Raw genomic sequence first — 82,704 nt, 5'->3', positions numbered from 1 at the left:
GTGGCCGATCACCCTCTCAGGTCGGCTACGCATCGTCGCCTTGGTAGGCCGTTACCCCACCAACTAGCTAATGCGCCGCGGGCCCATCCTGCAGTGACAGCCGAAACCGTCTTTCAGAGTTCTTCCATGCGGAAGAACCAATTATTCGGTATTAGCCCCGGTTTCCCGGAGTTATCCCCATCTGCAGGGCAGGTTGCCCACGTGTTACTCACCCGTCCGCCGCTAATATCAGGGAGCAAGCTCCCTTCAATCCGCTCGACTTGCATGTATTAGGCACGCCGCCAGCGTTCGTCCTGAGCCAGGATCAAACTCTCCATAAATCTGGCGTCCGATGCGCAGCGGATTGCGTTGTCGATTTCGTTCGTTCGGTCAGTTACGTACTAAAGTACGTGCCTTCCCTCTCTCACTCATCTCCTAGCACTCCACCGCACCTCGGCCGCCAGAACTTCTTCTATAATGGAAGAAGTTTAGAGAAACTTGAGTAGCTCTAGTTTCTTTGCTGGCATCATTTAAGATGTCAATTTTGAATCCGAAGATTCGAGTTGTTCGTTCGCCGACAAGTCGGCTTTAGAACTTTATTTGTTGACGTTTTGCTGTTCAGTTTTCAAGGTTCATGTTTCAGTCGCGTTTTTCAGCGACCATTTCATCTTAACATTTTTCCTTATTCGGTGTCAACAACTTTTTTAAAATCTTTTTTCAGAAGTTGTTTCGTAATGTTGTTGCCTCTTAAGGACATGTACTAATATACTACATGCCCTAAAGAGAAATCAAGCCTTTTTTAAAAATAATTTACGATGAATTTTTCTTGGATCAATGATGAAGAGTAGAATGCCTGCTATGACAACGATTCCGCCAATAATTTGCGCTGAAGTAAGCGTCTCATGAAAGATGTAATACGCCAATATTGAAGCTCCTACTGGTTCAAAAAGAATGGCAATTGAAATGACGTTTGTACTTACCCACTTTACTGCCCAATTGAATAGCGAGTGGCCGAGCAAATTCGGAATAAGCGCAAGCATAAAAAACCAGAACCAGTCAGTTGACGAATACGGACCAAATGATTCTCCCTTTACCAACACATAAAAGAATAATGTAATTGTACTGATTGCATACAGAACGAACGTATATGTAATAAGAGATAAACGTTTACGCACTTCTTGCCCAAAAAGAAGATATGCTGTAATAAACGCACAACCTGCCAAAGCGAGCATATCTCCGTAGAAAGCAGTACCGCTTAACTGAAAATCGCTCCAACTGATAATGATACTTCCACTAATTGCAATGACTGCAGATAAGATCGTCTTCATGGAGAGTTTTTCTTTAAAGAAGAAATACGTTCCGACAAACGCAAAAATCGGTTGTAGGGTCACCAAAACAGTTGAACTCGCAACAGAAGTGTAATTAAGTGATTCGAACCATAAGATAAAGTGAAAGGCAAGAAAAATTCCTGCTATCGAAGAAAAGATCCAATCTCTCTTCGTAAAGACCAATAATTCTTTACGGTACTTCATTAAAAATAATGGGAGCATCAATAAAACAGAGAACAACATTCTATAAAAAGCGATAACTCCCGCATCTGCTGTAGCTAATTTAACAAAGATCGCTGATAAGGCGACTGAGATAACTCCTATGATAATCGGAATATACGGGTGGATAGAAGGCTTTTCCATATGGTACACATCTCTTTCGTTGTAAGTTTCATGTTAGTTTGTCATCGTTTATGGATAAAGACAATATAAAGAGTATAGCACAGGAGTGGTTTGAAGATGCTAGTAGGGGGAGAATTAGAATGGACTGGATTGCCGACAATTCGATGTATCCGGATGTCTTAATTAAAATCGCGTTAGCATTAGGACTAAGTTTAGTCATCGGTGTAGAGAGGGAAATAAAGAAGAAACCGATTGGGTTAAAAACAAGTGCAGTCATCTCAACATTTAGTTGTCTATTGACGATTGTTTCTATGGAAGCTGCTTATTTAGTACCCGCCCGAGATGATATCAATGTAACGATGGATCCATTACGTCTAGCAGCACAAATTGTTAGTGGTATTGGCTTTCTTGGTGCGGGAGCAATCTTACGAAGGGACAATGATAGTATTACCGGCTTAACAACTGCTGCAATGATTTGGGGTTCGGCGAGTATTGGCATTGCCGTTGGAGCTGGTTTTTATATTGAAGCTGCATTCGCTGTTATAAGTGTATTGTTTGTAATCGAAGTCATTGCACCTATATTAGATCGGTTTGGTCCGCGTAGAATACGCTCAAAAGAAGCTTCATGTATTATTATCATTTCAGATAGAAGTAAGATTGATGAATTGATTGGAAAGCTAAGTGATGAAAGTATGTCTGTGGAAAATCTTCGAATCAGACAACTAATCCCTGAAGATGGCAAACCTCACATGCATGAACTCGATTTTAGATTAAATGCATTACCTAAGAAAAAAACATCCCAACTATATGTTGAATTGACTGAACTACCTTATATCGAATCAGTTGAACTAGAAATATTCCCTTAAATGGAGGAACCTTTATGCAGGATTTTATCAAACTCTTAAAAGATGGAAACAAACCTTCATTGCTTGCTGGTGTAATTAATACAATCATTGCCATCTTAAAAGGTATTGCCTATATGTTAACTGGTAACGTTGCAATGTTCGCAGAAACATTACACTCATTAGGCGATGCGGCCAATCAATTCTTCGTTTACATTGGTTCCGCGCTCTCTAAAAAAGCGCCGACACCAAAATTTCCAAACGGATTTGGCAGGGTCGTCAACCTCGTCTGCTTAGGAGCTGTCATTGTAGTTGCGATTATGTCTTATGAAGCAGTTAAAGAAGGTTGGCATCATATTCTTCATCCTACTGAAACGTCAGGACTCGCCATTAATTTAAGCGTACTTGGGCTTGCAATTGTGTTGGAACTGTACGTCTTATTAAAAGCAGCAAAAGAAATTGCACATGAAACTGGAAACGATGCGAAAGGGTTTAAAGCACTTCTATACAGTTTCACGCATTTGAATAGTGCTAAGCCTGCCACAAAGCTTGTTTTTATGGAAGATTTGGTTGCAACAATTGGTGGAGTATTAGCTTTTACTGCCGTCCTTGTAGCACATTTCACTGGATTTCTTGCGGCAGAAGGAATTGCATCGGTGTTAATAGGTCTCATGATGTTTTATGTCGTTGGCAAAATATTTCTTGAAAACGCAAGAGGTGCTATAGGAGAAACTGATGAAGAAATGTTAAATCACATTGCGTACATCGTAGCTGAGGACCCGGATGTTAAAGATCTACAAAGAGTTGAGGTGATTAAAGAAGGGGAATTTCTCCATGTAGAAGTAGTGGCAGAAGTCGATTCCTCAAAAACACTTGAGTATATTGATGATATAAGGGATCGGTTGCTAGCATTAATATTAAAACAAAAAGGCGTCCGCGAAGCCCTTATTTCATTTGATGAAGATGATGGCATCAAAACATGGAAAGGCGTTAACGAATTGGCGATTTCAGAAGAAGCACGCAAAAAGTTACCCGAATGAAAAAGTACGCAGTTGAACTCACCGACGAGTTCCTGCGTACTTCTTTTTATAATGAAGCGACTAAAATTGATTTTACGTCTTCTTTTGTCAATTGAGCAAACCTGCCTACTGGTCCGTTTACAGAAGCTTTTTCAGCCATAAGCTCAATTTTAGATTCGTCAATATGGTAGTCTTTCAGCCTTTCAGGTGCACCAATTGATGACCAATACTTACGGAGCTGTTCTATTCCTTCCATTGCAGTTTCTTCAGTAGTCTTTCCTGTTGGATCAACTTGAAAAACATTTGTTGCAAACTTCGCAAAGCGTTCAGGATTCAACTGCATAGCATGTTTCATCCAATGCGGGAACAGAATCGCCAATCCTCCAGCATGCGGAATATCATAGACTGCTGAGACGGCATGTTCAATCTCATGTGTCCCCCAGTCGCCACCAGCATTCCCCATCCCTAAGAATCCATTCAATCCCCACGTTCCGCTTAATAAAATCGTTTCACGTAACTCGTAATTTTGCAGGTCATCTACTAGTTTTTCACCAGCGCGCATAATTATCCGTAATGCACTTTCACAAAGTTCATCTTGCAACGGTGTATTGGTAGCTTTATGAAAATACTGTTCCATTATGTGGGACATCATATCGACAATTCCATAAACGGTTTGATCACGCGGTAAGGAAAGCGTATACGTTGGATCGAGAATTGAGAATTTCGGGAAATTGAAAGGACTTCCCCATCCGTATTTCTCCTCCATTTCTTCGTTTGTAATAACAGAACCTGCATTCATTTCAGAACCTGTTGCCGCCATCGTCAATATTGTACCAAATGGAATTGCATCGGTCGGCGTCGCTTTTTTACTGACAAAATCCCATGCATCACCTTCATACTTTGCCGCTGTTGCTATCAATTTTGTACAATCCAGGACAGAACCGCCCCCGACAGCCAATATGAAATCGATACCTTCCTCTTTACAAATCGCCGCCCCTTTCTTCGCTGTGGAAAGACGTGGATTCGGCTCGACTCCTGGTAGTTCATATAGTTCCTTTCCTGCTTTACTCAGAAGTTCGACCACTTCATTATATAAACCATTGCGCTTAATGCTTCCTCCGCCGTACACGAGAAGAATTTTATTACCGTAAGCAGCTAGTTCGTTCGTTAATTTTGAAATGGATTTTTTACCAAAGACTAATTTTACCGGATTTTGAAATGTAAATTCATGCATCTCTTTCGCCTCCTCTTTTGTAGTACTCATTATCCAAGAATGAATAATCAGTTGCAAGTATGGAAGTCGTCTTGTTGGGGCAATTTGGAGATAAGGAGGTGTGTTATGGAGAAAATCAAGCGAGTGGCCCTTGCCATCACAATTATTGGCGCTTTGAACTGGGGTGTGGTCGGCTTATTCAGTTACGATGTTGTCGCACAATTCGCTGGTGGGTACGCGAAACCGTTAGCTCGGTTCTTTTTTGTACTGATTGGGATTTCTGGCTTACTGTCGTTAGGCTTGCTATTTGAACATTGGCGCTATGAAGAGCGTGAAACTAACACCCTAGCAGGAACTGAAGAAGCATGAAAAAGCATCTCCAACTGTTCAGGAGATGCTTTTTCTATTCATTCGCTTACGCCCATCCACGGAAACGGGAAGCTTCAGCAGTTTTGCGGATACCAATCATATATGCAGCAAGGCGCATGTCAATGTTACGTGTAGACGCTACGTTGTACACATTTTCAAATGCCTCGACCATTTTTGTTGTCATTCTTTCGCGAACTTCTTCTTCAGTCCAGTAATAACCCATGTTATTTTGAACCCATTCGAAGTAAGATACCGTTACGCCACCTGCACTCGCAAGAACATCCGGTACGAGAAGAATGCCACGTTCTGTAAGGATTTTAGTCGCTTCAGATGTTGTTGGGCCATTCGCAGCTTCAACAACAATTTTCGCTTTAATATCGTTAGCGTTCTTTTCAGTGATCTGATTTTCGATCGCAGCAGGAACGAGAATATCACAATCCAATTCTAATAATTCCTCGTTAGAAATTGTATTGTCAAATAATGTCGTAACTGTACCGAAACTATCGCGACGATCTAATAGGTAATCAATGTCCAATCCGTTTGGATCATGCAATGCACCGTAAGCATCGGAAATACCGATTACTTTCGCTCCAGCGTCATGCAGGAATTTTGACAAGAAACTTCCAGCGTTTCCGAAACCTTGGATGACAATACGTGCACCTTTCATATCAATTCCACGCTTTTTAGCCGCTTCGTTAATAATGATCGTTACACCTTCAGCAGTCGCACGGTCACGACCTTGAGAACCACCGAGAACAATCGGTTTACCTGTAATAAAACCAGGTGAGTTGAATTCATCAATTCTGCTATATTCATCCATCATCCAAGCCATAATTTGTGCATTCGTGAACACGTCTGGTGCAGGGATATCTTTTGTCGGTCCCATAACCTGACTTAATGCTCGTACATAACCACGGCTCAAGCGTTCCAATTCACCCATAGACATCTCACGTGGGTCACAGATAATACCGCCTTTACCGCCACCATATGGCAAGTCAACGATACCCGCTTTCAATGTCATCCACATTGAGAGTGCGCGCACTTCATCCGCACTTACTTGCGGATGGAAACGAACGCCACCTTTTGTCGGTCCTACTGCATCATTATGTTGTCCACGGAATCCTGTGAACACCTTAACTTTCCCATCGTCCATACGGACAGGAATTCTTACTTCCACCATACGTATAGGTTCTTTCAGAAGATCATACATTCCTTCATCGTAGCCTAATTTGTCAAGTGCTTCCTTGATGACAACTTGCGTAGACGTAAACAGATTCAGGTTTTCAGTCATGTAAAAGTTCGCCTCTTTGATTTCATAATGTCTTACTACTTCGCCCATATTGTACCATAGTCCACACTGTTTTTGTGTACTATTTCATTAACTTGCAAAAACTTTGTTGATGCGTTCTAAAGCCCAATCTAATTCTTCTTTTGTAATGATCAATGGTGGTGCAAAACGGATTACAGTATCGTGTGTTTCTTTGCACAACAATCCAAGCTCTTTCAATTGTTCGCAATACGGACGAGCCGCTTCCGTCAATTCAACACCAATGAACAAGCCACGTCCACGTACTTCTTTAATAGAAGGGTGGTTGATTTTCTTTAATTGTTCTACGAAGTAATTTCCTAGTTCCAATGATTTCTCAGCAAGTTTCTCGTCTAGAAGAACTTCTAAAGAAGCGATTGAAACTGCACATGCCATCGGATTACCACCGAATGTTGAGCCGTGTGAACCAGGGTTGAACACACCTAAGATGTCTTTATTCGCTACGACACAAGAGATCGGGAATACGCCGCCACCTAGTGCTTTTCCGAGGATGTACATATCTGGCTCGATGTCTTCCCACTCACTTGCGAACATTTTACCTGTACGGCAAAGACCCGCTTGGATTTCATCCGCAATGAAAAGTACATTGTGCTTTTTACAAAGCTCGAATGCCGCTTTCATGTAGCCAGCTGGTGGAATAAGAATTCCCGCTTCACCTTGGATTGGTTCGATGATGAATGCTGCTGTATTTGGTGTAATCGTTTCTTCCAACGCTTTTAAATCACCAAATGGAACAAGTTTAATACCCGGAAGCATCGGACCGAATCCTCGCTTGTATTCTGCTTCAGAAGAGAGTGAAACTGCTGTCATCGTACGACCGTGGAAGTTTCCTGTGCAACCGATGATTTCAGCTTTGTCTTCAGCGATACCTTTCACATCATAAGACCAACGACGAGCTGCTTTAATAGCTGTTTCTACCGCTTCAGCACCTGTGTTCATTGGCAATGTCATATCTTTACCAGATAGTTTGCAGATCATTTCGTACCATGGGCCGAGTTGATCGTTGTGGAACGCGCGTGACGTCAAGGTTACTTTGTCCGCTTGATCTTTTAGCGCTTGAATGATTTTAGGGTGACGATGACCTTGGTTAACCGCAGAATACGCTGAAAGCATATCCATATATTTATTACCTTCTGGATCCTTTACCCAAACACCTTCCGCTTCTGAAATGACAATCGGAAGTGGATTGTAGTTATTTGCACCAAATTTATTCGTTTGGTTAATCAACTTTTCTGAAATTGACATCTAATTCCCTCCTTAAGATATGTAAATATGGAAGCAGTCCGAGAACTGCCTCCACTTAGTTATTAAAGTGTTTCTGAAGTCGTTTTACCTTGCATGTGAAGTTGCAAGTAATCAGGACCGCCCGCTTTAGAGTCTGTACCTGACATGTTGAAACCACCGAATGGTTGGTAACCAACGATTGCACCTGTGCATCCACGGTTGAAGTATAAGTTTCCTACGTGGAAATCTTCGCGCGCTTGTTCGATATGTGCGCGATTGTTTGTAATAACAGCACCTGTTAAGCCGTAGTCTGTGTTGTTTGCAATTTCAATTGCTTCGTCAAAGCTTTTCGCTTTTGTCAAACCAACAACTGGTCCGAAGATTTCTTCTTGCATGATGCGTGCATCTGGAGCAAGGTCAGCAAATACTGTAGGAGCAATGAAGTATCCTTTTGAGCTGTCGCCTTCTCCACCAGCGATTAGACGGCCTTCTTCTTTTCCGATTTCGATATAGCTCATGATTTTGTCGAATGAAGCTTGGTCGATAACCGGACCTGCGAAGTTGGATTGGTCTGTTGGATCACCGTAAGTCAATGCTTTTGTTAACTCTTCCACTCTAGAAACGACTTGGTCATATACATCTTCGTGAATGACTGCACGTGAACAAGCAGAACATTTTTGTCCGCTGAATCCGAATGCTGATTTCACGATGGATTGTGCAGCTAATTCAAGATCCGCTTCGTTGTCAACAACGATTGTGTCTTTACCACCCATTTCAGCGATAACACGCTTCAACCAAATTTGGCCTTCGTTCACTTTTCCAGCACGTTCGTAAATACGGGAACCGACTTCGCGTGATCCTGTGAAAGAAATGAAACGAGTTCTTGGGTGATCTACAAGGTAGTCCCCAACTTCAGCGCCTGAACCTGGAATGTAGTTCACTACGCCTGCAGGCATACCTGCTTCTTCTAATACTTCGATAAATTTATATGCAACAACTGGTGTTGTTGATGCTGGTTTCAATAGAACTGTGTTACCCGTTACGAGTGCAGCTACTGTTGTACCTGCCATAATCGCGAATGCGAAGTTCCATGGAGAGATGACAACACCTACACCTAAAGGAATGTAGTCGAAACGGTTGAACTCACCTGGACGGCTTTCAACTGGCATACCGTCTTTTAGTTTCAACATTTGACGGCCATAGTACTCTAAGAAGTCGATTGCTTCTGCAGTATCTGCATCCGCTTCGTTCCATGGCTTACCTGCTTCTTTTGTTAAAAGCGCAGAGAATTCATGTTTGCGACGACGTACGATTGCAGCAGCTTTGAAAAGAACGTCTGCACGGAATTCAGGTTTTACTTTTTTCCAAGTGTTGAATGTTGCATCAGCAGTTTGCATCGCTTTTTCAGCAAGGTCTCTGCTCGCTTTTGAAACACGGCCGACGATTTCTTCTTTGTTCGCAGGGTTTGTCGATACAAGTTTGTCTTCGGTCATAATGCGTTCGCCGCCGATGATTAGAGGGTAATCTTGCCCAAGATAGCCTTCAACTGTTTGTAGAGCGTCTAAAAAGGCTTTTTTGTTTTCTTCTTGTGTAAAATCTGTAAATGGTTCGTGTTTGTATGGAATCATGTTACTCCTCCTCCGTTATGATACGCAAAAAAAATTTGCATTTAATCTTTGATTACATTTATAATAATGCAAGAGATTGTTGCACATTTCAAGTGTTTTTATTTAAATCACGAAAAAAAGTACACGGAAGGTGTTTTTGATGATGGATAAAATCGAAAAAGCCCTCTTTCCTTTATATGAATTTGCAGTGAATCGTGCCGGTGTAGGAATCCATGCAATTGATAAAAACGGCCGTACGGTCATATACAATCATAAAATGAAAGCCATTGAAGGATTAGAGCTGGAAGAAGTTGCAGATCGATCAATAATTGAGCTATTTAATTTTAATCAAGAAGAAAGTACATTGTTAAAAGTGTTGCAAAGCGGTATAGAGCAGTTGAATGTGAAACAGACATATTGGAACCGCAAAGGAAACGAAATTACGACCATTAACGATACGTATCCCGTCTTTAGCAATGGGGAACTAATCGGTGCTGTGGAAATTGCACGAGATGTAACAGCTCTTGAGAAATTTATTCTTCATCCCCTCCGAAAAAATAGTGACCCTGTAACGTTCAATCAAATTATTGCAGCATCGGAAGAAATGCAAGCGGTTGTTTCTACTGCACTAAAAGCCTCTCAAGCAAAACTACCCGTGTTGCTAATTGGTGAATCTGGTACAGGAAAAGATTTACTGGCGGAGAGTATTCATAATGAATTTTCTCCTGTAAACGGTCCTTTCTATACACTTTTTTGTCATCGTTCAGACGAGTCGCTCATCGATCGATTGGATGAAGACTTAACTGAACATGATGCATTCACGTTATTTTGTGATCGGATTGATTTATTATCCATACCACTTCAACAGAAACTGTTTTCTTTTCTAAAAAAGGCGGTACAACCTGGCAATCAATTCATCGCAAGTATCGGCGATGACCCTGTTGAACTGATCGCTAAAGGAGCTTTATTGAAAGATCTGTATTACTTTTTTGCTTCTTTTGCAATTCGCATTTCCCCATTGCGGAAACGAAAAGAGGACATACTTGCTTTCATTACTTCGTATTTAGCGAAGAGAAGAGAGCGGTTTGGTTCTTCCCTAGAAGGAATAACTACAGAAGTCGAGGAATTGTTTTTACGATATGAATGGCCAGGCAATATGCGAGAACTTGAGTTTCTTTTAGACGAAATTACGTCGCTTGCAAGTACAGAGTCGGTCATTACATACGATATGTTGCCTTTGCATTTTCGGATGAAAAGCAATGGATTGAACGACACACCTTTACAAGACACGGATTTTGTTGTCCAACACCAGAAAGATTTATTGCCACTCGATCAATATTTAAAAGATGCGGAAGCGTATTACTTACAAAAAGCAATGAAGTTGCATGAAGATAATATTACCAAAACGGCGCAAGCACTTGGAATGAGTAGGCAAAATCTTCAATATCGTTTACGAAAGCTAAAAAATGGGAGAGGCGATTAAGCCTACTCCCATTTTTTAATAACCAGACCGTGTAATCCAGTCTTTTAGTTTGTCTTTTAACGAGTTAAATCCTTCTGCGTCATGCTCTTTTACTTTGTCTTGCAATGATTTTCGGGGTCGGCTCGGTTTTTGTGTGGCGGGTGGCGCTTCTTGCAATGCCCGAATGGACAAACTGATTTTACCTGCGTCTTCATCCACTTCCAGTACTTTCACTTTTACAACGTCGCCTACAGCAAGATACTCATTTATATCTCTGACAAAACCGTACGTGATTTCCGAAATATGGACGAGTCCTTGTGTCTCTTCATCCAATGCCACGAATGCGCCATATGGCTGGATGCCCGTTACCTTACCAGTCAGCTCTTCCCCCACTTCGTATGTTCTGCCCATGCGAAACAGCTCCCAATCTACATCTATCGAATTTGCCTATGCGGCCATCAATAATTATACCATAGAAAGCCCTTTCACAACAAAAATTTGGCAAAGCAGTCGGAAAATTTCACTTATTATTTTCTTTCTTTTCGTGGATAATGGGCCAAATAAGATTATAAATTTCCATATAGCTATTTTGATTATCCAGTGTATTCCGTGACCAACCTTCCTCCTCCATATTTTCAATGACGGTTGTCATGACTGTAGCTGCTGGCGATGGTTGTTCACGGTCCGCAATTTGATACCACACTTTTTGATATTCCGGTTTAATGTCTCCTGTAAGGTCATAACTTCGTTCCATGGATTCAAATTCAAGGCCGAGTATTGAGTAAAAAAGCCAAATATATGACGATACAATCAGTTGTTCAACGAATTCGTTAGAGAATAGTCCCGTTATTTCATCGCCCATTAAATCGTCTTCAACGAAAAAAAGCAGATCAACTTGTTCGTCGAGCGGCTTTTGAACGATCTCTTCAAAACCGCCCATTAATAGATTCACATATTCACGTACACTCGGATGTAATTTGTTTTGAATATCTTTGAAAAGCTGTTCATCCCCAAACTGCGGATAGTAGAACATACTGTCATGTGCGACTACAGTAATATTTTGTGTCTTCATTCCTTTTAATGCATCTTGAAGCTGTTTTGGGTAACCTTCTTCGTTTTCAGCTAACGTTTGGACGATCACCTCGCCATTGTCGTTCCATTCATAAGTAGGTATGATATCTTCGTGATCCTGAAGGATAGCTGAATAAGATTGAATAAGCATGGACGAACTACCAAATAAATTCCCAATAAACGCTATACTCGCTGTCCGATCGTTGACTAAAGGTTTATTCTTTAATTCTGCCATCCACTCTGATGGCAACTTCAACTCATTAATGAGAGCTGCGTAGTCTTCTTTCGCCTTTCTTCTATCTATTTTACCATTTTCTTCTAACTCTCTTGTTAATGCTCGTAACCAATCTTTAAAACTTAACCTTGTGTCTTCACCATACATATCATAATGATTCATAGTAATCGCTGTTCGTTTCGTCAATCCAGCGAGTTCGAGACGTTTGGCGATCTCTTTCTCAAATTCCTCTTTGTATGTTTCGATGAATTTCTCACTGGCGGATTTTTGATAGGCTTCACTATTTGTTACAGATACAAAAAGTAACGTGAATAACATGGCGACGCCTAAACTCCACATCGCTAACGTCTTTCGTTTCGGTTTTTTCCCCTTTAATTTTGTCGGCTCAATTGAATGATGTGTAGTGTGTGTGAATATCCGGTCTTCATCATAAAGAGTTTGCAATCTTCCATAAGACGTATGTAAAAACTCCAACTTTTTTTCTAGGTTCGGTTCATCCAGTTGCTGAAAAGCTTCAGCAAGTTTTGTTTCCACTACTCCTGTTGGCACGTTTAGAATCTCCGCAATTTGTGCTGGAGATTTATCATGAAACTGATTCAGGATTAAAGGCAGCCTAACTTCTTTTGGTAAATCAATAATGCGGTTATGCAAAACCTCGTCTTCTTTAAATGCAAAGAGTTTTTCATCGGACGGATGAATGGTAACGTCCTCTAATCGACCGAGCAAGATTCTAATCGTATCATCCTCATGCAATGCTTCACTTCTGTTTTCATACAACTTTTGAAACACAGTTTCTACAAAGTTTGCAGCTTGTTGCGGTCTTAGCCCATATTGGATTGCGAGACGTTCCATATGCGGCAACATCAGGCGCATCCATTCCAAAGAAGACTCTTTATCCGTCTCTAAGGTTGGTTGCTTCTCTTCATTCATGTACTCTCCCCCTGCTTTCCAAAACATCCCTTTCTTTACTATAACAAAGAATATAGAAAAAGACCGCAGAATTCGCAGTCTTTTTTGTTTATTTTAAGTGATTAACATTGACGCGCCAACCGTCGTCGGTCCAAAGCATATGGAATTCTTGAGTCGCTGGCATTTGAGGATACTTTTCCTGATTGACAGTAAACGTGGCAATACCTGGCCAGTTACCATCTTTATCTTCTTCAAGGCCTTTAAAAGACATAGATGTATACATATCTTCTGCATACGGAAATTTGTATCGATCACCATTTTCGACAAATGCCGACTTCTCAATTAAATCCGCACCGTATTCTTGATAAATCAATGCATATTGTGTTTCATAATCTTGTAAAGATCCTGCGTATAAATAGAGGCTCATTATTGTCAACGCTACTTCTCCGTATAAGTTAGCTGGATTTCTCGACTCTTTAAAGGTTTCATAGAGCTCTTTCATATGCTTAAGTGTCATCTCGTCAATTGGTATTTCGGGTGATTGTTCGTACGATGGAAGTTTCTCAAGATACATGTCTCTAATTTTCCATACATCATCTTCACCATATGTGAGATGTACTGAATTTTTAACTTCCGCACCATTGTTAATCGTAACAAAACCATAAAGTGCATGTTCGTAACGATTTATGTTTTCATTTGTAAATTTAATATCTGTTGCGTTTCTAAATAAGGAGAGACCTTTTCGGTAAAAGTCGATATATTGCTCCTCTGAGAAACCTGTTTCCGACATATCTCCATAATTTTCATTGAATAGTCGATACATCGTTTTGGGGTCTTCGACTTCATTTGCGTAGTTAAAGATTCCTACAATATGCACAGGTGAGATCCCTTTTAACACGGACTTGTCATACGACTTTTTGAATGCGCTGTAGAGTTCTTTAACTTCCTGATCAAATGCCTCATTTGGCAGGACAACCGTCTTCTCCTCGAATACAGGCATTTCACCATACATGTATTCTTCTAACACCCCTTCCCGATAGAGGACGAGTGCTTCTTCTAGATCATTATAGTTGAGTGAATCCCAATGCTCTGATTGCCGCCAATCTGAAGCCTTCATCTCTTTAACAATCGGCCTCATAAGATAGGTCAATGGTGTTGCGTTTCCACTATACGATAGATTGGTCCAAGCTTCTTGGTATTCAGGTAGTAACCTACCATCTGCATCAAATAACTTTGTCTTTTCATTTCCTTTTACAATGTGATTAAAAAGCGTTATGAAATACGATTTCATGACAGGGTACAAGGACGGATCTTCCTGTACATGCATTAACGTCTCCTCCATCGTCTGCAACGTTCCGACCGTTTTAGGAACAGTATCATTTAACACCCCTGCATATAAATACGGTTCATCTGCTAGCATGTTCATATAAGCGTTCGTGAAGTGATGCAAGTTCGATGGAAGCTCATCGACCGATCTAGATAAATAAAAACTTGATTTAATATCACCTGAATATTTCTCTGTAGTTAACCGGATTGATTGTTCTTTCATTGTGTTGATGATATTTTGTAACGGCTCTGGAAAACTGTTTTTACTCGTCATCATGACATCGGCTTTATCAGCAGATGGATCCACTTCATAGGCATCAATTGCCGTTTTGTTCTCTTCTATGATTTGATCGTAAATGGTTTGCAATCTCTTGACTTTTTCCCGGTAGCTATTCAAGAATGCAATACTCGCTTCTTCATCCTCTCGAAGCGGATTGCGTTTCACGTCTTGAATCATTTCGGCGGGCGTTTTTAGTTCTTCGATTGCTTGGTTGTAGACTTCTTGCAATCGCTCATTTGCATTTCCATCCTGTTTAACAGACTGTATGAAAGTCTTATGATCCAAAATTGAGATTGAATTAGATTGGGCATACATTCTAAAATGCTCTTCATCCAACTGCAACATCTCTCTACGCTTTTCTTTTTCCACTTCAAATTGTTGTTTCAGTTCTTCGATGTAGGCATCAATTTCTCCGCTTTCCAAATTTTCTTCGTTCGGATTTTGGTTATTTCCATCAAGGACGTCATTGGCAATGAAACCGATGATGAATACACTCGCAACGCTTACAGCTAAAACCGTTATACGCTGTCTGAATCCACCTTTTTTAACAGGTTTCTGTTCAACAGGTGCAGGAGGATGTTCCGCATCGATTTTCTTGAATACTTCTTCCGGATCGAAAGTCGAAGGAATACGTTCATAGGACTTTTTCAAGAATTCCATTCGTTTCTCAAAATGATCATTGCTCATGTGATACACCTCCAGTCGTTTCAATTTCCTTTTTCAATGCATCCTTTGCTCTGAAAATCCTCGTTTTCACAGCTGCCATCGTCACGTTCAACACTTCCGAAATTTGTTGGTACGACAAGTCTTGGAAATAAAACAAAATGAGTGGAATTCGGTATTTTTCATCTAAACGCAATATCGCGTTATGCAATTCCTGATCTTCTTCAAAAAGGAGCACGTGTTTCTCTGCTGACTGATGTGCGACCGTACTCATGTCCTTTTTAACCCGTTCTTCTTTGTCCGTCTCCCGACCTGCTTTTCGGTAATAATCCCGAGCAGCATTCAGTGTAATTTTGTATAACCATGTCGTAAATCGCTGTTGATTGAACTGCGGTAAGAATCGATAGAGCTTTATGAAGACCTCCTGTGTAACATCCGGAATATCATCAACACGGACACCACATTGATAAGCAAATTTTTCAACAGTCCGGTAATAACGATTCATTAATTCTGTGAAAGCTGACCGATCTCCGTTCTGCGCTTTCTGGATCAAGTCCGTTTCTTCCATGTGTCACCCTCACTCTCTTTCCCCTCTGCTCATGATACGAGGGATTTCAATTGATTGTTTCATCCTTTTAATGAAGAACATAAAAAACCGCCTGAAGCAGGTATCCTAACGCTTCGGGCGGTAATAATTTTTCTTTATCCTAACAATCTTTCTTTCGTTATACGATGCATTTCGCTTCGTACTTTATTGCGAACAACTTATATGCTATTTGCATGCACTTTTCTAACGGAATCCATAGTTCATAGGAATGTTCATAGATTTCTCTAATCCGTTTTGCTAAATCTGTCGGATGATCGAGCAACTGGAGTTCTGAGACGACATCAGCAATTTCGTGCTCATACGCCTTCCGCCCCATATTGAAAGGATCCCAATCTTCTAGTAGTAAGACAGCTTTTTTGTTCATGTCCATAGTTTGCACGTCAAGTCACCTTATTTTTTTCTTTTCTTTCATTTATGATAACATAGTAATGTAAAAGAAAAAAGGAAATGAGGGGTTTTTGAGATGAATGCGTTCGAACAAGTCATTAGCCGTAAAAATACGCGTTCCGTGAAATGGGGTAATATGGAAGCCGTTTACGGGGTGGAAAACGCGGAAGAAATTTTACCGATGTGGATCGCGGATATGGATTTCCCTGCTCCACCGCCAATTATTGAAGCGATGAGAGAGCGCTTAGATCATGGCATTTTCGGTTATTCATACATATGCGAAACGTGCAAGGATGCTGTACGTTCTTGGTTGTCTTCTCGTCACCGATGGGAAACACAAAATGATTGGATGCTCTTCCATCATGGTGTTGTGCCTGCTATTGCAACGGTAGTAGAAACATTTTCGAAGAAAGGCGACAACATTCTCATTACGACGCCTGTCTATCCTCCGTTTTTCAACGTACCGGGTCATCAAGAGCGGAACATTGTCGAATGTGCTCTCCTTGAAGACAATGGGACGTACTCAATCGACTTTGAAGCATTCGAAAAATGTTTGCAACAAGATATTAAAATCTTCATATTATGTAATCCACATAACCCGGCAGGTATCGTATGGTCAGAAGCGGATTTACGACAAATTTTACGTCTCTGTAACCAATATGACGTGCTCGTGCTTTCAGATGAAATCCACGCCGACCTCGTGTTACCAGGTGCAACACATATTCCACTTGCCAAACTCGCTGAAGAAGAAGGTGAAAAAATTGTCACGTGTGTCGCTCCGACAAAAACTTTTAACTTGGCTGGTGTACAAGCTGCCATCATGATTACAAGCGACGAAGAGTTAAAAACTGCCTTACAGAAAAATGCAATGGCACACGGACAAATGGAGTTGAACGCTTTTGCTGCTTCCGCGCTCAAGTCAGCTTACACGGAGTGTGAAGCTTGGTTAGATGAACTACTTGAAACACTTTCAACAAACATGGATTATGTCATCAATGAATTGCCGAAAGCTGTACCGGGTATCGCCATTCAAAAACCTGAGGCAACCTATTTGTTATGGATCGATTACCGAGGAACGGGTTTATCGGAAGAAGATATGATGGACAAATTATTAAACAACGGAAAACTTGCGCTTGAGCCAGGCACGAAGTATGGTGAAGCAGGCAGAGGTTTCCTACGAATGAACATCGCAACGCCTCGTTCTGTAGTGGAAGACGGCGTGAAGCGCTTCATAACTGCAATGCAAGCTTAACGTTTTTCAGAAGAATCCGTTCTTGGATTCTTCTTTTTTATTGTGTATGCGGCGTGTGTCAAAGGTAGCTTGATGGATTGATTTTTTTGCCACATGCTTTAAGTCAATTTGTCGTTGGAATGGAAATTGCTTTCTTTTTGCGAAGGAGAAGCGGTTTTTTAGCACGCGGGGCTGGTTCTTGAGCGCGGATTACGCTTCCTTGAGCGCGCGGGACCAGTTCTTGAGCGCGGGCTTAATTTTTTTGCTACCGGCACATATTTTTTGTTCGCGATTTAACAAAGATGTGAATGTAGATAATAAAAGACATGCAAAAAGGACACCTGCCACATTTATTAGTGGCGGATGTCCTTTCGTTTATTCGTGGGATTGTTGGTGTTTTTCACGGGCTTCACGGCGTTCGCGAAGAATGCGTTCTTCGAGTTCGCGTGTTTCTTCTTCTTGTTTTTTTGAGTTTTTCTTAATCCACATGAATGTGAGGATGAGAAGAATCATGAAAAAAACGAAGGAGAAAAATGCCGGGATGTATTCGGATTTATCCTCTGGAAAGTAAAGGAACGGCATAAGGATAACGTTCATTTACGGACACTTCCTTACTGGTTGGATTATTTCTGCAAGATTTCAATCGATTCGATTGAGATTTCTTCTGTCGGCTTGTCGGAACGATCTGTTTCTGCTGCAGCGATTTTGTCCACTACATCCATACCTTCGATAACTTGTCCAAATACTGTATGTTTTTGGTCAAGGTGTGGTGTTCCACCCATTTCAGCGTATGCATCAGCGATTTCTTCCGGCCAGCCACCTTGTTTCAATTGGTTTGAACTACCTGGTGCACTGGATGCTTGAACGATGAAGAACTGGCTACCGTTTGTGTTTGGACCAGCGTTCGCCATTGATAGCGCACCTCTAAGGTTAAAGAGGTTCATCGTGAATTCGTCTTCAAAAGAAGAACCGTATATACTTTCTCCACCCATACCTGTACCTGTTGGGTCTCCACCTTGGATCATGAAATTATTAATTACACGGTGGAAGATGATGCCGTCGTAATAGCCGTTTTCAGCATGCGTCAGAAAGTTTTCTACAGTCTTTGGCGCTTGCTCCGGGAATAGTTTAATTTTGATTGGCCCCATCGTTGTGTTCATAACGACCAATGCTTCATTTGCTGCTACTTCAGTTGATAATTGTGGATACATACTTTCGGCCTCCTCATTTGTCGAATCGCCTGATGCGTTCGTCGAGTCATTATTATTTGTTGGTTGTTTATCGACTTGCTCGTCTTTACTTTGACCACAAGCAGCAACAAAAATCATGACCATTGCCATAACCAATGCTAGTGTCGATTTTTTCATTTTCATTCACCCTGATTTAGTTTACCATATCCCTTTTCGTTTTTCGATGGATAAGCAAGAAACTTCCTTCGACTCCCGAATTGATTTATACTGTATCCAGTACAATAGAGCGTTTAACGTATTGCGGCAGAGGGAATTCTGTTTTGGGATGACTTTTGTCGACGAACATGACGGCATTGTACATGAAAGCAGGGTTAACATGACGATTCAAAAACGGAATTTTATCATCATATGGTTTGCGAACTTTTTAGTTGCTGGCACAATGACGATGATTATGCCTTTTTTATCTTTGTATATTGAGACATTCGGCAATCATTCGGATGCATATGTCCAAAAATGGTCCGGGCTAATTTTCGGGGCGACATTTATCACCGCGTTAATCATGTCACCGATTTGGGGAAGGATTGCCGACAAATATGGATTTAAACCAATTCTATTAATAAATGGCTTTGGGATTGCGACGTCCGTCTTTTTAATGGGGTTCGTTCACTCGGTGGAAGCGTTTTTTGTTCTCCGACTCTTCAATGGTGTTGTGACCGGATTCATTCCTACCTCATTGGCGTTCGTTTCATCGCAGACGTCTCGTGAAGAGGCAGGGAAAAAGCTTGGGACGCTACAAATGGGCAGCGTGACTGGGACGTTGTTTGGACCTGTTTTAGGTGGATTGATGGCAGATGCGTTCGGATTCAAATACACGTTTATCATTACGTCGATTTCTGTTGTCATCGCTGCGCTGATCGTGCTTTTCGGCATTAATGAACAACGGAAAGTGAAAAACGAAAAAGCCGTTCATTATTCGCGGAAAACGATTCTTTCAGGATTGTTGCATCATCGGCTTATGCTCAATGTCATGATTGTAACAGCGTTAATTCAAATTGGGAACTTTAGTATCCAGCCGCTCTTATCGCTCTATGTCGCTGAATTAACAGATTCAAATGATGTCGCTTTCCTTGCAGGGTTGACGTTCAGTGCTGCTGGAGTCGGAAACCTTTTGTTCGCACGCAAATGGGGCAAACTTGGCGATGACATTGGGTATGAAAAGGTGTTGGGGGCGCTACTCGTTCTGTCATTCATCTTTATCGTCCCGCAAGCGTTTGTATCTTCGATTTGGCATCTCATGATTTGGCGTCTGTTATTCGGAATTGCGATTGGTGGGATGATCCCAATTACAACAGCGCTTGTCAGACGTGAAGCACCTGTTGACATTCAAGGTGAAGTAATGGGTTACAATACGAGTTTCCGATTCCTCGGCAACATTATCGGTCCAATGTTTGGTGGGATTATCAGTGGATTTGTCGGTATCTCGTCAGTGTTCATCTTAACCGGACTCTTGTTTATGGTGGGATTTGCATTTCTTTATTATGCAAAAAGAAAACCCGTACAGGATTTCGAAGACTTTTTGGCAGATGAAGATCAGAAAGCACATACGTAAATTTCAGCACATTTCTGTTATGGAAATGTGCTATATTTTTTATAGAAAGGGGGTTCTACGTGAGACAAGTAACAGGTTTACTCCTCATCCTACTCCTGTTCCCTCTCTTATATGTGATCCAACAAGGGATTGTGAAAGAATGGAACGATAGCAAGCAATTACAGGACAGCATGCACAATACGATTGCATTAACAGAGCCTTTTGTACCCATTCCTATATCGATGACCGATCGGGATGGCCGGGTCTTCGCGGAAGAATATGTGGAATGGAGACAACCGCTTACGCTCGATGAAATCCCCCTCTTCGCGAGAGATTTATTCCTGACGAGTGAAGATAAAGGATTTTTTGAACACCGTGGATATGACATTGCAGCGATCTTCAGAGCTTTTGCGGTGAATGCCGTAAATGATGATCTGCAACAAGGGGGGTCGACAATTACGCAACAAGTTGTGCGCATGCGATTTTTAACGAATGAAAAGACGTATGAACGGAAATTCAAGGAGCTCCTTTATGCAGCTGAATTGGAGAAACACGCTTCAAAAGAGGAAATCCTTGAAATGTATATGAACGAAATGTTTTTTGGCAATCAAGCATATGGAATAGGTGCAGCTGCAACGTTTTATTTCAGTCGACCGATTAGCGAATTGACGCATGCGGAATTAGCTTTTCTTGCTGCGATTCCAAATAATCCTTCCCGCTATGATCCATTGAAGCATTTTGACAAGACAAAAAAGAGGCAGGAACTGCTTTTATCGGTACTCGCGAACAATGATATCATTTCAGCGGAAGAAGCGACAGCCTTACAACAAGAGCCGATTCAACTTCATGTGAAACGAAAAGCTAATGAACATACGATGTACAGCTCTTATGTATTAGCTGAATTAGAGAAATTGATTGGTAGAGTGGAAGGGTTTGAGCATAAAATCCGGCAAGCAAAAACGGACGATGAAAAGCAGCTACATAAAGATGCGTTAAAACGCAGAACCGCAGAAGTGATGACGAGTGGCATTCAAATTGAGACGGCACTTCATTCAAAAAAGCAACGAAGCGATGAAGCACGGATGTCTGCTTTGGTAACGCCTAAGGATTTACAAGCAGGAGCCGTCGTTATTGACAATGTGACGAAGGAAATTGTTAGTCTGTATGGTGGAAAGGACTTTCAAAAAGGTGATTTTAATCGAGCTTATCGAGCTATACGGCAACCTGGGTCCGCAATGAAGCCTTTGCTCGTCTATGCTCCTTATCTTGAAAGCGGACCGTATAACGAGCGAACGCCCATCGATAGTAGCGCTATTTGTATCGGTGCTTACTGTCCTCAAAACATTGGTGGATACACATATGGAACGACTACGTTGAAGGAAGCGTTCCGGCATAGCCATAATACAGCAGCTGTCCGATTGCTTCGAAAAGTTGGCATCGAAAAGGCATTTGGCTACTTACAACCGTTTCAGTTCGAGCATATTACGAAAGCCGATTACACATACCCTGCAGCACTCGGTGGTTTTCAAGTGGGTGTTACGCCCTTGGAACTGGCATCCGCTTATTCCAGTTTCGTTGACGGAACGTACGTGGAGCCTCACGCCATACGGACGGTGAAAAGCCGATCTGGTGACATTCTCTATCGGTGGGAAGAGCAACCTGTAGAAGTCTGGTCTCCGTCCACTACGGCAACTATCCGCACATTGCTTGAAGATGTAGTTGTAAACGGGACTGGAAAAGGCATTACGTATCGAACGACGTATACAGGTGCAAAAACGGGAACTACGGATCGGTATAAGGATTTATGGGTTGCCGGGTTGAATGATGCGTACACGACCGCGGTTTGGATCGGATTTGACAAACCCGCATCAATTGAGAAATACAGCAAAGTAAAAATTCATTTACAAGCTTTTAATGCATTGAGTTCAGAAAGTCATCCGTAACGCCTAGAAAAACCGCAGGAGGATTCTTGCGGTTTTTCATCATGTTCTTTTCTTCTATGAAACTGGAAGGCTTGCTAGCATACCGTTGTATAGCTTTAGAATGACATAGACGATTACGGACAGGAAGACTGCCCAAACGAGGATTTCGAAAAACAATAAGCTGATCGTATGTATAACGGTTAAAAATTTGCTTAGTATAAACACACGGTATACAAAGTAGATGAATGTTGTAAGAAGGAAGATTGCCAGTAAGATTTTTAAAGATTGGATTCCTGCTACAGAAGCGAGCGCACCAAAAAAATAGATGACATTCCCGCTTTTTGCTTCGTAATAGGACTCCCCTGCGGCATCCTTTGAAAAGAAAAGCATCGCGGTTTCATGAATCGTTTCATCAATGAGTTTCATAGCGGACAAAATCATGAAAAAAATGAGTGAATAGATGAGCAGGAGGAATAGCCGTAGCTGTGTGTCTGTCATGAATTCACGCATTCCGGTGTATAAGCCCACTTGGCTAAAGAACTCCATGGAAATGCCAACCATATACACACCGAATGTTAAACTGAATAGCGTAATTGTCAAAAAGGGCAAATAGCCGAAAAGATAGGGATTTTTCATGAAGCACCTCAAAAAAACAAATATTTTACCCTCCCTATAATATAGGAAGAGAAGCGAATCGTGCAATAAAGTCGGCGTGTTACCGATGCAAAAGCGTTCATTTTACGTTATACTTTTAAACAATGTACGAATAATGATTCATTCATTGGAAGGAGGATTTTCTTGGAATTTGTATTGCTGATATTCCTGCCGATTGCGGCCGCCTTGTTCATTCCTTCTTTGTATCGGAGTGTAAAAGGCATACATACTGGTTGGTTTGTACTATTCATCCCTGTTCTGTTATTCCTTTATTATACAACGTTTATCGGAACAACTATGGATGGTGGACATGCCGTATCTGAATTGCAATGGATTCCATCTCTAGGAATTTCAATTGTGTCCTATTTAGATGGGCTTAGTCTTTTGTTCTCTCTCCTTATTACTGGAATTGGTGCGTTAGTCGTTTTGTACTCCATCTTTTACCTGGATAAGACACGTGAGAAGTTAGGCAATTTTTACGTCTACCTTCTTATTTTTATGAGCGCAATGCTCGGTGTCGTTCAATCCGACAATGTCATTTCTCTTTATTTGTTCTGGGAATTGACGTCAATTTCCTCATTCCTGTTAATCGGTTATTGGTACACACGTGATCGTTCACGTTTCGGTGCATTAAAATCGATGATGATCACAGTTTTTGGTGGATTGATGATGCTCGGTGGTTTTATCCTCCTTGGCATTATGGGTGGAAGCTTTTCCATTCGTGAGCTGATTGCTCAATCCTCGACGTTTGTCGGACATGAGTTCTTTACGTTAGCGTTAGTACTCATCTTGCTCGGTGCTTTTACAAAATCCGCACAGTTCCCTTTCTACATTTGGTTGCCCGATGCGATGGAAGCGCCTACACCTGTAAGTGCATACTTGCACTCTGCTACGATGGTAAAAGCAGGATTGTATGTAGTTGCTAGATTTACCCCTATTTTCGCTGCTTCCGAAGTGTGGATTTGGCTTGTTACCGGAATTGGATTGCTCACATTATTCTGGGGCTCCTTCTTCGCTGTAAAACAGACAGATTTGAAAGCAATTTTGGCTTTCTCTACTGTGAGTCAGCTTGGTTTAATTATGTCGTTACTTGGAGCAGGTGCAATTACATTTCATTCGAATGAAAAGATGTTTACCTTCGCCATGTTCGCAGCGATTTTCCATTTAATTAACCATGCAACATTTAAAGGTAGTTTGTTTATGATTGCAGGAATCGTTGACCATGAAACGGGTACGCGGGATATTCGCAAGCTAGGTGGGTTAATGAGCATTATGCCAATTAGCTTTACGGTCGCGTTCATTGGCTCTATGTCTATGGCCGGTGTCCCACCATTCAATGGATTCCTCAGTAAAGAAATGTTTTTAACGGCGATGTTGGCGATCGGAAACTTCGAAATGTTCAATTTTGATACGTGGGGCATCTTATTCCCGATCGTTGCATGGATTGCGAGTGTGTTCACGTTCATTTATAGCTGCTACTTTGTCTTTAGAACGTTTGCAGGTAAGCGCAAGGACGAGCCATTACCGGTTCAACCGCATGAGGCACCTATTGGTATGCTCGTATCTCCAATGATTTTGGCGTCGCTTGTTGTTACGATTTTCTTCATTCCAAATCTAGTTGGTAAATGGCTTGTAAAACCAGCTGTCACAGCGATTCAGCCTTACCAATATAGCCACCCGTCCGAAGTGGCCATTCATGTGTCAGCATGGCATGGGTTTGATGCCCCAGAGCTTTGGATGACTGTCGCTGTAATTTTAATAGGAGCACTGCTCTACTTATCATTAGCGCAATGGCAGAAATTCTATGCTGTCCAACCGAACTATTTAACGTTGAATGCTTTATACGATTCGACGATGTTGTTCAGTGAAAAAGGAATGAATCGAATTTCCCGCTTGTATATGACGGGACTCATTCGTTCGTATTTAATTTACACGTTTGCGTTCTTGTCGATTCTGACGATTGTAGTGCTTTTCATGAAAGATGCATTTGTCGTCGATATGGACAGCTTCTCGGACATTAGTACGTATGGCGTCATTAATGCCATTATCCTTTTGTTGGCAGTCGCATTTGTGTTGCTATCTAAGACGAGACTGAGTGCGATTATTTCACTTGGAGCTGTCGGTTACTCAGTGGCGTTGTTCTTTGTCATCTTCAAAGCACCTGACTTAGCCCTTACACAGCTCGTTATCGAGACGATTTCTGTTGCACTGTTCTTGTTGGCATTTCAGCATTTGCCAAAGCTTTCCGATCACGGTGAAACGAAGCCGAACAAACTGTTGAATGCAATCATTGCGCTCGGTGTCGGTGTGACTGTCACATTAGTTGCTTTATCTGCACATTCGACGAAACTTGTCGATTCGATTTCACAGTACTACAAAGATACCGTGAAGACGGAAGCAGGCGGCGGGAACATTGTTAACGTCATCTTAGTGGATTACCGTGGATTTGATACGTTATTTGAAATTGCCGTGTTGGCGATCGCAGGGTTTGGGATATTCAGCATGATAAAACTTCGACTTGCAAGAAAGGAGAATACTGATGAAAACAAATGATGTCATCTTACAAACGACAACTAAAGTAATCACTTTCATCATTTTCCTTTTCTCGATCCACATCTTCTTTGCAGGCCACTATACGCCAGGTGGAGGATTTGTCGGTGGATTGCTGACGACAGGCGCAATCGTATTGCTATTACTGGCATTCGACTTGGAAACAGTCCAAAAAGCGTTGCCGTTTAACTTCATCATCATGACAGCTGTCGGATTAGTATTAGCTCTCGGCACTGCAGCTGGTGCCATCTTTTTTAACGTGCCGTTCTTTACGCATGCTTTTGATTACTACACGTTGCCGCTATTTGGGAAAACTTCATTGCATACAGCCATGTTGTTTGATGCGGGTGTCTTTCTCGTTGTTGTAGGCTCTGCAATTACCATTATCCAGTCAATTGGAGGGGATTCGTAATGGAGTTATTAATGGCGATTCTCATCGGGATATTGTTTATGGCTGCTGTCTACTTAATCTTGTCGAGAAGTATTTTGAAAATCATTATCGGAACGGGTCTGTTAAGCCACGGCGCTCATCTTCTCATCTTGACAATGGGCGGACTTGGCGGTGTCTCTCCTCCGGTTTTGGCTGAAGGCGTTACAGATTATGCAGATCCGTTGCCGCAAGCGCTTATCTTAACGGCAATTGTTATTAGCTTCGGTGTGACGGCGTTCATTTTAGTCGTTGCGTATCGGGCGTATGCAGTGCATAAGACCGATAATATGAATCAATTGAAAGGAAATGACGAACATGATTAATCTATTATTATTCCCGATCATTCTCCCTTTCTTTTTCGCGATTGCCTTGTTGTTCTTTAAAGAGCAAGTGAAAGTACAGCGGGTACTCACCCTTATTGGTGTCATTGTTAGCTTAGGCGCTTCCTTGTGGCTTGTAAAAACAGTTCATACAGAAGGGGTACAATCCGTGACGCTCGGTAGTTGGCCGGCTCCATTTGGTATTTCCATGGTGTCGGATATGTTTTCTGCCTTACTCGTCACGACAACACTCGTATTAACACTGTTTGTTGTCATTTACAGCTTTTCATCCATCGGCAAAGAAAGGGAACGTTTCTTTTACTACCCTGCAATGCTGTTCATGGTAACAGGCGTGAATGGCGCATTTACAACAGGCGATATTTTCAACTTGTTTGTCTTCTTTGAAGTGTTACTCATTGCTTCGTACGTATTGATCGGCCTTGGTGGAGAGAAGAAGCAATTACGTGAATCAATCAAGTACATATTGATAAATGTCGTGTCTTCTGCATTTTTCGTTATTACAGTTGCCTATTTGTATTCCGTCGTTGGAACATTGAATATGGCTGACATTTCCGTAAAGATCGCAGACATCCAACAGCCTGGCATTGTAACAGTCATCGCTGTACTGATGCTCATTGTTTTCGGGATAAAAGGATCTATTTTCCCGTTGCACTTCTGGCTTCCGAACGCCTATGCAGCACCGCCAATTCCCGTGCTTGCCCTCTTTGGTGCGTTACTGACGAAAGTCGGTGTCTATGCCATTATGCGAACGTACACATTGTTTTTCGTTCATGACACTGCCGTTACGCACGAGATTTTAATGGTGCTCGCGATCTTGACTGTTTTAATTGGCTGTATCGGAGCATTAGCGTATTTTGACTTAAAACAAATTATTATTTACAACATTGTCATTGCAGTCGGCGTCATTTTATATGGCGCAGCGCAAATGAACGAACCAGGTGTTTCGGGTGCTGTGTTTTATTTGATACACGATATGTTGATCAAGGCGGCTCTTTTCCTCCTGATCGGCATCATCATTTACGTGACAGGTACTTCCAATTTACGTAAGATGGGTGGACTTATGAAAACGCATGCCCCACTCGGATGGGTGTACTTGGTTGCAGCGTTCGGTTTAGCAGGTATTCCACCATTAAGTGGATTTGTAGGGAAGCTATTAATCGTACAAGGTGCGTTTGAAGCAGGAAATGTGTGGGGTGCAATCATCATATTGGCATCCAGTCTCGTCGTCCTGTTATCGGTCATCCGCATTTTCATCTATGCGTTCTGGGGGGAGATCCCTGCTACATCGTATCCGAAGACGAGCAATCAAACATACAAGCGTCTTATGCTCCCAGCAGTCATCTTAGTTGTGCTGTCTATCTTCTATGGTGTCGGCACAGAATGGCTCATGCCGTTCATGACAGACGCTACAGACGTATTACTACAACCATCCATCTATATTGATGCGGTGCTAAAGTGAGGAGTGAATGTCGATGGCATTTCAAATACTATTGAACGTTTTCATCGCTGTCGTTTGGATGTTCATGAGCTCCTCACTGACAGCAACAACATTTATCATTGGTTTTCTCATCGGGTTAGGGCTACTGTTCGTCACAAGGCGTTTCTTCACGTCTAGATTGTATATTTGGCGTCTATGGGCAGCAATCAAACTCGTTCTACTGTTTTTCAAAGAACTAACACTATCAAATATTTCGGTTCTTATGCTCGTCATTCGGCCGAAATTAAATATCCAACCATCCATTTTTGCGTTACCGACGGAATTGGAACATGATTGGGAAATTACATTACTTGCAAGTTTGATCACACTGACGCCTGGTACACTTGTCCTTCACGTGTCAAATGATCAACGGACTCTGTACATCCATGCAATTGACGTTGAAGATGTGGATGAAGCGATTGATTCGATTAAAAATTCGTTTGAGAAAGCAATTTTGGAGGTGAGTCGCGGATGATGGTCTTTATTTGGGTTTGCTTGATCCTCATCGTACTATCGATGGTCGGCGTCCTGTATCGTGTCTTTCGTGGCCCTTCAGTTCCTGACCGACTCATATCCTTGGATAGCATCGGTGTCATGCTCATTTCCACGATAGCGCTTCTCTCTATCTTGTTTGACACACCCTTCTTCATAGACGTCATCTTGCTCATTGCAATCATGTCGTTTATCGGAACGGTATCATTCTCCAAGTTCATCGAGAGAGGAGAGATTATCGAACGTGAACGTAATCGTTAACATTCTCATTGTCGTACCGATCATCGTTGGGACCATTTTTACGATTGTCACAATGGTTGGGATTTTACGATTGCCCGATGTCTATACACGTGCACACGCAGCGTCCAAAAGTGCCACGCTTGGTGTGTTAAGCATTCTGTTAGGCGTATTCTTTCATTTTTGGTTGAATGAAGGGCATTTCAGTATCCAGCTTCTACTTGGTATCGCCTTCCTCTTCATCACTTCTCCAATCGGAGGCCATTTAATGGGACGCGCTGCGTACATGTCAGGCATTAAACCGACTGATATGACGGTTGGTGATGATTTAGAAAAAGCAGTAGCAGAAGGAAAGAAGAAATACGCGCAGCAACGGAAAGATTAAAAAACACACCCGGCATAAACTGTTAGCCGGGTGTGTTTTTTTAATAGTAACCATATGGTGGTCTATTGTAATACTGTGGGTATCCGTATGGATAGTATGGGTATGGATAATACGGGTAATATGGGTAATAATTTTGTCCGCCATAATAATTAGGGTATAATGCACTTCCTAAAAAGCTCCCGAATAATCCACCTAAAAACGGTCCGCCAAAACCAAAGCCGAATCCTTGATTACCAAAGCCTCCACCAAATCCTCCAAAACCACCATGTCTTCTAGAATTCCGTGACATCGCCATCCCCCTTTCTCACTTATCCTATTCAAAGCGGGCGAAGTGTAGAGGGATGAACGCCTATCATCTGTGTGCATTCCTAGAAAACTATATGAATGGGCATGTGCCAACTTAACAATTACGCTTCTTCATCCGCCATCCGTTCAACAATTGTCGCAAGGGTACGTACCATTACGCCCGTTCCACCTTTTGGACCAAGGTCATGTGCCGCTGACGCATCCGACGTGCCTGCGATGTCTAGATGGATCCAAGGGGTATCTCCTGCAAACTCACCGACAAATCCACCACCGAATATCATATGTCCATCTCTTCCTGGAGAGTTGTTCAAGTCTGCAACATCACTTTTACGAATCCGCTTTTTATCATTTTCAGTAAGCGGTAAGCGCCAGACGAATTCACCTGTCTCAAGAGATGCTTGCATGAATTCCTCAAAGAACGCTTCATTATTTGTCAATGCACCTGTTTTATCATTCCCAAGCGCAACAATTACGCCACCTGTAAGTGTTGCAACGTCAATGATGTAATTAGCACCTGATTGCAATGCGTACGTCACAGCATCTGCAAGCACAAGTCTTCCTTCAGCGTCCGTATTGAGCACTTCAATCGTTTTGCCACTGAGCGAAGTGATTACATCGTCCGGCTTCAACGCTTCACCTGAAATCATATTATCCGTCGCACCAATGACTGCAATGACATTTTTTGCAGGACGCAATTCACCAATAATGCGCATCGCTCCTAAAACAGCTGCTGCACCACCCATGTCGCCTTTCATGCCCACCATACCGTCACGAGGTTTCAATGAATAACCGCCTGTATCGTATGTGACCCCTTTTCCGACAAGACCGACAACGTCTTCCCATTGCTCCGTACCGGCATATTTCATAACAATGAGTCGTGGTTCCTCCACAGATCCTTTATTAACCGCTAAAATCGCACCCATACCAAGCTCTTCCATCTCTTGCTTGCCTAATACGTCGATTTCGAAATCATACGTGGATGCCAATTCTTTTGCATAGTCCGCCATTTTTGTTGCTGTTAACATGTTAGGCGGCATATTAACTAGCGTCCGCGCTTCGTTGACAGCTGTAGCATAGGCTTGTCCGACTTCAAATGCAGCTTTTAGTTCCTCTTCCTCAGCATCCGTTAGAAACGCAATCTCCTCAAGCGTTACGTCTTTTTCATTGGAATCTGTACGGTAGCCATCGAATTGATAACTACCCATTCCAATGCCTTCTGCCGCTGCGAAGACCACATCTTCACATGTCAGTTCGTCATTTGTAAATGGCGCTGTCCAAACGGCAACAGTAGATGCTTTAGAAGTCTTTAACTCTTTTCCTACTGTCGCAAACAATTGACGCAAACGGTCCACAGTCAATTTTTTGGACGGGCCTACTCCAACGAATAAAACACGCTCATATTGTCCCGCTGACAATGCCGGCATCTTTACAACCTTCTTAAATTCAGTCGACACATCTCCGGATTTGACCCATTCCATAAGAAGCGGACTAAATGTGTGAGCGAATACATCCCAGCCTTCAATGTTTTCCGGATGTTCAGGCACCCCGATGATCAGTGTTCCAGCTTTTACCGCATTAAATTCTTTCCCAATAAATGATGCTTTCATTTGACTACCTCCCCGTTTTCATACATATTCTATTATATACCATCGGAAGACCGAACAAAAAAGATTAATTCGGAAGTCGGACTATCATGAACAAACGGCACAATATGGTATACTAAGTATATAATTTTCATTTTTTAGAAAAGGAGTGGTTTTAATGGCCCTCTTGCAAAACACACCGCTCCTTGCGGCATTATTCGCGATATTTTTCGCCCAGTTCGTCAAAATCCCGATTCACTTTTTATTAACACGCAAGTTAGACTGGAAATTAATGACATCCACAGGTGGGATGCCTAGTTCTCATTCTGCAGCTGTCACTGCATTAACGACCGCTATCGCTTATGAAGTCGGACTCGATTCTCCGTTATTCGCCGTATCGGCCATTTTTGCAGTGATCGTCATGTTCGACGCAACCGGCATCCGCTACCAAGCCGGACAACAAGCGCTCATCATCAATCAAATGCGATTAGATTTTCAAACATTCGTCCAAGAAGTAAAAGGCTGGCCACAAAAAGACGGCCAACAGAAAATTATGGAGCTGAAAACATTACTGGGGCACAAACCTAGCGAGGTATTTGCAGGAGCTATGACAGGGATCCTCATTTCCGTACTCACATACTCATTTTTTGTAGGATGACAGCTCACTTTACAAGCGCTAACAGGATTGAACGGGGAGACGGGATTACCGACTCCTCTGGGACAATCCTGTTTTTTATTTGGTAAGCCTGCCGGGAGCTTGCTTTTGTGTGGCGCGGAGCACACGTCGCGCTATGGAGTGGGACATACTGCTTTGAGCGCGACATTACGCTTTTAAGAGATTTCGGCCGTACTTTAACAAAATAAAAAAGATGCCTCTAAAAAAGAGACACCTCGACATATGCATTAGAACATTTGGTAGCCTTGCTTACGTAGGAGCTTCATCACAAATCCAGAGATAATTGCGCCCACTAATCCGCTTGTCAAAATGATAATATCTGCAGTATGTAACGACAGTATTTTATCGCCAAGCATGCCAAACGATACGCCAGGATTTGTAAAATACTCGTACACTTTTACTTCGTCAATAATTAAAATGACAACGATAGGATAAATAATAGCCATTAACCACGTCATACGGAGTAACATATTTAATAAAAATCCGATTCCGAAAAACATTACCATGAAAATGATTATAGACAAGACGACATGCGTCAATGAAATAGTTCCCAATTTTTCAACCTCCGCTTTCCTCTCCCTATTTTACAGCAATGGGCAAAGGCTTTCAATGAAACACGATCAGTTCATAGATTTGTCAAGAGTGTCTTGCAAAAGACGCTTATTTTTTGAAAAATAGTTTGTAAGATGTATAGCCGAACCATGTGCCTGGATCCATTTCTTCCATTTCCAACAAACCGGATTCAATGGCTCGTTCTGCAATTTCTTTTATCATCGCAGAAGCATGTGGTTCTTCTTTTAACGCAAAGGGAGTTTTCCATGCGACTTCTTCAATTTCTCTTTCTTGTGGAACCAATAGCTGGGTTTCATCTATTGGCCGTAATAAGAACATCACTAAGTTATCGCTAATGCCCCCTGTTAGTACACCCGTGCGGAAGCCGACCATGCCTTCCAATTGACAATCGAGCCCAGTTTCTTCTTTCACTTCACGAATTGCTGCCTGATCAGCTGTTTCAGTATGATCGACAAAGCCTGCTGGAAAGGACCAGATCCCTTTTAAGCCGCCATACTTCTTTTTAACGACAAGCCACTCACCATTTCCGTTCATGACAATGCCTGCTGCCCCAAGCCAAACGCTCCCCCTTTTCGTACGTGACACTTACATCCCCTCCTCTACATACAAATCTACGCAATTCACACGCCAATCTATGAATGAAAAAATACACCTGCCCAATGGATAGGCAGGTGCAAATAGATAATTAGCTTACAATTATTTCAGTACGTTGAACTTACCTTTTTTGATAGTCAAACCAACTCCACCGATCAAGAACAATGCACGGTTGTCAACCATCTTCTTCATGAATGATGCTTTCTTACCGAACAATTTCTTACCGAATGCAACACCGATTGCATCGTCATCGCCTAGAGATGCGATGCTACCTTTTAGATCAGGAACAAATTCTGCAGTCGGTTGGCCTTTGATCAATGCGATCAAGTTGTTTGCACACATATCACCTTGTTGCATAGCGATTTGAGCAGTTGGTGGGTATGGACGGTTTGTTTCTTCATTGATCATCAATGCACAGTCACCAACGATAAATACATCGTCATGTCCTGGCGCACGAAGGTCTTTTTCGACTTTGACACGTGCACGCATGTTTTCAATGCCTGTCTCTTCGATCAAACGGTTGCCTCGGACTCCTGCTGCCCATACGACAGTTCCAGCTTTGATGAATTCAAACTCGTCTTCACCTTTTTTGATGTTAACGCCTTCAGGAGTCGCTTCTACAACCGGCGTACCAATCGAGAATTCGATGCCTTTCGCTTTCAATTGTCTTACTGCGTAATCCACTAGCTCCGGATCAAATCCAGGCAATACCATTGGAGCTGCTTCCACACAAATGACACGGACCTTCTCTGCAGGAACATCGAATTCCTTGCAAAGTTCAGGAACTCGGTTACCAAGCTCACCTAGGAATTCGATTCCTGTGAAACCTGCACCACCGACAACGATCGTTAAACGGCTATCGTCTTTTTCCTCTTCAAGTGACCATGTTGCAAATTGGTATTCAATATGTTCACGGATTTGACGGGCAGCTTTCACGTTGGCGATGGACAAAGCGTATTGATCCAATCCTTTAATACCAAACGTTTCCCCTTCGAATCCAAGAGCGATGACTAAATAATCGTACGTGTGTGTTCCAACATTTGTTGTTACCACTTTTCCTGGGATATCAATACCTTGTACTTCTGCTTTAATGAATTTCACTTTGCCTTCGTTAATGACATCTTTCACATCATAACGAACTTGCTCAGGAGTCATTGTTCCTGCTGCAGCTTCGTGCAACCAAGTTGACTCATAGTGATAGTCATTCTTGTTAATAAGTACTATGTCCGCCTCGTCAGTACCAATAGATTTCTGCAAGTTGACGACTGTGGATAAACCGCCGTAACCCGCACCTAATACTAAGATTGTCGGTCTTTTCACGAAAATCGAAACCACCTTTAAATTTATTATGTGCCGGGTCCGTTGACAATCGGTTCATGCGACGATTTGCTCAGTCCTGGCATTTGTCTATATTCGACAAACTTCTACCTTACAATAGTAGCCCTTTTGGTGGTTTTTTTCAACACTTTAAAGTTAAAATTTCGCGAAATTGAACTTACGATGAAAGACCCCCTTTCGCTAGAGAGCCATTACAATGGATTTATCTCTGCGAAAGAGGGTGTTATTGATTAATCACACGATTGGGGAGTGCCTTCTTTTTTAGCTGTTCTGAATGAAGTTCCGCAACCACATGATGCGATGGCATTCGGGTTTTCGATCGTGAAACCGCCACCCATAAGAGATTCTTTATAATCGACTTTTGTACCATCGAGAATGGCTGCATCCTCTTTTGACACGACAATTTGAATCCCATGTTGTTCTAAAAGGAAATCATCCTCTGTTTGTTCTTGTTCGAAGCCTAATCCGTAAGTTAAACCACTGCATCCTCCACCATTCACAGCAACACGTAGAAACGATCCTTCTTCTTCGTTGTGTACCATCATCTGTTTTACGTGATAAGCAGCAGCTTCTGTAACTTCAACGTATTGTTTCATATCCATTCACCTTCCCGCTTTTCTTTATCATAACAATGATTCTGTAAGTTTCGCAATCAAAATTACTCCATCTAGACGGAAATGATGTATAATGAATTTATAGTGCGAAAGGATGATGACGCATGGAAATAAGTCCTGTATATATAAAGAAAATGGAATGCTTAAATTGCAAGGATAAATTTACTACAACAAAGATTCGGTCTCGGTTCGTCCGAGTTGTCGAACACGAACAAGATTTTAAACCCATTTATGCTGACCCTTCAAATAACCCATTATTTTATCATGTTGCCGTTTGTCCACATTGTGGATTTTCTTTTACCGAAGATTTTTCGACGTACTTTGCTCCTGGTGTGAAAAATGAGATTACGAAGACCATTACTTCGTTATGGAGCGGTAGGTCTTTCGGCGAAGAACGTACGATTGACGAAGCAATTGAAACCTACAAACTTGCCTATTTGAGTGCAAGCATAAAAAAAGAAAAAGCGTTGACGATGGCGGGGATTATCCTTCGAATCGCGTGGCTCTATAAGGAGCGGCAAGATGTGACAATGGAAAAACGTTTTCGTTCCATTGCACGTGATTTGTATACGGAAGCTTATACTGAAGGGGATTACGTCGGGACACAAATGTCTGAAACAAGAGTTTTGTATTTGATGGCCGAGCTTTCCCATGCAATTGGGGATCGGGATGCGGCCACTCGGAATTTCTCCCGTGTCATTGAAAATCAACGGACATCAATTGAACCGAAAATCGTGGAAATGGCAAAAGAGAGATGGCATGAAATTCGTGAGGTCAAAAAACAAAGTGGCTAAACGGAGCGTCAAACTGCTTTTTAAATGATAAAACCGCATGGACCCAAGATTGGTCTACATGCGGTTTTTAATTTGAATTAAAATACTTGTTCTACTTCCACTACGCCAGGTACTTCTTCAAGTAATGCGCGTTCAATACCAGCTTTCAATGTAATCGTCGAGCTTGGGCACGTGCCGCAAGCACCTAAAAGGCGAAGCTTAACAATACCGTCCTCAATATCGACCAGTTCACAGTCTCCGCCATCACGTAGTAGGAATGGGCGTAATTTATTTAATACTTCTTGTACAGGTTCCATCATTGCAGTATCAGTCATTGTGTTATTTCTCTCCTTTCCTTATACTTATTATAAACTGGATTGCAGAAAAAATCCAATAGAGAAACGGGAGGAGTTTTTTCATTGACGAAAAACAGAGTGAAAATCGAAATTTATGGTGCAGATATTGTCTGCGCAAGCTGTGTGAATGCCCCTTCATCAAAAGACACCTACGAGTGGTTGCAAGCTGCCATTACGCGCAAGTTCCCTGACCAGCCGTTTGAAATTGATTACATCGATATTGAAGCAGACATTCAGGATGTGAAGCAACAGCAAATTGCAGAGCAAGTGTTGAATGACGAATATTTCTACCCGCTTGTCATAATTGATGATGAAGTGATCGGCGAAGGCTATATTCAGTTGAAGCCCGTTTTTAATGCGCTTGAAAAACATGGGTATGTGTCCCAAGTTTAATGGTTTATTGATAATGAATGCTTGTAAATGAGAACAAACAGCCTTCACTCCTTTGCGTTGAGTGAAGGCTGTTTTCTTATCCATTATGCCATTTATACATCCACAATACGCCTGATTTTAACAACCTGGCGATACGCCCTGTTACGGTGCGGTCTGCCAAATACGCAAAGCCTTGCTTTTTTCCTAATGAACCCATGAACCCTTTTAGTTTGATTTCTGGCATTTCTTTTGGAAGCGGCTCATTGTTCCAGACGAGACGAAGCACACGGACGATTTGTTCCGCTTGTTCCTCGGCTAACTGGGCACTTGGTGCAAACGGCAGTGCTGCAATGTCTCCAACTACATAGACGTTTTCGTATTGAGGGATTTGGTGGTATTGATTAAGCACAATCCGACCTCGTTCTTTTTCAACATCCATCGCACGAACATTTCTGACAGGTTGAATTCCTGCTGTCCACACGACTGCATCTACTGGAATTTTGTCTTCATGATTGTAAAGAACGTTCTCTTCGACCTTCGTAATATTGCTATTGGAAATGACTTCAACTTCATGCTTATCAAACCAATCTTTTACAAAGTTACTGAGTCTTTCAGGAAAGTCTTTTAAAATTCGCGGTCCTCTGTCGAACAGCTTAATCTTCAAATCAGGACGACTTTCACGCAACTCACTCGCCAATTCGATGCCACTTAAACCCGCACCAACAATTCCTACCGTTGCTCCCCCGCCAAGTCCTTGTAGTTTCTTGTATGTCTCACGGGATTTGCCAATCGTCTGGATACTGTGCGTAAATTCCTCAGCTCCTGGCACATCGTGATAGTTATCTTCGCAACCAAGACCGATGACGAGCTCGTCGTAACGAATTGCCTCTCCATTCGCGAGGTAAACGCACTTTTCCTCCAGTTGAATTTCTTCAATTTCACCTTCAACAACGTGTAAGCGTTCATGTGTTGGCAGTGGAACACGCACGTCCGAATCAGGTGATGTCCCTGCTGCTAGTGCGTAGAATTCCGTTTTCAAACTGTGAAAAGGTGTTCTGTCAATTAACGTAATCTCGAGATCAGCTGGCAATTCTTTGTTGAGCAGGCGAAGCAATATGCGCATATTCCCGTATCCTGCACCTAGTAATACAAGTTTTCTCATAGCTATCTCCTTTTTCAATCGTTTTTCCGTATTGTTCCCACAAATGATTATAGCAGTTTGTGAGATATTTCACAATAAGCCATCCCAATTGACGTAGAAAGGAATCCATAGTAGCATTCTACTAGGTGAGGTGATCGACTTGAATCCGATCGTTGAATTTTGTATAAGCAATCTAGCGAACGGCGCACAAAAAACATTGGAGGCACTCGAAAGAGACCCAAATATCGATGTACTTGAATACGGTTGTCTCAGCTACTGTACACGATGTGCTGAATCGCTTTACGCACTTGTTAATGGAGAAGTTGTACAAGCGGACACGCCTGACGAGCTGACAGAAAAAATCTATCAGTTCATTGAAGACAATCCGTTATTTTAACAAATAAAAAGTAGAAAGGAATGTTTTCGTACTCCCTTTCTACTCTAGGTGTAGACAAGGTCCGTTTCGACTTTGTCTACACTTTTTTAGTTATTGCGTCCAATAAATGCGTAAAGAGGTGCGTAGGTTGTTCCACTTGTTCCAATACGCGTGCAGCAGACGTTACGCCGCCTTCCACATGAATCGTATCGATACCGAAGCGGATACCTGCTAAAATATCTGTGTCATAATTGTCCCCGATCATGACCATCTCCTCTTTCCGATAGCCTTTTTCGTGGATATACTGCAACAAGTATGGTTCTGGCTTGCCTACATAAATCGCTTCAATGCCCGTTGCTGTCTCTAACAGTTTTACGAATGAGCCGTTGCCAGGTACTAAACCACGTTCAGTCGGGAGCGCTTTATCCCCATTTGTCGCAATAAAATGTGCGCCATTTTGAATGGCCAAACTGGCTTCCGCAAGTTTTTCATAGGTGATGTTGCGGTCGATGCCTACAACTACGACATCAGGTGCATCCGTTGTCAGTTGAATGCCTTCATCCGAAAGCGCCTCATGAAGCCCTTCTTCTCCAATCATTTTGACCGTTGCATTCGGAAAATGCTCTTTGCAATATTTTGCTGCAGCAATTGCCGATGTCATAATATGATCTGCCGTCGTCTCAATGCCCATTTTGCCTAGCTTCTGCTTAAATTGCTCAGCGGTCAGTGACGAATTATTTGTTACATAATAAGGTGCAATGCCACGTTCCAACAGCTGTTGAATGAACGACAATGACTCGGGAATCACTTCATTGCCCCGATAGACCGTTCCGTCCAAATCCAAACAAATTGCTTTGTATTTGTTGATCATTGTTATTGCTCCGGACTAAAGGCTGAGACCGGGCCGAGTTCGTTTTCTAAGTAATAACGGACATTATGAGCAAATGCTTGGATTTCATTTTTGTTTTCATAAAGGACATGTTCAATCTCTTTATTATCGACAGCGACAAATTCGCGGACAATCATTTTGCGCAGGCTAAGCACTTTTTTCAGCGGATCTGCCATTTCTTTAGTAATGACTTTTTCATCTTCCATAATGTCGATAATATCATCATAACTTCCTGGATCGCGCATGATGAAACCGTCAATCATCGAGTTGCCAACGTCGATGATCGATTCAACAATTGTATGTGCGATGCGTTCAAGGGCGAGTGCATGGATTTTATCTTTATTCCACTGTTGGTGCCCTTCAAATAAGGCCAACAGGCTTTCCATATAAGCTAATGTTTCGTTAATTTTGGCTCGATCGATAAAGTACACGATGATTCCCTCCTGTGTATGGATGATTCCTTTTCATCATATCATATTGGACAAAATAATGAACCGCTCGGCATGCAAGGATTTGCACACGAAGCGGTTCAGCACGTTAGTCTTGTTCAGTTGTAGCAGGTTTCACCTTTCCGACTTTTTGCAAGACGAAATAAGCGCAACCAAAATTGCAGTACTCGTAGAGATAGTCTTGTAATGTACTGATTTTCGACTCGTATGTCGCTTTTGCATTGCGGTCGTCAAAAAAACCTTTTAGGCGCAGTTGCCCGTAGCCCCAGTCGCCTAAGATGTAATCATACTTCGATAGTACATCACTGAAACGGGCGTTTAATGCTTCTTCATTAAAGCCCTCTCTGTAATTCTTAATAATTTCATATTCAAAATTGTTGAGGGTTACCAATCTTCTCACCGCCATTTCAGCTTTTCACTGTAGATTGTAACAGCTCATCCCCAATACGCTGTTTTTCCTTTGCAGCTGCATTAACCTGTTCATCAGCATGGTAGCTTGAACGGACAAGCGGCCCTGCTTCACAATGGGAGAAGCCTTTTGACATGGCAATTTTGCGCAACTCACCGAATTCTTGTGGAGAATAATATTTTTGGACTTTTAAATGTTTTTTGGTAGGCTGTAAGTATTGTCCAATTGTCATAATGTCCACGTTGTGTGCACGCAAGTCATCCATCGTTTCAATAATTTCTTCCATCGATTCCCCTAAACCAAGCATGAGGGAAGATTTTGTTGGAATATCCGGATACATATTTTTTGCACGAAGTAACAGTTCCAACGAGCGATCGTACGTTGCGCGTGCCCGGACTCTTGGCGTCAAACGCCGGACGGTTTCAATATTATGATTCAAAATATCCGGTTTTGCATCCATTAACCGTTGCAAGTTCTCTTCCACTCCACCCATATCGGATGGAAGCACTTCAATTGTCGTAAACGGATTTTTCCGTCTGATGGCACGAATGGTTTCTGCAAACACTTCAGAACCACCATCTTTTAAATCATCTCTCGCTACCGCAGTGACAACGACATGTTTCAAGTTCATAAGTGAAACGGAATCTGCTACACGTTCTGGTTCTGCAAGGTCTAATTCGTTTGGTAATCCTGTTTTTACCGCACAAAAACGGCATGCTCTTGTGCAAACTGCCCCTAAAATCATGAACGTCGCTGTTCGACGCTCTCCCCAACATTCATGAATGTTCGGGCACCGTGCTTCTTCACAAACAGTATGTAAATTTTTCTCACGCATCAGTTTCTTCAAGTCCGTATAATTGTCATTCGTATTCAGTTTAATTTTCAACCAATCCGGTTTACGAATATGCTCTTCTTTTTTCCCTATTTCTGGTCTGCAGGACACAATAACCGACTCCATTCCTTTGCTTGTTTGGCATAAACCACTTCTGTCAATGTATCATATTTTCTGACTTCTAACAACTACAACTCCCTCACAATACACTTGAAACATGCTTATATTGATGGTAATTAATTCCGCTAAAAAAGTGTAAAACCGACGAATTGCATATCGGCTTTACACTTTTTATGAATCGATTAAACTTGAACTGGCATCTTGGTCGTTAAACATTGTTCTTCTACATTAAGCTCTGCTTCTCGACTTTGAGATTGCATAGAAAATGCTACCTGCAAGGCCTCCCCAAATAACGAGGATTCCTAGTATCATCATGAAAATTGCTGAACCACTCATATTGAATCCTCCTTATCGATTATCGTAGTCTGTGGAATCGATCGTATTTCTATTCCATTTCATCATTGTAAAGATGATGGCCATGACGATTGCAAACAACGCTACCATCCAACCACTTTGGAAAATGAATGCATCTGGATAGCCTTCGTAGTTGCCGATAATATTGCCTTCGCTGTCTTTATGCAATTTCATCAGATTAATACGTAGTAAATCAAACATCATGTAACCAAGGACGATTGGTGTCACAAATGTTAAACAGATTCTCCAAAGCAAACCGACTTTAATATCCGAAATTTCGTTTGCGTGATTCTCGAACACTTTGAGCTTTCTGAATACCCAAGCGATCAAGAACACTTCCACGAGACCAATTGCCGCAACACCGAATTGGTTAATGAAGTAATCTGCAGCATCTAAGAAGTATAGTCCTCCGCGTGTAGCAAACAAGATTGAAATGATGGAAGCAGATCCTGCACCGAAAAGAACAGCTTTTCGTCGTGAAATATTGAACTTCTCAGATAATCCCGCAATGTATGTCTCACAAATGGAGATGAGTGAAGTAAGACCTGCTAACACTAATGAGAAGAAGAATAAGAATCCAAAGATTCCATTCATGCCCGGCATTTCATTAATGATTTTCGGGAACACAACAAATGCCAATCCAACACCAGCTGAAGCCACTTCTGAGACCGGTTCTCCTGCTTGAGTTGCCATGAATCCTAGTGCTGCAAAGATCCCAATACCCGCTAATAATTCAAAACCTGAATTCGCAAATCCCGTAATGAACGCATTGTTTGTAATATCTGATTTTTTAGGTAAATAACTTGAGTACGTTATCATAATAGCAAATGCAATGGAAAGACTAAAGAATATATGACCGTAAGCTGCTACCCAAACGGTTGAATCAGCTAGTTTACTCAGATCCGGTTTAAAGAAAGCATCCAGTCCTAATGCTGCACCATCCAATGTAACAGCTCGGATAACGACTAACAAAAACACGGCGACTAACGTCGGAATGAAAATTCGGTTGGCCAATTCTATGCCACGTTTAACGCCTGCTAAAAGAATAACAAAAGCGATTACCCATACGAGTAATAAAGGTAGGAATACGCCTGGTACAAGCCCTCCGACTTCACCCGGATTATCCGCTAAGTTCAAAACATCACCGAAGAGGAATCCTCCAGTGTCATCTCCCCATGTTAAATTAAAGGAGTAAATAGAGTATTTCATTGCCCAGGCAATAATTACAGCATAATATGTCGAAATGACAAATGAAACAAAGATGCCCCACCAACCAATCCACTCTGCCCCTTTCCCTTTCATACGGAAGAAAGATAATGGTGCAGATCCACGATACTTATGCCCAATCGTGAATTCCATAATTAAAATTGGGATACCTGCGGTTAATAATGCAAATAAATAAGGTATGAAAAATGCCCCTCCACCGTTTTCATACGCAACGTATGGAAAACGCCAGATGTTTCCTAGCCCGACAGCAGATCCGACAGCTGCCATAATAAAACCAGCTCGTGTACCCCATTGCGAACGCTGTGCCATTTAAAGCTCCCCTTTCTAATAGAGTCTTGTAATACTTTGGTATTTTCTGATTATTATATAATCATAAACATAGTATATACGTCTTAGGTAACGTTGTCAAAATATTTTTTATTAAATAACTTCGACACCCGAAATGGTACCTTTCACTCACTACTCAATCGTTACTTTGTCGCGTTTTCGAAAGTTTTACTATTCTTGTATACTATTTCAAGGCTTCGAACTTTTTCATCATACTAGAATTTATGTGTGCTTTTCCTTGAATATTCATTCAGTTCGACGATTGAAGGAAATTGTTTTGCTTATCACCGGAAATGCTGATCGCTATTAAGTTGAGGTTGATGAGTTGGGTGAGATATTTTTATAGCCTGTGTCTTACTGATTTGTAGCCGGGGATTTTCTTGATGATGTGTATTCGAAGGGGTTTCATGACGCTGGGGTGTTCTGATTACTAAACGATGTCCATTAAAGTGCGTTTATTGATACTAGAGTGCGAAAATCTCTTGCTGGCGTGTCGTTATATCCGTTTATCGACGCCGGAGCCGGGGATTCTTCCGCTAGCGTGTCGATAGATCCGTTTATCAACGTCGGAGCCGGGGATTCTACCGCTAGCGCGTCGATATTTCCGGTTATCGACGCCGGAGCGAGAAATTCTTCTGCTGGCGTGTCGATATATCCGTTTATCGACGCCGGAGCGAGGGATTCTACTACTGGTGTGTCGATATATCCGTTTATCGACGCCGGAGCGGGGGATTCTTCTGCTAACGTGTCAATATATCCCTTTATCGACGCCGGAGCCGGGGATTCTCTTGCTAACGTGTCGATATATCCGTTTATCGACACCGAGCCGGGGATTCTACTGCTGGCGTGTCTTTAAACCGTGTTTAATGACGAGAGACCTGTGTGACTTTCTAAGAGCAAGTCATTATTGTTCGTTTTATGACACCGTAGCTTTAAAATTCCTCGCAGTTTGCCTTTAAACCATTGCTCATTACGCCAGAGAGACAAATTTCCATTCGGTGAGGCTTTGAAATGGATTGGATGTCTCAATAGTCCCACTTTCCCCCGGAACATGGAACCAGATATAGATAGAAGTTCCATTAGAATTCAACAAAAATGGAACTGAACAAAGTCAGTTCCATTTTAGCTACTATTGTTATGTGTTTATTCAACGACTGTTGGTTGTTCTACTACTCTTTTATTGCGCGATGTCCAGAATGCGAACAAAGCGATAATGAGTAAGATGACGACGACGAGGCCAATCCATACGGAGCCCGTCACGCCTAAGATGAGGTAGCCGATTGTTGCGACGGTTGCTGCCATGAGTGCGTATGGTAGCTGCGTTGCAACATGATCAATATGATTGGATCCGGCTCCCGTCGAAGAAAGAATCGTCGTATCGGAAATAGGTGAACAGTGATCACCAAATACAGCGCCTGCAAGAACAGCAGATAATGCTGGAAGCAATAACTCTGGTGCTGCGTTTGTCATAATTGTCCCGGCGATTGGTAATAGAATCCCAAATGATCCCCATGATGTTCCTGTAGAAAACGCCATGAGACCTGCTAGGACGAACATGATAACTGGCAAGAAGTTTACCGGAATGTTCGATTGCTCAACAACACTCGATAAGAATGGACCTGTTTCTAAAATGCCGATTAAGTGTGTCAAGCCCCATGCTAACACTAAAATTAGGATTGCTGGCATCATCGCTTTGATTCCTGTCGTAAATGCTTTGCCGACCAATGTATAAGACGCCGTCTCATTCCGTCCCATTTGTGCAATGTAAAGAATTGCGGCTAATATTGTTCCAATTGTTCCACCTGTTACTAATGATAAAGGTACATCGGTGTTCTCGAAAATTGCCCAAATGCTTAGAGAGTCACTTGCACGGTAACCAGTCCATACCATCATACCGAGCGTCGCGACAATTAATGTCACAATTGGAGCGATTAAATCTCTTACATGACCGTATCCATGCTCAGGAAAATCTTCTTTTAATTGCCCCGGAATTTCTTTTTCCGGGTCGAATAATTCGCCCGTTTTCTGTGCACGGTCTTCGTGTTTCTTCATTTCAAAGAAGTCAATATTCGTCCAAGCAAAGAAGAAGACCATCGCTAATGTAGCGATAACATAGAAATTCATCGGTGCCATCATAAGAAATGCTGAAAGTGGTGAATAATTTACAGCAGCCGTAGTGCCCAAAATTAGCGCTAATTGGCCAATTAAAAATGCTCCCCAGCTAGATATTGGTGACACGACACAAATCGGTGCTGACGTTGAATCGATGAAGTATGCTAATTTCGCTCTTGATATTTTGTGCTTGTCTGTGATTGGACGAGCAATTTGGCCAACAGCTAATGCGTTGAAATAGTCGTCCACAAAAATGAGGATACCAAGAATAATGGTCAACAGTTTTGCGCCTCTTCTTGTTTTAATTCGACGGACTGCCCATTCAGCAAACGCTCTGCTGCCACCTGACAAGCTGACAAACGCTGTAATAATGCCTAGGAATAAGATGAAGACCATGATGAAAATATTGTACGTATTAAGTGCTCCACCGTCCCAAAAAGATACTGTTAGAGCGGACCAAATGTTTTTCAATGTGTCTACTGGACCGAAGGATGCTACCAATAATGCGGCAGTTAAAATGCCCGATCCTAGCGATAATAAAACCCTTTTTGTTACTAATACCATCACAATCGCAATCAGTGGTGGTAAGATTGAAACCCATGTACCTATCATACTATTTTCCTCCTCAATTTCTTATTTATCATTGAAGAACAAGTAGGGGGAAATAAAAAGCCGATGCCCTTACACGTTTGTGTGCTAGGCATCGGCTTTTCTACATGTCGTTTGTTGGATAATCTTCGGTGACTTTATCTAACGTACGATCTGTAGCTCATCATGTAGTAAAAATACATGACAGTGTCATCCCTGTTCGAAATGACCCCAATATGAACGGATCGGCAATCCTCATTCATATTTCGGCAAAACTTCCTTTCATAGACGGTCTTAGATGCCAATCTTGCGCCTATTACTCTTAAGTCATGCAGCCTCTACCTAATCGGTGTTCCTCTTGTTCTACAACAATAACAGGTTACACGTCAGATTACAAGTAGCTCTTACTCTTTTCCATTTACTCCCGGATAGGGTACTTCGACTTGCGGAGCACTGACATCCCCTTTGCTATAGATTTGAGGGATTGGGCTCTGAATTAAACCGATAGCAACTGGAATCTGTTGTTGCACCGTGCTTTTCGTTGTCGCTAATGGGACGATAATTTGAACATTTACCGTTACGACGACATTCACAGTCACCATGGCATTATTAATTCCAAATTCTTCAATTTCATGTTTTATCGTCGTTTGAACATCGCCAATGACGTGAAAACGAATCGGGATTTTAGGTCCCAAGTTACCAATAAGGGGGATATTTGTCGCCTGCCCCATCGGTACGAAAAATACGACGCCTCCATATGATTCCATTTCTTCAGGATCGTATTCGATATCCTCACTTAGCGGCAACATTTCCAAGTCGCCTCTTTCAGCAAGCTCTAAATGCGCTTCAACAAGAGTTTGTATCTCTGCCATCGTCTTGCTAATGATTTCAGTGTTAAATGTATTTGTCACCATTCCAGGTGAGTCTGTCGGTACATTTTCAATAATTTCATTCACATCATACATATCTGTCGAGCGGGACTTAATCGCTTGTGTGATGACATAAGCGGCAATTTTCTCGGTTTGGACTTCTGCATACTGAATGTAGATGGGGGTTAGTTTTGAATTGACGATGTACAAAAACATGCCGATTGTTAGGAGTAATGCAGGAAAAAGAATCGGAAACCAACGACGCTTGCGCCTTGGTTCACGGTTATAGTGGCGGGGATATTGTCGTTGAAGACGCCTTGACCGCCTATGAAATTTTCGGGGTGATTGCCCATGAAATCTCAAAACCACTCCTCCTACATAATCTTATGCATGAAAAGAGTGGTTCATTCTAAAAGACTTTTATTCATTTTCTTCAAGCAATCCAAGTGATTCCATCATTTCACGTTTGCCATACCAAGCCATAATATCGCGAATTAATTCAGGCATTACATACTCTTTTTCAACATCTTTCAGCATCGGAAAGAAGTAACCAAATGTGAACATATCGAGTGTGGCCAATCGGTATATATGGTCTGTTTGAACGATTTCACTGCCGACCAGCAAGTGTCCATCCCCGTTCATGGCTAATTGTTCAAAGATCATGTTGCCCATAAGTGTTCCGCGGAAACCGAGTCCTTTAATTTCCAACTGCGGCCATTGCTCGTTTTGTGCAGTGTGGTAAACACGCAGCAACTCTTCACCGCGCAATGTTACTACGCAAACGTTGATCGGATGAGGGAGTAACTCGTGTAGATGACGCTTTGTTACCCACCCTTGTTCAAGGCTTCTTAAAAATATGCCCGCATTAAACATCGCACAATCCGCATGTGTATAGGCGAGGAGCGCTTGACCAAAAAAAGTAGCTAACGAACTATTCGCAAACAACTGCTGTTTCAAAGGTGTTTCAATGAAGAATACTTTTTCATCCAATGCGATTTGACCAGCGTTTAGTAACCCGTTCACTTCGTGTACATCATCTTTTCCAGAAGCCAAATCTCCTACTGGGATAACGGTCGCTTCCTTTTTCAGCAATCGATTGCTTTTTGTGTCCACTTCTAGCGTTACACGCCCGACGTATTGCCCGAATTTCCCGGTCGCTGCTAATAGTGAATGATGGACAAGTTCGCCTTCAGGGAATAAATGATGCGTATGTGCTCCGAGGATGACGTCAATTTCAGGGCACACTTCGGCGAGTAATCGATCTTCATTCACACCTAAATGAGATAAGCAAATGAGGATATCCACTTCGTGACGAATTTTTTCGACGACTGCTTTCAGAGCGGCATGTGGTTCATGAATGTGCCAGCCTAGTTTTGAATAAAAATCCGTATACATCGCTGTCGCTCCGATAACGCCAACGCGAGTCCCCTCGACGGTGCTATAAATTTTGTACAGCTTCATCCATTTTGGAATGGACCCGTCAGTTTCGACTAGATTACAAAGTATGACGTCAAAATCCGCACCTTCATAAAGTGTATTCAATGCATTTTTAGATAGCGTGATGCCTTCGTTATTGCCAATTGTCACCGCGTCATACCCTGCGCTGTTCAGCAACGCCACATTGCCTTTTCCGGCCGTTCCTTCTGTAAATGGATGGGAACGATCGACGTGATCGCCGATATCAAAACGGAAACTCGTTTCCGAAGCGTTTGCATGAATTGCTTGTTGTGTAAGAAGGTAGCGGCTAATCTGTGGCCAGCTTTCGAAATGACTATGAAGATCATTTGTATGATAAATGTGGATTTTTTCTACAAATTGTTCCATTGGTCATCCCCAAATCCCCTCATAGATTGATCGTAATCCGAACAACAATAACATGATGCGTAGCACGAGCACCAATGTATCCGAATCCATTTTTTTATTCAACATCGTACCGATTGTTCCGCCAATATAGGCACCTGGTATGACTGCTAACGCATACAACCATGGTACATGACCGAGGGAAATATGAGTGATTGAATTGACGATAGCAGATAGGAATACGATGAACATCGATGTACCGACAGCAACATGTGGAGGAAATAAGAATAACAAAATGAGTGCTGGGACAATCATCGTGCCGCCACCAATGCCGAATAATCCAGATGTAAAACCGATTGTAAATGTGAGAATGAGTGCAAACCATATCGGATAACCATACACATGTGACTCCCCGTGTTGGTCAACGAATGTCATTTGCTTGCCTCGATCGACAAACCAGTGGATGGGTTTTAAGTATTTCCTTGCTAGCAATAAAATAGATAGGACGAGTAGTAGAATTCCAAAATACAAATTAAAGGATGGTAAATCCAGTCCTTTATTCACAAAAGCGCCGATCATTGTTCCGGGAATAGAGCCTGCAAAAAAGATCCAGCCTGTCCGGTAATCAATTGTTTTCACTTTTACGTGTGAGAGCGTTGAAGATAGACCATTGAAGATCATCATGATGACGGAAATGCCGACGACGCTTTGAGGGGTGATTCCTGGAATGAGTCCTAAATCAATACCGATTAATAATGTTAATGGGACAAGAATCGTTCCACCACCAAGGCCGACAATCGAACCCATAATGCCGGAAATCGCCCCAATCAATGCTAATAATATATATGCCACTTCTTATTCCTCCTCAAAGATGTCGAGCTGCTTAGGTGCGAGCGCTTGGAAGTCGATGCCCATCATTTTTTGAAGGCGTTTTGCATTTTCAGCTGCATGACCACCTGAGTTGTTATTGAAAATGACGTATACGTGCTCCGTTTCGTTTCCTAATTGACGGATCGCCTGCTCGATTTCCATTAGTTCTGTATGTGAATAATCGTATAAATACCGCACTTCTCGCCATGCTTCATTGTTGCCTGTGCGATTGCGCCATCCGTTTACGTTACGGCCATGAATGCGAAGGAGCACTTTATCTTTTCGTGTTGAAACAGCTACGAGTGGGACGCTCCCTTCTCCATCTTGAGGTTCGTCGCACACTGAATGGATGAAGTGATGTTCGCGTAAAAAGGTGAGGGTCTTTTCGCGCATGGCTTCTGTATACCACGACTGGTGGCGAAATTCGATGGCGACATCATACCCTTCCAATTGGTGCCTGATGAAGCGGAGTTGCTCGACATTTTCGCGTTTGCAATCGAACCATGGTGGAAATTGCACGAGAATCATAGCCAGTTTAGCTGCTTCACGTAATGGCTCGATAGATCGTTTAAACTGGACGAACATTTCTTCAGGTGTTTCATAAGGTAATTCCCCGCGTTGATGCCCTGTCATCCCTTGGTATGCCTTCACGACAAACTGAAAGGTTTCAGGTGTTTCAGCAATCCATTTGCGGATATTGCGTTCGGGTTGGATTGCATAGAACGAAGCGTCTAGCTCAACGATTGGAAAGTGTGCACTATAATCTTGTAATTTTTCTTTTGCGCTGGAAGAAGGATGATAGACATCCGGATGGTCGCCCCACCCTGTCAATCCGATGTGAATCACGTCAATCCCCCGTTTCGTTTTTTTGAATGAATAGTGTCATCATATCATAGGAGGAGTTGGTACTTCTGTTATTTTGCATTGGGCTGGGCTATTCGCCGGGTTATGTGGCGATTCGCCGGGGATATGCCGCGTTCGGCGGAGTTATGCGGCGTTTCGCGGAGTTATGCCGCGTTTCACGGGGTTATGCGGCGTTTCGGAGAAGTATGCCGCGTTTCGCAGGGTTATGCGGCGTTTCGGAGAAGTATGCCGCGTTTCGCGGGGTTATGCGGCGTTTCGGAGAAGTATGCCGCGTTTGGCGGAGTTATGCGGCGTTCGGCAGAAGTATGCCGCGTTGTTCATGAGAAGAAGCATGTTTGGGGTAGATGCAAGTTTAGGGCATGAGCATGTGACGTTTGAATGAAATCTATCGGCTTTCGTGAAATATGTGGCATTTTCAAAGAAAGGTGTTTTACTACGAGTAAGTGGCTGGTTGGATATAGGTTCGCGGGTATGTTCATGACTTGGTGCAAACAGTCGCGCTAAATCGCTTTTGACCAATTAAGCACTTGCTCAAACATCTTAGTAGCCGTTTGGTGTTGCTCCTTGGTCCATCTAAAAACCATTCATCTCCTGTTTGTGAACTTGCTTTTTCATCAAAAATCGAGTAGGAGGCTAATCATTATTGATTAGCCGACCTCTCACACACCTTACACCTTACGTACCATTTGAAATGCGGTTGTTCAACCTTTCTATTCTTTCTTTGACGATTCGTCCAAATACAAGTATCTATTGATTTTACATAACACCTATCTATTGCTCAACTATGACTACAACACTAAACCGTCAACTAAATCGATCACTTGAAAAGCGGATTGTAGTTCCTTTTCTAAACTAGACGACTGCCATTCTGATTCATTTCCTAAACAAGCACAGATGTAGGTCTGTTCATGTTTCGTGAATCTTTTTCTATAATGTACATGGCCATTAAGTATATAACGAATCGAAGGACGTGATTCAATCCATTCAGCATAACGTTTACTTCCTAAAAATGCATTAAAATAATCAAACACCGGGTGCGGCGTAGGCACGATAAAGGCATCTGTTGCAACCATGTGAAGACATAAAATTACCTGTCGATCCCCGATTTGTTCAAAATCTGATTGGAGTTGAATCAAACTCTGTTCTACTACTTCTTCATCTGTCATGTTCCAGTCAATATAAAGATGATCCTTCCATGTTCTACCATTGTACTGTTTTTGTGAAAACTGTTCGTGCGTAGTGAATTGATTGCCAAACGAATAGTCGTACCATCCGCTATGCCCGATTATTGCCCATTCGTCATTTAACACATACGGTCTATTTTGTAAGGAACGTGGATCCGCCTGAAGTCGGGCAGCAATTTGTTCCGTATTTTTCTCTTTGTCAGCGAGTGTCCAAAGGTCATGATTTCCCGCAACAAAACGAATTGGACAGCGCAAGCGACTATCTAAATCACTGATAAATTTTAAAGTAAGTTGACTATCATTGCTAATATCTCCTGCAATTACTAAGCAATCTAGCTGCTGTTGTCCGGCAAGTTTAACGAGCTGTGCTAGATAGCTAGCGTATAACAGGTCCGAATTTTCACGTTGGTCAATATGTAAATCTGAGATTACACCTATTCTCATTGTATGTCTCCTTTCTGAATCGAGGAAGCAAAATGACAACGAACAGCATTCCCGTTAGCTAACGGGTCAAGCGTAGGCGATTTCTGTAAACAAGTTTCCTGCATGTATGGGCAACGTGTACTAAATTTGCAACCTAACGGTAAATCGATAGGACTTGGGATTTCACCTTCAAGCAATGTTAATGCTCCTTTTTGATCCACTTGTGGAATAGCAGAAAACAATGCTTTTGCATAAGGATGAACAGGTGTTTTTCCAACGTTATCTCGCTCTATAATCTCTACAATTTCGCCTAAATACATTACAGCTATACGATCACAAAAATATTGGATGACATTCAAATCATGAGAAATAAATAAGTACGTCAATTGATATTGCTTTTGAATTTTTTTGAGAACGTTTAATATTTGTGCTTGAACGGAAACATCCAGTGCAGATACGCCTTCGTCAATGACAATAAATGAAGGATCCAAAACAAGTGCACTCGCAATCGCTACCCTCTGTCGTTGTCCACCTGATAACTGATGTGGATAACGTTGAAAAAAGCTTTCGTCAATGCCTACATCTTGTAACACGCGGCTTACTTTCTCGCTTCGTTGTTCTGCATTTCCTAGACGATGAATACGTAAAGGTTCTTCTACAATTGAAAATACTGTTTTACGAGGGTTCAGAGATGAGTATGGGTCTTGAAAGACGATTTGTACTTCCTTGCGCCACTGCTTCATTTCCTGCCGATTCATGGTCGCTATATCTCTTCCTTTATACGTAATAGATCCCTCGGTCGGTTTTAGTAAACGCACGATTAGTTGACCTGTCGTTGACTTTCCACACCCCGATTCCCCGACTACACCAAAGGATTCACCTTCAACTAACGTTAAATGAATGCCATTTACTGCATGTACAACTTTCTTTTTCTCAAAAAAGGACTGCTGAGGAACATCAAATGTTTTGTGGACATTTTCGAGTTGAATCAACGGCATTTACACCATCCTCCTCATACATAAGATGACAACTAGCATAATGACCATGTTCTCCAGTAGTGAATGGGCGATCGACGATACATTGAGGCATACGCTCTCCACAACGGTCAACGAAAAGACAGCCATTCTTTCTATCTTGGAGAGGTGGGACTGTGCCAGGGATTGTATATAAAGGAGTACCCCTTTTACTGTAAGTAGGAATCGCTTGTAATAATCCTTTTGTATACGGATGTTTGGGTTGACTGAAGACATCTTCTACAGTCCCTGTTTCAATAATTCTTCCTGCATACATAACGATGACACGGTCACAAATTTCTTTAATGACACCTAGATCATGAGAAATAAATACAAGTGAAGACTGGCGTTTTGTCATCACGGATTTGAACACATGTAAAATTTGTGCTTGAATCGTTACATCGAGAGCAGTTGTCGGTTCATCCGCAATGATTAAATCAGGTTCATTAATTAAAGCCATCGCAATGACTACCCGTTGACGCATGCCTCCAGATAATTCGTGTGGGTAGGAACGATACAACGTTTCCACTCGAGATAAACCGACTTCACGCATCACTGCATACGCCTTCTCTTGTCGTTCAATTTTAGAAAGATTCGTATGTTGTTTTAAGCTTTCAGTCATTTGCTTACCAATCGTCATCAGAGGATTGAGGGCGGTCATCGGTTCTTGAAAAATCATTGCCATTTCATTTCCACGAATTTGATGCCAATCTGTTTGCTCGTCTAACACATTACCCTTCAATCGCATTGTACCTGCAGTACGTTCTGAGGTCCGATGGAGTAAATTCATCATCGTCAATGAAGTTAAACTCTTTCCACAACCAGACTCACCTACAATTCCAACAATTTCATTCGGTTCAATTTCCAATGAAATCCCATCTAACGCCTTATACGAGCCGTCTTTCAAGTGAAAAGCTACATCTACATCGATCATCTCAAATAACGGTTGGGTCATCGATAAACTCCTTTCATTTTCTAGCATTTGCGTCACGAATTCCATCGCTCAATAAATTAAAACCGAGTACCATACATGTAATGACTCCGCCTACAATGATGATATAACTAGGTGTAGCTGCAATGAATGGTTGAGCTTCTTTTAACATTCTGCCCCAACTCGCGAAAGGGGGCTGTACACCTAACCCAAGATAACTTAAGCCGGATTCCGCTAAAACTGAACTCGAAAAACTTAATGTAATCGCCACAATAATTGGCGATAAACTATTCGGCAAAATATGGTGATACATGAGGCGGACATGCGATGCCCCTTTCGCTTTACTCGCTTTCACATAGTCAAATTCCTTCGCTTGCACGAAACTTGACCGAATGATTCGGGTAAATGAAGGAATGCTCATAAGACCAATTGCTATAATCGTAATCGTTAAGCTTGGGCTAAAGACTGCTACCAGAACGATCGCAAATAAAATTCCAGGTAACGCCATCATCGCGTCAATCAATCGCATAATGAGCTCATCGATCCACCCACCAAAATAACCGCTAATCGATCCGAGTACCAATCCAAAAGATAAGCCTATCGCTACCGACATGGATCCTATTAAAAACGCTGTCTGCGCGCCTTCCATGACACGACTCAGTATATCTCTCCCGAAGTTATCCGTGCCCATCAAATGTTGCATGCTCGGTCGTTGAAGCCGTTCATCAGGAAACATTTGGTTAGGATCATACGGCGTATATATCAAACTGACCAACATGAGTAAGGTGAGTGATCCTACAAGCACAAAACCGATTTGTAGTGAAAGATTTTTCTTCACACGCATTCAACCTTTCTTCTTTATTCTTGGATCGATGATGCGGTAAAGCAAATCGATAACAATATTAATGACGATTACAAATATCGCAATATACGAAACGAGTGCTTGAATTAACGGAAAATCTCGACTCGTAATCGACTGAATTAATAAATTCCCTAAACCTGGTAAAGCAAATACATTTTCGATAATAATACTTCCTGCAATCGTATCCGCCACAATCATTCCCATAATCGTTAACACAGGAATGAATGCATTTCTTACGATGTGACGAGACATCACCTGATGATCTTTTACCCCTTTACTTTTCGCGGTTCGAACGTAATCCATCGTCGTCTGATCGAGTATGGTATTTCTTAAATAACGGGTAACGACAGCAATATTTGATACTGCAATCGCAATACTTGGTAAAATAAACGACTGGATTGCTCGCATCGGATTTTCACTCCATGCAGTATATCCAAATGTCGGGAACCACCCTAACTTCACACCAAACAAATAAATGAGCAAAAAACCAAACCAAAATGATGGAATTGCGATGCCTAATTGAGTGAAGAGATTTACTACAAAGGCGTACCATTTGTCTTGTTTCATTGCGATAAACATACCGAGTGGCAAGGCGATTAAAGCCGTTATAACAAGTGATGACAGTGCTAAAGCTAGAGTGACAGGCACTCTTTGCTTTAACACATCCATCACTGACATTTGGTACTTCAACGACTCTCCCAAATCACCCGTAAAAATTCCTTGTACCCACTGCATATAACGGGTCGTGAGCGGTTCATCTAATCCTAGTTTTTGTTCAAGTTGCTTGATTTGCGCTTCATCAGCATCAATCCCTAAAATGATTTGTGCTGGATTTCCTGGTAACACTTGAAACATGAAGAAAATCAGCAATGTGACGATAAACAACGTAAGAATAGATGACAACAATTTATAAGTTAGTCGTTTCAATGGCTAAACTCCTTATTTCTTATCTGATATTGTCACATCTTCAAGATTGAATTTTTGAATCGGATACATTTTAAAACCTGAAATTCCTTTTCGCATACCGATTGAACGATCTGGATCCATGATGAAAACACTTGCTGCTTGTTCTGTCAATATCATCTGTGCCTTTTTATAAAACTCCGCACGCTCGTCCTCATTAGTCGTCGCAAGAGCTGATTGAATGGCTTGATCAAACGTAGGATCATTAAACTTCACGAAGTTTTTCGTATAATCACTCACAAAACGGCCGACTACTTCAAACGGATCTAATTTCCCTGTAAAACTGATGACCGTCGCTTCATATTGCGCATTTGAATACACGCGTTCTAACCATGTACTAAACTCAATCGACTCAATACTTACAGAAATTCCGACTTCCGCTAACTGGCTCGCCAATATTTGAGCTGTATCTACATGGAATTGATATTCTGATGGCACCGTTAACGTAAATGAAAATCCTTCTGGATAGCCAGCTTCTTCAAGGAGTTTTTTCGCTTGCTCGATATCATGCGGATAATAATTTTCTAATCCTTCTTGGAAAAAGAAATCCATTGCAGGGCTAAAGTTTGAACCTAATTTCGTCCCTTTCCCTTCAGCTACCGTTTGAATGATGACATCTTTATCGATTGCATGATTGATAGCTTGGCGTACTTTTACGTTTGTAAAAGGCTCAAATGAATTATTCATCGCCATTAATTGCACCATGTTTTGCGGTCCTGAAACGACGTCAATCGCATCACCTAATTGTTGAATACCTAACTCAGAAATACCTGGAATTACATCGATATCTCCAGCTTGTAATGCAAGCAATGCAGCTTCTGAATCTGGCATAATTTTAAACTGTACTTCGTCAACAGTTGGCACACGGTCCGTTAAGTAATAGTTTTCGTTTTTCTCTAGTACTAATTGTTGACCCGCATCATACTGTTTGAACGAAAATGGACCAGCACCAACCGGTTTCGTCGATTGTTCTTCATAACCTTCTGGTAAAATCGCAACGATGTTACGTGCTAAAAATGATGAATCCACTTCTTTTAACACGACTGCCACTTCTGTGTCTGACTTCGCTTCTATCGAGGATATGACTGAAAACTTTGACGAGAGTGGTTCACCTGAAGTTAAACCAGCTAAACGATCATAAGAATACACGACATCTTTAGCAGTAAATGTTGCACCGTTATGGAATGTAACTCCTTCTCTTAACGTGAATGTATACGTGAGTCCATCTTCAGAGACGACTACGTCTGTCGCTAAACGCGGCTCTAATTCGCCCGCTTCATTTGTATCAAATAATCCATCAAATACATTGTCCATCATTGAACCTGTATCCGTTGCTGCTGATTGATAAGGATCTAAATTATCTACTTCAGTAGCCATTGAAATACGCAAAACTTGTCGTTCACCTGGTGCAGAAGTTTGTTCTTTGTTTGTTTTTGATGAATCATTATTGCCCACATCTTTTGACCCGCAAGCTGTAAGAATTAGTAAAGCTGAAAGAATAATAAATACGAATGTTTGGTTAAAGCGCATGATTCACTTCTCCTTTAATCGTCATTGTCATAAATGGTTTTGCTAATTGTGCTGCGTAATTTGTAAGCTGCTTCACTTCTTCTATTAATAATTTTTGTTCCCCATAATGTGGCAAGTGTGTAAGAATTGTTTGTTTCGCTTTGACAATGTTCATCATTTTCGCCACATCACTTGACGTACAATGTGTAGATGCAATCGACTGCTGAGCGGCATAAAAACTACACTCTGTCAGATAAATGTCTGCCCCTTTCGCAAACTGCGCTAATTTTTCACAATAAGCGGTATCTGCCGTGTAAACGAACACTTGACCTTTCCATTGTAATCGCATGGCAAGTGTAGGCACGTTATGATTCGTTTCGAAAAATGTACAGTTTAATTCCTTCAACACTACTTTTGACGAGGGTTGTAATGGATGTCTTTCAATCACATCGGGAAATTCAAATGATATACTTGCCTCTGGATCATAGAGAAATACTTGTAGTTTCTTCTTTCTTCGCTTTAATTGGGTATCCACAAGTGCAGCGTATTGGAGCGTCATCAAATCTGCAATGTGATCCGCGTGGATATGACTGACGAATACTACATCAATTGTTGCTAGATCAATCAATGTTCCGAGTTGAGACAAACTTCCACTTCCCACATCAATCAGAATCTTTAAATCGTCACACTCTACTAAATAGCAAGCGGTTGCTTCTCCTTTTGCTGGGTAAGCTCCCCATCTTCCGATGATCGTGACTTTCATGATATTCCCCCATCTACCTCGTAATACCTTTGAAATTGGTGTTCCATCGATTCAATCTTTTTGACTAATCGGGAGGAGTCTTGTTGCGCAATCGCATGCATAATTGCGTGGCAAATCGAAAGTGCCCCCGTATAAGAATCTAAAAAGTATGTTGATTCTTGGCGTGACGTAAACTGTATATCAGCATAAGGTGCTGCAGGAGACGCGAGTTGATCCGTCAAAACGATAACTGTCATCCCTTTCTGTTTCGCTTCCCGTATGACATATAAAGTGTGCGGGCAATATCTCGGATAAAAACTGACGAACAACACGTCCTCCGCTTGAAAGACATCTACATATTCAGGAATGTCCCCAATTGGGATGAAAGTCGTTCGGCCGAGTGTATAGCGCAACAGATAACTCATATAACTCGTTACTGCTTGCCCCATTCGCCAACCAGCGACATAGATATGACTCGCTCCCAACAAATCACTAGCAGCTTGTTGAACATCAGGTTCTTTCATCTGTTGTCCAGTCGTCATCACATTATCAACTTCTGTCATGAAATGTTTAAACAACCAAGATTCAACAGGGACTTCTGTCATCTTCATCAGTTTTGTAATCACTTTTCGATTGTGTTGATTTAAAAATTGTAGTTCTTGCTTCATCAATAAAAAACTGTCAAACCCGAGTTGCTTTGCAAACCGATGCACCGTCGTTTCGCTAACTTTTGTTCGATTAGCGATTTGTTGAGCAGTTAAAAAACTACATTCTTGTAAATGTTGCAAGATAAATGTTGCGATATTTTTTTGCGACCTACTCCATTCCACATCCGGGTGTTCTAATTTCTCAATTAATGAGGAAATACGACTCCCTCCTTTCATCTCTACTGTAAGACATGAATGTAAATCCATTACGGTATCTTTGTAAAAATCTCATGAAGAAAATCCACCTTTTAGGTATTTTTGAAGGGAATACACCATTTCAAAAAAATAACCTAACAACAGAACCTGAGCTCTGTTGTTAGGTTATTTACGCTTTTACACTTAACTCTTCCATGAAATACATCTCAACTTCATGCCAATTATCCACACGGACATCATAAGCAAGTTCAATGTTTTGCATTGCTGTATACATTACCCCTCGCCCTTCAAAGCGAGTCAACTGTTGGATATTATCATCGATTAAATAATCGGCTTGGACGACTTTTTTATTGCCACAGAAGATAAACAAATTCGGATCTAAGAATGGGAAATTTTCACGTAACCAATCAAACTTGGCAGCGAATGAATTCGGCACTTCCATCGCTGCTGTCGCAATGACAATTTCATAATGTTTACTGAGTCGCTCTAATACGACTTGGCTCCCTTCAATTACTTGCATAGTACGAAAGAAATGATCCGTATGGATTTGTTCTACTAGATAGTCCAATTCATTCGGGTATAATTTTTCAATCGAGTATTCCTTTAAATGAGCACGTGTATAGCGTTGATTTGTTTTTTTATTTAATACATCGAGTACTTGCTGCGTAAAGTCCGCAAGTACCTCATCCATATCCACAGCAATTCTTCTCATAACAATCCCCTCTTTCTTCTTTTATCCTCCCGAGTATACTCTACTATTTTCAGATCCCCTCACTTTTTACACAATCTTTACGTAACCTTATCATTCTCACAAAGTGAGTTAATTTATCTGTATACAGTCCACAATGTGGTAGGCAGTATGCTATTGACCAACATTTTTTCATGTTACTTATGATTTCATAAGAGATTGAATACCTACCGACTTTATAAAACTTGCCATTAAAGCTTTACGTTACGTTTTTACTATTAATTCACACAAAAAAACCTTGCCACAAATATTGATGTGACAAGGTTTTAATACAATTATCCGATTGAACCTTCCATCTCGAACTTAATGAGGCGGTTCATTTCAACTGCGTATTCCATTGGTAATTCTTTTGTGAATGGCTCGATGAAGCCCATGACGATCATTTCTGTTGCTTCTAGTTCACCGATACCACGGCTCATTAAGTAGAAGAGCTGTTCTTCGGAAACTTTGGAGACTTTTGCTTCGTGCTCAAGTGAAATGTTGTCATTTAGGATTTCATTGTATGGAATTGTGTCTGAAGTCGACAGGTCATCCATGATGAGTGTGTCACATTCAATGTTAGAACGTGCGCCATCTGCACGGCGACCGAAGTGGACAATTCCACGGTATGTTACTTTCCCACCATGTTGGGAAATGGATTTAGAAACGATTGTTGATGATGTATTTGGTGCTAAGTGCATCATTTTTGCACCTGCGTCCTGATGTTGTCCTTTACCAGCTAGCGCGATGGAAAGAGTCATTCCACGTGCGCCTTCGCCTTTTAAGATACATGCAGGGTATTTCATCGTCAATTTTGAACCGATGTTGCCATCGATCCATTCCATTGTCGCGTTTGCTTCACATACAGCACGTTTTGTTACAAGGTTATAGACGTTGTTTGCCCAGTTTTGGATAGTCGTATAACGGCAATATGCATCTTTTTTAATGATGATCTCAACGACCGCACTGTGAAGAGAGTTCGTCGTATATACAGGTGCTGTACACCCTTCAACGTAATGAACGCTTGCGCCTTCGTCAACGACAATAAGTGTACGCTCGAATTGACCCATGTTTTCCGAGTTGATACGGAAGTATGCTTGAAGCGGCGTATCTACTTTAATGCCCGGTGGTACGTAGATGAATGATCCACCAGACCAAACAGCTGAGTTCAATGCCGCAAATTTGTTGTCAGAGTTCGGAATGACCGTACCCCAATATTGCTTGAACAATTCTTCGTTTTCACGAAGGGCAGAATCTGTATCTTTGAAGACGATACCCATGTCTTCAAGTTCTTCTTTCATGTTGTGATAGACAACTTCAGATTCATATTGTGCAGAAACACCCGCAAGGTATTTTTGTTCTGCTTCAGGAATCCCTAATTTGTCAAACGTACGCTTGATTTCTTCAGGAACCTCATCCCATGAACGTTCTGTCGCTTCGGAAGGTTTTACATAATACGTAATTTCGTCGAAGTTGAGCGATTTCAAATCTCCGCCCCATTGTGGCATTGGCATATTGTAGAAAAGTTCAAGGGATTTAAGACGGTAGTCCAACATCCACTGAGGCTCTTCTTTCATTTTTGAGATCTCTTCAACGATTTCACGTGTCAAACCACGTTCCGAACGGAAAACAGATACGTCTTTATCACTAAAACCATATTTGTAATCGCCAATTTCAGGCATTTTTTTAGCCATCATTATTCCTCCGTTCTTTCATTTGCCAAACTGCCTGTCAAGACAAGCAGTTTGACAGTTTGTTGACTTCTAGCCGAAGAAGTCGGCACCGGGTCTATTCGTCAGAATCCTTACCGATTCCTTTCTCCATCGCTTTCCAGCTCAATGTCGCACATTTAATGCGTGCTGGGAATTTTGCGACGCCTGAAAGGGCTTCGATATCACCGAGGTCAATGGAATCATCGACTTCTTTGCCAAGCATCATGTCCGAAAACACATGAGCGTACTGAACAGCAGCATCGACGTCTTTGTCTTTAATGATCTGCGTCATCATCGAGGCGGATGCCATGGAAATGGAACACCCTTCTCCTTCAAATTTCGCATCCTTAACGATACCGTCTTCTACTTGCATTGTTAAGTGAATGACGTCTCCACATGTCGGGTTGTTCATGTCGACCGTGATGTTGTTGTCTGCTAGTACACCTTTGTTTCTTGGATTCTTATAATGATCCATGATGACTGAGCGGTATAGTTGGTCTAAATTGTTTAATGACATTATTGGAAATACTCCTTTGCAATACGGAGTCCTTCGACGAGGCGGTCGACATCTTCTTCCGTGTTATACACGTAGAAGCTTGCACGTGCCGTCGCTGAAACTTTCAACCATTTCATAAGCGGTTGGGCACAATGGTGACCTGCCCGCACTGCGATTCCGTTCATATCTAATACAGTTGCTACGTCATGTGGATGGACGTTATCCAAATTGAACGTTACGAGGCCAGCACGCTTACCTGGATCTTTCGGACCGTATATTTCAAGCCCTTCAATTGCTGACATTTTGTCCATCGCGTACGCAGCAAGCTCGTGTTCGTGCCGTTCGATTTCGTCCAATCCGATTGCTTCCAAGAAGTCGATTGCTGCGCCTAAACCGATCGCACCTGCAATGATCGGCGTACCTCCCTCGAATTTCCACGGCAATTCTTTCCATGTAGATTCATAGAGGCCTACGAAGTCAATCATTTCACCGCCAAATTCAACCGGTTCCATTGCATTCAACAAGCTTTTCTTTCCATAAAGGACGCCTATGCCTGTCGGACCGCACATTTTATGACCTGAGAAAGCAAGGAAATCACAGTCCAGTTTTTGCACATCGATTTTCAAATGTGGTGCCGCTTGTGCTCCGTCCACTACCATGACTGCACCATGTGCATGGGCAATCTCAGCAATCTCTTGAATCGGATTCATTGTACCTAGCACGTTAGATACATACATGACAGAGACAATTTTCGTACGCTCTGTAACCGTTTCACGGACTTTTTCGAGCGACAGCGTACCGTCTTCTTCGAGGTCAATATACTTTAGGACTGCGCCTTTTTCCTTCGCAAGTTGTTGCCAAGGAATAATATTGGAGTGGTGTTCCATTGGAGTAATGACGATTTCATCACCTTCTCCAACGTTTTGCCGTCCATAGCCTTGTGCAACAGTATTCAAGGCAGTTGTTGCGCCGCGCATAAAAATGACTTCTTGTGTTGATTTTGCATTGATGAACTTACGAACTTTTTCTCGAGCTCCTTCATACCCTTCCGTCGCTCGGTTCCCTAACGAGTGAACACCGCGATGGACGTTTGAATTGTCGAGCTTGTAGTAATTCGTTAGTGCGTCAATAACTTGCTGCGGCTTTTGGGAAGTCGCAGCACTATCTAAGTAAACGAGCGGATGCCCGTTAATCTCCTGGTCAAGAATCGGGAAATGTTTGCGGATCTCTTTGCTGAGCATTAGCGCACTTTCCTTTCGATGACCTCCGTCAATTGCTTCTTAACACCTTCGATTGGTAATTTGCTGACGACTGGTGCAAGGAAGCCGTGGATGACGAGGCGTTCTGCTTCTTGTTTTGAAATTCCTCGGCTCATTAAGTAGAACAATTGTAATGGATCTACGCGACCGACAGATGCAGCGTGACCTGCTGTTACATCGTCTTCATCAATTAAGAGAATCGGGTTTGCATCCCCACGTGCTTTTTCACTTAACATAAGGATACGTGATTCTTGAACTGCATTAGAGCGAGTTGCGCCTTTTGCAATTCGACCGATACCGTTAAAGATGGAAGAAGCGCCTTCTTTCATGACACCGTGTTTTAAAATGAACGCATCTGTATCTTGGCCCCAGTGAACAATTTCCGATGTAAAGTTCTGTTTTTGAGTGCCACGGCCAACGACAACTGTTTTCAAGTCGCTAGAAGAACCGTTTCCTACCAAGTGCGTGATGTTTTCTGAAATTGTGTCGCTGTCATTCATTAAACCTAATGCCCACTCGATACGGCTATGAGGGCCAGTGACGCCACGGCGGTTGACGTAAGTCGTGAAGCCTTTTGCAAGGACATCCACTGCACCGTAAATCACTTTTGCGTTGTCGCCAGTGAACACTTCTGAGATGATGTTCGCTTGTCCGGCAGCCTCTTCAACAGTTGAAAGATAGTTTTCAACATATGTGACAGAGCTATTCGCATCTGCTACGACGATCACATGGTTGAATAGGGATGCTTGCGGATCATTGTGCAAGAATAATACTTGCAAAGGCTCTTCAACGACTACATTTTTCGGTACGTAAACAAATACGCCACCGTTCACTAACGCTGCGTGAAGTGCCGTCAAGCGATGCTCGTCCACTTTCACGCCATCTGTCATATAGTATTTTTTCAAAAGATCTCCATGCTCGCGAGATGCTGTGAAAATATCTGTTAAGATGACACCTTTCGCTTTCAAATCTTCTGAAAGTGAGATGAATGCAGGTGTATTATTATGTTGTACATAAATGTTTCGTTGGTCTTCCCCAACCAATTCCTTAGCTTCTGCCGGTAGCTCAGCAAGTGAAGCAAATGTTGCGCTTTCTACTGTGTGAGATGGGAAGTCCATGAAGTTCCATTTATCGATTTTCGTTTTATCTGGTTTTGGCATCGGAAGCTGTTCCACTTTCGCTAACGCATCTGCGCGGAAATCTGCCATCCAAGCGGCTTCATTCATGTGTGCGGAAAAAGAGCGGACGTCCTGTTCGGTCAATGCCATTTTTGTTTCAACCGTCATTTTGAATCGTCCCCTTTCTTATGCTTCTTGTCCAACTGTTTCGTCTTCAATTCCTAATTCTTCTTTAATCCAGTCATAACCGTTTTCTTCAAGTTGCTTCGCAAGCTCAGGACCACCTGACTTCACAACGCGGCCTTGCATCATGACATGAACGTGATCAGGCGTAATGTAATTCAATAGACGTTGGTAGTGTGTGATCATCAAGCATCCGAAATCTTGTCCACGCATTTCATTGATCCCTTTAGAAACAATTTTCAAAGCGTCAATGTCAAGACCGGAGTCGATTTCATCCAACACCGCAAATTTCGGCTTCAACATCATGAGTTGAAGAATTTCGTTACGTTTTTTCTCTCCACCAGAGAAACCTTCGTTCAAGTAACGTGTTGCCATATCTTGATCCATTTCAAGGAGATCCATCTTGCTGTCCAATTCACGGATGAATTTCATAAGGGAAATTTCGTCGCCTTCTTCACGACGTGAGTTAATTGCAGAACGCATGAAATCTGCATTCGTTACGCCTGTAATTTCACTTGGATATTGCATAGCAAGGAAAAGACCCGCTTGAGCGCGCTCATCAACTTCCATTTCAAGTACATCTTCACCGTCTAATGTGACTGAACCTGAAGTTACTTCATATTTTGGATGCCCCATAATTGCAGACGCAAGTGTCGATTTACCAGTACCGTTCGGACCCATAATTGCGTGGATCTCGTTTGTATTGATTGTCAAATTGACGCCTTTCAATATTTCTTTTCCTTCAATCTCAACGTGAAGGTCTTTAATTACCAAAGTTGCCATTCGAATACCTCCAATATGATCGTTATGAACGGTTAATTCCATTCTCTGTTTAGTATCATTCTAATTTTAGCTTATTACGGACGCCCTTGCAAATCATTAAGAATTATTATAATTTATTTAGCTAAAAGCTCGTCATTTCTCAATCTTCTTTATGAAAATAGGAGCCTACATTTTCATTTATTCACAGTTCATTGAGAATGAAAAACTGTGGATGCCCGATTTCTCAAGGGTATCCACAGTTCGTCGGATGTATTCGTTTGCGGTTATGCTTCTTTCTTTGTAAACCGATCGACGATAATCGACAATGCGCCGTCGCCGGTTACGTTTGTCGCTGTGCCGAAACTGTCTTGCGCCATATACAACGCAATCATCAAAGCAACCATTGACTCGTCAAAGCCAAGCATTGTTGCGAGGAGTCCAACTGCTGCCATAACCGCTCCACCTGGTACTCCCGGTGCTGCAATCATCGTCACGCCAAGCATGAAGATGAATGGCAAATAGCTTACGAATGATACCGGCATATCATTCATTAACAATACACCAATGGAACAAGAGACTAATGTTATCGTACTACCGGATAAATGGATTGTTGCAAACAACGGAACCGTAAAGTCAGCTACTCGTTCGGATGCTCCTGCTTTTTTTGCTTGTCTTAGTGTAACAGGGATTGTTGCTGCTGAAGATTGTGTCCCAATTGCGGTCATGTAAGCAGGTGCCATTGTTTTCATTAACACAAATGGGTTTCGTTTTGAAACACTTCCTGCAATCGTATATTGGATCGTCAGCATGAGTAGATGCAAAATAATGATCATAACAAACACGATGGAGAAGACGGATAATACTTTTGCCACTTCCCCGCTGAACGTCATGTTCAAGAAAATCCCGAAGATATGAACCGGTAATAGCGGAATAATGATGTACGAAATTACTTTTTCAATGAGAGTATTCAATTCATCAAAGAACGAAAGCATCGTTTTGCTGCTAATGGATGCCATTCCAATTCCGAGGATGAATGCTAGCAATAATGCAGACATGACGCCCATTACTGGTGTCATTTCAATTTCAAAAAACGCTTCTGCTGCAGGTCTTCCAGCATTCTCTACTGAACCTGACCCTACGGCATGAATGAAATTCGGTAAAAAAGTCGTGGCTGCAAAGAAAGCGATGATACCGGCTACGATTGTTGATGCGTATGCAAATACGGTTGCCATACCTAATAGCTTTCCAGAACCTTTTCCGAGTTTAGCGATTCCCGGTGCAATAAAAGCGATGATGATCAGCGGCACGACGAAGTTCAAGAAGCCTCCAAAAATCATATTGAATGTCGCAAATAAGCTGACAAACCATTCACTGAATCCTTCATGTATTTTTGGAAGTAACATTCCTAACCCTACTGCAAGTGCGATGGCGATAAGTATTCGCCAAATTAGTCCAATCTTTTTCATTCTCTATGTCCTCCCCAAATGCACATTTGTCTATTCGTTTGTACGTTTACTTTAACATAGTAAAGAAGAAATAGGAACGCTACCTTAAATATTTGTAGTTATCAAAAAAGACTGCTTTTCTTACCAGCAATGGTAAGGAAAGCAGTCTGACGACAAACTTATTTTACTGGGACAACCGAGCCGCCCCACTCTTTTAAGATGTAGTCTTGGATTTCTTCAGATGTTAGTACTTCAACAAGTGCTTTAATTGCTTTACGATCTTCATCTCCAGCACGAACAGCAATGATGTTAACGTATGGAGAATCTGATTCTTCAAGTGCAATCGCATCTTCCAATGGATTTAAGCCTGCGTCAAGTGCATAGTTTGAGTTAATTAACAACAAGTCACCTTCGTTTTGTTTGTACAACTCCGGCATAAGTGCTGCTTCGTATTCTGCTTCAAACTGTAAGTTTTTTGGATTGTCCACGATATCATCAAGCTCAGCTTTTACTTTCTCAACACCGTCTGCTAGAGTAATTAAACCTTCTTTTTCCAACATAGAAAGAACACGACCGTGATCGGCTACAGAGTTACTAATGAGGACTGTCGCACCGTCAGGTAGTTCATCAAGTGCTTTGTATTTTTTAGAATAAACGCCGATTGGCTCGATATGAATTGCACCAGCGTTTGCAAACTCATAGCCAAAGTCAGCCATTTGCGTTTCAAAGTATGGAATATGTTGGAAGAAGTTCGCATCTAGCGTACCTGCATCCAAATCCTTATTTGGCAAAATGTAATCTTGGTATTCTTCAATTTCTAACTCAAATCCTTTTTCTTCAAGCAACGGCTTTGCCTGCTCCAAAATCAGCGCATGCGGCACGCTTGTCGCACCAACAACTAGTTTCGTTGACTCTTCTTTTCCACCACTTGTATTGTTCTTATCGCTTGTCCCACAAGCAGCCAATGCAAGGACGAGTACCGCTAATAAAATCCCCGCCAAATACTTCTTCATAATTGACTCCCCATTTCTTAGTTGTTTTTTATAATGAACAGGTTTGACCTGACATTCACTTACCGTTTGTCCAACTTACGGACGATGACATCTCCAATGAATTGGAAGATGAAAACGATAACTAATATTAAAATCGTTGCAACGAGAATGACATCATTCTGACTTCGTTGGAACCCTTGGAAATACGCAAGATTCCCTAACCCGCCAGCACCGATAATACCCGCCATCGCTGTATAGCCGACTAATGCAATGGCTGTAACAGTTATACCGGAGAACAATGCGGGTTTTGATTCGGGCAAAAGTACTTTGAAAATAATCGTACTCGTCTTTGCACCCATTGACCGTGCAGCTTCCAGTACACCTTTATCAATTTCTTGTAAACCGATGAGCACCATCCGTGCGTAAAACGGTGCTGCACCAATAATGAGTGCAGGCAGTGCGGCATTCGGGCCACGCATCGTGCCGACTAGGAAAATCGTTACCGGCACTAACAAGATGATTAAAATAATGAATGGAATTGAACGGAATATGTTGACGACCGCTCCGGTGATGGCATATGTCAGCTTGTTCGCCCATAATTGACCTGGACTTGAAAGAAAGAGCGCAATACCGAGCGCGATACCGATTACGAACGTGAAGACAGTTGAAACAGCTGTCATATAGAGTGTTTCGATCGTCGCTTCCCACATCTTATCCCATTTAACATTAGGTAAAAGTGTTTCAATCATGGTCGATCACCTCCGTCTGTACGCCTTCGGAATGAAGGAAGTCAATCGCTTCGTTGACGATTGTTGCATCGCCAATTAATTGCAACAGCAATGTCCCATATGCTCCACCCTTAGTATGAGAAATATTCCCTTGTACGATGTTGACGTCGATCCCAAATGTACGAATTAAGTTTGCTAACACCGGTTGCTCCGTTCGTTCACCGACGAATACTAATTTTACGAGCGTTCCAGCGGTATGATCGGATTTTAAATGTTCTAACGCTTGTTCAGTGCCTGTCGGTTCTGTTACTTGAGAGACAAACCGCTTCGTAATTGGCGCTTTTGGAGATTGGAACACATCGAGGACATTTCCGATTTCCACGACTTGACCTGCTTCCATAACAGCTACACGATGACAGATTTTACGGATGACATGCATTTCATGTGTGATTAAAACAATTGTCAAACCAAGTCGTTCGTTAATGCTCGTTAATAAGTCGAGGATGGCATCCGTTGTTTCCGGATCAAGTGCAGAAGTGGCTTCATCACATAGCAATACTTGTGGATCATTTGCTAACGCCCGGGCAATGCCGACCCGTTGTTTTTGTCCGCCTGACAATTGGGATGGGTACGCATTTTCCCGGCCGTTCAAGCCAACTAAATCAATTAATTCTTGGACGCGACGATCTCTTTCATCCTTTTTGAGGCCTGCAATCTCCAATGGAAAAGCGATATTCTCTTTTACAGTACGCGACCAAAGCAAATTGAAGTGCTGGAACACCATACTAATTTTTTGTCTCGCTTCCCGTAACGCTTTTCCACTAATGGTTGCCATTTCATGACCTGCGACATTTACAGATCCCGAAGTAGGTTGTTCCAAACCATTCAATAATCGGATTAGTGTACTTTTCCCTGCACCGCTATACCCGATAATCCCGAAAATCTCCCCAGCATGAATATCTAAATTGACGTTATCAACAGCCGTTATACTAGCGTTCCCTGAACCAAATTTCTTATTTACACTTTTCAACTCGATCATTTTCAATTCACCTCGATACAATCTTGTCCAAAAAGAATAGCCTTTCTGCAGACAAGCAGAAAGGCCAATACGTTATCGTTTATCTCAACGTTCGTCCGATCTCTCATCTCTCAAAGCATGCGCTTTGCGTGATTTGGCACCTTTTCACTTTCGTGATGGTTGCCGGGCTTCATAGGGCACTTCCCTCCACCTCTCTTTATAAGAGCGACATATTCAATTTGCGTTAAATTTATTAGATATACTTATACCATAGAACTTTCAATCATGTCAAACCCATTTTTTCTAAAAGGTGCGGTATAGATTGAAATGCATAGATTTTTTCTCGTACATATCCTTCTTTCTGTATGAGCAGACAAGGGACACTTTCGATTTCATAATCGACGGCAAGATCTTCGATATAATTCAAGTCTGCTTTTCCAATTGGCAACTCTGGTTTCATCACAGCTATGACTTCCATCATTTTAGACGCAACCGCGCAAGTGCCACACATCGGTGTATATAAATAAAACACGCTTAGCGGGGAATCTTTTTTGCTTTGTTCCCATTGTTCACGTGTCCATGTTTGGATCGTGTTCAGTTTTATCACCTTCAAAGTAAAAATTCAGGATGCACATGAAAACCTTCTGCAAGCAAAATTGCTGCAAGCGTGCGATAAGGGGTCGTCTCGACTTGCCTGTAGACGCGTTCCGTGTATAAATGGAGGGCTTCAGGAAAATCCCTTTTGAATAAAGTTCGTATGCTTTCGCCTGAGTCATCTGCATCGACAAAAACATAGATCTGGTCATCTTCATACGGTGCCAGCAATTCTTCAATGCGGTAAGGGCTCACTGTTCCATTCGTACAAATAATCTCGACTGGCTCTGCCAACACTTTTTGCAATCGCTTCCGGTCAGCACCGCCTTCTACGACAACGATTCTACGAAACTCCATTTCCCTGCCTCCTTAGGCCATTAGAAAAAGCGCCGGAAAGCTCCAGCGCTCTACTTGTGCTTACTCACCGATTGTCATTTTGTCATAGTCTTCAGCAGACATTAATGCATCAAGTTCCGCTTTGTCAGATGCTTCAACGACGATCATCCAAGCGCCTTCATATGGAGATTCGTTCACCAATTCAGGGCTATCTTCCAATTCTTCGTTCACTTCAAGTACTTTTCCGCTAATTGGCGCATATAGCTCAGAAACCGTTTTAACAGATTCTACGCTACCAAATGGCTCGTCCGCTTTCACTTCGTCTCCAACTTGTGGAAGTTCCACGAATACGATATCGCCAAGTTCAGATTGAGCGAAGTGTGTAATACCAATGCGGTAATTACCGTTTTCGTCTTTTACCCATTCATGTTCTTCTGAATAACGCAAGTCTTTAGGTGTGCTCATCCCATAACCCTCCATACGTTTACAATTATTGATTTCCATTCAATTCTTACATATTTCATGCATAAAGACAAGAAACTTAATCATGCGTTCCATGCGGCTTCAAATTGCGCTTCATTAAAGCCGACCGTCACTGTCATACCATCTGTTACAAGTGGTCGTTTAATGAGCATTCCATCCGATGCGAGTAACGCGATTTTCTCGTCATCTGACATGTTAGGGAGTTTGTCTTTCAAGTTCAATTCCCTGTATTTCATCCCACTGACATTGAAGAATTTTTTGATGTCTAATCCGGAATTGCTGATCATTTGTTGAAGCGTTTCTTTCGTTGGTGGATTTTCAGCAATGTTGATAGATTCGAAGTTCACATCATTGTTCGTTAGCCACTTTTCCGCTTTTTTACACGTTCCACATTTCGGATAGCCGTAATAAGTAATCGTCATCTGCAGCACCTCCACTTTTTCTCTAGTATAACAGAGAAAACACCCAGGCGTGAACTGCCCTGGGTGCAGATGCATCAAACAATATATTTTTCTGCGTCGATTAATTTCACTGACGCTTCACGTTTTTTCGCGATGATGTTGTATGGCGTTGAGCGAGTCAATTTCCGCAATGCCGATAGCATCATCCGTTGGTTGTCGCCTTCTACGGAAGCAAGCAATGTTTCTTTTGCATCTTTTTCAATAGCTTCGAATGCTTCTTGACAGAAAATCTCCGTGTAGAGGATTTTTTGTTGCTCTTTCGCTTCGCCATTTTTAGCGACCGCTTTTTCGGTACGTAGTAGCGCAGACTCCATTGCGAAAATGTTGTTGGCGATGTTCGCAATGTTGACAAGGACTTCCTGTTCCGCTTCAAGCTTCGTGCCGAAACGTTGTGCAGCCATACCCGCAGTCAACAAACCGATCTTCTTCGCGTTCTTCACAAGTACTTTTTCTTGTGCCAATGCTTCGTCGCCGATTTCTTCCGGCATCATCATTAACAACTCTTCTTGCAGGCCTTGTGCTTTTTCGAGTAAAGGCAACTCGCCTTTCATCGCTTTTTTCAAGAACGTGCCTGGCACGATCATCCGGTTAATTTCATTTGTTCCTTCAAAAATCCGGTTAATACGGGAGTCACGGTAAATGCGCTCCACTTCATACTCTTGCATGAAGCCGTATCCGCCGTGAAGTTGAACCGCCTCATCCGCGATATAATCGAGTACTTCGGAACCGACAACTTTGTTGATGGAGCATTCGATTGCATATTCCGCGATGGATGCCGCAACTGCTTTTCCATCCTTTTGTTGCTCAGGCGTCATCTCACTATTACGCTCTTCAAAATACCCGACTGTACGGTAAATCAAGCTTTCAGTCGCGTACAACTTCGATGCCATCGTCGCCAGTTTCTCTTTCGTCAAATTGAAGGATGAGATCGGCGTCTTGAACTGTTGACGTTGATTCGCATACGTGATTGCTAATTCAAGTGCGCGCTTTGAACCTCCAACTGTTCCCACACCAAGTTTGTAACGACCGATATTCAAAATATTGAAGGCGATAATATGCCCTCTGCCGATTTCACCTAAGAGATTTTCAACTGGTACTTCTGCATCTTCAAGGATGAGCGTCCGTGTGGATGAAGACTTGATGCCCATCTTCTTCTCTTCTGCACCGACCGATACGCCTGGGAAGTCCCTTTCCACGATGAAAGCCGTAAATTTGTCGCCATCCACTTTCGCATAAACAACGAATACGTCCGCAAAACCAGCATTCGTAATCCATTGCTTTTCACCATTTAAAATATAGTGCGTTCCTGCTTCATTCAATTTCGCTGTCGTTTTTGCGCCTAATGCATCAGATCCTGAGCCCGGTTCCGTTAACGCATACGCAGAAATTTTGTCCCCTGATACGGAGTTCGGCAAATACTTCTTCTTCTGGTCTTCATTCCCAAAAAGGACAATCGGCAATGTACCAATCCCGACGTGTGCACCATGTGTAATCGAAAAGCCACCTGCGACGGACATCTTTTCTGCAATTAACGCAGACGAGATTTTATCGAGACCGAGGCCATCGTATTCTTCAGGAACGTCCGCCCCTAATAGACCAAGATCCCCAGCAGATTTCAATAACCGGACCGAATGCTCAAACTCGTGGTTCTCCAAGTTTTCTACTACTGGCAACACTTCATTTTTCACATAGTCCTCTGTCGTTTTCGCAATCATTTTCTGTTCGTCAGAAAAATCTTCTGGCGTAAATACGCGTGAAGCATCCAGATCCTCAACGAGAAAAGCCCCACCACGAACGAATTCATTTGTTTTTGTTTCAGCCATTGTTTGTTCCTCCTTTATTTACCTAACTTATTATGGAAGTCTTTTATGGACCGCCTTATCTCGGAAGGAAGCCATGCGTTGTTGAACAATAGTTGCTTATTAAACTTGAATGCACGGCTTCACTTTGTTTTTCGTTTGTAATCTTGAAATCGTCTGCACGCAGGTTTACAGCATTTCAAATACGCCTGCAGCACCCATTCCGCCACCGATACACATCGTGACAACACCAAACTGCTTTCCTTGGCGTTTCAATTCGTTCAACAATCTTACTGTTAAGACGGAACCAGTCGCACCGAGTGGATGGCCAAGTGCGATTGCTCCACCATTAACGTTCACTTTGTCCATATCCAATCCTAAATGACGGATGACTTGTAACGATTGGGAAGCAAACGCTTCGTTCAACTCCCACAAATCGATGTCCTGGATTGATAAACCCGCAAGTTTCAACGCTTTAGGTACCGCTTCAATCGGCCCAATCCCCATCACTTCAGGAGGCACTCCGCCTACTGCAAAGGAACGGAATTTTGCAATTGGACGCAACCCATTTCCTTCTGCGACTTCGCGGTCCATGACGAGGACGGATGCCGCACCGTCTGAAGTTTGCGAAGCGTTTCCAGCTGTGACAGTTCCTTTCACTGAGAACGCCGGACGCAGTTTCGCCAGAACTTCCATTGTCGTACCTGTACGGACGCCTTCATCCATGTCAAACAGGACGGTTTTTTCTTCGTATTTTCCTGTTTCATTAACAAACCGTTTTACAACTTCAACAGGAACGATTTCATCTACAAATTTCCCTGCTTTAATTGCTGCAGCCGCTTTTTCATGGGAACGTACCGAGAAGGCATCTTGGTCTTCCCGGCTGACTCCATATTTCATTGCGACCTGCTCAGCTGTGTGCCCCATCCCCATATAGTATTGAGGCGCTGTTTCCGCAAGCGTAATATTCGGTCGGATCGTATTCCCCATCATCGGCACCATACTCATCGATTCGACGCCACCAGCTATGATTGCTTCTGCATGCCCAAGCATGATCCGCTCCGCTCCGTAGGCGATCGATTGAAGGCCAGAAGAACAGAAACGATTGACGGTTATGGCAGGTGTCGTATCGGGCAGTCCTGCCAATGCGCCGATATTACGCGCGACGTTCATGCCTTGTTCCGCTTCCGGCATCGCGCATCCTATGATCAAATCATCAATTGGTCCATCGTATCCATTAGCTCGTTTCAATGTTTCTTTAATTGCCAATGCACCTAAGTCATCCGGACGGACAGTTGCAAGCGAGCCTTTGCCTGCTTTTCCGACCGGTGTCCGTGCACCGGCTACAATTACTGCTTCACGCATCCCTTTTCCTCCTTTGCTAATTGTTCCGTCAGTTGCGTAATGGCTTCCCTTTCAGGAGCATATGTTGCATACGTTGCTGTGACTTTGGTTCCGCCACAAGACTGAGGAACGCTTCCCGTTCAAGGTCCAACAAATATTGTTCATCGACGAGTGTCCCGAACGGCACTTTGCCACCGGACAGTACGAATGCCAATTTCTTTGCGATTTTCAAATCATGCTCGCTAATGAAGCCCGATAAATACATCCCTTCTGCACCAAGTAGCATTGTTGCGTACCCTGAATCCCCCGTTACAGGAACTTTTTCTTTCTTAGGTGGTAAATAGCCGCCTTCATAAAGGGCCAACGCCGCTTGTTTTGCGTCATAGAGCAAGTGATCCGGATTGACGCTTATGCCATCTGCAAAGTTCAAGAAGTTATTCTCTTTCGCTTCTTCAGCAGACGTCGATACTTTCGCCATCGCAATCGTTTCAAACACTTTGTTTGCGACGTATTGAATATCCACTTGGACGCCGTTCGGCAATCCTTTTAAGTGTTTTGTGTACAAGTTGACGTTTCCGCCACCTCCAGGAATTAACCCGACACCTACTTCAACAAGTCCGATATACGTTTCCATTGATGCTTGGATATGTGCTGCTGGCAAGCACACTTCTGCCCCACCACCGAGCGCCATTTGGAACGGTGCAGCGACGACCGGTTTCCGGCTATATTTCAGTCTCATCATCGCGTTTTGGAAGGAACGGATTGTATAATCCAGTTCAAAAATATTATCGTCTTGCGCTTCCATTAAGATCATGCCTAAGTTCGCGCCGACGCAGAAGTTTTTGCCTTGATTGCCAATGACGAGCCCTTTGTAATTCTTTTCAACTTCATCGACAGCAAAGTTAATCATCTGAATGATGTCTAACCCAATTGCATTCGACTGAGAGTGGAACTCTAGTAACGCAATGCCATCCCCTAAGTCTACTAAACTTGCACCTGAATTCTTCTTGATGACGCCATTCTTTTTCTTATAGCGCTTTAAGTCAATCGCCTTTTCATTTACTGGAACAGGCTGATAGCGATCTCCGTTATAGAAGAACAAGTCTCCCTCTTCTTCCTTATAGAATGTGTCGAATCCTTTCGCAAGCATTTCTTCTACAAATGAAGGAATCGTCAGTCCATCTGCTTTCATCCGCTCAACTGACTTCGCGACACCGATTGCATCCCAAATTTCAAACGGTCCTTGTTGCCAACCGAAGCCCCACTTCATGGCATTGTCGATGGCGACGATGTCATCCGCGATTTCACCAGTTAGTTGCGCAGAGTACGTCAACGTTGGAGAAAGGATACTCCAAAGGATTTCCCCTGTTCGGTCATTTGCGTAGACGAGGGATTTCACTTTGTTCGCCAAACCTTTTTGTTGCTTCGCCATCTCAATTGAAGGCGTTTTCAATTTCTTCGTCGGGACATATTCAAACGTCTCAATGTCGAGCTCCAAAATCTCTCTATCTTTCTTCAAGTAGAAGCCTTGCTTCGCTTTTGCGCCGAGCCAGCCGTTGTCGATCATCTTTTGCATGAAAGCTGGGAGTTCGAAAACTTGCTGTTCTTCGCCTTCCGTTTTGTCATATGCGTTTTTCGCGACGTGCATGAACGTATCGAGTCCAACGACATCCAATGTCCGGAATGTCGCCGATTTTGGTCGTCCGATAAGCGTTCCTGTCACCGAATCCACTTCTCCAATGGAATAATTGCGTTTTTCCATTTCACGAAGGGTAACGAGCAATCCATACGTCCCAATTCGATTGGCAATGAAGTTCGGTGTGTCTTTTGCGATGACGACACCTTTTCCTAAGCGATCTTCCCCGAATTCGAGCATGAAGGAAAGGACTTCAGGAGCCGTCTTTGCTGTCGGAATAACTTCTAGTAATTTCAAATAGCGAGGTGGATTAAAGAAATGCGTACCAAGGAAATGCTTTTGGAAATCCTCTGTACGTCCTTCAGCCATTGCTTCGATACTAATCCCTGAAGTATTCGATGTAATAATTGTTCCTGGTTTGCGTACCGCATCTATTTTTTCGTATAACGCTTTTTTGATTTCTAAATTTTCCACAACTACTTCGATGACCCAGTCAACATCTTTTAATTTATCCAAATCATCTTCAAAGTTTCCGACTTCAATGAGTGAAAGATTCTTTTTCGTCGTAAGTGGAGCGGGCTTTTGCTTCACCAGTTTTTCTACAGCAGTGGAAGCAAATTTGTTACGAATGCGCCGATCTTCCAACGTCAGTCCTTTCGCTTCTTCCTCTTCTGTCAGCTTATTTGGGACAATATCGAGCAAAAGGACAGGAATCCCGATATTTGCTATATGGGCTGCAATCCCTGACCCCATCACGCCTGATCCTAATACTGCCGCTTTCTTGATTTCATATGCCACGTTTACGAAGCCTCCCTTTTCTTGAATGAACGCTCATTCATTTTATGCGTAAAAAAAATAGAAACGGTATCTATATTTAGTAGTTTAGAACATTCCACACGTTTTCGCAATATTTATATGGTTCAATTCACAAACTTTTTGGAACATACGCGTTTTCTTTTCTATTATTCTATTCATACTCTCCCTCATGGATGACGGGTGGAAGCGCTTGTGTGGGCATTTTAGTTTCCGTATCGTGTAGAAGATTGTACACTGAAGGAAAAAGGAGTGTTGTATGATGAAATCAATTACGACAGTAGAACAATTTAACGAAGTCATTAACGGTGACGGGAAAGCATTAATCAAATTCCAAGCAGGCTGGTGCCCGGATTGCACACGTATGGACATGTTCATCGATCCGATCATTGAGGAGTACAATTCGTACACATGGTATGACGTCGATCGCGATGTGCTTCCTGAAGTTGCAGAGAAATACGAAGTGATGGGCATCCCAAGTTTGCTCATTTTCCAAAATGGTGAGAAGAAAGCGCATTTACACAGTGCAAATGCGAAAACGCCAGATCAAGTGATTGATTTCTTGGAATCGGTCGAAGTAAAAAATTCGTAAATTGAATGTAACGGTGCAGGCTTTTGTCTTCGAAGTGAACACTTTGAAGGCAAAGGCCTATTTTTTTTGGCTAGTAGGTGGATGTAGATTGTTCTGTACGTGTGACGCTTCAATTTTACGCTCAACTGGAGCGAATTATTTTGTTTACCGAATTAGTTTTGGTTTTTTTGTTAGAGTATGTCGTATAATGGAAGGGTGCAACAGAAAACAGTTATTTGAGGTGGAAAAATGGAATCCATTCATGAAATAGAGCGTTTGAAAGCAAGAATTGAATTGCTGGAAAAAATGATAAAGAAAACGTCCGTCCCAATTATTTCTTCAATTGTCGATCACACAATTCTCGTGCCGATTGTCGGCTATACGGGGGCCGAACGGTTTGAATTGATACGTAATCAGGTGTTGGAATACATAGGAGAAAATCCTACAGTCAATTGTGCCATCTTTGATTTTACAGGCTCTGATTTAAATGAAAGTGATGAGCATGATTATAATACCATTGCGTTTGAACTAGAAGTGCTTAACAATACACTTAAACTGATGGATATTCGCCCGATTTCCGTTGGCTTTAATCCAAGTATTGTTCGCAGAATTGTAAGTGCAGGGGTTCAGATGGACTTTGAATCGTACATTAACTTCCGTATGGCGTTAAAGGTACTAGTAAAGGAAAATGAATCGGTTATTCAGCTATAATACGCAATGCCTTTACTATTAGCTTCTAAGTAGTCCTACTATAGCAATTAGATTTTTATAAGTCGCACCGATTAAGCGAGGGATTCGACGTGATGTACATTCGAAACTTCAAAGGAAAATCACAATTTGACGATGATATTGCTGAGCGGTATCGTCAATCTGCTTGCGGTCCCGTAACAGCTTTCTTATTGCTACGCCATCAGTCGTTAGACTACCACATTAATGAGCTTTACCGAAAGTTGGGTGGCACGCGTATCGGTTTATTCAAATGGCGATTCATACGCAATTTGCGGAAGTTGCTCGGTACTGGTTGGATCGTGGAAGCCTGCACAATTGATGCTGTAAAAGTCGAACTTGCCAATGGACGAGCGGTTGCTGCTAAATTCGATAAATGGTTCTCTTTTCACTGGTTCGGCACGTATAGCTTTGATTATCATTGGGTGCCTGTTATCGGGTACAAAGAGACTCAATCAGGTTTGTTGTTACTTGTTCATGACAACGGTGGCCGCCATCGTGCGAGCCACATTCGTGAGATTCCGTACGAGAAAAACCGTGCCATTCTATCTTTCGTTAAAGTTGAAAAAACCACTGCTGATTAGCCGATCAGACAGTGGTTTTTTCGATTGCAGGAAACAATGAATCCAATTGCCGGACGACCATTGAATATTCGTTCGCTCGCAAGTGGTCCCTCAATCCTGAACAAAATTCAGGAAGCAGTAAGTCATCAATTGTTTCTTTGAATTCAATTTCACAATGGATTTGCGCTAACTTTTTAGAGAGGCGCAACATATCCATATCCGCTTCGATTTTTTTCTTCATGGCAGGTGCCAGTTGGTCAATTTTCTCAATGACCGCTTCCACCGTTCCATGTTCTTTCACTAATTTCAACGCGGTCTTCGGTCCAATCCCTTTTACACCTGGATAGCCGTCACTTGTATCCCCTGTGAATGCTTTGACTTCTACAAAACGATGCGGTGGAATGTCGTACTCTTCTACGAACCGTTCTTCTGTATAGATATCATAGATATTGTACCCTTTTTTCATAAATGCAATGGACACACCCGGACGGAGTAATTGCAACAGGTCTTTATCACCCGTCACGATTGTAATGTCTGCCTTCCCTTCCCAAGCACAGACAAGTGAGCCGATTAGATCGTCAGCTTCCATTCCTGGAATTCCGTAGTTTTTCCAACCAATTTCTTCGGACAGTGCTCTCGCCATATCAAATTGCGGTAGCAGTTCTGGTGCCGGTTCAGGGCGGTTTGCTTTATAGCCATCAAATAAATCGTTCCGGAATGTGTGTGCAGCCATGTCCCAACAAACCGCCATATGGGTTGGTTTAAAAATTGAAGTAGCCGTCAATGTGTGTCGAGCAAATCCTTGGACGGCATTCGTCGGGATGCCATTCGAATTCGGGAAAAAGTGGCCCATTGCTGACGTGGCAAAGAATGAGCGGAATAGCACAGCCATGCCATCTATAAGTAAAAGATGTGGTTTTGATTCCATTGGATAGACCTCCAAATTTTTTTTCAGCAAGTTAGATATTGTTTATTCTTAAACGGGTATATTGAAGAAAAAAGGGGGATTGCCTTATGCGAATTCATAGTGGTTCACTTTACTGGCCAACTACACTTCAAGTTTCACCTCGACGCGTACCGAAAAGAGAAGATACATATGATGTTATTATCGTCGGTGGCGGGATGTCAGGTGCGTTATGTGCCTATACTTTCATTCGAAAAGGCTTGTCTGTAGCCGTTTTCGATAAAAGACAAGTCGCTGCTGGCAGTTCGTCTGCAAACACCGGTTTACTTCAATACTCTAATGATATCATGCTTCATGAGTTGATTGAACAGATTGGAGAAAAGAATGCAGTGGAATTCTATCGGTTATGTTTGGAAGCAATGGAAGATTTGCAAACTGTTGCGAAACAGTTACCGGGTAACCCAGAGTTTTATAGCCGTCCGAGCATTTATTACGCGAGTGATGAAGCAGATGAAGAACGGATTTACACCGAATATAAAACATTGAAAAAGCATGGATTCCCGTGTGATTATTGGGATCAGGAAACACTGAAAGCGAAAATGGGGTTTGATAAACCCGGTGCCATTGTTACGTATGGAGATGCAGAAGTGAATCCTTACAAATTCGTCAATTGTTTATTCGATGATTTCGAGGAGCATGGTGGCCATATTTTTGAATTTACAGAAGTGGAAGACGTGAAAGAGGAAAATGATAGGCTTCGAATTAAAACGTCTGCGGGAGATTTGCACGCCAAACAAGTTGTGTTCACAACGGGTTATGAAACAGTTCCTGTTGGCAAACGAATCGGTGCAGACATTAATCGATCGTATGTCATCGTCACGGAACCGCTCGACCAAATGCCACCTTGGTATGAGGAAGCGCTTATTTGGGAATCAAAACGTCCTTATTTATACATCCGGTCATCTGCGGAACGGCGTCTCGTCATCGGCGGTTTGGATGAAGAAGTTGCTGAAATGCCAACGTCCGATGAACGGATTACGGAGTGTGGTGAACAATTAAAAATGCAGGTTAAAGCGCTATTCCCACACTTGCCGATTGAAATCGCCTATTCGTATTGTGCCACTTTTGGAGAGTCTCTTGATAATCTCCCTTTCATCGGCGAGCATCCACACAAACGAAACCATTATTACTTGCTTGGCTACGGCGGCAACGGGACGGTTTACAGTATGATGGGCGCCAAAATGCTTGCTGATGCGCTGACTGGGAATGAGCATCCTTCCGCTCACATTGTCCAATTGAACCGGGCAGTTGACCCGGAATGTGATAGTCGGACGGTTGTGCAATGAACTGATTGTATTTTTCTGTGTTGAAATGGTATGGGTCATACTGCTTCGTCAATTTTCTAGTAAAATTCGAAAGTTATGTAGTCAAATGAAAACCAAGCATGCATGCACTGCGTTCCAGCGGTGGCATGCATGCTTTGTTTATTGTTACATCGCTAAAAACGTCGCGATGTCTTCTATGTCTGGCGCAAAAATTCGATCACAGTCAATCGGTTGAACGATTTTTAGAAGTGCGTTTAACTGTTGCTTCGTTTTTGGAGCCATCTGTTCAATGCCTCGAGCATTACAACCTGTCATCGCACAAAGCGCTTCAATTGCCAAGACATTTCGTGAATTTTTGATGATTTGTTGTGCGTGTCTTGAACCAATCGTCCCCATCGAAACATGATCTTCTTGGTTCCCTGAAGACGGGATAGAGTCGACAGATGCAGGATGTGCCAGCGTTTTATTTTCCGATACAAGACTGGCAGCGGAATATTGTAAAATCATCGCCCCGGATTGAAGACCTGGTTGCGCACTAAGAAATGGCGGTAAGCCTTCATTCAATTGCGGATTGACGAGACGTTCAATTCGTCTTTCGGAAATGTTCGCAAGTTCCGCTACCGCGATTTTAAGAAAATCCATTGCAAATGCGATCGGTTGACCATGGAAATTTCCTCCTGACACAACAGTTTCCCCTTCGTCAAAAATAAGGGGATTGTCAGTTGCCGCATTCATTTCAATTTCAAGTTTCTCTTTCACATAAGCGAGCACTTGCCAACTTGCACCGTGCACTTGCGGGATACAACGGATGGAATACGCATCTTGAACGCGCTTTTCACCTTGAATGGTTGTCAGTTGGCTTCCTTCCAACAAGTCCAACATTCTTGCCGCCACGTCGACTTGCTCCTTGTACCCACGCGCTTCGTGGATCGCTGGATGAAACGCATCCGTAATGCCATGCAGCGCCTCCATTGTCATCGCGGCGATCCATTCACTACTGTATGCAAGTTTTTCAGCTTCCAAATAGTTGACGACCCCTTGAGCCGTCATGGCTTGTGTGCCGTTGATGAGCGCTAGCCCTTCTTTTGCTTCAAGAACAACCGGCTCTATTTTAAGTTCATTCCAAACCGCGGACGCAGGGACATGCTTTCCGTTTTGCCAAACAAAACCTTCCCCTAAAAGGACAAGGGCTAAATGGGACAGTGGCGCCAAGTCCCCTGATGCGCCTAGCGAACCTTGTTGCGGAATGACCGGATGGATGCCGTTGTTAACCATATAGGCGAATCGTTCCAACACTTCCGCACGAATGCCTGAAAAACCTTTCAACAGTGCGTTTAACCGCAATACTACCATTGCTCTTGAAACCACTTCAGGAAACGGTTCACCTACCCCACATGCGTGCGATCGGATAAGATTCCGCTGTAAATCTTTCGTGTCTCTTTCATCTATCTTTACATCGCTAAATTTCCCAAAACCTGTATTAATGCCGTAAACCGTTTTGTCTTGTTGCACAATTCGCTCGACCGCTTCCCTACTTTTCCGGACACGTTGTAGGGCTTCTTCGTCCAAAGCGATTGGGACATTTTTATAGAGGATTTGCTCCATCTCATCAAGTGTTAATGAATCCCCAGAAAGCTTTATCACATTGTTCATCCTTTCGTTCATATGTAGATGGTATTTTTCCTTATCGTACACGAAAACGAACGTTATTTGTTGATTATTACGAAAGTTTGTTCTATGGTAATGTGATGGTGATTTAGTATGGTGATGTGATGAAAATGCCCACGGGCTTGAGAAGCTACGTGGGCATTTGTTATTTGATTGTGATGGAGACGTTTCCGTTGATGTAGGATGGATAAAACGATAATGGCAAGGTTAATGGGTTTTTATACTGTTCACCAGATATTTGGAAATGTATTGTCATATCTTTTTCGAAAGGGTTAATTGACCCTTGGGAATTACTTTCCACTTTATTACCGTCTGCATCCAATAGTATTGTAAAAGGATCACGATGAACGCCTCTTTCACTCTTCATTTCGATTTCAATAAACGAGCCGTTTACAGTCAAGTTGCTGAACAGGTTAAGAGGGGGTTGACGAATAATTCGCTTCTTATCTGTGTCAATGACAACAAAAGCTTCGTCTCTATCCATTGCCATCAATTTACTAAACGTTAATGTAAGATGATTAGTCTCTTTAAAATAGTTACTTTGTAAGTAATAAAACATAACATTCGGATTATCCGTTTCTCTTGCTATAACGCCGTTGTTGATGGAGCTCCAGACTTCACCGGTATCGTCGATAAGTGCTAAATCTTCAATATCAAAAATCTTCTTTGTATTCTCTTCATCAAATTCTACTTCCACTGCTGTTTTTAATGAACCGATTGTGACAGAACGGATATGGATTTTCTGTCCTTCAATCACTGCCGTTTCATTGATGATGAATTGTTCTTTTTTAATAGGTTGCAAAGTATTTTCGAACGGGATTTGAATGATTTCAATCGTTTCTCCATCCCCTGCTTCTTGAACTTCGTATTCCAATACTAATTCACCGCTCGGTACCGTTTCAGCAAATTCAAACTCGACTTCAGTAGTTGCGATTCTTTGTGTATCTGTATATTCGAAACTCGCTCCGATAGATCTTGATTTACTGACTACGTCACCTTCAAGATTGAGTATACGAAATTCCGGACGGGATTCAGGAGAAAACCTCTTCTCATCAATGGTAAGAAATGCAACCATCGTTGTTTCATCGGTAATGAGTCCTTCAAGCGTCACTTTCATATTTTCCGTTTCTTTTGATACGCCAATCTGTTGAAAGTGTTCATTTTCAATGGCTAGCTGTAGTCCTTTGTCGCTTTGAATCGTTTCGACAAATCGAGCCATTCCGGGAATGGAAGCTACGGCATTCGCAAAAGCAGGAGATACGCGAATTGATGTGATGAATGTGAGGAGCAAAATGGCAGCAGCGACTGACGTCCATATGCTTCTTTTCATAAACCGACGTTGTTTCTTCACTTTTTTCTCTTTTGCCTGTCGAAAGCCTTCTAAAATGGCGGTTTCTAGTTGAACGTCCTGGACTTCTTTCTTCTCAATTTCCTCTTTCCATTTCTTCAAGT

The 82,704-nt window shown here is 42.3% G+C and carries 82 protein-coding genes, 1 rRNA gene, 1 pseudogene and 2 riboswitches (1 of these 86 cut by a window edge); of the genes and pseudogenes, 23 read left to right on the top strand and 61 right to left on the bottom strand.

The window, feature by feature from the left end; genetic code table 11:
- A 16S ribosomal RNA gene (locus QT711_RS10360) occupies nucleotides 1-320 on the bottom strand; the annotation flags it as partial.
- A 447-nt stretch (nucleotides 321-767) separates the two neighbouring features.
- Nucleotides 768-1,670, bottom strand: a complete 903-nt coding sequence (locus tag QT711_RS10355) for a DMT family transporter (protein ID WP_317944029.1) — start codon at nucleotides 1,668-1,670, stop codon at nucleotides 768-770.
- Nucleotides 1,671-1,789: 119 nt separating this feature from the next.
- Between QT711_RS10355 and QT711_RS10350 the strand changes: the two genes are divergently transcribed.
- Both QT711_RS10350 and QT711_RS10345 read left to right on the top strand, forming a co-directional pair.
- Complete coding sequence (locus tag QT711_RS10350) at nucleotides 1,790-2,515, top strand: MgtC/SapB family protein (RefSeq protein WP_317944027.1); 726 nt, start codon at nucleotides 1,790-1,792, stop codon at nucleotides 2,513-2,515.
- A 14-nt stretch (nucleotides 2,516-2,529) separates the two neighbouring features.
- A complete protein-coding gene (locus QT711_RS10345) occupies nucleotides 2,530-3,531 on the top strand; it encodes a cation diffusion facilitator family transporter (protein ID WP_317944025.1) in 1,002 nt (333 codons plus the stop codon).
- A 46-nt stretch (nucleotides 3,532-3,577) separates the two neighbouring features.
- Here QT711_RS10345 and QT711_RS10340 read toward each other — a convergent pair whose 3' ends face one another.
- On the bottom strand, nucleotides 3,578-4,744 hold the full coding sequence (locus QT711_RS10340) for an iron-containing alcohol dehydrogenase (RefSeq protein ID WP_317944023.1): 1,167 nt from the start codon (nucleotides 4,742-4,744) through the stop codon (nucleotides 3,578-3,580).
- A 105-nt stretch (nucleotides 4,745-4,849) separates the two neighbouring features.
- Here QT711_RS10340 and QT711_RS10335 point away from each other — a divergent pair, with 105 nt between their 5' ends.
- A complete protein-coding gene (locus tag QT711_RS10335; RefSeq protein WP_317944021.1) occupies nucleotides 4,850-5,092 on the top strand; it encodes a DUF378 domain-containing protein in 243 nt (80 codons plus the stop codon).
- 46 nt (nucleotides 5,093-5,138) lie between these two features.
- On the opposite strand, the gene QT711_RS10330 is transcribed toward QT711_RS10335, so the two are convergent.
- The 3 genes from QT711_RS10330 to pruA all read right to left on the bottom strand — a co-directional run bounded on the left by QT711_RS10330 (nucleotide 5,139) and on the right by pruA (nucleotide 9,271).
- Nucleotides 5,139-6,383, bottom strand: a complete 1,245-nt coding sequence (locus tag QT711_RS10330) for a Glu/Leu/Phe/Val family dehydrogenase (protein ID WP_317944019.1) — start codon at nucleotides 6,381-6,383, stop codon at nucleotides 5,139-5,141.
- Nucleotides 6,384-6,470: 87 nt separating this feature from the next.
- Complete coding sequence (locus QT711_RS10325; RefSeq protein WP_317944017.1) at nucleotides 6,471-7,664, bottom strand: ornithine--oxo-acid transaminase; 1,194 nt, start codon at nucleotides 7,662-7,664, stop codon at nucleotides 6,471-6,473.
- A gap of 62 nt (nucleotides 7,665-7,726) precedes the next feature.
- On the bottom strand, nucleotides 7,727-9,271 hold the full coding sequence (gene pruA / locus QT711_RS10320; protein WP_317944016.1) for an L-glutamate gamma-semialdehyde dehydrogenase: 1,545 nt from the start codon (nucleotides 9,269-9,271) through the stop codon (nucleotides 7,727-7,729).
- Between the two features lie 142 nt (nucleotides 9,272-9,413).
- On the opposite strand from pruA, the gene QT711_RS10315 reads away from it, so the two are divergent.
- Complete coding sequence (locus QT711_RS10315; RefSeq protein WP_317944015.1) at nucleotides 9,414-10,733, top strand: sigma 54-interacting transcriptional regulator; 1,320 nt, start codon at nucleotides 9,414-9,416, stop codon at nucleotides 10,731-10,733.
- A gap of 15 nt (nucleotides 10,734-10,748) precedes the next feature.
- On the opposite strand, the gene yugI is transcribed toward QT711_RS10315, so the two are convergent.
- From yugI to QT711_RS10290, 5 genes are all read right to left on the bottom strand, one after another.
- Nucleotides 10,749-11,123, bottom strand: a complete 375-nt coding sequence (gene yugI, locus QT711_RS10310) for a S1 domain-containing post-transcriptional regulator GSP13 (protein ID WP_317944014.1) — start codon at nucleotides 11,121-11,123, stop codon at nucleotides 10,749-10,751.
- A gap of 109 nt (nucleotides 11,124-11,232) precedes the next feature.
- A complete protein-coding gene (locus QT711_RS10305; RefSeq protein ID WP_317944012.1) occupies nucleotides 11,233-12,948 on the bottom strand; it encodes a sigma factor-like helix-turn-helix DNA-binding protein in 1,716 nt (571 codons plus the stop codon).
- Between the two features lie 88 nt (nucleotides 12,949-13,036).
- Nucleotides 13,037-15,220 carry a hypothetical protein gene (locus QT711_RS10300; RefSeq protein WP_317944010.1) on the bottom strand — a complete coding sequence of 728 codons (2,184 nt, stop codon included), beginning with the start codon at nucleotides 15,218-15,220 and terminating at the stop codon, nucleotides 13,037-13,039.
- Entirely contained in the window at nucleotides 15,210-15,764 is a 555-nt protein-coding gene (locus QT711_RS10295) for an RNA polymerase sigma factor (RefSeq protein ID WP_317944008.1), read from the bottom strand. Before QT711_RS10295 ends, QT711_RS10300 begins: the two co-directional genes overlap by 11 nt.
- A 157-nt stretch (nucleotides 15,765-15,921) precedes the next feature.
- A complete protein-coding gene (locus QT711_RS10290; protein WP_371391751.1) occupies nucleotides 15,922-16,173 on the bottom strand; it encodes a DUF1871 family protein in 252 nt (83 codons plus the stop codon).
- Between the two features lie 93 nt (nucleotides 16,174-16,266).
- On the opposite strand from QT711_RS10290, the gene QT711_RS10285 reads away from it, so the two are divergent.
- Nucleotides 16,267-17,442, top strand: a complete 1,176-nt coding sequence (locus tag QT711_RS10285) for a MalY/PatB family protein (protein ID WP_317944004.1) — start codon at nucleotides 16,267-16,269, stop codon at nucleotides 17,440-17,442.
- A 354-nt stretch (nucleotides 17,443-17,796) separates the two neighbouring features.
- Here QT711_RS10285 and QT711_RS10280 read toward each other — a convergent pair whose 3' ends face one another.
- Both QT711_RS10280 and QT711_RS10275 read right to left on the bottom strand, forming a co-directional pair.
- Nucleotides 17,797-18,018: a hypothetical protein gene (locus QT711_RS10280; protein ID WP_317944003.1), complete on the bottom strand. Its 222-nt coding sequence runs from the start codon at nucleotides 18,016-18,018 to the stop codon at nucleotides 17,797-17,799.
- A 26-nt stretch (nucleotides 18,019-18,044) separates the two neighbouring features.
- On the bottom strand, nucleotides 18,045-18,788 hold the full coding sequence (locus QT711_RS10275; RefSeq protein WP_317944001.1) for a peptidylprolyl isomerase: 744 nt from the start codon (nucleotides 18,786-18,788) through the stop codon (nucleotides 18,045-18,047).
- Nucleotides 18,789-18,987: 199 nt separating this feature from the next.
- Between QT711_RS10275 and QT711_RS10270 the strand changes: the two genes are divergently transcribed.
- Both QT711_RS10270 and QT711_RS10265 read left to right on the top strand, forming a co-directional pair.
- Nucleotides 18,988-20,220 (top strand): MFS transporter, encoded by a 1,233-nt coding sequence (locus tag QT711_RS10270; RefSeq protein ID WP_317944037.1) that lies wholly within the window; start codon nucleotides 18,988-18,990, stop codon nucleotides 20,218-20,220.
- A 59-nt stretch (nucleotides 20,221-20,279) separates the two neighbouring features.
- A complete protein-coding gene (locus tag QT711_RS10265; protein ID WP_317943999.1) occupies nucleotides 20,280-22,142 on the top strand; it encodes a transglycosylase domain-containing protein in 1,863 nt (620 codons plus the stop codon).
- A gap of 54 nt (nucleotides 22,143-22,196) precedes the next feature.
- Here the strand turns inward: QT711_RS10265 and QT711_RS10260 are convergent, their stop codons facing one another.
- A complete protein-coding gene (locus QT711_RS10260; protein WP_317943997.1) occupies nucleotides 22,197-22,757 on the bottom strand; it encodes a DUF5366 family protein in 561 nt (186 codons plus the stop codon).
- Between the two features lie 162 nt (nucleotides 22,758-22,919).
- On the opposite strand from QT711_RS10260, the gene QT711_RS10255 reads away from it, so the two are divergent.
- Genes QT711_RS10255 through mnhG form a run of 7 tightly spaced genes read left to right on the top strand, consistent with a single transcriptional unit; the run spans nucleotide 22,920 to nucleotide 28,687 of the window.
- Entirely contained in the window at nucleotides 22,920-25,328 is a 2,409-nt protein-coding gene (locus tag QT711_RS10255; RefSeq protein WP_317943995.1) for a Na+/H+ antiporter subunit A, read from the top strand.
- Nucleotides 25,315-25,737, top strand: coding sequence for a Na(+)/H(+) antiporter subunit B (locus QT711_RS10250; RefSeq protein WP_317943993.1), 423 nt, complete (start codon nucleotides 25,315-25,317; stop codon nucleotides 25,735-25,737). The genes QT711_RS10255 and QT711_RS10250 overlap by 14 nt, the downstream gene beginning before the upstream one ends.
- Nucleotides 25,737-26,078: a Na(+)/H(+) antiporter subunit C gene (locus QT711_RS10245; protein WP_317943992.1), complete on the top strand. Its 342-nt coding sequence runs from the start codon at nucleotides 25,737-25,739 to the stop codon at nucleotides 26,076-26,078. The genes QT711_RS10250 and QT711_RS10245 overlap by 1 nt, the downstream gene beginning before the upstream one ends.
- The gene (locus QT711_RS10240; RefSeq protein ID WP_317943990.1) at nucleotides 26,071-27,555 is read left to right on the top strand and encodes a Na+/H+ antiporter subunit D; all 1,485 of its coding nucleotides are present in this window, start codon (nucleotides 26,071-26,073) and stop codon (nucleotides 27,553-27,555) included. The genes QT711_RS10245 and QT711_RS10240 overlap by 8 nt, the downstream gene beginning before the upstream one ends.
- A gap of 13 nt (nucleotides 27,556-27,568) precedes the next feature.
- The gene (locus QT711_RS10235) at nucleotides 27,569-28,048 is read left to right on the top strand and encodes a Na+/H+ antiporter subunit E (RefSeq protein WP_317943988.1); all 480 of its coding nucleotides are present in this window, start codon (nucleotides 27,569-27,571) and stop codon (nucleotides 28,046-28,048) included.
- Nucleotides 28,045-28,326, top strand: coding sequence for a Na(+)/H(+) antiporter subunit F1 (locus tag QT711_RS10230; protein ID WP_317943986.1), 282 nt, complete (start codon nucleotides 28,045-28,047; stop codon nucleotides 28,324-28,326). Before QT711_RS10235 ends, QT711_RS10230 begins: the two co-directional genes overlap by 4 nt.
- Nucleotides 28,310-28,687, top strand: coding sequence for a monovalent cation/H(+) antiporter subunit G (gene mnhG, locus QT711_RS10225; RefSeq protein WP_317943984.1), 378 nt, complete (start codon nucleotides 28,310-28,312; stop codon nucleotides 28,685-28,687). Before QT711_RS10230 ends, mnhG begins: the two co-directional genes overlap by 17 nt.
- A gap of 40 nt (nucleotides 28,688-28,727) precedes the next feature.
- Here the strand turns inward: mnhG and QT711_RS10220 are convergent, their stop codons facing one another.
- Both QT711_RS10220 and QT711_RS10215 read right to left on the bottom strand, forming a co-directional pair.
- The gene (locus QT711_RS10220; protein ID WP_317943982.1) at nucleotides 28,728-28,976 is read right to left on the bottom strand and encodes a hypothetical protein; all 249 of its coding nucleotides are present in this window, start codon (nucleotides 28,974-28,976) and stop codon (nucleotides 28,728-28,730) included.
- Nucleotides 28,977-29,094: 118 nt separating this feature from the next.
- Entirely contained in the window at nucleotides 29,095-30,600 is a 1,506-nt protein-coding gene (locus tag QT711_RS10215) for a leucyl aminopeptidase (RefSeq protein ID WP_317943980.1), read from the bottom strand.
- A gap of 154 nt (nucleotides 30,601-30,754) precedes the next feature.
- On the opposite strand from QT711_RS10215, the gene QT711_RS10210 reads away from it, so the two are divergent.
- On the top strand, nucleotides 30,755-31,234 hold the full coding sequence (locus tag QT711_RS10210) for a divergent PAP2 family protein (RefSeq protein ID WP_317943978.1): 480 nt from the start codon (nucleotides 30,755-30,757) through the stop codon (nucleotides 31,232-31,234).
- A gap of 245 nt (nucleotides 31,235-31,479) precedes the next feature.
- Here the strand turns inward: QT711_RS10210 and QT711_RS10205 are convergent, their stop codons facing one another.
- The 4 genes from QT711_RS10205 to QT711_RS10190 form a co-directional block, all read right to left on the bottom strand.
- Nucleotides 31,480-31,806 carry a YuiB family protein gene (locus tag QT711_RS10205; RefSeq protein ID WP_317943976.1) on the bottom strand — a complete coding sequence of 109 codons (327 nt, stop codon included), beginning with the start codon at nucleotides 31,804-31,806 and terminating at the stop codon, nucleotides 31,480-31,482.
- A 106-nt stretch (nucleotides 31,807-31,912) separates the two neighbouring features.
- Nucleotides 31,913-32,410 carry an NUDIX hydrolase gene (locus tag QT711_RS10200; protein WP_317943974.1) on the bottom strand — a complete coding sequence of 166 codons (498 nt, stop codon included), beginning with the start codon at nucleotides 32,408-32,410 and terminating at the stop codon, nucleotides 31,913-31,915.
- Nucleotides 32,411-32,521: 111 nt separating this feature from the next.
- Nucleotides 32,522-33,739 carry an NAD(P)/FAD-dependent oxidoreductase gene (locus QT711_RS10195; RefSeq protein WP_317943972.1) on the bottom strand — a complete coding sequence of 406 codons (1,218 nt, stop codon included), beginning with the start codon at nucleotides 33,737-33,739 and terminating at the stop codon, nucleotides 32,522-32,524.
- 248 nt (nucleotides 33,740-33,987) lie between these two features.
- Nucleotides 33,988-34,353 carry a HesB/IscA family protein gene (locus tag QT711_RS10190; protein WP_317944035.1) on the bottom strand — a complete coding sequence of 122 codons (366 nt, stop codon included), beginning with the start codon at nucleotides 34,351-34,353 and terminating at the stop codon, nucleotides 33,988-33,990.
- 122 nt (nucleotides 34,354-34,475) lie between these two features.
- Here QT711_RS10190 and QT711_RS10185 point away from each other — a divergent pair, with 122 nt between their 5' ends.
- Nucleotides 34,476-35,165, top strand: a complete 690-nt coding sequence (locus QT711_RS10185) for a DUF2225 domain-containing protein (protein ID WP_317943970.1) — start codon at nucleotides 34,476-34,478, stop codon at nucleotides 35,163-35,165.
- Between the two features lie 77 nt (nucleotides 35,166-35,242).
- On the opposite strand, the pseudogene QT711_RS10180 reads toward QT711_RS10185, so the two are convergent.
- Nucleotides 35,243-35,577 (bottom strand): annotated as a pseudogene (locus QT711_RS10180) (NifU family protein).
- Here QT711_RS10180 and QT711_RS10175 point away from each other — a divergent pair.
- Nucleotides 35,564-35,893 carry a YuzD family protein gene (locus tag QT711_RS10175; RefSeq protein WP_317943969.1) on the top strand — a complete coding sequence of 110 codons (330 nt, stop codon included), beginning with the start codon at nucleotides 35,564-35,566 and terminating at the stop codon, nucleotides 35,891-35,893. The pseudogene QT711_RS10180 and the gene QT711_RS10175 sit on opposite strands and share 14 nt — an antisense overlap.
- Nucleotides 35,894-35,969: 76 nt before the next feature.
- Here the strand turns inward: QT711_RS10175 and QT711_RS10170 are convergent, their stop codons facing one another.
- On the bottom strand, nucleotides 35,970-37,034 hold the full coding sequence (locus tag QT711_RS10170; protein ID WP_317943967.1) for an NAD(P)/FAD-dependent oxidoreductase: 1,065 nt from the start codon (nucleotides 37,032-37,034) through the stop codon (nucleotides 35,970-35,972).
- Between the two features lie 139 nt (nucleotides 37,035-37,173).
- On the opposite strand from QT711_RS10170, the gene QT711_RS10165 reads away from it, so the two are divergent.
- Complete coding sequence (locus QT711_RS10165; protein ID WP_317943966.1) at nucleotides 37,174-37,410, top strand: YuzB family protein; 237 nt, start codon at nucleotides 37,174-37,176, stop codon at nucleotides 37,408-37,410.
- A 76-nt stretch (nucleotides 37,411-37,486) separates the two neighbouring features.
- Here QT711_RS10165 and QT711_RS10160 read toward each other — a convergent pair whose 3' ends face one another.
- The 8 genes from QT711_RS10160 to yunB all read right to left on the bottom strand — a co-directional run bounded on the left by QT711_RS10160 (nucleotide 37,487) and on the right by yunB (nucleotide 45,781).
- Nucleotides 37,487-38,260 (bottom strand): TIGR01457 family HAD-type hydrolase, encoded by a 774-nt coding sequence (locus QT711_RS10160; protein ID WP_317943965.1) that lies wholly within the window; start codon nucleotides 38,258-38,260, stop codon nucleotides 37,487-37,489.
- 2 nt (nucleotides 38,261-38,262) lie between these two features.
- Nucleotides 38,263-38,709 carry a DUF86 domain-containing protein gene (locus QT711_RS10155; RefSeq protein WP_317943963.1) on the bottom strand — a complete coding sequence of 149 codons (447 nt, stop codon included), beginning with the start codon at nucleotides 38,707-38,709 and terminating at the stop codon, nucleotides 38,263-38,265.
- Nucleotides 38,710-38,815: 106 nt separating this feature from the next.
- The gene (locus QT711_RS10150) at nucleotides 38,816-39,133 is read right to left on the bottom strand and encodes a YutD family protein (RefSeq protein WP_317943961.1); all 318 of its coding nucleotides are present in this window, start codon (nucleotides 39,131-39,133) and stop codon (nucleotides 38,816-38,818) included.
- A 1-nt stretch (nucleotide 39,134) separates the two neighbouring features.
- Entirely contained in the window at nucleotides 39,135-40,094 is a 960-nt protein-coding gene (gene lipA, locus QT711_RS10145; RefSeq protein ID WP_317943960.1) for a lipoyl synthase, read from the bottom strand.
- Nucleotides 40,095-40,316: 222 nt separating this feature from the next.
- On the bottom strand, nucleotides 40,317-40,424 hold the full coding sequence (locus QT711_RS10140) for a methionine/alanine import family NSS transporter small subunit (protein ID WP_317943959.1): 108 nt from the start codon (nucleotides 40,422-40,424) through the stop codon (nucleotides 40,317-40,319).
- A 12-nt stretch (nucleotides 40,425-40,436) separates the two neighbouring features.
- Nucleotides 40,437-41,978: a sodium-dependent transporter gene (locus QT711_RS10135; RefSeq protein ID WP_317943958.1), complete on the bottom strand. Its 1,542-nt coding sequence runs from the start codon at nucleotides 41,976-41,978 to the stop codon at nucleotides 40,437-40,439.
- 1,161 nt (nucleotides 41,979-43,139) lie between these two features.
- A complete protein-coding gene (locus QT711_RS10130; protein ID WP_317943956.1) occupies nucleotides 43,140-44,720 on the bottom strand; it encodes a Na+/H+ antiporter NhaC family protein in 1,581 nt (526 codons plus the stop codon).
- Between the two features lie 145 nt (nucleotides 44,721-44,865).
- Nucleotides 44,866-45,045, bottom strand: a riboswitch (Lysine riboswitch).
- Between the two features lie 55 nt (nucleotides 45,046-45,100).
- On the bottom strand, nucleotides 45,101-45,781 hold the full coding sequence (yunB, locus tag QT711_RS10125) for a sporulation protein YunB (RefSeq protein ID WP_317943954.1): 681 nt from the start codon (nucleotides 45,779-45,781) through the stop codon (nucleotides 45,101-45,103).
- Nucleotides 45,782-45,786: 5 nt separating this feature from the next.
- On the opposite strand from yunB, the gene QT711_RS10120 reads away from it, so the two are divergent.
- The gene (locus QT711_RS10120) at nucleotides 45,787-45,978 is read left to right on the top strand and encodes a hypothetical protein (protein WP_317943953.1); all 192 of its coding nucleotides are present in this window, start codon (nucleotides 45,787-45,789) and stop codon (nucleotides 45,976-45,978) included.
- Between the two features lie 7 nt (nucleotides 45,979-45,985).
- Here QT711_RS10120 and QT711_RS10115 read toward each other — a convergent pair whose 3' ends face one another.
- From QT711_RS10115 to QT711_RS09980, 28 genes are all read right to left on the bottom strand, one after another.
- Nucleotides 45,986-47,389: a bifunctional metallophosphatase/5'-nucleotidase gene (locus tag QT711_RS10115; RefSeq protein WP_317943951.1), complete on the bottom strand. Its 1,404-nt coding sequence runs from the start codon at nucleotides 47,387-47,389 to the stop codon at nucleotides 45,986-45,988.
- A 3-nt stretch (nucleotides 47,390-47,392) separates the two neighbouring features.
- Nucleotides 47,393-48,217 (bottom strand): sulfite exporter TauE/SafE family protein, encoded by an 825-nt coding sequence (locus QT711_RS10110; protein ID WP_317943949.1) that lies wholly within the window; start codon nucleotides 48,215-48,217, stop codon nucleotides 47,393-47,395.
- A 3-nt stretch (nucleotides 48,218-48,220) separates the two neighbouring features.
- A complete protein-coding gene (locus tag QT711_RS10105) occupies nucleotides 48,221-49,081 on the bottom strand; it encodes a DUF72 domain-containing protein (RefSeq protein ID WP_317943948.1) in 861 nt (286 codons plus the stop codon).
- 806 nt (nucleotides 49,082-49,887) lie between these two features.
- Nucleotides 49,888-50,727, bottom strand: coding sequence for a metallophosphoesterase (locus tag QT711_RS10100; RefSeq protein ID WP_317943946.1), 840 nt, complete (start codon nucleotides 50,725-50,727; stop codon nucleotides 49,888-49,890).
- Nucleotides 50,724-51,704 (bottom strand): ABC transporter ATP-binding protein, encoded by a 981-nt coding sequence (locus QT711_RS10095; RefSeq protein ID WP_317943944.1) that lies wholly within the window; start codon nucleotides 51,702-51,704, stop codon nucleotides 50,724-50,726. Before QT711_RS10095 ends, QT711_RS10100 begins: the two co-directional genes overlap by 4 nt.
- Nucleotides 51,664-52,674 carry an ABC transporter ATP-binding protein gene (locus tag QT711_RS10090; protein ID WP_317943942.1) on the bottom strand — a complete coding sequence of 337 codons (1,011 nt, stop codon included), beginning with the start codon at nucleotides 52,672-52,674 and terminating at the stop codon, nucleotides 51,664-51,666. The genes QT711_RS10095 and QT711_RS10090 overlap by 41 nt, the downstream gene beginning before the upstream one ends.
- Before the next feature lie 13 nt (nucleotides 52,675-52,687).
- Nucleotides 52,688-53,494, bottom strand: a complete 807-nt coding sequence (locus QT711_RS10085) for an ABC transporter permease (RefSeq protein WP_317943940.1) — start codon at nucleotides 53,492-53,494, stop codon at nucleotides 52,688-52,690.
- Nucleotides 53,495-54,439 carry an ABC transporter permease gene (locus tag QT711_RS10080; RefSeq protein WP_317943938.1) on the bottom strand — a complete coding sequence of 315 codons (945 nt, stop codon included), beginning with the start codon at nucleotides 54,437-54,439 and terminating at the stop codon, nucleotides 53,495-53,497.
- 12 nt (nucleotides 54,440-54,451) lie between these two features.
- Nucleotides 54,452-56,005, bottom strand: a complete 1,554-nt coding sequence (locus tag QT711_RS10075; RefSeq protein WP_317943936.1) for an ABC transporter substrate-binding protein — start codon at nucleotides 56,003-56,005, stop codon at nucleotides 54,452-54,454.
- On the bottom strand, nucleotides 55,995-56,747 hold the full coding sequence (locus QT711_RS10070; protein WP_317943934.1) for an MBL fold metallo-hydrolase: 753 nt from the start codon (nucleotides 56,745-56,747) through the stop codon (nucleotides 55,995-55,997). Before QT711_RS10070 ends, QT711_RS10075 begins: the two co-directional genes overlap by 11 nt.
- Nucleotides 56,744-57,640, bottom strand: a complete 897-nt coding sequence (locus QT711_RS10065) for a MurR/RpiR family transcriptional regulator (protein ID WP_317943932.1) — start codon at nucleotides 57,638-57,640, stop codon at nucleotides 56,744-56,746. Before QT711_RS10065 ends, QT711_RS10070 begins: the two co-directional genes overlap by 4 nt.
- Before the next feature lie 118 nt (nucleotides 57,641-57,758).
- A complete protein-coding gene (locus tag QT711_RS10060) occupies nucleotides 57,759-58,301 on the bottom strand; it encodes a 5' nucleotidase, NT5C type (RefSeq protein ID WP_317943931.1) in 543 nt (180 codons plus the stop codon).
- 311 nt (nucleotides 58,302-58,612) lie between these two features.
- Nucleotides 58,613-60,010, bottom strand: a complete 1,398-nt coding sequence (gene sufB, locus QT711_RS10055; RefSeq protein ID WP_317943929.1) for a Fe-S cluster assembly protein SufB — start codon at nucleotides 60,008-60,010, stop codon at nucleotides 58,613-58,615.
- A 94-nt stretch (nucleotides 60,011-60,104) separates the two neighbouring features.
- A complete protein-coding gene (gene sufU / locus QT711_RS10050; RefSeq protein WP_317943927.1) occupies nucleotides 60,105-60,545 on the bottom strand; it encodes a Fe-S cluster assembly sulfur transfer protein SufU in 441 nt (146 codons plus the stop codon).
- Nucleotides 60,545-61,765 (bottom strand): cysteine desulfurase, encoded by a 1,221-nt coding sequence (locus QT711_RS10045; RefSeq protein WP_317943925.1) that lies wholly within the window; start codon nucleotides 61,763-61,765, stop codon nucleotides 60,545-60,547. Before QT711_RS10045 ends, sufU begins: the two co-directional genes overlap by 1 nt.
- Nucleotides 61,765-63,069: a Fe-S cluster assembly protein SufD gene (sufD, locus tag QT711_RS10040; protein ID WP_317943924.1), complete on the bottom strand. Its 1,305-nt coding sequence runs from the start codon at nucleotides 63,067-63,069 to the stop codon at nucleotides 61,765-61,767. The genes QT711_RS10045 and sufD overlap by 1 nt, the downstream gene beginning before the upstream one ends.
- Nucleotides 63,070-63,087: 18 nt before the next feature.
- Nucleotides 63,088-63,867, bottom strand: coding sequence for a Fe-S cluster assembly ATPase SufC (gene sufC, locus QT711_RS10035; RefSeq protein ID WP_317943922.1), 780 nt, complete (start codon nucleotides 63,865-63,867; stop codon nucleotides 63,088-63,090).
- Nucleotides 63,868-64,130: 263 nt separating this feature from the next.
- Nucleotides 64,131-65,312, bottom strand: coding sequence for a dicarboxylate/amino acid:cation symporter (locus QT711_RS10030; protein ID WP_317943920.1), 1,182 nt, complete (start codon nucleotides 65,310-65,312; stop codon nucleotides 64,131-64,133).
- Nucleotides 65,313-65,470: 158 nt separating this feature from the next.
- The gene (locus QT711_RS10025; RefSeq protein WP_317943918.1) at nucleotides 65,471-66,304 is read right to left on the bottom strand and encodes a MetQ/NlpA family ABC transporter substrate-binding protein; all 834 of its coding nucleotides are present in this window, start codon (nucleotides 66,302-66,304) and stop codon (nucleotides 65,471-65,473) included.
- A gap of 59 nt (nucleotides 66,305-66,363) precedes the next feature.
- Nucleotides 66,364-67,032 carry a methionine ABC transporter permease gene (locus tag QT711_RS10020; RefSeq protein ID WP_317943916.1) on the bottom strand — a complete coding sequence of 223 codons (669 nt, stop codon included), beginning with the start codon at nucleotides 67,030-67,032 and terminating at the stop codon, nucleotides 66,364-66,366.
- Complete coding sequence (locus tag QT711_RS10015) at nucleotides 67,025-68,050, bottom strand: methionine ABC transporter ATP-binding protein (RefSeq protein ID WP_317943914.1); 1,026 nt, start codon at nucleotides 68,048-68,050, stop codon at nucleotides 67,025-67,027. Before QT711_RS10015 ends, QT711_RS10020 begins: the two co-directional genes overlap by 8 nt.
- Before the next feature lie 100 nt (nucleotides 68,051-68,150).
- Nucleotides 68,151-68,255: riboswitch (SAM riboswitch) on the bottom strand.
- Between the two features lie 57 nt (nucleotides 68,256-68,312).
- Nucleotides 68,313-68,636 (bottom strand): thioredoxin family protein, encoded by a 324-nt coding sequence (locus QT711_RS10010; protein ID WP_317943912.1) that lies wholly within the window; start codon nucleotides 68,634-68,636, stop codon nucleotides 68,313-68,315.
- A 2-nt stretch (nucleotides 68,637-68,638) separates the two neighbouring features.
- Nucleotides 68,639-68,980 carry a toprim domain-containing protein gene (locus QT711_RS10005; RefSeq protein ID WP_317943910.1) on the bottom strand — a complete coding sequence of 114 codons (342 nt, stop codon included), beginning with the start codon at nucleotides 68,978-68,980 and terminating at the stop codon, nucleotides 68,639-68,641.
- A 60-nt stretch (nucleotides 68,981-69,040) separates the two neighbouring features.
- Nucleotides 69,041-69,424 carry a glycine cleavage system protein GcvH gene (gene gcvH / locus QT711_RS10000; RefSeq protein ID WP_317943908.1) on the bottom strand — a complete coding sequence of 128 codons (384 nt, stop codon included), beginning with the start codon at nucleotides 69,422-69,424 and terminating at the stop codon, nucleotides 69,041-69,043.
- A gap of 80 nt (nucleotides 69,425-69,504) precedes the next feature.
- Entirely contained in the window at nucleotides 69,505-69,864 is a 360-nt protein-coding gene (locus tag QT711_RS09995) for an arsenate reductase family protein (protein ID WP_317943906.1), read from the bottom strand.
- A 74-nt stretch (nucleotides 69,865-69,938) separates the two neighbouring features.
- Nucleotides 69,939-71,726 carry an acyl-CoA dehydrogenase family protein gene (locus tag QT711_RS09990; RefSeq protein ID WP_317943905.1) on the bottom strand — a complete coding sequence of 596 codons (1,788 nt, stop codon included), beginning with the start codon at nucleotides 71,724-71,726 and terminating at the stop codon, nucleotides 69,939-69,941.
- A 165-nt stretch (nucleotides 71,727-71,891) separates the two neighbouring features.
- On the bottom strand, nucleotides 71,892-73,067 hold the full coding sequence (locus tag QT711_RS09985; protein ID WP_317943903.1) for an acetyl-CoA C-acetyltransferase: 1,176 nt from the start codon (nucleotides 73,065-73,067) through the stop codon (nucleotides 71,892-71,894).
- Nucleotides 73,068-73,095: 28 nt separating this feature from the next.
- A complete protein-coding gene (locus tag QT711_RS09980; protein ID WP_317943901.1) occupies nucleotides 73,096-75,480 on the bottom strand; it encodes a 3-hydroxyacyl-CoA dehydrogenase/enoyl-CoA hydratase family protein in 2,385 nt (794 codons plus the stop codon).
- Between the two features lie 277 nt (nucleotides 75,481-75,757).
- Between QT711_RS09980 and QT711_RS09975 the strand changes: the two genes are divergently transcribed.
- From QT711_RS09975 to QT711_RS09965, 3 genes are all read left to right on the top strand, one after another.
- Nucleotides 75,758-76,087, top strand: a complete 330-nt coding sequence (locus QT711_RS09975) for a thioredoxin family protein (RefSeq protein ID WP_317943899.1) — start codon at nucleotides 75,758-75,760, stop codon at nucleotides 76,085-76,087.
- 228 nt (nucleotides 76,088-76,315) lie between these two features.
- Nucleotides 76,316-76,777, top strand: a complete 462-nt coding sequence (locus QT711_RS09970) for an STAS domain-containing protein (protein WP_317943898.1) — start codon at nucleotides 76,316-76,318, stop codon at nucleotides 76,775-76,777.
- 92 nt (nucleotides 76,778-76,869) lie between these two features.
- Complete coding sequence (locus QT711_RS09965; protein ID WP_317943896.1) at nucleotides 76,870-77,376, top strand: hypothetical protein; 507 nt, start codon at nucleotides 76,870-76,872, stop codon at nucleotides 77,374-77,376.
- A gap of 4 nt (nucleotides 77,377-77,380) precedes the next feature.
- On the opposite strand, the gene QT711_RS09960 is transcribed toward QT711_RS09965, so the two are convergent.
- Complete coding sequence (locus QT711_RS09960; RefSeq protein WP_317943894.1) at nucleotides 77,381-78,283, bottom strand: 5'-3' exonuclease; 903 nt, start codon at nucleotides 78,281-78,283, stop codon at nucleotides 77,381-77,383.
- A gap of 86 nt (nucleotides 78,284-78,369) precedes the next feature.
- Here QT711_RS09960 and QT711_RS09955 point away from each other — a divergent pair, with 86 nt between their 5' ends.
- Nucleotides 78,370-79,605: an NAD(P)/FAD-dependent oxidoreductase gene (locus QT711_RS09955; RefSeq protein WP_317943893.1), complete on the top strand. Its 1,236-nt coding sequence runs from the start codon at nucleotides 78,370-78,372 to the stop codon at nucleotides 79,603-79,605.
- 144 nt (nucleotides 79,606-79,749) lie between these two features.
- Here the strand turns inward: QT711_RS09955 and hutH are convergent, their stop codons facing one another.
- Nucleotides 79,750-81,228 (bottom strand): histidine ammonia-lyase, encoded by a 1,479-nt coding sequence (gene hutH, locus QT711_RS09950; protein ID WP_317943892.1) that lies wholly within the window; start codon nucleotides 81,226-81,228, stop codon nucleotides 79,750-79,752.
- Nucleotides 81,229-81,397: 169 nt separating this feature from the next.
- On the bottom strand, nucleotides 81,398-82,704 hold the 3' portion of the coding sequence (locus QT711_RS09945) for a DUF4179 domain-containing protein (RefSeq protein ID WP_317943890.1). It continues 19 nt past the right edge of the window; 1,307 of the gene's 1,326 nt are visible here — the last part of the coding sequence; its start codon lies off the right edge, out of view; it ends in the stop codon at nucleotides 81,398-81,400.

It is taken from the genome of Sporosarcina saromensis (assembly GCF_033253735.1).
In the GTDB taxonomy this organism is placed as follows: Bacteria; Bacillota; Bacilli; order Bacillales_A; family Planococcaceae; genus Sporosarcina; species Sporosarcina saromensis.
This window is presented reverse-complemented; position numbering and strand designations above follow the sequence as displayed.

Excerpts from the sequence above, each read along its gene's own strand:
- QT711_RS10285 (WP_317944004.1), top strand. The coding sequence starts at position 16,267 with ATGAATGCGTTCGAACAAGTCATTAGCCGTAAAAATACGCGTTCCGTG.
- QT711_RS10085 (WP_317943940.1), bottom strand. The coding sequence starts at position 53,494 with ATGCGTGTGAAGAAAAATCTTTCACTACAAATCGGTTTTGTGCTTGTA.
- sufU (WP_317943927.1), bottom strand. The coding sequence starts at position 60,545 with ATGTCATTAAACAATTTAGACCAACTATACCGCTCAGTCATCATGGAT.
- pruA (WP_317944016.1), bottom strand. The coding sequence starts at position 9,271 with ATGATTCCATACAAACACGAACCATTTACAGATTTTACACAAGAAGAA.
- sufD (WP_317943924.1), bottom strand. The coding sequence starts at position 63,069 with ATGACGGTTGAAACAAAAATGGCATTGACCGAACAGGACGTCCGCTCT.
- QT711_RS10335 (WP_317944021.1), top strand. The coding sequence starts at position 4,850 with ATGGAGAAAATCAAGCGAGTGGCCCTTGCCATCACAATTATTGGCGCT.
- yugI (WP_317944014.1), bottom strand. The coding sequence starts at position 11,123 with ATGGGCAGAACATACGAAGTGGGGGAAGAGCTGACTGGTAAGGTAACG.
- lipA (WP_317943960.1), bottom strand. The coding sequence starts at position 40,094 with ATGGAGTCGGTTATTGTGTCCTGCAGACCAGAAATAGGGAAAAAAGAA.
- QT711_RS10355 (WP_317944029.1), bottom strand. The coding sequence starts at position 1,670 with ATGGAAAAGCCTTCTATCCACCCGTATATTCCGATTATCATAGGAGTT.
- QT711_RS10160 (WP_317943965.1), bottom strand. The coding sequence starts at position 38,260 with ATGATCAACAAATACAAAGCAATTTGTTTGGATTTGGACGGAACGGTC.
- QT711_RS10115 (WP_317943951.1), bottom strand. The coding sequence starts at position 47,389 with ATGGAACAATTTGTAGAAAAAATCCACATTTATCATACAAATGATCTT.
- QT711_RS10025 (WP_317943918.1), bottom strand. The coding sequence starts at position 66,304 with ATGAAGAAGTATTTGGCGGGGATTTTATTAGCGGTACTCGTCCTTGCA.
- QT711_RS10230 (WP_317943986.1), top strand. The coding sequence starts at position 28,045 with ATGATGGTCTTTATTTGGGTTTGCTTGATCCTCATCGTACTATCGATG.
- QT711_RS10065 (WP_317943932.1), bottom strand. The coding sequence starts at position 57,640 with ATGGATTTACATTCATGTCTTACAGTAGAGATGAAAGGAGGGAGTCGT.
- QT711_RS10240 (WP_317943990.1), top strand. The coding sequence starts at position 26,071 with ATGATTAATCTATTATTATTCCCGATCATTCTCCCTTTCTTTTTCGCG.
- QT711_RS10280 (WP_317944003.1), bottom strand. The coding sequence starts at position 18,018 with ATGAACGTTATCCTTATGCCGTTCCTTTACTTTCCAGAGGATAAATCC.
- QT711_RS09965 (WP_317943896.1), top strand. The coding sequence starts at position 76,870 with ATGTACATTCGAAACTTCAAAGGAAAATCACAATTTGACGATGATATT.
- QT711_RS10045 (WP_317943925.1), bottom strand. The coding sequence starts at position 61,765 with ATGCTCAGCAAAGAGATCCGCAAACATTTCCCGATTCTTGACCAGGAG.
- QT711_RS10070 (WP_317943934.1), bottom strand. The coding sequence starts at position 56,747 with ATGAAAGTCACGATCATCGGAAGATGGGGAGCTTACCCAGCAAAAGGA.
- QT711_RS10295 (WP_317944008.1), bottom strand. The coding sequence starts at position 15,764 with ATGGAAGAAACGGACTTGATCCAGAAAGCGCAGAACGGAGATCGGTCA.
- QT711_RS10345 (WP_317944025.1), top strand. The coding sequence starts at position 2,530 with ATGCAGGATTTTATCAAACTCTTAAAAGATGGAAACAAACCTTCATTG.
- QT711_RS10340 (WP_317944023.1), bottom strand. The coding sequence starts at position 4,744 with ATGCATGAATTTACATTTCAAAATCCGGTAAAATTAGTCTTTGGTAAA.
- QT711_RS10305 (WP_317944012.1), bottom strand. The coding sequence starts at position 12,948 with ATGAATGAAGAGAAGCAACCAACCTTAGAGACGGATAAAGAGTCTTCT.
- QT711_RS10290 (WP_371391751.1), bottom strand. The coding sequence starts at position 16,173 with ATGGACATGAACAAAAAAGCTGTCTTACTACTAGAAGATTGGGATCCT.
- QT711_RS10100 (WP_317943946.1), bottom strand. The coding sequence starts at position 50,727 with ATGAGAATAGGTGTAATCTCAGATTTACATATTGACCAACGTGAAAAT.
- QT711_RS10315 (WP_317944015.1), top strand. The coding sequence starts at position 9,414 with ATGGATAAAATCGAAAAAGCCCTCTTTCCTTTATATGAATTTGCAGTG.
- QT711_RS10060 (WP_317943931.1), bottom strand. The coding sequence starts at position 58,301 with ATGAGAAGAATTGCTGTGGATATGGATGAGGTACTTGCGGACTTTACG.
- QT711_RS10095 (WP_317943944.1), bottom strand. The coding sequence starts at position 51,704 with ATGCCGTTGATTCAACTCGAAAATGTCCACAAAACATTTGATGTTCCT.
- sufB (WP_317943929.1), bottom strand. The coding sequence starts at position 60,010 with ATGGCTAAAAAAATGCCTGAAATTGGCGATTACAAATATGGTTTTAGT.
- QT711_RS10090 (WP_317943942.1), bottom strand. The coding sequence starts at position 52,674 with ATGACCCAACCGTTATTTGAGATGATCGATGTAGATGTAGCTTTTCAC.
- QT711_RS10245 (WP_317943992.1), top strand. The coding sequence starts at position 25,737 with ATGGAGTTATTAATGGCGATTCTCATCGGGATATTGTTTATGGCTGCT.
- QT711_RS10235 (WP_317943988.1), top strand. The coding sequence starts at position 27,569 with ATGGCATTTCAAATACTATTGAACGTTTTCATCGCTGTCGTTTGGATG.
- QT711_RS10005 (WP_317943910.1), bottom strand. The coding sequence starts at position 68,980 with ATGGAGTTTCGTAGAATCGTTGTCGTAGAAGGCGGTGCTGACCGGAAG.
- QT711_RS10015 (WP_317943914.1), bottom strand. The coding sequence starts at position 68,050 with ATGATCGAGTTGAAAAGTGTAAATAAGAAATTTGGTTCAGGGAACGCT.
- QT711_RS10215 (WP_317943980.1), bottom strand. The coding sequence starts at position 30,600 with ATGAAAGCATCATTTATTGGGAAAGAATTTAATGCGGTAAAAGCTGGA.
- QT711_RS09970 (WP_317943898.1), top strand. The coding sequence starts at position 76,316 with ATGGAATCCATTCATGAAATAGAGCGTTTGAAAGCAAGAATTGAATTG.
- QT711_RS10325 (WP_317944017.1), bottom strand. The coding sequence starts at position 7,664 with ATGTCAATTTCAGAAAAGTTGATTAACCAAACGAATAAATTTGGTGCA.
- QT711_RS10260 (WP_317943997.1), bottom strand. The coding sequence starts at position 22,757 with ATGAAAAATCCCTATCTTTTCGGCTATTTGCCCTTTTTGACAATTACG.
- gcvH (WP_317943908.1), bottom strand. The coding sequence starts at position 69,424 with ATGAGCACACCTAAAGACTTGCGTTATTCAGAAGAACATGAATGGGTA.
- QT711_RS10170 (WP_317943967.1), bottom strand. The coding sequence starts at position 37,034 with ATGAGAAAACTTGTATTACTAGGTGCAGGATACGGGAATATGCGCATA.
- QT711_RS10190 (WP_317944035.1), bottom strand. The coding sequence starts at position 34,353 with ATGAAACAATACGTTGAAGTTACAGAAGCTGCTGCTTATCACGTAAAA.
- QT711_RS10140 (WP_317943959.1), bottom strand. The coding sequence starts at position 40,424 with ATGAGTGGTTCAGCAATTTTCATGATGATACTAGGAATCCTCGTTATT.
- yunB (WP_317943954.1), bottom strand. The coding sequence starts at position 45,781 with ATGTTTTTGTACATCGTCAATTCAAAACTAACCCCCATCTACATTCAG.
- QT711_RS10020 (WP_317943916.1), bottom strand. The coding sequence starts at position 67,032 with ATGATTGAAACACTTTTACCTAATGTTAAATGGGATAAGATGTGGGAA.
- QT711_RS09985 (WP_317943903.1), bottom strand. The coding sequence starts at position 73,067 with ATGCGTGAAGCAGTAATTGTAGCCGGTGCACGGACACCGGTCGGAAAA.
- QT711_RS10275 (WP_317944001.1), bottom strand. The coding sequence starts at position 18,788 with ATGAAAAAATCGACACTAGCATTGGTTATGGCAATGGTCATGATTTTT.
- QT711_RS10150 (WP_317943961.1), bottom strand. The coding sequence starts at position 39,133 with ATGGCGGTGAGAAGATTGGTAACCCTCAACAATTTTGAATATGAAATT.
- QT711_RS10250 (WP_317943993.1), top strand. The coding sequence starts at position 25,315 with ATGAAAACAAATGATGTCATCTTACAAACGACAACTAAAGTAATCACT.
- QT711_RS10185 (WP_317943970.1), top strand. The coding sequence starts at position 34,476 with ATGGAAATAAGTCCTGTATATATAAAGAAAATGGAATGCTTAAATTGC.
- QT711_RS09960 (WP_317943894.1), bottom strand. The coding sequence starts at position 78,283 with ATGGAATCAAAACCACATCTTTTACTTATAGATGGCATGGCTGTGCTA.
- QT711_RS10210 (WP_317943978.1), top strand. The coding sequence starts at position 30,755 with ATGGCCCTCTTGCAAAACACACCGCTCCTTGCGGCATTATTCGCGATA.
- QT711_RS09975 (WP_317943899.1), top strand. The coding sequence starts at position 75,758 with ATGAAATCAATTACGACAGTAGAACAATTTAACGAAGTCATTAACGGT.
- QT711_RS10330 (WP_317944019.1), bottom strand. The coding sequence starts at position 6,383 with ATGACTGAAAACCTGAATCTGTTTACGTCTACGCAAGTTGTCATCAAG.
- QT711_RS10270 (WP_317944037.1), top strand. The coding sequence starts at position 18,988 with ATGACGATTCAAAAACGGAATTTTATCATCATATGGTTTGCGAACTTT.
- sufC (WP_317943922.1), bottom strand. The coding sequence starts at position 63,867 with ATGGCAACTTTGGTAATTAAAGACCTTCACGTTGAGATTGAAGGAAAA.
- QT711_RS10135 (WP_317943958.1), bottom strand. The coding sequence starts at position 41,978 with ATGGCACAGCGTTCGCAATGGGGTACACGAGCTGGTTTTATTATGGCA.
- QT711_RS09955 (WP_317943893.1), top strand. The coding sequence starts at position 78,370 with ATGCGAATTCATAGTGGTTCACTTTACTGGCCAACTACACTTCAAGTT.
- QT711_RS09995 (WP_317943906.1), bottom strand. The coding sequence starts at position 69,864 with ATGACGATTACTTATTACGGCTATCCGAAATGTGGAACGTGTAAAAAA.
- QT711_RS10300 (WP_317944010.1), bottom strand. The coding sequence starts at position 15,220 with ATGAGCAATGATCATTTTGAGAAACGAATGGAATTCTTGAAAAAGTCC.
- QT711_RS09990 (WP_317943905.1), bottom strand. The coding sequence starts at position 71,726 with ATGGCTGAAACAAAAACAAATGAATTCGTTCGTGGTGGGGCTTTTCTC.
- QT711_RS10130 (WP_317943956.1), bottom strand. The coding sequence starts at position 44,720 with ATGATAGGTACATGGGTTTCAATCTTACCACCACTGATTGCGATTGTG.
- QT711_RS10075 (WP_317943936.1), bottom strand. The coding sequence starts at position 56,005 with ATGCGCTTTAACCAAACATTCGTATTTATTATTCTTTCAGCTTTACTA.
- QT711_RS10030 (WP_317943920.1), bottom strand. The coding sequence starts at position 65,312 with ATGAAAAAGATTGGACTAATTTGGCGAATACTTATCGCCATCGCACTT.
- QT711_RS10220 (WP_317943982.1), bottom strand. The coding sequence starts at position 28,976 with ATGTCACGGAATTCTAGAAGACATGGTGGTTTTGGAGGATTTGGTGGA.
- QT711_RS10350 (WP_317944027.1), top strand. The coding sequence starts at position 1,790 with ATGGACTGGATTGCCGACAATTCGATGTATCCGGATGTCTTAATTAAA.